Origin of the sequence: Arthrobacter sp. ZBG10 (genome assembly GCF_001238605.1) — a bacterium.
In the GTDB taxonomy this organism is placed as follows: Bacteria; Actinomycetota; Actinomycetes; order Actinomycetales; family Micrococcaceae; genus Arthrobacter.
Map to the genome: position 1 here is coordinate 1 of NZ_LFQH01000034.1, position 83,997 is coordinate 83,997.

Here is an 83,997-nt window from a genome sequence, read left to right on the forward strand (position 1 = left end):
GCGCCGGACAGCCAGGGCCCGCCGTGGTTTTTCCCCGGACGGCAGCCCAGGTGCAGGACGTGGTGCGACTCGCCGTCGAACTGGGCCTGAGTGTTGTGCCGCGCGGAGCGGGGACCGGCCTGTCCGGCGGCGCCACCGCGACTGGGGAGCAGGTGGTGGTGTCCACCGAACGGATGGCGGCGATTGTGGAGATTTCGCCGCTGGATGAGGTGGCAGTGGTGGAGCCGGGGCTCATCAATGCCGACCTGAACGCCGCGCTGGCTCCATACGGGCTGTTCTACGCACCGGACCCCGCCAGCTACGACATCTCCTCGATCGGCGGCAACATCGCCACCAATGCCGGCGGGCTGCGCTGCGCCAAATACGGGGTGACCCGGGAATCCGTCCTGGCCCTCGACGTCGTCCTGGCTGACGGCAGCCTGGTCACGGTGGGGCACCGATCCATCAAAGGCGTCACGGGCCTGGATCTGACCTCCCTGTTTGTGGGCTCCGAGGGAATCCTGGGCATCGTGGTCCGGGCCACGGTCCGCCTGCGGCCCATCCCCGTGGCCCGCAACACCGTCACCGCGTTTTTCGACAGCACGGCCCTGGGCGCCGCAGCGCTCGGCGCCATCACGCTCTCCCCCGTCCGGCCCGCAGCCATCGAGTTCTTCGACACCCCCACCCTGGACTCCATCGACAGCCACTCCGGCTCGGACCTGCGGGCCCGCGGGGCAGCGCTGATCCTCATTGAAATCGATGGTTACGGCATCGCCGGGCAGGCGTCGGACCTGACCGACGCCCTGACCGCCAAGGGCGGCCGGGTCACCGTGGAGCCTGCTGCGGATGCCGTCCAACTCTGGGAGCTGCGCCGCAGCGGGCGCGGGCTGCCGGCCGGCCACTGGTACATCGGCGAGGACATCGCTGTGCCTAAATCCCGGCTGCCGGAGGTCTATGCGGCGTTTCCCGCGCTGGAGGCACGCTTCGGCGTGAAGATCTCCGCCGTGTCCCACGCCGGAGACGGGAACCTGCACCCGCTCATCACCCTGCCGATCGGCCCGGGTGAGGACCAGCCCCCGGCAGCCCTCCAGGATGCTGCCACGGAACTGGTCAGGGTGGCCCTCGCCCTGGGCGGCACCGTCACCGGCGAACACGGGATCGGCAGCCTCAAACAGGACTGGGCCGCGCTGGAACTCTCTGAACGCGTCCGGGAATCCCAGCACGCCATCAAGGCCGCCCTGGACCCCTTCCACCGGCTCAACCCCGGCAAAGCCATCTAGCCCACTTCACATCCCCACACTTTTCCAGGAGACCACCCCCATGCATGCAACAGAATTCAAACGCCGCGCGTTCCTTGCCGGCTTCAGCGCCATCAGCGCCACCGCCCTCCTCACCGCCTGCGGCGGTCCCGCGGCCACCGGCACCCCGGCCGACGGCGGCACTCCCGTGGACGGCGGAAACATCACCTTCCTGATCCAGGGCTATGACACCGGCTGGGTGTCCAGCAAAACCTCCATCTCCAGCTACGAGGGAAACCTCTGGGGCCAGCTCACGGACAAGCTGGTGTACGTTGACGCCAACGGTGCGCTCAGCCCCTGGGTTGCCGAAAGCTGGGAGGAGCTGAACGGGGCGAAGGACTTCGTCATCCACCTCAAAGACGGCGTCACCTTCTCCGACGGCACCCCGCTGGACGCTGCCGCCGTGGTGGCAAACCTCCAGGCCTGGGCCAAGGGGGACCCCGAACGGGGCATCAGCAAGGTGGGCCTTTTCCCTGCAAGCAACTACGTGGGCGCCGAAGCTGCGGACGCGAAGACCGTCAAAGTCTCCTTCTCCTCCCCCGCCCTGGGCTTCATCGCCACCCTGGCCTACCACGGCTGCATCCTGCTCAGCCCGGAAACCCTTGCCCTCCCGGCCGAGGCGCAGGCAGACCTCAGCCAGGAAATCGGCAGCGGCCCGTTTGTGCTGAAGTCCTGGAAGCAGGGCGACAGCTATGTGCTGGCGAAGCGGCCGGACTACAACTGGGGCCCGGCAGCGCTGGGCCACACCGGCCCGGCCCGGCTGGACACCATCACCTATAAAGTCATCAAGGACACCTCCGTGCGGACCTCCACGGTGGCCTCCGGCCAGGCGGATGTTGCCTTCAACGTGGAACCGCAGGAAATCGAGGCGCTCAAGGCCGCCGGTTTCACCGTGGGAACCCCCAAGTACCTGGGCTTTGTGGATGGGTTCCAGGTCAACACGCAGGCCTTCCCCACCAACGACGTCAGCGTCCGGCAGGCCATCCAGCACGGCATTGACCGCGAGGAAATCCGCAGCACCGTCTACACTCCCGACTGGGACGCGGCCACCACCTTCATCCAGGGCAACGTCCCGGAAGCAGGCGACTACAGCAGTTCCTTCGCCTTCGACCCGGACAAGGCCGGCAAGCTGCTGGACGACGCCGGCTGGAAAACCGGCTCCGACGGTTACCGCACCAAGGACGGTAAGACCCTCGAGTTCCCGCTGACGCCGAACCCCTACGTCCCGTCCACCAAGGCCGAGGACGAACTCATCGCCCAGCAGCTCAAGCGGATCGGCATCAAGGTCACCCTCAAGGTGGTGGACGTCGCCGGATACGCCGCGATCCAGGCCAGCCGTCCGCCGCTGTTCCAGACGTCCCGCAGCTTTGTGGACGTGGGTACCGTGGCAGGCGTCCTGACCAGCCAGAACAAAGGCGAGGACTGGTTCAACGTGGGCACCTCGGACACCCGGCTCAACGAGTTGTCCGCCGCCGTAGCCAGCGCGTCCGACAGGGCATCCCGTGAAAAGGTCACCGGCGAACTGCAGCAGTACGTCCTGGAACAGGGCTACTTCATCCCGTTGAACCAGCTGGTCCAGCGCCTGTACCTGATCTCCCCGAAGGTCCGGGACGTCCAGTACAACGGCCTGGCCTACGCAAACTTCTATACCGCCTGGATCGCCAAATGACCGGCCCGGCCACATCGTCCCGGCCCCCGGCAACAGTTGGGTGGTGGCGGAAATGACCAACACCTATGGCCGCTTTGCCCTGGTCCGGACCGGCCAGGCCGTGGTGGTGGTCCTGCTGGCGTACATCCTCACGTTCCTGGTGATCAGCGTCCTTCCGGGCGATGCCATCACCAACAGCCTCAGGGACCCGCAGCACGGGCTCAGCGAGGCAGACATCCAGCGGATCGTTGCCTACTACGGACTGGACCAGCCGGTCCTGGTGCAGCTGGTCCTGTCCCTGGGCCGGTTCCTCACCGGGCAGCTGGGTTTCTCGCTGCAGTCCAACCTGCCGGTGGCCCAGCTGGTTGGCGACGCGCTCCCCTCCACCCTGACCCTGGCGTTCACTGCCTTTGTCATCGCCCTGGTCTTCGCCGTGGCCATCGCCTACGGCGCCCACTACGCGCCCGGCCGGTGGGCAGGGGTGCTGCGCTCCATCCCGTCATTTTTCCTGTCCGTCCCCAACTTCGTGATCGGGCTGGTCCTGATTGAACTGTTCGCGTTCCGCCTGCATTCGTTCACCACCACCGATCCCAACAGTGCCGCGGCCACACTGTTCGCCGCCATCACCCTGGCGATTCCCGTCTCGGCGCCGCTGGCAGAGGTCCTGCTCGCCAGCCTGGACCACGAAAGCCGCCAGGACTACGCCCAGGTGGCGCGGTCCCGGGGACTTACCGAGGCCGCGCTGTTCGCCCGGCACCTGGTCAAACCTTCCGCACTGCCCTCGGTTGCCATGATCGCCCTGATCGTCGGCGAACTTCTGGGCGGCTCGGTCATCACCGAAACCATCTTCGGCCGCGACGGCATCGGCACCGTGGTGCAGAAAGCCGTCACCGGCGAGGACCAACCGGTCCTGCAGGCGGTAGTGGCCATTTCGGCAGTGGTGTTTGTGGCCGTCAACCTCGCCGCCGACCTCCTCACGCCGCTGCTGGATCCGCGGGTCAAGATCAACGAAACGGTGGACGCATGAGTGCCGACCTGACCTTCGCCCGGCTCCGCAGCGCCGGCGCCGCGTCCCTCCGCACCAGGACCATCCTGCCGCCCACGGTGGCGCTGTCCTTCCTGGTCCTCCTCATTGTGGTGCTCTGGTCCCTGGTCCCCGGGGTCTTCACCTCCTTCAGCCCGGTCACCGGCGAAACCGCAGCGAAGCTCGCTGCCCCCAGCGCCCAGCACTGGTTCGGCACGGACTACCTGGGCCGGGACCAATATGCCCGGGTGGTCCACGGGACCGCTTCCTCGGTGACCAGCGCCCTGGTGGCAGTGATCATCGGGCTGGTGGTGGGAAGCGCCATCGGACTTGCCAGCGGATTCCGCGGCGGCTGGGTGGACACCACCCTGGGCCGGTTCGTGGACGTGCTGCTGGCCATCCCCGGCTTCCTTCTGGCCGTGGTGATTGTCAGCTCGCTGGGCTTCCAGACCATCAACGCCGCCATCGCCACCGGCGTTTCGGCCGTGGCCGTGTTTGCCCGGTTGATGCGGGCGGAAGTGATCCGGGTCCGCCGGGCCGCTTTTGTGGAAGCGTCCTACCTGCAGGGCGGAAACCGGCTGCAGGCGCTGCTGGGCCATGTGCTGCCCAACGCCTACCGCCCGGTGCTGGTGCTGGCGGTGCTGCAGTTCGGCACGTCCATCCTGGTCATCGCGTCGCTGGCATTCCTGGGCTACGGCGATCCGCCCCCGGCGTCCGACTGGGGCCTGCTGGTGGCATCCGGAAAGACCTACCCCACGGCACAGTGGCTGGTCTACGCGCCCGCCCTGGTGATCGTGGCCACCGTCCTGGCCGTCAACAGGATCAGCCGCTGGATGCGGAGCACCCGGTGAACGCCGTCCGTCCCCTCGAAACCGTCCACCCCGCAGGAAAGGAAAATCCAATGCCGACACCCCGGAACGAAGCGTTGCTGACTGTGGCAGGGCTCAATGTCGCCTACGGGCGCAACAACGTGGTCCACAACGTGGGCTTCAGCCTGGACCGCGGTGGCAGCCTGGCCCTGATCGGCGAGTCCGGATCCGGAAAGTCCACCATCGCCAAAGCCATCCTCCGGCTGCTGCCTTCGGGGTCGTCCGCCGGCGGCAGTGTCCGGTTCGACGGCACGGAGGTCCTGGCCGTTCCGGAGCGGCAGTTCCGTCCCCTCCGCGGCCGGAAGCTGGGCTTCATCCCCCAGGACCCGGGCTCCGCCCTGAACCCGGTCCGGACCATCGGCGCCCAGGCCCAGGAAGCCGCGGCGCTGCTGGGACCGGCAGGCGCCGACGAACGCCGGGAGGCCGTCCTGCGCGTGTTCGGGCAGGTGGGGCTGCCGGACCCGCGGCGGGTTTATGACTCCTACCCGCACCAGCTCTCCGGCGGCATGCTGCAGCGTGTCCTGATCGCCCTCACCGTGCTGCCGCGGCCCGCCCTGGTTGTGGCGGATGAACCGACGTCGGCCCTGGATGTCACCGTCCAGAAACTCATCCTGGACATGCTGGCGGACCTTCGCCAGGAGCTGGACATCAGCCTCCTCCTGATCACCCATGACCTGGCCATCGCGGCGGAGCGCACGGACTCACTGGTGGTGCTCAAGGACGGCGCCGTGCAGGAATCGGGCTCCTCGCGGGAGGTGTTTGCCGCCCCGGCCACGGAGTATTCACGCAGCCTGCAGGCCGACGTCCCGGCCCTGAATCCGGACCGGTACCGCAGCCAGCGGACTGCCTCATCCGCCCTCACTGAGCCGGCGGCGCCCCAGATCGAGGTGGCCGGGGTGACCAAGCGGTTCCGGACCGGCAAAAAAGACTTCCTGGCCCTGGATAAGGTGTCGTTCACGGTGGAGCGCGGCCGGACGCACGCCCTGGTGGGCGAGTCCGGCTCCGGCAAGACCACGGCCGTCCGGCTCCTGCTGGGTCTCGACCAACCGGACGACGGCGGCATCCTGGTGGGCGGCCAACCCACCGCCGGGCTGTCCCGGGCTGCCCTGCGGGACGTCCGCCGCCACCTCCAGCTGGTCTACCAGAACCCGTTCACGTCCCTGGATCCCAGCTGGCGGGTGGGCAGGATCATCCGCGAACCGCTGGACCGGTTCCAGGTGGGCCACAAGGCCGGCCGGGCCGCGCTGGTGGTCGAGGCGCTGGAAGCCGTGGGCCTGCCCGCGGAGACCCTGCGCCGCCGGCCCGCGGAACTGTCCGGCGGCCAACGCCAGCGGGTGGCCATAGCCCGCGCGCTGGTGATGCGCCCCGATGTTGTGGTCCTGGACGAACCCACCTCCGCCCTGGACGTCAGCGTGCAGGCCGGAATCCTCGAACTGCTGGCCCGGCTGCAGCGGGGGCTCGGCCTGACGTACCTCTTCGTCTCGCACGACCTGGCACTGGTGCGCCAGGTGGCGGACACCGTGTCCGTCCTGCGCCGGGGACAGGTGGTGGAGCAAGGCACCGTCGATCAGGTCTTCTCCCGGCCGGAACATCCCTATACCCAGGCGCTCCTGGCGGCCATTCCCGGCGCCGGCCCCGTCCAACAACCCGTAAAGGCTGCATCATGACTTCCACCCCGACCCGGCCCGCACCGGCGCGCAAAACAGCACTGATCGCAGGGTTCACCGCCCCGAAAGGCTTCGGCGACGCCACCCTCCGTGACCGGCGGGAGGATGCCATCGAACTGCTCGGTGGTATCCCGGACCCCGGAGTCCTCCCTGCCGCGGAGCTGGCTGCGGCCACCACCCGGGTCCTGTCCCGCCCGGGGCTGCCGTCACTCCAGTACTCCCGCACCGAAGGCATTTCGCCGCTCCGGGACTGGATTGCCGCCAGGGAAGGCGTCCCAGTGGAGCGGATCATTATCACCAACGGCGGTTTCCACGGCCTGTCGCTGGGCATCCAGGCGGTGGTGGAACGCGGCGACACGGTGGCCGTGGACAACCCCATCTTCCCGCTCTTCCTCCGCGGCCTCCAGCTCTCCGGTGCAAACACCCTGCCCATCCGGGTGGGCGCGCACGGACTGGACGTGGACGAACTCGCGGACCGGCTCCGCGCGGGTGCCCGCCCGTCAGCGCTGTACACGGTCCCCGACTTCCATAACCCCTCGCAGGGCACACTTCCGGCCGGGGCCCGGACCGAGCTGGTCCGGCTGGCGGAGCATTACGGCTTTGTGGTCCTGGCCGACAACCCGTACCGGGAACTCTGGTACAGCGGCGGACCGGAAAGCGTTGACGCCTTCAACACCTCCGACCACGTCATCCACATCAACACCTTCACCAAGACGCTGGGCCCCGGGCTGCGCTTGGGCTGGCTGGTGGCACCCGAACACCTCGCCGCGGACCTCGTGGCACTGCGCAGCCGGCAGGATTCGCACAGCTCCACGCTGGTCCAGGCCATTGTGGGCGAACTTTTGACGTCCCAGCCGGACCTGTTTGACGCCACCCTGGCGCGGGCCCGGGAGCTGTACCTGACCAGGGCAAGGACGCTGGTGGCCGCCTTGGAACGCGAAGCCCCCGGAGCGTTCCAGACCACCCTTCCCGGCGGCGGCCTTTTCCTGTGGCCCCGCCTTCAGGACGCCGGAATCGACGCGGACGCACTGGCGGCAGCCGCCAGCGCCGAAGGCGTGGAGTACCAGCGGGGTTCCTTCTTCGCCTCCGGGCCCGGCACGGACGCTGACCGGCACATCCGGCTGGCCTTCGGGGACGTCCCCGCACAGCGGCTGGAAGAAGCAGCAGTGCGCCTGGGCCGTGCCGTGCGGCAGCAGTAACCGGCTGCGGGTGGCCACCAGGAAAATCGCCTGACGGCGGGCGCCGCGGCGTCAGGAGCAGTAGATTCAGGAGAGGCGGACCACCCGCCGCGGAGTTGTTAACGGAGGATCACATGGCTGAAAAAACCACAGGGCTGTCCAAGGACGAGCGGGATGCTGTCAAACAGCGCGCCGCGGAACTCCGGGCCGAGGAAAAAGCCGGTAAAACCCGGGCCGCAGGGGAACAGGCAGTCCGCGACGCGATCGCGGCAATGCCTGACGACGACCGTGTCCTCGCGGAGGGGATCGACCGGATTGTCACCGAGGTTGCCCCGCAGCTGGTGCCCAAGACCTGGTACGGCTTTCCGGCGTACACGGACGCGGACGGCAAGGTGGTGGTGTTTTTCAAGGCAGCGGCCAAGTTCACCTCCCGCTACGCCACAGTCGGGTTCGAGGAGTCAGCGAACCTTGACGACGGCGACCTCTGGGTCACGTCCTTCGCGCTGCTCGCCCTCACCCCGGAGACGGAGAAGCGGATCGCTGACCACATCAGGAAAGCTGCCGGCTGACCTGCCTCGAACCTTCAGGCGCGCTGGTCCAGGGCTGCCAGGAGCCGCTGGACCGAGCCGCCCAAATTCCATTCGGTGGCCAGGCGCTCCAGTTCCTTCCGCGGACCGCCGGTCACCGGACGAAGGTGCGCGCCTGCCTCCTCGAGGGTAGGCAGGTCCAGGTCCCGCACCAGGTTGACGACGGCGGGGGCTGCTTCAAGGTAGTCCCCGGCCGCCGCCAGTTTGGACCGCACGGCCGGGGAGATCTTGCTGGCGGGGTTGGCGGCTGCTTCGAGGAGTCCTGCCAGGGTCCCGTAGTCGAGGAGCAGCGTAGCTGCGGTCTTTTCGCCGATCCCCGCAACACCGGGGAGACCGTCCGAGGCGTCGCCGCGGAGGGTGGCGTAGTCGGCGTACTGCTGCGGGAGCACCCGGTATTTGGCCACCACGGTTTCCTCGGTCATCACGTCCAGGTTCTTCATGCCCCGGGCGGTGTAGATCACCCGGACCTGGCGGCGGTCATCGCAGACCTGGAACAGGTCCCGGTCGCCGGTGACAACATCCACGGGGAAGGCCGCATGGCTGGCGTAGGTGCCGATAACGTCGTCGGCTTCATGGTTGGCGGCGCCCACCACGGCGATGCCGGCAAGATCCAGCACCTCGCGGATCATGGGCAGTTGCGCCTCCAGCGCGTCCGGGACCACCTCGACGTCGGTGGCGTCAGGAAACGCCTGGGCCACCCGGTGGGCTTTGTAGGTGGGAATCAGGTCCACCCGCCACTGCGGCCGCCAGTCGTTGTCCCAGCACGCCACAAGGTGCGTGGCGCGGTAGTCGGTGGTGAGCCGGGAGATCATGTCCAGCAGCCCGCGGACCGCGTTCACGGGGGTCCCGTCCGCCCGCCGGATGGAATCCGGCAACCCGTAGAAGGCACGGAAGTACAGCGACGCGGTGTCCAGCAACATCAGGCGGTGGGGCATACCTGATCCTTCCACGGCGCCTGCCGATCCGGCTACCGCCGGACGCCGGTACCGGCCCGCTGGCCAGCCACGATACCGGCGGCCGGGTGATACTGAAGGGAAGACAGCCCGAACCCTCGCAGTGATTGGAGTACTCCGTGCGCCACCTCGTCTACTTCGTCGCCACCTCGATCGACGGCTTCATCGCCGATCCGGCAGGCGATTTCTCCCGCTTCCCCGTGCAGCCTGAAACCCTGGCCAGCCTGTTCGCCCGGTACCCGGAGACATGCCCGGCGCACTTGCGTGCAGCGCTGGGAGTCACCGGTGCGCCCCGCCGCTTCGACACCGTCCTGCTGGGCCGGCGCACGCACGAGCCGGCGGTCGCGGCGGGCCTGTCAGACGGCGCCTATCCACACCTGCGGCAGATCGTTGCCACCCATCAGCTGCTGCCGGCGTCGCCCCACGTGGAGATCATGGCAGGCGACATCGCCGCGCGGGTTGCGAAGCTCAAGGACGGGCCCGGCCGGGACATCTGGCTGTGCGGGGGCGGGCAGCTCGCCGGCCAGCTGGTGGACCTCATCGACGAGATCCAGTTGAAGATCAATCCCATCCTCCTGGGCAGCGGAATCCCGCTCTTCAGCAACGGAACGGAACCCCGTGACCTGCAGGCCATTGCGGCGGAACCGCTGCCGGGTGGGATCACGCTGGCGACGTACCGGACCGGAAACGGCCAGCGGCACTGACCAGCAGGTCGCGGCCGGCCCGCTCCAGGATGGGGTCGAGGCTCAAGGTGGGGTGGTTGACCAGGACGCCGATGTCGCGCTGGATCCGCTGCAGGGGATGTGCCAGCCGGTGCACGCCGGCTCCGGAACCGGCCATAACCAGGCGCACCGCGTCCTGGGCGGCATCGGCGCTGAGGCCCAGCAGCAGCCGGACCTCGGCTCGCCCGGCTTCGGTGGGGTCCGGGCCCTTCCCGGGTCCCGCCGTCGTGATGGCGCCAAGGGCGTCCGTCCACAGCAGGCGGGCCGAGGCGAGCTGTCCGAAGGCCCGGGCAAAGCGTGCCTGCGCCAGCGGCGAGTCTGCCTGCCGGCCCACGGGGTTTTTGCCGCCGCCGGCCTGCAGCCGGTCCCGGAACAGGTCCACGGCGCTTTCTGCAGCGCCGAGGGCCACCGAGGGCGCCACCAGGTTCAGCAGCGTCCCTATGGGTGCCTGGATCAGGGGTTCCGGGTGGATCCTGCTGCCTGGGTTGTCCGGCGCCGCCAACTTCTCCCACGCCAGGGTGCGGTAGCCCGGAACGAACAGGTCCGTGGCCAGCAGGTCATTGCTGCCTGTTCCGCGCAGGCCGTCGGTGTGCCAGGCATCCTGCAGTTCCAGCTCCGGCACCGGGACCAGGCACTGCAGGCGAACGCCGTCGAGGTCCACGGCCAGCAGGGCCCACTCCGAGTGCAGGATGCCGGAGGCAAAGCGCCAGTGCCCGGTGATGGCCAGCCCGCCGGGCACGGTGCGGGCCGTTCCCGCCGGTGCGCTGGTCGCAGCGGCCAGGGGCATGGTTCCGTGGCTGAAGACCTCGTCCTGGACCTGGCGCGGCCAGCGCGCCAGCATCCAGGCGTGTTCCATCAGGTGCCCTGCCGTCCAGGCCGTCGAGGCGCAGCCCCTGGCCAGCAGCCGGATGACCTCTGCATAGGTGTCCGCGCCCATGCCGAAGCCGCCCAGGGCCTTCGGGACCAGGACCCGGAAGACTCCGGCACCATGCAGGTCTGCCACGGTGTCCGCCGGCAGGCGCCGCTGCGCCTCGGTGTCGGCAGCGCGGGCCTGCAGGGCCGGGACCAGGGCCTCCACCCGGGCCAGGAGGTCTGCGGGATCGGGGATGCCGGCAGGCGCCGGCACAGCGGAAGCATTTCCTGCAGAACGCTCGACGGCGGAGGGCTCGACGGCGGCCGGCAGGACCAGCGTATGGGCGGTCCGGTCGCGCTTGGCGGCGAGGTACCGGCCGTTGGCCGCCGAAAGGTGCACGCCCGTGGCGACGGACTCGGTGATGCCGATGCCGAACCCCGCCAGCTGGGCGGCCTTGTCCGGGTTGTTGCTCAGCAGCCGCACGGAGGTGGCGCCCAGGGCGTGCAGCATCTGGGCCGCGGCAGTGTAGTCCCGTTCGTCAGCCGCGTGGCCCAGCGCCAGGTTGGCATCGTAAGTGTCCAGCCCCGTGTCCTGCAGGGCGTAGGCGTCCAGCTTTGAATACAGTCCGATGCCCCGCCCTTCCTGCCGCAGGTACAGCAGGAAGCCGCCCGTGCCGGCAATCTGCTCCACGGCTTCGCGGAGCTGGGGTCCGCAGTCGCAGCGCTCGCTGCCGAAGACGTCCCCTGTCATGCACTCGCTGTGCATCCGGACCAGCGGGGCCGCTCCGGCCGGGGATCCGGTCGCGGGGTCGGCACCGAGGAGGGCCTGCTCCCACGGTCCGAGGGCCAGCAGCAGGTGTTCCTTGCCGTCGGCCAGGCCGTGGAAGGTCAGGACGTCAGCGGTGGTGCTGTATCCGTCGGGGAAACGCAGGGGAACGGTGACCTGGGTGCGCACGGTGGCCGCGGGCGGGACCGGGACGTGGCGGGAGGTGTGGGCAACAGCGGTCATGGCGGTCCTCTGCGGTCGAGTTACTTGAAGCTTAAAGTTTATCTTAGATATGTTTACTCAAAGCTTCAAGTGTTTCGCCGTGTGACCTGCCGCCCGCGCCTCCCGGTTAGAGCGCCGTCGGCGCGTCCCCGAAGTCGGGGATGGGCAGCCGTGCGCCGTTCTGGAGGGCGGATTCGTGCGCAATGATGCCGGGAAGCGTAAAGCGAGCGGCGGTCCAGGCGTTGACCGGGGGCAGCGTTCCGGAGTTGACCGCCGTCACAAAGTCGTCCACCAGGAAATGGTGGCTGCCCTCATGGCCATTGGGCGCGCCCTGGAATTCGGCGGGCAGCCGGGAACTGTCGTGGACAGGGGCCAGCCCGGACACAAAGGCGTCACGGAGTTCCGGCGCCACGTTCTCCAGCGACGGATCGTCCAGGGACATGCTGGCCTGCGTCGCCATGAGGTGCGAGATGTCCTCCACGGCCGCCTTGTTCTGCCACACCGTCACGTTGGCCAGCTGCTCGAAGCTGGCCTCCGTGCCGAAGAACCGGAACCGCGATTCACGGATGTGGGAGGGGTAGCCCACCCGGCGCATCTCATTGGTACGCATGGCCCCGCCGTCGCTCATTTCAAACAGGGCGGTGGCGTTGGAGAAATCGTTGCCGAACATGCTGATCTCACGGTCGAAGACGCCATCGCCGCGGTCATCCCTGACCCCGACGCAGCTGACGCTGACGGCATGGGAGGCCATGGCGCCCAGCACGCCGCCGATGGCGTGGGTGGGGTAGAGCATGGGCGGGTAGCTTGCCGTTTCCTTCCACTGCTCGCCGCCACTGTAGGCGTAGGCATCGTAGAAGCCCAGGTCCATGTCGTGGACGTAGTCGCCTTCGGTGTAGAACAGCCGGCCGAAGTCGCCCGCGGCCTGCCGGTTCCGGGCATAGACGGTGGCGGGGTTGTAATAGCTGGTCTCCCCCATCATGTACACCTTCCCGGTCTCCCGTACCGCCTCGATGATCCGCGCGATCTCGGCTTCGGTGATGGCCATGGGCACCGCCGAGTAGACATGCTTGCCGGCCCGTAGCGCACGCTCCACCAACGGCCCGTGGGTCCAGCGCTGGGTGAAGATGGCCACAGCGTCCACGTCGGAGGCAAGCAGGTCATCGAAGGACGCCATGGTGCCGGTCAGGTGGTGTTGCCGGACAGCCTCTTTGGCACGCTCCGGGCGCTCGTCCACGGCGTAGACGGCACTGACGCCGGGGTGCAGCATAAACAGGTGGGCAAACTGGCCGCCGAACTGGCCGGCGCCGACCACGCCGAGAGAAAACGTCATTGTTATGGGTCCTTTTGTTGAGTACGGATGCGGTCCCACTATTCTTGGGCGCATTTCTACTCGAGTCAACTGTTTTCCACATTGCCTTCTTTAACCTTTACAGCACTTACTCCTGATGGGGCTTCGACATTTCTACTCGTGTAGATAAAAGATTCGTGCTAAACGGGCAACCCGGCCTGACCGGCCCGGTGGCGGCCACCGCGCCGCCGGTGTGCAATTCTGGGGGAATGGACCTGGAGGTGCTACCCACGCTTGTTATCCCGGCGGCCGAGCTGGGCTGGCGGTTTTCGCGCGCCTCAGGTCCCGGCGGGCAGCACGTCAACACCACCGACAGCCGGGCGGAGCTGTCCTGGAATCCAGGCGCTTCTGCTGTCCTTTCGGAAGGCCAGCGCGGAATGCTGCTGGCCCGGCTGGGCCCCCGGCTCGTTGCCGGCGTGATCACCGTGACGGCGTCCGAGCAGCGCTCTCAGCTGCGGAACCGCGAACTGGCGCTGGCGAAACTGGCGGCGCTGGTTGCTGATGCCTTGGCGCCGGGTCCGGCCGTTCGCCGGGCCACCAAGCCCACCCGCGGGTCGCACCGCCGCCGCCTCGCCGCCAAGGTGCAGCGGTCCGCCACCAAGCAGCAACGACGGCGGCCACCGGCGGAGTAGCGGCTTTTAGGGGCGCGTTCATGCGCCGCTGTTCAGGCCCGGTTGTTCAGGCGCGGTTGTTCAGGGCCAGCCGGGCGAAGAAATCCTCAACCACCAGCCGGGAATCCAGCTGCTTATAGAGCCGGCGGGACGGCGCGGTGCCGGTTGTTTCATAGCTGCTGGTGACATCGTCGAGGCCGGTGACCAGCAGCGGCGCGCTGTCCCCCAGGCACCAGGTGGGGCCGAACTTTACGACGTCCGGAACCTGCAGGGTGTCAAAGCGCTCCCAAAGCCACGCGCCGGCGTCGCCCGCTTGTTTCAGGCGGTGCTCAAGCTCCGCCAGGGAAACCACCAACTGACGGTAGGTCTCGAGCGGAAACTGCCACACCGCCAGGTCCGGGTTGCCGAGGACGAAGCCGGCTGCTTCGGGGTCGGTGAAGTAGTTGTATTCATCGGCGTCCGCCGCCGCGCCGCCTACCCAGGCCAGGGTGAGCCGGCCGGCGATGCCGGGATCCGCCAGCAGGGCGTCCGCTACGTTGGTCAGCGGCCCTGCGCAGACCAGGACCGCGGGAAGGTCGCCGTCGGCGTTGGCCGCCGCCACGATGGCGCGGGCAGCGGCGGAATCCCGCGGCCTTCCCGTGAAAGGACTGTCCGGACCGGCGTGGACCGGGGCCGGGACAGCCAGGACCTGCAGGAGTTCCGCCGCAAGGGCTGACCCCGCCAGGGCCTGGCCGGCCGGCGGGCCGAACATGGGATTGGTCAGCGACCCCGTCACGGCGATGATCCGGTTGGCCGGAGACAACGCATGGTGGGCCAGTGCGATCAGTCCATCCGGATCGCCCGCCCAGTCGTTGTCGATAATGACGCGGCATCGTGGTTCAACCCGGAGCATGCTGTCCCCTTCCACCGCCGGGCGCTTGCCGCGGTGACGTGCGGCCCCTTGGTCCTGCCGGGATGGCATCCGGTAACCTTCAGCCAACCATGAACCGGCAGGGCCTGCCGGTGCCAGTGGATTTCATTCAATGGAAGGGTCTCACTCCTGCGTAGGGGCAGGCGCGGTGGTGAGCAGGGCCCGGAGTGCCTGGCCCAGCGGTTCCGTGAAGTCGCCGGAGGTGGCAGAGGTGACCGGCTGGACACCGGTGGAGGTCCGCAGCATCACCAGGCCCAGCATGGTGGCGATCGCTATCTGCGCCCGCAGGAGGAGCGGCTCCGTGGTGGGGTCCTCCGCACGCCAGCCGGCAACCCCGGCAAGCCGTTCCGTGAAGGACTCCAGCGTCCTGCGGCGGATGGCATCCGCCCGCTCATCGCCGGAGGACCGGAGCAGAAGCAGCAACTGGAGCGGATCATCCGGGTTGGGCAGTTCGATGATGTGCCCGATCAGCCTGTCCACCAGTTCGTCCACCGTGCCGGGGCGGGTAATCCGCCGCGGATCCAGTTCGTCAACGGTCCGGCTCATGCAGGCTTCAAACAGGCCCTCCTTCGACCCGAAGTAGCGGCTGATCAGGGCTACATTGACGCCCACGTCCGCGGCGATATGCCGGACCGTGGTAGCCCGGAAGCCTTCGGTGGCAAACCTGCGGCGGGCAGCCTGGACCAGGCGGCGGCGCGTGCCAGCTGCGTCCCTGCCCGTCGTCGTCTGTTGGTTGTCCATGTTCTGCCTTTCCTTCCCCAACCCTATCCGGAATACCGGCATGTAAACGCATGTTGACTTAAGTTGTTCCGTGATCAATTATGAGTCATCAACTGTTTACATCTTGGAGGAGCATCATGTCCGTCACTACGCAGCAACCGGCCGGGAGTCCCGCGCCCGGAGCGGACGTCCAGCGGCCACGGGGCACCGCAATCATCATGTACCTGGCCTTGGCCGGGCTGTCCTTTGCCGTCCTGCAGTCACTCGTGGCTCCCGCGCTGGGCACCATCGGCAAGGACCTGGGCGTCGCCACCAGCGATGCAAGCTGGGTCCTCACCGCCTACCTGCTGGCCGCCGCCGTCCTGACGCCCGTGCTGGGCCGCCTGGGAGACATGGTGGGCAAGCGCAAAGTCCTCATTGTGGTGCTCGCGCTGCTCCTGGCCGGTACCGTCCTGGCTGCCCTGGCCACCAACCTCACCGTGCTGATCATTGCCCGGGTACTCCAGGGCGCGGCCGGTGCCGTGATGCCGCTGTCCATCGGCATTGTCCGCGATGAGCTGCCCAAGGAGCGCGTCAGCGTCACCATCGGCCTTCTGTCCGCGATTTTCGGAATCGGCGCCGGCATTGGCATCGTAGCTGCCGGGCCCATCGTTGAGGCCCTGTCCTGGCACTGGCTGTTCTGGCTGCCCGCCGCGCTGGTGCTCATCGCCCTCCTGGGTGCCATCTTCGGGATGCCCGAGTCCCCCGTCCGCAAACCCGGCCGCCTGGACATGCTGGGAACCGGCGTCCTCACCGTGGCCCTGGTGGCCATCCTGCTGGCCGTCACGGAAGGACAGGCCTGGGGCTGGGGCGATGCCAAAACTGTTGGCCTCCTGATCGGCGGCGCCGCCGCACTGGCAGCCTTTGTCATCATTGAACTGCGCGTTGCCGAGCCCCTGGTGGATGTCCGGCTGTTCAAAAACCGTGGCGTGTGGACCGCCCACATCGTTGCCCTGGCCTTCGGGTTCGCCATGTTCGGCACGTTCATCCTGATCCCCACGCTGCTGCAGTTGCCGTCCGTGCTGGGCTACGGCTTCGGCAAGTCCGTCAGCGAGGCGGGCCTGTACCTGCTGCCCACCATCGTGGCCATGGTCATCTCCGGTGTGGTGGCCGGTGCCCTCATCCGCCGGATCGGACCAAAGGTTCCCATGATTGTGGGTGCCGTGTCGGTCATCGCCGCATTTATCCTGCCCGCCCTGGGCCATGCGGAGGCGTGGCAGATCCTGGTCTCCGGCGTCCTCACCGGCATTGGCATCGGTATGGCACTGGCTGCCACGTCCAATGCCATTGTCGAAAGCGTTCCCGCCACCCAGACCGGCGAAGCCATCAGCGCCAACACCGTGCTGCGGACCATTGGCAGCAGCGTGGGCACGGCAGTCATCGCGGCGCTCATCTCTTCCAACGTCACCCCGCAGGGGGCGCCGTCCGACGACGCCTTCACCCTGGGCTTCTGGGCCTCGGCTGCCGTGGGCGTGCTCGCCCTCCTGGCTGCACTCCTGGCCCCGTCGCACCGGCAGCGGAAGCAGGACGCGGCAGCCGCCGGAATCGACGACTTTCCTGAAGCAGGCAGCTAGGTCCGGACCGCGGGGCAACGCCGGCGCCGGCCTCAGCGGAGCCTGCGGTCCAGCCGCTGCTCCATGCGGTCCAGTGCCTGGGCAGCGGCGGCGGCTTCACGCAGGCTGCCGAATTCCCCTGCCAGCAGTGGGCCGGCGGCGTCCGCCTCGCAGGTGTCGCCGATGGCTTTGGCCGCGGCTATCCGGACCCGTTCCGTTCCGTCGGCCATCAGTTTGACCAGTTCGTCCGCGGCCTCCGGCAGGTCCCGGAGGCGGCAGACTTTTGCGCACATCTCCCGCACCCGCCAGTGGTCATCGGAAAGTCCGGCCACCACGGCCGGCGCGGCCGTGGTGTCCCAGACGTAAAGCAAGGCCCGGGCGCCCCAGACCCGGAACCAGTACGCGTGCCAGCCAGGGGAGCCGCCCAGCAGTCGGATATCCCTCACCCCGTTCTTGCCGGCCCCGTCCAGACCAGCGTCGTCCGGACCAGCGTCGTCCGGGTCGGCGCCGGCCAGCAGGCCCGCCGCCCAGTCCACCACCTCATCCGCGCCGTAGCGCCGGACTGCCGATTCGATCAGGGCCTGCGGACGTTCCCTCATGCCCCGATCCTAGGGACCGGGGCCGGGAACGCAACTACTTTCCGTGCGGAACGATCACGGCCCGGGCGCTCAACTGCCCGTCCGCCAGCCTGCGGTAGGCGGCCAGCCCGTCCTCGAGGCTGAACGTCTCGATGTCCGGCACAATCTGGCCTGCCCGGTACATGTCCACCACCTCGTGAAGTTCCTCGATGGTGCCCCAGTAGGTGTTGGTGATGGTGGACTCGTACGGCGTGTTGAAGAAGGTCCACTCGTGGACTCCCCCGGCAATGCCCACCACGGTCAAGCGGCCGCCCTGCGCCATGGATCCGGTGGCAGTGGCGATGGTGGGCGTAACGCCAACAAAGTCGAAGGCCGCGTCAACGCCGCGCCCTCCGGTAATGGCGCGGATCCGCTCCACCTGTCCGGGACCGCCCGGGACGGTGATGGCGCCGGCAGCTTCCGCCTTGGCCATGGCCTCGGGTTTCATGTCCGTGGCGATCACCGTGGCGCCGGTCAGTGCCTTGAGGATCTGGACGGCGATCTGGCCCAGGCCGCCAAGTCCGACGACGAGCGCGAACCGGCCGCCACCCGCCAGGTTGGGCATGGCCTGCTTGATGGCGTGGTAGGGCGTCAGTGCGGCATCGGACAACGGGGCTGCAGCCACGGGATCCGCGTCGCCCAACGGAATCAGGTTCCGGACCGGCACGGTGACGTACTCCGCCATGCCGCCGTCGCGGCCCAGTCCGATGGCAAGGTAGGGGTTGGTGGCGGCGTTGGCACAATAGGTGTCCTGCCCCCGGGAGCAGGCCTTGCAGTGGCCGCAGCCAACGGGCCCGTACACCAGGTATGCGTCGCCGATCCCGATGCCGGAGACGCCGGGACCCACTTCCTCGACCCAGCCGGAGCTTTCGTGGCCCAGGACAAAGCCCTTTTTGATGTTGCCGGGGACCTCTGCGGTGAAGTCCTGGAAAATGCTGACGTCCGAGTGGCAGGCACCGGCGCCGGCCACCTTCAGCAGGACCTCACCCGGGCCGGGCGTTGGCTTGGCCACGTCCGCCAGCACGGGAAACTGCTGCCATTCCTCAAAAACGATTGCGCGCATGTCGATGGTCTTTCTGTGTGGTTCAGGTCAGGGGGCGGTGCGGACTGCCCGGCTGCCGGAGCGTGCCGGGCAATCCGCAGGGGCTTTGGCGATCAGCGGGCGGTATAGCCGCCGTCGACCACAAGTTCGGAGCCGGTCATAAACGCAGCGTCGTCGCTGGCGGCGAACAGGATGACCGCTGCGACATCCTCGGGCCGGCCCAGCCGCGCCATCGGGGTGGTTTCCGTGAGCAACTGGCGGTCGGTGTCCCCCAGGATGGGCGTGTCAATGAATCCGGGGTGCACCGAGTTCACGCGGACGCCTTCCGTGGCCCAGCCGAGCGCCGTGTTTTTGGTCATGGTGCGCACGGCGCCCTTGGCTGCGGCGTAGGCCGGGGACGTTCCGAAGCCGCCCACAATCCCGAACATGGAGGAGACGTTCACCACCGCGCCGTTGCCGGACTCCTTCAGGGCGGCCGATGCGGCCTTGACGCCGAGGAACACGCTGGTCTGGGTCACGGCAACCACTTTGTTGTAGGTTTCCAGGCTGGTGACTTCAATGGCCTGGTTGTCGCCGATGCCGGCGTTATTAACCAGGACGTCCAGCCGGCCGAATTCCCGCAGGGTGAAGGCCACGGCGTCGGCCCAGCCGGCCTCGCTGGTGACGTCCAGGTGGATGGCCCGGGCATTGCCGCCGGCGGCCTCGATCCCGGCGACAACCTGCGCTGCGGGACCGTCCTGGACATCGGCGATGACCACCGAGCCACCTTCCGCCGCGAAACGTACCGCGGAAGCCCGGCCAATGCCGCTGGCCCCTCCGGTGATGATGCCGACGCGACCGTCAAAACGGGCCATGGTGCTTCCTTCCAGCCGATGGGCCGGACAACCGCCGGCCTCAGATATCTATCCAACACTTGTTGGATACTTGACACGCTACGCTCGGACTGGCGGTAAATCCACCGCTGGAGTCCGACATCACCCGGGAGTGTGACCTGCATGACATCGCCGCAGAAGGAGGGCGCCGCCTTGGCACCCGCGCTGGACCCCCGGGCTCAGCGCAGCAGGGAGCGCCTCGCCGCGGCCATCCTGGACCTTGCGGCGGACCACGACGCCGGATCGCTCACCGCTTCCCAGGTGGCCGCTGCTGCCGGGGTGAACAGGTCAACGTTCTACCAGCACGCCGCCTCACCGGTGGCGCTCCTCCATCAGGTGCTCTCGACGGAGCTGGACGCCCTGCGCTCCGGGAACCTTACAGCGACGGATAACGAACTGGGCGATGCGATCCGCGCAGTCACCGCAGGAGTGGTCCAGCACGTGGACCAGCACCGCAGGATCTACCGGCGCGGCCTGAACACCGACGCCGGTCCTGCCGGGCTGCACGCCATGCTGGGCGGGCACTTCGAGGCATCCGTGCGGCTGGTCCTCGAAAGCAGGGGCATCACCGTCAGCGCCCGGGACGGCCGCCGGGTTCCGGCGGCGATGGTGGCCCGCTTCATCGCTTACGGCGTGGTGGGTGCGTTCGAGTCGCGGTTGCTGGAGGATACGCCCCGGGCCGCCGGGGATTTCCTGGCGGACCTCAGCGAACTGCTGCCCGCGTGGTGGCCGATCGGCTGACAGGCCGGTGCCACCGCAGGCAGGGCGCTAAGCCAGCCGGGCCGCCAGGTAGGGTGCGGTCCGGGATGCTGCCGAACGGGCCACGTGGGCGGGGGTTCCGGCCGCAACAACCTGGCCGCCCGCGTCACCGCCGGCAGGTCCCATGTCGATCACCCAGTCGGCGGCGGCCGCCACGTCCATGTCGTGTTCCACCACAACAACGGTGTTCCCGGCATCCACCAGCTTGTGCAGCTGGGCCATCAGCAGCTGCACGTCAGCCGGGTGCAGCCCGGTGGTGGGCTCATCCAGGAGGTACAGGGTATTGCCCCGCTGGGCCCGCTGCAGTTCGGTGGCCAGCTTGATGCGCTGCGCCTCGCCGCCGGACAGCTCCGTGGCGGGCTGGCCCAGGCGAAGGTAGCCCAGCCCCACATCGCGCAGTGCCTGCAGGCTCCGCGCCGCAGCAGGGATGTCGGTGAGGAAACCGGCAGCGGCGTCCACCGTCATGCCCAGGACACCGGCCACCGTCTCGCCGCGGTACGTCACCTCAAGCGTCCCGGGGTTGAACCGCGTGCCGTGGCATTCCGGGCAAGGCCCATAGCTGCCGGGCAGGAACAAAAGCTCGACGGCCACAAAACCCTCACCCTCGCAGGTTTCGCACCGGCCACCGGCCACGTTGAAGGAAAACCGGCCGGCACCGTAACCGCGGGCACGGGCATCCTCCGTGGCGGCGAATTCACGGCGGACCGCGTCAAAGAGCCCCGTGTACGTGGCCAGGTTGGAGCGCGGGGTCCGCCCGATGGGCTTCTGGTCCACCGACACCAGACGGTCAATGCGGTCCAGTCCCGCCGCTGACAGCAGACCCTCGGCGGGCCCGTCATCAGCGTGCAGCCGGTGGCCCACAACGTCGGCCAGGACCTGGCTGACCAGCGTGGACTTGCCGGAGCCGGACAGGCCGGTGACGGCGGTCAGCACACCCAGCGGCACCTCGACGTCCAGCCCGCGGAGGTTGTTGCGGGTGACGCCGCGCAACTCAAGCCATTCCGAGGCATCCCGGCCGGCACCCGCGGCGCGCTGCTCCGCGGCGGTACCCGTTCCGGCGTCGGCCGTTGCTCCTGCTTCCGCCGGAAACAGGAAAGGCCGCGTCACGGATGACGCTACGCCGGCCAGGCCGGCCACCGGCCCACTGTACAGCACCTCGCCGCCGCCTTCCCCGGCCCGGGGTCCCACGTCCACCAGCCAGTCGGCCCTGCGGACCACATCCATGTTGTGCTCCACCACAAACACGGAATTGCCGGCCGCCTTGAGCTGCTCCAGGACCGCCTGAAGCGCTTCGGCGTCCGCCGGGTGCAGCCCTGCCGACGGTTCGTCCAGCACGTAGATCACGCCGAACAGGCCGGACCGGAGCTGGGTGGCGATCCGCAGCCGCTGCACCTCCCCCGGCGACAACGTGGGGGTTGCCCGGCCCAGGCCCAGGTAGCCGAGGCCCAGGTCCAGCAGGACCGTGACCCGCTGGAGCAGGTCACGGGTGATGGTCACCGCCACCTCGTTGGTTTCGCCGGTGCCCTGCCGGCGCGAGGCGGTCCCGGCGTCGTTCACGCGTGTGGTGGGGCGGATGATGTCCGCCAGTTCGGTCAGCGGCGCCGCGTTCAGTTCGGCGATGGTCCGGCCGGCGAAGGTGACGGCCATGGCTTCCGGGGTGAGGCCGCTGGCGCCGCAGACAGCGCACGGACCGGTCTGCATAAACCGCAGCGCCCGCTCACGCATGGTGTTGCTCTTTGAATCCGCCAGTGTATGCAGGACGTAGCTTTTGGCGCTCCAGAACCGGCCCTTGTACGGCTTGGCCACCCGGTCCCGCTGCGGCGTGATCTCCACAACGGGCTGCTCGGCGGTGAAGAGAATCCAGTCCCGGTCTTTTTTGGCCAGCTGCCGCCACGGGGTATCCACGTCGTAGCCCAAATGGATCAGGATGTCGCGGAGGTTTTTGCCCTGCCAGGCACCAGGCCAGGCAGCGATGGCGCCGTCGCGGATGCTCAGGGACCGGTCCGGGACCAGCGAGTCCTCGGTGACCGTGTGTGTGGTGCCCAGGCCATGGCATTCGGGGCACGCCCCGGCCGCGGTATTCGGGGAGAAGGCGTCCGAATCCAGCGGACGGGCGCCGGCGGGGTACGTGCCTGCGCGGGAAAAAAGCATGCGCAGCGAGTTGGACAACGTGGTGACGGTACCCACCGTGGACCGGGCCGTGGCCGTCCCGCGGCGCTGCTGGAGCGCGACGGCGGGCGGCAGGCCCGTGATCATTTCCACCTTGGGATTGTGGCCCTGCTGGATCAGGCGCCGCGCGTAGGGCGCAACAGATTCAAAGTAGCGGCGCTGCGCCTCGGCGTAGATGGTACCGAAAGCCAACGAGGACTTGCCGGAACCCGAAACACCTGTGAAGGCAACAATCGCGTCCCGCGGAACGGCGACATCCACGTTGCGGAGGTTGTTTTCCCGGGCTCCCCGGACAGTGACGAAGCCGGCAGTGGCCTGGTTGTCAGCCGGCAACTGACCGGCGTCGCGGGAAAGGTCAGCTGCTTGAACGGTCTGCATCTATGCGGGTTCCTCCGGCATCCGCCGGCGGTGCGGCGGATGCTGTTGATTGGTCCTGGCTGTCCACTGTATCGCCGGTCAGGAGCCCCCAGCGACGCAAGTCCCCCTGACGGCCCGCCCCAATGGCATGCCGGCTGTCCAACCACGTGAGGGATGCCTTGCCGGTACACGTTCCAGCAGGGCCTCCCACACATTCCCGGAGGGGTGTTGACTGGGGAGCAGGCTAGCCGGCCTGCAACGTTCGACGAAGGAGAGACGATGCACACAAGGACACTGGGCCAGGGCCTTGAGGTTTCTGCACTGGGGCTGGGCTGCATGGGCATGTCGCAAAGCTACGGCCCCAACCCCGGGGACCGCGCCGGGATGATCGCAGTACTGCGCGGCGCCGTGGACCTTGGGGTCACTTTTTTCGACACCGCCGAGGTCTACGGGCCTTTTGTCAACGAGGAACTGGTGGGTGAGGCGCTGGAACCGGTCCGGGACCAGGTTGTCATTGCCACAAAGTTCGGCTGGCGGATCGAAGCCGGCAGATCCGTGGGGCTGGACAGCACGCCTGGGCGAATCAGGCAGGTGGCGGAGGAGTCCCTGCGCCGGCTGAGGGTGGACTGCCTCGATCTGTTCTACCAGCACCGGGTGGACCCCGATGTACCCATCGAGGACGTTGCCGGTACCGTGGCCGAACTCGTCCAGGCGGGCAAAGTCCGTCATTTTGGCCTTTCCGAAGCCTCGGCTGCCACCATCCGCGCCGCCCACGCAGTCTTCCCCGTCACCGCAGTGCAAAGCGAGTATTCGCTGTGGACCCGCGACCCGGAGCCGGAAGTCCTGCCCACGCTGGCGGAACTGGGCATCGGGTTTGTTCCCTTCAGCCCCCTGGGCAAGGGATTCCTCACGGGTACCGTTGACGCCGCCACCGAGTTTTCCACCGATGACGTCCGGAACACCATCCCACGGTTCACCAGCGGCAACCGGACCGCCAACCACACACTGGTGGACCACGTAACTGCGCTCGCCGCCGTCAGGGGCGCCACCCCCGGGCAGGTTGCGTTGGCCTGGCTGCTGGCGCAGCAGCCGTGGATCGTGCCCATCCCGGGAACCCGCCGTCGTGGGCGCCTGGTGGAAAATGCTGCCGCCACCGCCCTGGCGCTGTCCGCTGATGAGGTGGCAGACCTTAACGGCGTGGCCCGCCGGATCGGGGTGCAGGGCAACCGGTACAACGACACCCACCTGGGCCTGGTGGGCCGCTAGCCACTCCCCGGACCTGCCTCAAGCCGCTGAGCAGGGGCGATCTTGATCAAAGACTTGGTAAAACGCTGGCTGATTCCTGATGGTTGTGCGGCACCATCGAGGCAACGAGACCGCCAGGAGGGCTGCCATGCCAAGCGACCAGCACCCGCCGGGAGCCGGCCACACCGGCGACCGGAATCCTGCAACACCGCTGCCCGGCACCCTGGTGATCAGCACGTGGCAGGAGCCGCAGGGATTCCGCGCACGGCTGACCTTCAGCACGGATCCCGGCGGGGAAACCAAAACCCTCTACAGCGCCGACGCCGCTGAGGTGCTGCGTACGGTGGGACAGTGGCTTGCGGGCCAGGCCACGGCCCGCGGGGATACCTGAGCTGCACGGCCGGCAGGCAGCTTATGAGATGTCGGCAATAAGGCGCCCCAGGGCAGCCGATGGCGCCAGGCCCAGATCGGCCTTTAACTTTGCCCGGTACACCCTGAATGCCTGCAGGGCGGCGGCGTTGTTGCCCTGCAGCTTCTCCGCGCGGATGAGCAAACCCACGGCGCTCTCGTACAGGGGTTCCAGTTCGAGGGCGGCCTCGGAGGCTTCCAGCGCCGACTCGAAATCCCCGTGGGCCAGCGTCTCGCGGGCGATGATCTGGAAGGCGTGCAGCCGGTCGTGCCGCAGCCTGCTTTGTTCAAAAAGCACCCAGTCGTCGTACCAGCCGGGGAGCAGGTCCGCCCCGCGCAGCTGGTGCAGACTGGCGGCTGCGTTGCCGTTGACTCCCGAACGGCCCAGCTCCAGAATCTGCGCACGCACCCGGTGCAGGTCGACGTCGACCCCTTTGCTCAGCGACAGCACCCGGCCGCCGTTGACCAGCAGGCCTGGCGCCTGCCGCGAAACCAGGTGCACACTCACCCGGAGGCTCTCCAGGGCCCGCGACTCGCGGCATTCCGGCCAGAGCAGGCCCACCAGATACGGGCGGGGACGCGGCCCGCAGATGGCCAGGGCGGTAACGAGCCGCTGCTGGCGGACTGCGAGGTGCACCTCCGTGGTGTCGCAGCGCAGCTGCCAGGCCTGCAGGAGGTCCAGACAATAGCCAGGGATGTCGTCGCCGTTGCCCATGGGTACCCCCAAACAATCCGGCGTGGTTGGAAGGGCCGGATCCGTTGTAGCAACGACTTTTCTCCGCCGGGGGGCGCCCTGTCAATGGTCTCTATTAACTCTCCGCGTGTCGCGGTAAGGCCCGCCCTTGGCTACCAATACATTAAGGCCGTGGTGCCGCTGCCGCCGGACCAGTAAAGGCGGACCCGCACCACATATTTCCGGTTCTGGAACAGCTTGACTGACACCTGGGCATTGCGTTCTTCGCCGCTGTCGTCGTCTCCGGCCAAGAAACGGAGTTGCCCATCCACCTCCTCAAAAAGAACCAGTACGGCATCGGCGTTGCCGAAAGTGCCGATTGTGTACGTCCTGGACTCGGACGGCTCGATGCGGAAATTTGCCTGGTCGCCCGGGCCAAGCGTCAGCGGGACGGACGCGAATGGTTCGAGGCGGGCGAAGCCGTTCTCAATGGTGGGATAGAACTTCAGGATCCACTCCTTGTCCGCCGGGGACAGCCCGCCCGGCGGCCGCAGCCCCTCGTGGTACTTCGCCGGCTGGACAATCAGGCCGGCCGGAAACCAGTATTCCATGACGGAGTCAGGGTCCCAGTTGGAGCCTTCAACCTCTGCGGCGTCGATTTTCCGCAGCACGTTGTTGAAGGTCTGGTCCCTGGACCAGAAGTTGGGGCTGCCGCCGAAGTACTGGTAAACCTTCGGTTCGTCCCAAACGATGCCGGTGAAGGGGTTCTGGTGCTCGTGGGGCATGCCCAGGGTGTGGCCGATCTCGTGCAACGCCGTGGTGCGGCCATAGTCGGTGGTCAAATCCCAGCCGAAGTTCATGGTGGCCTGTGCCATCCCGATCGACAGGACGTCGGTACCCACGTAGGACCACGACCCGTCGTTTTGGGCGAACCCGATCCTGACCTCCGACTCGCTCCGGTCCTGCACCTCCCGGAACTCGAGGCCGATCCCGAGGTTCTTCCACTCGGTGAACGCCTTGCGGACTGCCTCCTGCTGCGCTTCGGGTCCGCCCTGGAAGCAGTAGTGCAGGATGGTCCCGTTGACCCATTTGGTGGCGAATGTCCGGATGAGCTCCATCCGGTCCCCGGGCAAGCCGGGCGGCATCGGCCGGGGAATCCGTGCTTTGACGCTGCAAACCGGGGGCACATCCTGTTTAGCCATGGTCTTCTCCTTGAATCCTGGGTGGCGCGGGACCCCGCCACCCGCTTCCGAGCGGGCTCAGCAGCAGCTGCTGAAGATCGGGCGGTGGACCGGCAACCCCGCGGCCGCCGGTCCACCGCCCGTTACGGAACAGGCCATCAGCGCCGGAGCCGGCCGCTCATCACGTGACGTAAACCCACGGCACGCCCAGGTAGTTGGCGTTCCCGTCGCTGAAGTTCAGCTGGGCGTGGGAGCCGCCGCCGCGTGCATAAACGTACAGGGACGCGCTGGCACGCAGGTAGGCCTGGTCCGCGCCGAGCAGGTCCGAGTAGTACATGGTCCGCCAGCCGTCGAACCGGTCGTTGACGTTGATGTTGTCATCGGAGATATCCAGCACGTTGGTGGAGCCGGTAGCCTTGTAGTTGTATTGGTAGCCGACGGCGGACAGGTCGATCCTGACTTTTGCCTCCTTGGAGTCCCAGAAGCCGTCGTCAGAGCGGACAATGTGGAAGCCGTTGAACGGGATGTAGATGGTGTGGGCGTAGTTGCGGTTTTCCGGTGCACGGAACGTGAACCACCAGTCAATGTAGACAGTGAACGATCCCGCCCCCGTTCCAAACAGGCCGGAACCGGACCCACTGGCCGACAGCCAGGTGTCGAGCTGCCCCGGGTTGTAGCCCTGCCAGTACACGGTTCCGTCTGATCCGTGGAGGGTGGCGTAGTACGGCGTCAGCCATCCCACGGCCGCAGCCCCTGCACCCAGGCTCCCCTGCCCGGCGCCCGGATGCAGTCCCGTGCCGGTGGCCAGCGGTTCGGCCTCCGCCATCTCCCGGCGCATGTCGCCGGCCAGCTTTTCCGTCTGGGCCGTTTGGTCCTCGTTGTAAGTGTCCTGGTTCTGCAGGACGGCCGCGATGTCCTTGGGCAGGCTTTCGCGCAGATCCGACAGCCGCTGCTGCCCGGTCCGCTCAATCTGCTGCAGCCGGTCGGCCTGGGTCTTCTGCAGGCCCACAACCTCCTCGCGCCGCGCAGCGACAAGCTGCTCCAGGACCCTGTCGGTCTCGGTTGTTATCTTTTCCATGGTGCATCCTTCGTTGATTGCCATGGGGAGCAGTCCGCAAGCAGCGCCCCCCGGACCAGAGACCGGTGCCGCCACCATATGAAGGCGGGTGTTACTGCGCCGTTATCAGGGATCGCGCCGGCGGCGGCCTGAAACCCGGTAACGCTGCGATAACGCCGCCCCACTACCGTGCGAAGTGCATCGTGCAGCGGCTGCGGCGGAAAGCCTGCAGTTTGGCGCACGGCGCGATGCTCAACCGCGCTGGGACGGTCAGGGTAAACCGGGTCGAATGATCCGGCCGTCCATAGCGGAGTTGTTGAGAGAGGTTTGGACATGCCAAGTCCATTTGTGGGTGAAGTCTTCACTTTCGGGAATCCTGATGGCTCGGAAGTGACCCTGCGGGGGTGGGGAAACCAGTTTGAAGCCGTCTTCGAGACACTCGACGGCTACACCGTGGTCCAGGCCGCTGACGGCTACTTTGAATATGCAACACCGGAAGGTGGCGGCGAATCCCTGGTTGCCGGTGGCAGCCGGGTGGGAACCGTGGATCCGGAAACCCTCGCCATCCCCAAACACCTGCGGGTCACCCGCGTGGCAAGCCGCATCCGGGCCGGCCAGGCCCGCAGCGCCATGGGGCCCGTCCCCCGGTGGATGCAGCGGCGGCAGGAAGAACAGGCGCGCCGCAACGCGCAGCAGCCGCCGGGACTGCAGCAGGAAGCCGGGCCGGACGGGCCTGGTGCTGCGCCGCCGTCGGGCAGCACCACAGGCGACTACCTGGGCCTGGTCCTGCTCATTGATTTCTCCGACTTCCCCCAGTCCATCAGCCGGCAGGAAGTGGATGACTTCTGCAACAAGGCCGGCTACTCCGGCTTCGGGAACAACGGGTCGGCCTTTGACTACTTCCGGGACGTATCTGATGGAAAGCTCCGGTACCGGAACCACGTGGCCGCCTACTACCGGGCAGCCCACGCACGCACCTACTACACGGATCCTGCCGTCGCCTATGGCACCCGCGCGCAGGAACTGATCCGGGAAGCCCTGGACAGCCTGGTGGCCAGCGGTTTCGACTTCTCGCACCTCACCGTTGACTCCGGAAACTTCATCCAGGCGCTGAGCGTCTTCTACGCCGGGAGCAGGTCCAACGCCTGGTCGCAGGGCCTGTGGCCCCACTCATGGGCGCTCGCCAGCACGTACTCCGTGGGCGGCGGCCGCCGGTTCTCCGACTACCAGATCACCGATCTCGGCAGCCAGCTGACCCTGCGGACCTTCTGCCACGAGAACGGGCACATGGTGTGCGATTTCCCGGATCTCTACGATTACGACGCCGTTAATGTGGGAAACGGCATCGGGCACTACTCGCTCATGTGCTTCGGTGGCCAGGACAAAAACCCCACCCAGGTGGAGGCCTACCTCAAGCACGCCGCCGGATGGTCCTCCAACGTCACCACCCTTGCCGCCGGTACCACTACCACCGTCGAGGCCGGCAGGAACGACTTCCTGATCCACGCCAGGAACGCCGCCGAGTACTTCATTATCGAAAACCGGCAGCAGTCCGGCCGGGACGCGGCGCTTCCCGACGCCGGCCTGGCCATCTGGCATGTCGACGTGAACGGCAACAACAGCAACGAACAAATGACGGCGGCCAAGCACTACGAGTGTTCGCTGGAACAGGCCGACAACCGGTTCGACCTTGAGCGCAGGGTCAACGGCGGCGACGTTGAGGACCTGTACGGCGGGGCGGCGGCCACGTTCGGCCCTGCAACAACCCCGGCCAGCAACTGGTGGGACGGCACCGCCTCCGGCCTGGACATTGAGCAGGTCTCCGCCGTGGGCGCCGCCATGACCGTCAAAACCAGGGCTACGGGGGCGCAGTGGTACTCCGCCCTGGCGGTTGACAGCGTGTTCACCACCCACCATGGCCAGAACGGCTGGGCAAGCCTCTCCGGCCTCGGCTGGCGCAAGATCCAGACCGGAGCCCCGGACGGCGTCACCAACATGCTGGCCGTCTTCACCGTGGCACGCAGCAAAAACCTGAGAGTCACTGTCAACGCCGACACCACCACCGTCTTCCAGACCTATCTCTGACCCGCCCACCTACGCAGAGGAACCAACCGACCATGTGGACCCTGATCAACCAGATTTTCACCACCCACCATGCCCAGAACGCCTGGGCCCTTCTCGCCGTGGACGGCGCCTGGCACAAGATCCTGCCCAACGCCGCCGACGGCGTGACCAACGTGCATCTGCTGCTCACCACTGCGAGGGCAAACGGCAAGCAGGCCTACGTTGTGCTGGACGCAGCCAAAAACATCACCCAGGTTTACTTGTAGCCGGCGGGGGAACTCCGATGCCCAACGACATCACGATCAATATCTCCCTGGACCCGGCGGCCAGCGTCAAGGGCGCCGGCGACGCCGGGGCCGCACCGGCACCCGCCTCGATCGGGGGCCCAGGCACCTCCGGCGCGGCGGCGGCCGACGCGCAGGATCCGGGCGGGGCACCCGCTCCGCTCCCCCTGGACCAGCTGCCTGCCGGCTCGTCCGGCTCGTCCGGCTCGTCCGGCGACGCTGAGGCGCCCGCGCCGGCACCGCCAGGGTCCTTCGGACCGGCAGCCGACGAAGCGCCGGGGCCGTCGCCGCTTGCGGACCTGCCACCGGAAAGCGGCAGCCGCAGCCGGGCAAAGGCCAAGTAGCTCACGCCTGTCATTGCGAGGAGGGAACGTCCGTGCCCCTGCCACCCCGGCCTGGCCTGGTTTCGGTTTCAGGCCACACATTCCTTACCGATGTGGTGCCTGATGTCTTCGATCAGCGCGACCTCGAGTACCGTCCGCGACTGCAACCGCTGCCCCATGCAATGGACGCCCGGCCCGGGCAGCACTTTGTCCTGACCCAAGTGGGAAGCTCCTGCACGGGACACGCGGTTGCTGCCATGATCAACACGGTCCTCGCCGCAGGACCGGACCCCATCCGGGTCAGCCCCTACATGATCTACAGCCTGGCACGCCGCTACGACGAGTTTGCCGGCGACGGCGACGAGGGCTCCTCCCTGCGCGGCGCGCTCAAAGGCTGGTTCTACCACGGGGTGCTCCCGGAACAGGACTGGCCGTCCCTGGCCGCGGATCCACAGATCGACCTGCACCCGGACCTGGCCGCAAAGGCCCTGCAACATCCGCTGGGTGCGTTTTACCGGGTCAACGCCTTCCGGCTGGACGACATGCAGTCGGCCATCACGGAGCTCAACGCGGTGGCGGCGTCCGCCAGGGTCCACTCCGGCTGGCTTAACCCAACGCTGGAACACCGCGACGACGGAACCAGCTATTACCGCATCAGCCGGCCCGACAAACTGGACCAGCTGGGCGGCCACGCCTTCTCGATCGTCGGATACAACGACGTTGGCTTCCTGGTGCAGAACAGCTGGGGAAAGAACTGGGGCGGCCACGGCTTTGCCACCCTGCCCTATGAGGACTGGCTCACCTCCGCCTACGACGCCTGGGTTGCCCGGCCGGGCGTTCCGTCGGTGCTCAACCTGCATGGCGTAACCAAGGTGGTCACAGCGACCACAGGCGGCCTCGCGCAGGGGCCCGGACCTGACCTGGAACGGCTCAAGGACCATGTGGTTAACCTGGGCAACGAAGGGCGGCTCTCCACCAGCGGGCGTTTCATCAGCACCGGCGGGCAGATTGACCGGATCTTCCAGGCAATGGCCGCCAGCCATTCAGCCTGGCAGCAGGCCGCTGCCGGCGGCGCCGACGCGGTGCCACGGCGGATCGTTTTCTACGCGCACGGCGGACTCGTGGACGAGGAAGGCGGACTGCGGGTGGCGCAGGCCCAGCTCAACTGGTGGCTGAACAACAGGGTCTACCCAGTGAGCTTCGCCTGGCAAAGCGGCCCGATCGAAACCCTCACTAACCACCTCCGGGACGTCACCGGCGGCCTGATTCCCTTCGGCGGGCTTGGCTTCGACCTGGTGGAACAGGTGGACCGGCTGGTCGAAAAAATCGCGCACTCCCGGCTCGCCTGGATGTGGGCCGAAATGAAGGAAAACGCCACCAGGTCATCCGGGAACCTGCCTGGTCCCGTCTCCTGGAATCCGGTGGACAGTGCCACCATGGAGAACCTGCCGGGGGCTTCGCTGGTGGTCAGCAGGCTCCGGGCCTACCTTGACGAAGTGGCCCCGGTGCCCGTGGAGGTGCATCTGGTGGCCCACAGTGCCGGCGCCATCTTCACGGCCCATATGCTGGCCCGGCTCCAGGCGGAGCAGATACCGGTGGCATCCCTGTGCTGGCTGGGACCTGCCATCCGGATCGATGACTTCGAAAGGCTGGTGATGCCGGCGCTGCAGACCCATCAGGTGGAAAGGTTCACCTCTTTTGGGCTGAGCGAGGCTTCCGAACTGGACGATGTGGTGGGCGCCGGTCCCCTGAACATCTACCAGAAGTCCCTGCTTTACCTGGTTTCCCGGGGACTGGAAAGCGGCGGGGAAACGCCGTTGGTGGGGCTGCAGCGCCACGTCAGCGAATCGGCATCCCTCACCGCACTGGCCAGGGACCGCCTCGCGAAGTTCTTCTGGTCACCCAGCCAGAACCCGGTGAGCGGACGGACCAGCGCCACCACCCACGGCGGACTGGACGAGGACATGTTCACCATGACCTCGGTGCTGCTGCAGATCCTGGGAACATCTGCCGTCACCACCAGGACAACGTTCCGGCCCTTTACAGCACTCGACAGTCCCGGCGCTTCGGGAGCAGCCGCCTCCGACGTCCAAACCGTTAATGTCCAGCAGGCGGGTGCGGTCCCCGTAACCCGAACGGGCCACCAGCAAACTGCGGATGACCCGCCCGAATAAACGGCGAGGTTCTCTCCGCCTAAGGGAAAGCATTCAGGAAAGCGAGTAGCGCACCCGACAATTGCCGCCAATTCGAACAAAGCGCCCACAATGCGCTATTCAACAGCCGGGCGTTGCGATTCACCATGCGGTTTTCCACTGACGTTATTCAGGACGCTGTGCGCCTGCCGGTCAACAATTCCTGTGACCAACTGCTGGCCGGCACCAAAAATCACAGCCCACGCAAGGATCTGCGGTGAATTGTCCAGGGCCGTCAGGCCGGGAACAAAACCACCCCGCATCAGCATCAGTCCCAGGACAGCGGTCAAGGCACCCGTGGGCAGTTTGATCAGCGCCAGCCACAGCGGCAGGTGGTAGGGGGTCGAGGTGCCGGAAACCTTCCGCAGCGAGGCTGAGCCCGAGACGGCAGCGGCCAGGAGGCCCACAAACTCCACCAGGAAGATATCGCCTGCACCGGCCTGGGCACTGACCACCTCGTCCACGTCCGTGCCCGGCGGGACCGGATTGGCCGCTTCGAACCGGGTTTCGTTGGTGGGGCAGACGATTTTCTGGTCCGGGTTGAAACACAGCGCAAGGTCCGTGGGAGACCTGACGCCCCAGAGCCCCAGCAGCAGCGCCAACAGTGTCAAAGCTGCAGCAGAGGCCAGGATCAGGGACTGGAAGCTCCTGGCCTGGGCGTAGACCTGCCGTGAGTGGGAATGGGCGGCAGCCACGGCCACGATCACCAGTTCACGGTGCTCTTCCGTCAGGGGCGGATCCCCGGACGCCCGGAACCGGACCAGGGTTTCCACCCGGATCCGGCGCGGATCGTGCTCGTCAAGGTACTTGCATACGTCCGAGTGGATGTCCGGCAGGCGGCCTTTGACGTAGTCGATCGGGGCCCTCCGGAGGAGCAGTTCATCGGCAGCCTGCAGGTTTGCCAGCGCGGACTCCACCTGCGCTGCCCGCCGCGCACCACCTCGCCGGCCGGCCTGGGCAATGCGCCTGGCTGCGTTCAGGTGCCGGCTGATGCCTTCGTCCAGGGCAGCTGCGCCGGGTGGCGCCGGTGCCTCCTGCCCGGCACCACCGCCGGCGGACTTCACCCATTCCGCCAGGGCGGCCATGGACGTGATCCTGGTGAGAATCTGGCTTTGCCAGCCATTGGCAACACGGATTTGCTTTTCCTGGGCTTCAGACATTCCAGCCGCCCTTCCGGGGCATTTGGCCGAATTTTATCCAGCCAGCGTTACTGGGCCGTTACTGGAACGCCGAAACCAGAATCAATGAAACTGCCGCAATAGCGCCGCGCACGCGAGGGCTGCAAATTCATTGACAGCAAAGTGGCCCCCGGATAATATTTATTGCATTTACATTGATATACCTGCGCAGCCCCATGTCCGGGAATTATCCCGCTCCTTGCTCCGGCCATTATCGCCGGCCCCTGCATTTACGGCCCCACTCAACGGGCGCCATTTGGCCGCTGCCGGAAGCCGCGGCAAAAGGAGATTACGATGCCAGAATCACTGTCCCGGAAAATCATTATCCTGCGGGCGCCCGCCCTGCGTGCCACCCGCGACCCTTTCGACGGACCAGGGGCGCGGGGGCTGGAATCCGCGGCCCAGAACGTGGCCGAACGGGCCGCCGGCATGAGCGTGGAAACGGCCGGGTATCCTTCCGGCGCCACCATCAGTGCGCTGCAAAAGGACCCTACCGTCCTGGGGTTTGCTCCGGCGATGCCCATGAAGCTCATCGAACCTCTCGCCGCCGATGCTGCAACGGCCGCCGCCGCGACGTGGGGCGTCAAGGCCGTCGGCGCAGACACCTCGCCCTTCACCGGAGCCGGCGTGGTGGTCTCCGTCATTGATACAGGCATCGATGCCGACCATCCCGCGTTTACGGGAGTGGACCTGGTCACCAAGGACTTCACCGGCGCCGGCAGCGCGGAAGACGACAACGGCCACGGCACGCACTGCGCCGGAACCATCTTCGGCCGTGACCTCGGCGGCCAGCGGATCGGAGTGGCCCCTGGCGTCCAGAAGGCATTGATCGGCAAGGTCCTGGGCGGCCCCAACGGTGGCACCAGCGACATCCTGGCCTCAGCCATGCTGTGGGCTGCGGACAACGGCGCCAATGTGATCTCCATGTCGCTGGGCATGGACTTCCCCGGATGGGTGGACGAACTCGTCAACAACAACGGCCTCTCAATCCCGGCAGCCACCTCGATCGCCCTCGAAGGCTACCGCGCCAACGTGCGGCTCTTTGAACAGATCGCCAACCTCCTCAACGCCCGCGCGTCGGTGGCACAAACCACCATCGTGGTGGCAGCGGCCGGCAACGAAAGTGAACGGCTGGGCCAGCCGGCTTATGAAATCAACGTTGCCCCGCCCGCAGCGGCCTACGGGATCACGTCCGTGGCAGCCCTGGCGGACGGCGCCGGCGGGCTCACCGTCGCACCGTTCTCCAACACCATGGCAACGGTTGCCGGCCCCGGCGTGGGGGTCTTCAGTTCCTGGCTGAACGGGGGAACCAACACCATCAGCGGCACCAGCATGGCCACCCCGCATGTGGCCGGCGTGGCGGCGCTTTGGGCCGAACGGCTCCTCGCCCAGGGACCGCTGAGCCCGGTCCTGCTGCAGGCCAAACTCATTGCCTCGGGAACGTTCAAGCCACTCAAGGCCGGCACGGATCCGGTGGACGTGGGCTCGGGCCTGGTGCAGGCCCCCACGGCCGCCAGCTAGCAGTACCGGGCTAGCCCCGGCCCGCCAACTCCTGCCGGGCCGGCCGAAGGGGCGCAAAGAAGGCGGCAAGCCGGGCCGTCGCCTCGAGTGGCAGGACATCCGCCACGTACTGGTCGGGCCGGACCACCACCACGGCGCCACTGCGGCTGATGCCGCGCAGGTCGAAAATATCAGCCTGGGGGTCCACAGCGAAGACCTTCTCCAGGTAGGTCAGCCGGAATGGCCCCACCGTGGGTTTGAACACGGCGGGGACCGCGGAGATGTTGATGTCAGGGTGCGCCAGTTGGTAGATCACCTTCACGTCGAACCAGGCGTCGGCGTCAGCGCCCGACGGCGTCGCGGCCAGCGGCGAGTCGGTTGCGGATTCCAGCCACGCGGCAAAGTCCGCCAACGGTGAGTCGGCACCCGGCGTCGCGGCATCCGCGAAGACATAGATCCGCCAGCGGCCGTCCGCCCTGGCGTGATGCCCGAGGTGCAGGGGGTTGGTGTCGCAGACGCGGACCACGGGCGCGGACTTGAAGCGCTTGCCGATGGGGAAACCGGTGGCGAGGTCCTGGTGTTCCGGCGCGGCCACCAGCATGGACGGTGCGTACTGGGTCATGAATCCTGCCGGAAACTCTGCGGTGCTGACGTAGAAATCTTCCAGCTCCGTCGGGTCCTCGAAGTCTTCGGGCTTTTTGGCCATCAGGGTGGACCATTTCCTGTCGAAGTCGATGAGGTCCCTGGCCACCACCTGGCGTTCGGCCGAATAGGTGGACAGGAGGCTCTCCGGGCTGCGACCCTCCAGGACGTGGCCCAGTTTCCAGGCGATGTTAAAACCGTCCTGCATGGACACGTTCATGCCCTGGCCGGCCTTGGCACTGTGGGTATGGCACGCGTCCCCGGTGATAAAAACGCGGGGGGTGCGGCTGCCGAGGTCTTCCGGCCGGACGTCGTCGAACCTGTCCGTGAGCCGGTGCCCCACCTCGTAGACGCTGTGCCACGCAACGTTGCGGACGTCGAGCGTATACGGGTGGAGGATCCCGTTGGCCTTGGCAATGATCTGCTCAATGGTGGTGCTCCGGACGCTGCCGTGCGTGGCCGGGTCCACCTCGCCCAGGTCAACGTACATCCGGAACAGGTGGCCACCCTCCCGTGGAATCAACAGGATGCTGCCGCCTGAGCCGGACTGGATGGCGCACTTGGTGCGGATATCGGGGAAATCTGTGACGGCCAGGACGTCCATCACGCCCCAGGCATGGTTCGCCTGGTCGCCGGCCAGGCTGCAGCCGATCGCTTCACGGACCTTGCTCCTCGCACCGTCCGCGCCCACCACGTATTTGGCGTGGACCGTGCGCTCCTTCCCCTCCTCCGGGCCGGCCGTACAGAGCAGGGTCACGCTCACTGGGTACTCGCCGTCGTCCGCCACGTCCAGCGAACGGAATTCGTAGCCGTAGTCGGGGCTCATCCGGGCCGGCGAAAAGGCCATGACCTCGGCGAAGTAGTCCAGCACCCTGGCCTGGTTGACGATCAGGTGCGGGAATTCGCTGATGCCCATCCCGTCGTCCACCGCCCTGGCGGCGCGGACAATCCGGGAGTGGTCCGCAGGGTCCGGCTTCCAGAACGCCATCTCCGTGATCCGGTAGGCCTCGGCGATGATGCGCTCCGCGAAGCCGAACGCCTGGAAGGTTTCCACGCTCCGCGCCTGGATGCCGTCCGCCTGGCCGATTGCCAGCCGGCCGGCCCTGCGCTCAACGATGCGGGTGGTGATGCCCGGGAACTGCGAAAGTTGTGCGGCGGCGAGCATTCCCGCCGGGCCGGTGCCGACAATCAGGACATCCACGTGCTCAGGAAGCCCCGCAGGCCGGTCGAGGCCCACGCCCGCCGCTGGTTGGATCCGCGGGTCACCGGAAACGTAGCCGTGGTGGTGGAACTGCATGTACTTTCCTCACTCCGTTGTGTGGCCGGCGGTCAACCGGGGCTGTTCGATAATCGAACAAGAAATTCCATAATCGAAAATCTTATGTTGCTCCAGAACTGTACGCCACGCGCCGAGGCCGTTTCAAGCACTGCAAAATAGGCCTTGACGGCGACCCCTCCCGGCGCAATACTCTTTCGTATACGATTTCGTACTCGATGAGGAGCAGCTTTTGGAACAGGTCACGGACCACACGCTGGCCGGCGCCCGCAAGGTCATCGCGGTGCACATCAACTACCCCAGCCGCGCGGCCCAGCGGGGCCGGACCCCCGCCCAGCCCTCATATTTCCTCAAACCAGCCAGCTCGCTGGCGCTGTCCGGCAGCAGCGTGGAACGACCCGCCGGCTGCGAACTCCTCGGCTTCGAAGGCGAAATCGCGCTTATCATCGGCACGCCCGCACGCCGCGTCGGCCTCGAGGACGCCTGGAGCCACGTCAAATGGGTCACAGCCGGTAACGACCTAGGTGTCTACGACCTCCGGTACGCCGACAAAGGCTCGAACCTCCGTTCCAAAGGCGGGGACGGCTTCACCCCCGTGGGCCCGGCACTGCTCCCGGCGGCCGCCGTCGACCCTGCCGGACTCCGCGTCCGCACCTGGCATAACGGCAACCCCGTCCAGGACGACACCACGGAGGATCTGCTCTTCCCTTTCGCCCGGCTGGTGGCGGACCTGTCACAGCTGCTGACCCTTGAGGCGGGCGACATCATCCTCACCGGCACGCCCGCGGGCGCATCCGTCGCCGTACCGGGGGACGTCCTCGAAGTTGAGGTCAGTACGACGGCGGCGGGTGCTGCCGGCGTCGCACTCACCACTGGCCGGCTGGCCACCCGCGTTGTGGAAGGCACTGAGCCGTTCGCCGGCTTTGGTGCGGGGCCGAAAACCGACGACCGGCAGCGCGAGGAAGCGTATGGTTCCCGCGAAGCGGCCGGAATCCCGGCTCCGGCCACCGTACTGACCCCGGCATTGAAGGCGAAGCTGGAACAGGTGGCCACCGCCACCCTGTCCTCGCAGCTGCGCAAACGCGGGCTCAATAACGTGAGCATTGACGGGCTCCAGGCCACCCGCCCGGACCGCAAGGTGGTGGGCCTGGCCCGGACCCTCCGTTTTGTGCCCAACCGCGAGGACCTCTTCAAGGCCCACGGCGGCGGGTTCAACGCCCAGAAGCAGGCCATCGACTCCGTGAACGAAGGCGAGATCCTCGTGATGGAAGCCCGCGGCGAAAAGGGCACCGGCACCGTCGGCGATATCCTGGCCCTCCGCGCCCAGGTGCGGGGCGCGGCCGCGATCATTACCGACGGCGGCGTCCGCGACTTTACAGCCGTGGCCGGCCTGGAGATGCCCACCTACTTCGCCAACCCGCACCCGGCAGTCCTGGGCAGGCGGCACGTCCCCTGGGATACGGACATCACCATCGCCTGCGGCGGCGCCACCGTCCAGCCCGGCGACATCATTGTGGCGGACGCGGACGGCATCCTGGTGATCCCGCCTGCCATCGCCGCGGAGCTCGCGGACGACTGCATCCGGCAGGAACGGGAGGAAGCCTTTATTTTCGAGATGGTGGGGCAGGGACACAGCGTTGACGGGCTCTACCCGATGAACGCCGCCTGGCAGTCCCGCTTCGAGGAAAGGGAAGCGGGCGCGCCCCATGCCTGACGGCGTGGCCACGGCCAGCAAATCCGAACAGGCCTACCAGGCCGTCAAAGCCCGGATCGTGGACGGCACCTATTCCCCCGGCTACCGCCTGGTGCTGGCCAAGATCGCCGAAGACCTGGGCGTCAGTGTGGTTCCTGTCCGCGAGGCCATCCGCAGGCTTGAAGCAGAGGGCCTGGTGACATTTGTTCGGAACGTCGGGGCAACGGTTGCCGGCATCGACCCCACCGAATACCTCTACACCATGCAGACGCTGAGCATCGTTGAAGGCGCGGCCACGGCGCTGTCAGCCCCGCTGATCGGACCGGCCGCCATTGACCGGGCCCGGGCCGTCAACGCGGAGATGCGCGACTGCCTGGACCATTTTGATCCCCTACGGTTCACCGCCCTCAACCAGACGTTCCACAGCATCCTGTTCGAATCCTGCCCCAACCCGCACCTGTTGGACCTGGTGCACCGCGGCTGGAACCGGCTGGCCTCCCTCCGGTCCTCCACGTTCCGCTTCGTCCCCGGCCGCGCCCACGACTCCGTGGCTGAACACGAGGCCCTCCTGCAGCTGATTGCATCCGGCGCCGGTGCTGACACCATCGAGAGGGCCGCGCGCCTGCACCGCTCCACCACCCTTGATGCCTACCTGGCCCAAACAAACCACTGACCAACGGACAAGGACCTCAACGATGACGACTCCTGCACAAACCACAGCCACGCATTACGTCCCCCAGGACCTGCCCGGCCACATCCAGCACTACATCAATGGCCGGTTTGTTGATTCCGTAGGTGGGGCAACCTTCGATGTCCTGGACCCGGTGTCCAACACCAACTACGCCACCGCAGCGGCCGGGCAGAAGGAGGACATCGACCTGGCCGTGGCCGCCGCCCGTGACGCCTTTGTGAACGGCCCGTGGCCCAGGATGAAGCCACGCGAACGCGCCCGCATCCTCAACAGGATCGCCGACGCCGTGGAGGCCCAGGAGTCCCGCCTGGCGGAACTTGAGACGTTTGATACCGGCCTGCCCATCACCCAGGCAAAAGGCCAGGCCCTGCGCGCGGCGGAGAACTTCCGGTTCTTCGCGGACCTGATTGTGGCCCAGTTCGATGACGCCATGAAGGTCCCGGGTGCCCAGATCAACTATGTGAACCGCAAGCCCATTGGTGTGGCCGGCCTGATCACGCCGTGGAACACCCCTTTTATGCTGGAGTCCTGGAAGCTCGCCCCGGCGCTGGCCACCGGCAACACCGTGGTGCTCAAGCCGGCGGAATTCACCCCTCTCTCGGCGTCGCTGTGGGCGCAGATCTTCAAGGACGCCGGGCTTCCGGACGGCGTGTTCAACCTGGTCAACGGTCTGGGTGAGGAGGCCGGCGACGCGCTCGTGAAGCACCCGGACGTGCCGCTGATCTCCTTCACCGGCGAGACGACCACGGGCCAGACGATCTTCCGCAACGCCGCGGCCAACCTCAAGGGCCTGTCCATGGAGCTCGGCGGCAAGTCACCGTGTGTCGTGTTCGCCGACGCCGACCTGGACGCCGCGATCGACTCCGCCCTGTTCGGCGTCTTCTCGCTCAACGGCGAACGCTGCACCGCCGGCTCCCGCATCCTGGTGGAACGCGCCGTGTACGAGGAGTTCTGCGAGAAGTACGCCGCCCGGGCCAGGAACATCGTGGTGGGCGATCCCCACGATCCCCGGACCCAGGTGGGCGCACTGGTCCACCCGGAGCATTACGCAAAAGTGGCTTCCTACGTGGAGATCGGCAAATCCGAGGGCCGGCTCCTGGCCGGCGGCGGCCGCCCCGACCACCTCCCCGAAGGCAATTACATCGCACCCACGGTGTTTGCCGACGTCGGGCCCGGCGCCCGGATCTTCCAGGAGGAGATCTTCGGCCCCGTTGTTGCCATCACGCCGTTTGAGGACGACGACGAAGCACTCGCCCTGGCCAACAACACCAAGTACGGGTTGGCCGCGTACATCTGGACCCAGAACCTGACCCGGGCGCACACGTTCTCCCAGAACGTCGAAGCCGGCATGGTGTGGCTCAACAGCCACAACGTCCGGGACCTCCGCACCCCGTTCGGTGGCGTCAAGTCCTCCGGGCTGGGCCATGAAGGCGGCTACCGCTCCATCGACTTCTACACCGACCAGCAGGCGGTCCACATCAGCCTCGGCGCGGTACACACCCCCAAGTTCGGCGCCTAAGCACCACCCCGCCCAACTGACTCGCAGTTGTTGTCGTTATGGGCCCCCAAAACGACAACAACTGCGACCTAGTTGGGCCTCGAGACCCTTTCAACGAAGAGAGCGCACCATGACGAATTTTGTTCCCACCCCCACCGCCCCGGCTCCGGACATTGTCCGCTGCGCCTACATGGAAATTGTGGTCACCGACCTCGCCAAGTCCCGCGAGTTCTATGTGGATGTCCTGGGCCTGCACGTCACCGAGGAAGACGGCAGCACCATCTATCTGCGGTCCCTGGAGGAGTTCATCCACCACAATCTGGTGCTCCGCCAGGGCCCCGTCGCCGCGGTGGCCGCCTTCGCCTACCGGGTCAAGTCCGCCGCCGAAGTGGACGCCGCCGAAGCCTACTACCGCGAACTGGGCTGCCGGGTTGAGCGCCGCAAGGAAGGCTTCACCAGAGGCGTTGGGGACTCCGTCCGGGTGGAGGACCCCCTGGGCTTCCCGTACGAGTTCTTCTACGATGTGGAACACGTCGAACGCCTCACCCAGCGCTATGACCTCTACTCCGCCGGAGAACTGGTCCGCCTGGACCACTTCAACCAGGTCACCCCGGACGTTCCCCGCGGCCGCGCCTACCTCGAAGACCTCGGCTTCCGCGTCTCCGAAGACATCAAGGATGCCGACGGCGTCACGTACGCCGCGTGGATGCACCGCAAGCAAACCGTGCACGACACCGCCCTGACCGGCGGCAACGGGCCCCGGATGCACCACGTCGCGTTCGCCACCCACGAAAAGCACAACATCATCCAGATCTGCGACAAGATGGGCGCCCTGCGCATCAGCGACAGGATCGAACGCGGCCCCGGCCGGCACGGCGTCTCCAACGCCTTCTACCTCTACATCCTGGACCCGGACAACCACCGGATCGAGATCTACACCCAGGATTACTACACCGGCGACCCCGACAACCCCACCATCACCTGGGACGTGCACGACAACCAGCGCCGCGACTGGTGGGGCAACCCGGTGGTCCCCTCCTGGTACACGGAAGCTTCCCTGGTCCTGGACCTGGACGGGAACCCGCAACCGGTGATCGTCCGGGAGGAAAAAAGCGAAATGGCCGTCACCGTCGGGGCTGACGGCTTCTCCTACACCCGGCCCACCGGCGACGGCGCCGCCGAAGGGTTCAAGCTCGGGGCCCAGCTGTGACCCTGGACCAATCCACAATTGAGGCCATCGCGGATGAGTTGGTGGCGGCCGGCCGCTCCCGGACGCCGGTCCCCCGGCTCACTGCCCGCTACCCGGGCATGACGGTGGCCGATTCCTACGCCGTGCAGCAGCTCTGGCGACGGCGGAACGAGGAAGCCGGCCGCACCTTGGTGGGCCGGAAGATCGGCCTCACGTCCAGGGCCATGCAGGCCGCCACGGGCATCACCGAGCCGGATTACGGCGCCATCTTCGATGACATGGTCCTCGACACCGGCTGCTCCGTGGCCTGGGACAAGTACACGCACCCGCGGGTGGAGGTGGAGCTCGCGTTTGTGTTGAAGTCAGCGCTCAAGGGCCCGGGCTGCACCATTTTCGATGTCCTGAACGCTACCGACTACGTGGTTCCGGCCCTGGAGATCCTGGACTCCCGGATCGAAATGGAGGGCCGGACCATCGTGGACACCATCGCGGACAACGCCGCGATGGGAGCCATGGTGGTGGGCGGGCGCCCGGTGAAACCGGACGCCGTGGACCTCCGCTGGGTCTCCGCCATCCTCTACAAAAACCAGACCGTCGAAGAAACGGGAGTCGCGGCAGGAGTCCTGGACCACCCGGCCAACGGAGTGCACTGGCTCGCCAACAAAATCGCCGCCCACGGGGACACGCTCAAAGCCGGCGACATCATCCTGGCAGGCTCCTTCACCCGTCCCCTCTGGGTAGCCAAAGGCGATACGGTGCACGCAGACTACGGACCCCTCGGGAGTGTCACATGCCGCTTCGACTAGACAACACCTTCCGGGACACCCTGCGCCATCAAAAAGAAAACGCCGGCAGGCCATTGGCCGGGATGTGGGTGTGCTCCGGCAGCCCGCTCATCGCGGAGCTCTGCGCCGGCTCCGGCCTGGACTGGCTGCTGGTGGACGCCGAGCACAGCCCCAACGGACTCGAATCCATCCTCGCCCAGCTCCAGGCCATCCACGGCTACCCCGTCCACACGCTGGTCCGGCCGCCGGTCAACGACACCGTACTCATCAAGCAGTACCTCGACCTCGGCGTGCAGAACCTGCTGATCCCCATGGTCCACTCGGTCCAGGACGCCGAAGCGGCGGTCGCGGCCACCCGCTACCCGCCCCACGGCGTCCGGGGCGTCGGATCCGCCCTGGCCCGGGCCGCCCGCTGGAACCGCGTCCCGGACTACCTGGCCCGGGCCAACGACACCATCAGCCTCACCGTGCAGATCGAATCAGCCGCCGCAGTCGACGCCGTCGCGGAAATCCTCGCGGTGGACGGCGTGGACGCCATCTTCCTTGGCCCCTCCGACCTCGCCGCGTCCATGGGACTTCTCGGACAGCAGGAACACCCCACGGTGATGGCCGCCGTCGAACACTGCCTCGCCGCCGCGAAGGCTGCCGGCAAACCCGCCGGCGTCAACGCCTTCAACCCCGCCACCGCCCGGCACTACCTCGACGTTGGGGCCGCCTTCATCCTGGTGGGCGCCGACGTCGCCCTCCTGGCCCGGGGCAGCGAGGCGCTGGCGGCGGAATTTGCCCGGACTGACGACGGCGGGACCCCCGGCAGCTACTGACCCCTGGTCCGGGAGGCTTCGGCATCGTCGCCGAACGACGCCTGCAGGGTCCGCTTCAGGATTTTCCCGCTGGGGCCCAGGGGCAGCTCGGTCCGCAGCTCGATGAGGCGGGGGTACTTGTGGGCCGCTAGCCGGGCCTGCGCAAATTCCGCCAGTTCCCCGGTCGTCACGGTGCTGCCGGGCACGGCGATCACAGCCGCGGCGATCTCCTGGCCATGGACCTCATGCGGTACCCCGAAAACCGCCACCGTGGCCACGTCCGGATGCTGGCTGAGGACTTCCTCGACCTCCCGCGGGTAGACGTTGTAGCCGTTCCGGATGATCATGTCGCCCTTGCGGTCCATGATGCGCAGGTAGCCGTCCCCGTCCTTGGTACCGAGGTCCCCCGTCCGGAACCAGCCGTCCACCAGGGCTTCGGCGGTGGCATCGGGCCGGTTCAGGTACCCCTTGAACAGGTTGTGGCCCCGGACCACCAGTTCGCCCAGCTCACCTGCCGGAAGCAGTTCGATGGCATCGGCCACCTCCGGCCGGGCAATGGCCACCTCCACTCCCCAGATCGCAGTACCGATGGTTCCGGGACGCGGTGTGGTGCCCACATGGTTGAAACTCGCCACCGGGGACGTCTCCGTCAGCCCGTAGCCCTCGTAGATCTCCACGCCGAAAAGTTCGCGGAAGCGATCGATCACGGCCACGGGAAGGGAGGAGCCACCCGAGATGCCATACCTCAGTCCCTCGGGGCGGCCCGGACTGGCCCTGATCGCTTCCAGGAGGGCCATGTACATCGTGGGGACGCCGAAGAAGATGTCAATGTTGTGGCGGCGCACCAGGTCCAATGCTGCCGCGCCGGTGAACCTCGGCAGCATCACCACGGTGGCCCCGGCGCGCAGGCCGGCGTTGAGCACACACGTCTGGCCGAACGTGTGGAACAGCGGAAGCCCGCCGAATATTTTGTCTCCAGCGCGGAGGTCGAATGTACTGGTGAGCAGCACGTTCACCTGCTCCACAAGCGCAAAATGCGTTCCCAGCGCCCCCTTTGGCTTCCCGGTGGTGCCCGAGGTGTACAGGATGGTTGCCGTGTCCTCCGGCCGGCGCGGCACGTACGTCCGGATAGGTTCGGCATCCGCCGCCGCGTCTTCGAGGCGTGGCAGTCCGTCCGTTGCCTCGGCCGCCAGGACGGTCAGGACCGGGGTTCCCGCGGCCCGGGCGCCCGGTTCGCCTTCCGGCAGCAGCGGCGCCGCGCAGACCAGCAGCTCCGCGCCGCTGTCGCGGATCACGTACTCGATTTCCCGTGCCTTCAGCAGCGCATGGACAGGCACCACGATGCCGCCCAGGGCCAGGACCGCGAAGTAAACGCGGGCAAAGTCGGCCACGTTGGGGACCAGGATGGCCACGGGCACGCCCGGGCCCACGCCGCGGTCCCGCAGTGCCCCGGCGTAGGCCTTGGCCTGGTCCCAGAGAGCGGCATAGGTAACACTTTCGTCACCCACGATCAATGCGACTGCGTCGGCCCTGCGGGCAGCTGACTCGGCAAGGATGGCGGCGACGGAGATGGTACCGAAGCCGTCGTTGGCTTGTTCTGTTCCCATGGCAACTTCCTTCGTGCAGCTGGTGCTGGAATTCGGGTGTCCGTGCAGGCCGGACCCGGGGAGCCGGTCAGGACGCTGTTGTGCACAGCATAGTGCCCGCGCCAGCCCTGGGCACGGCATCCCCCACCGCGGCCGCCGGATGGGAGAGAATCGGACGGGCGCCCCACAAAGCGCCCACCGCCGGCGCCAGGTCCCACCAAAGACTGGACCGGCGCAACCCAACGACAGTCAGGAACCCCAATGACTACTCCGGACACCCGCCCAACGGACACGCCCACCCGGACAGCACTGGTGGTGGGGGCCAGCGGAATCGCCGGCTCGGCCATCATTGAGCAGTTGGAGCGGGAGGGCGGCTGGACGGTCCTGGCACTCTCACGGACCCCGGTCGCCGGCTCAACCGCGAGGCACATCGCCGCGGACCTGATGTCACCGGCCAGCCTTGCCGGGGCACTGGCCGGGGCCGAACCCACGCACGTCTTCTTTACGGCATGGGCCAGGCAGGATTCGGAAGAGGAAAACATCCGCGTCAACGCCGCGATGCTCCGCAACCTGCTCCGGGCCCTGGCCCATGCCCCGGTGGAGCACGTAGCCCTGATGACCGGGCTGAAGCACTACCTTGGGCCTTTCGAGTCCTACGGTGCGGGACCGGTTCCGGATACACCGTTCCGCGAGGAGGAACCCCGGCTGCCGGTTCCGAATTTCTACTACGCCCAGGAAGATGAGTTGTGGGCGGCAGCAGCGCGGCAGGGGTTCCGCTGGTCCGTGCACCGTTCGCACACGGTGATCGGCCACGCGGTGGGTAACGCGATGAACATGGGCCTCACGTTGGCGGCGCAGGCAACCCTGTGCAAGGAACTGGGCAAACCGTTCATCTTCCCCGGCTCGGAAACCCAGTGGAACAGCCTCACCGACATGACCGACGGGGACCTGCTGGCGGAACATATGGTCTGGGCAGCCACGACGGAGCAGGCGGGCAACGAAGCTTACAACGTGGTGAACGGGGACGTGTTCCGGTGGCGCTGGATGTGGCCAAAGCTGGCGGCCTGCTTCGGCGTCACAGCCGAAGGCTTCAAGGACGCGCCACGGCCCCTCGAAGAGCAGATGCGGGGCATGGAAAAAGAGTGGTCGAGGATCGCAGCCGGCCACGGACTGGTCGAATCCGACCTGGGCAGGGTAGCTTCGTGGTGGCATACGGACGCTGACCTGGGACGCACCATGGAAGTCCTCGCGGACATGGGCAAGAGCCGGCAGGCAGGCTTCAAGGGCTACCGCCGGACTGATGATTCCTTCCGGAGGCTGTTTGACCGATACCGCGGCGACGGCATCATTCCCTGATCCGGCGTCCACACCAGTAGCGCCGCCGGACCAGGCGGCGGTAGCTTTGGACTACTTTCTTCCGCTGGGCAGCCAAGGTGCCGGAGGTGCCGCTGATGCAGGGCCTTTCCACGTCATTGGTGCTGATTGCCTTGCTGGCCATCCTGGCACCCCTGGCCGCCCGGTTCCTTGAGCGGGTAGTCAAGGTGCCCATTGTGGTCTTCGAAATTGTCCTCGGCATCCTGCTGGGTCCCAGCCTGCTGGGGTGGATCCAATCCACGGCGTTCACCGACACGCTGGCGGACTTCGGGTTGGCCATGCTCTTCTTTGTTGCGGGCAACGAGATCGATTTCGCGCTGATCCGCGGCAGGCCGGCCAACCGCGCGGCCACCGGGTGGATCATCTCGCTGGCCCTTGGAATCGCCGCCGGTTTCATCCTTGTCCCGGCAGCGGGCGCGGCAGTGATCATCGGCGTGGCGTTGTCCTCCACGGCCCTGGGCGCCCTGCTGCCCATCCTCCGCGACGAGGGCCGGTCCCGGTCGCCACTCGGCGTAGCAGTGACCGCACTCGGCGCGGCGGGTGAGTTCGGCCCGCTGATCGCCATCTCCGTGTTCTTCAGCGGCCGGCAGCTGGGCCCGGCAACCGCCGTGCTGCTGGGCTTTGTCCTCCTGACGGGCCTGGCCATTGTCCTGGCGTCCCGGTCCAGGCACACGCTGCTCCATTCCCAGGTCACCAGGACCCTTCACACCAGCGGCCAGTTCGCCGTCCGCGCCATCATGTTCATCCTCACCGTCCTGGTGGTGCTGAGCATGGTGCTGGGCCTGGACATGCTGCTGGGAGCCTTCGCGGCCGGTGTCCTGTGGAAGGTTGCCATGGCGCGGGCGCCGGAAAAGGACAGGACAGTCATCGAGGCCAAAACCGACGCGATTGCGTTCGGCTTCCTGGTGCCGGTATTTTTCATCGATACGGGCATCGATTTTGACCTGGGTGCACTCACCGGGAGCCCCGCTGCCCTGGCCCTGGTCCCCCTGTTTCTGCTCCTGCTGCTGGTGATCCGCGGGTTTCCGGCGCTGCTGGCCGCTCCGGCCCATTCCACTTTCGCGGACAAGCGGGCCATCATGCTGTTCTGCGCAACGGGACTGCCGATCATTGTCGCCGTCACCGCGATCGGGAAAGACCAGGGCCTGATAACCAGTGGAATGGCTTCGGCGCTGGTTGGTGCCGGCATGCTCTCGATCCTTGCATTCCCGCTGCTGGCCCTCCGCCAGCAGCAACGGGCGACCCCGGAACGCCGGTCCCGCAAAAGTAATTAGGGGGCTGAGCATTGACACGCCGCGCTGTCAGCACGTTAGAGTCATCCACCAAGGGGGACTCCGCGACGCCGCAAGACGAAGGGCCAGGTCCGCTGGACAATGAGCACCGAAGCGCAGGAACCCTTACATCACCGGCATCTTGGCGAGCGGCACCGGGCCGGTGCGCACATCAGGCGGATCACGCCCCGCACGTGGCTCATCCTCGCAGCGGCCGCGTTGCTCATCCTGGTCCTGGCCGCCTGGATCCGGGTGGCAGACCTGGCGTCGTCCATCGAAACCGATCTGAAGGCCGTCGCGCGGCTGATGCCTGAAATGCGGCAACAGGTGGCCGGAACGGACATTGCGGGCGCCCGGGGAACGGCGGAAAGCATCCGGCTGCATACCGCAGCGGCCAGCAGGGCCGCCCATGACCCGCTCTGGGAGGCCGCGTCCGGCCTCCCCTGGGCTGGACCGAACTTCAGCACCGTCACGGAAGTGGCGCGGTCCGCCGACGAAATCACCAGGCTGGGGCTCCTGCCCCTGATTAACGTCCTGGCGTCCCTGGATTGGGACACCCTGGTCCCGCGTGAATCCGGCACCGACCTGGAACCCATGAAAGCCGCTGCACCCAGTGTGGCTGCAGCCGCCGACGCCGTGCGGGCTTCCTCGGACCGGCTCGCAGCCATTGATGACCGAAGGGTATGGCCGCAGGTGGCCGATCAGCTGAACCTGGCGCGCGGGCAACTCCGGGAGGTCACCGGAGCCCTCAGTGCAGCCGCCGACGCAGCCAGGGTGGCCCCGGCGATGCTGGGCGCGGACGCACCGCGCAACTATCTCCTGATGATCCAAAACAACGCTGAATCCCGCGCATCAGGCGGAATCCCCGGCGCTTTGGCCGTCATTACCCTGGACCGGGGAAAACTGACCCTGTCCGCCCAACGGAGCGCCGCGGACCTCGGCACCATGACCCCGGCCCTCGGGAGCGACCCGGAGCAGCTGGCCCTGTACACGGCCCGGCTGGGCACCGCCATGCAGGATGTAAACCTGACGCCTGATTTCCCCTCCGCCGCCGCAACGGCCAGGGCCATGTGGGAACGGAAAACCGGGCAGGGGGTGGACGGTGTCATCTCCATCGATCCCGTGGCCCTGAGCTACATCCTCGCAGCGACCGGCCCGGTCAAATTCACGGGCCTGGAACTGGTGGCGGCGGCCGCCGTTGGCCTGCCAACCGAGCTGACCGAACAAAACGTGGTCCCCACCCTGCTCTCGGACGTTTACGCCAAAATAGCGCAGCCCAAAAGCCAGGACGAGTACTTCGCGGGAGCCGCCCGGCAGATCTTCGGCGCTCTGTCCAGCGGCAAGCCGGAAGCCGCCGGGCTCATGACCGCGCTGACCCAGGGTACAGCCGAAGGCCGGGTCCGGGTGTGGTCCGTGGCAACGGGCGAACAGGATGTCCTGGGCAGGTACGACCTCGGCGGATCGATCTCCGGCCCCAGCCTTGCGCCCGCGCAGTTCGGCATCTACCTCAACGATGACACCGGCGCCAAAATGGACTACTACGTGCGGCGCACCGTCCAGCTGGTCAAAGCCTGTCCCAGGGGGGGCTTCGAACAAACCACCGTGCGGGTCAAAAGCACCAACACCGCTCCCGTGGACGCAGCAACCTCACTGCCTGCCTACGTCACCGGAGACGGGCGCACTGTGGAACCGGGTTCAGTCCGGACGAATGTTGTGGCCTACGGTCCGCTGCAGGCGAACGTGGAGGCGGTCACCGAGGACGGCCGGGCGGTGGACCTGTCGCCACACCTGCACCAGGGCCGTCCCGTGGCGGTCCATACGATCGTCCTCAAGCCAGGGGAAAGCAAAACCATCGATTTCAGCTTCGGAAAAATTCTTCAGGACACCGAACCCGAACTCGCTGTTACCCCCACCATCCAGCGCGCCGATGACGTGCTGCTCCCCCCGCTCGATTCGCCGTGCGGCTGAGCTGACGCAGCCGGCGCGGCCTTGGGTGTCGCCCGGGAACCCTCAGCGGCCGGCCGGCCCGTAGTGCGCGGCCAGTTTCGCCAATCCGTCGTCCAGCGACACAGCGGGCGTCCAGTCGAGGAGTTCGCGGGTGCGCCGCTGGTCGAACCAGTGGGCGGTGGACAGCTGCTCGGCCAGGAACCGGGTCATGGGCGGCTCCTCGTTCCGGCCGGCCCAGGTCCAGAGCCGCTCCACCACTGCTCCGCCGGCCCGTGCCAGCACACCCGGCACCGCCCAGGAGGGCGCCTTGACGCCGCCGGCGGCGCAGATGCCCGCGAGCAGCTCGCCCACTGGCCTGGGCTCACCGTTGCTGACCACCAAAGCCTGGCCGCTGACGTGGTCCATGCGGTGCAGTGCTGCCACGATGGCCGCGGCGGCGTTGTCCACGTACGTGGTGTCGATCAAGGCGGCGCCGGCGTCGAGCAGGGGCAGCCGACCGTGCCTGGCGCGGGCCAGGACCCGTTCCACCAGCTGGGTGTCGCCGGGGCCCCAGACGATGTGGGGGCGCACCGCCGCCACCCGCAGCTCCGGGCTGTTCGCCGCCAGCGCCAGCAGTTCTGCTTCCGCCTTGGTGCGGGAGTAATCGCCGTGAGCCCGCACGGGATCGGCAGGCTCCGCGGCCAGGCCGGTGATGGCGGCGCCGGAATTGGCCACCGACGGTGAGGAAACAAACACCACGTCCCGTACGCCGGCCCCGCGGGCTGCGTCCAATACCCGGCGGGTGCCCGCAACGTTCACCTCGTCAAATTCCGCGGCACGGCCGGTGAAGGAAACCTTCGCCGCGAGGTGGATGATCCCTTCCGCGCCGCGGACCGCTGCGTCAAGTTCGCCCGCGTTGGTGACGGAACCGCGGAAGTCCGTGGCGCCGTCGACTCCTGAGGGGCGGCGCTGGAAGGTGGCGACCGTGTGGCCCTGGTGGACCAAAAGGCGCGCCACCGCTCCGCCGAGCAGTCCGCTGGCACCCGTTACCAGGACCCTCACGGCTTCCCCGGCCGGCCGCCGGCCAGCACGCGTTCTGCCCACCGCGCCAGCCTGGTCCTGTCGATCTTGGCGTTGTGCCTGATGTCGGTGGGCTGCGCAGGCACCGCGAGCACCGCCGCGACGTCAACCCCCGCATCCCGTGCAGCGCCGCGGACGCGGCCGGCCAGTTCAGGCGTGGCTGGACCCGCTTTGCGGACCGGTGGGAGGGTCTCGACGACGGCCACCACGGCCTGGGTGCCGGCCGGGCCGACGCCGGTGATGGCAGCCAACCTGATGCCGGGGAGCCGTTCGATGGCCTGTTCGGCGCCCACCGGCGTCACGGTGGCGTCGGGGGCCGTGACGATGTGGGCGAGGCGGCCTTCCACCCAGAGCCGGCCTGCGGCGTCGAAATGGCCCACGTCACCGGTGCGGTGCCAGCCCGGGACGGAGACGCTTCCGCGCTGGACCAACCACAGCCTGTCGTACGCCTCTTTGACGTGTGGAGCACTGACCAGGATTTCCCCGGTCACGCCAGGCGCGGTGCTGGGTCCGGAGCCGGGCGCGGAACCATCCGCGGCAAGCGGGATGACGGCTACGCGGGCGCCTTGGACGGGCCAGCCCACGCAGACGCCGTTGCCTGCTCCTGCCACGGTGCCGGCGGCTGCGTCAGCGGCGGCCTGCCGGATCTGCCCGAGGCTGATGTCCGTGACGGGCAACGCTTCGGTCATGCCGTAGGGCGTGTGCAGGGAAGCGAGGGGCAGCAGGCGCTGCACCTGTGCCAGCAACGGTTCGGGGACCGGTGCGCCGGCGGAGAGCAGCAAGCCGATCCGTGCCAGGGCCTCCCGGCTGGAGCCGCCCATGCCGGTCTCGGTGTCGATAACGTTCCGCAGGGCCGCCGGCGAGGCGAAGACCACCGTGGCGCCGATGGCCGCGGCGGCGTCCCCCAACGCGCGTGCTGTCAGGGTCCGGGGCGCAGTGACGTCCATGTCCGGGGTGACGGACACCGCACCGAGGGCTGGTCCCAGCAAGGCGAAGGGGGCGAATCCCGCCACCAGCCGTGCGCCGGGTCGGATCCCGAACGTGCCGGCCACAGTGTCGCGCATCGCTGCCAGCTGCCGGTGTGTGTAGAGGACGCCCTTCGCGGGCCCGGTTGACCCTGAAGTGAACAGCACCGCTGCGGGGGCATCCGGATCTGCTGCTCCGATCACGTGGGTCGCGCTGGCGGGGGCACCTGCCCGCGCCAGCGCCTGCAGCGACGTTTCCACCCCGAGGAGCCGCCGGCGTGCGGCCGGAAGGTCCTGGACGCTGATCCGCCGGCCAGGCCAGCCAAGGACCGAGGCGGCGGCCAGCGCCTTGTCGATGCCGATGAGGAAATCGGCGGTGGCTCCCTTGACGGCGCGGCTCATGCCCTTGGTTCCCAGTCCTGCGTCTGCCACTACCACCACGGCTCCCAGCCGGAGGCAGGCATACAGCGTGACGGTCAGGTCCACACCGGGCGGAACCATCAGGCTGACCCGGCTGCCGCGTTCCACGCCGGCGTCGTGCAGTCCCGCAGCGAGGTCCAGGATGTTGCGTTCCAGGTCCTGCCAGCTGAGCGAGCGGTCCACTGTGCCATCCGCGGCCATTTCGGCGACGGCGGTCCCCGTTGCGGCGGGCCCTGCGGCCAGTTTCCCGAGTTGGTCCCACAGCGGCGTGAAAGCTACCGGTTCCGGCGCGGCAGGTTCCGGCAGCGCCGGAGTCCCCTGGTCGGCGAGCCATTGGAACACCGGCGTGGCAATGTCGCGGTCTTCGGCCACCAGGTGGCCGGCGCCTTCGAAGCGGTGGATAGTGGCGTTCGGCAGCCGGCCGGCGAGGTCCTTGAGGTATTTGTCGGAGAAGATCGGATCCCGGGGGCCCCACAGCATCAGGGCCGGTACTTCCAACCCGCGCAGGCGTTCCGCGACGCCGGACAGCGCAGCAAAGCTGGGATGCCCGGCGTCCACGGGGATGTCCGCCACAAAATTTCCGACGCCGGCCCGCCGGTCCGCGCCGCGGTACGGGGCCATGTAGGCGTCCCGGATATCCGGGGAGAGCGGCGGGTGGGCCAGCGCATGGGTCACCCGCAGGAACGCGTCAGAGGTTGTGGTGCCCCAGCCATGCACGGCCGGGTGGAGGGCAAGCCGCAGCGCCGCCGGGATGTCCGATTCCGGCGGCTGATGCACGGCCGTGTTGGTGAGCACCACCCCGGCAAGATCGTCCGGATGCGCCAGGGCCCAGCCCAGGCTGATCACACCGCCCCAGTCGTGGCCCACGGTGACCACAGGGCCGGACAGGCCCAGGGCATCAGTCAGGTCGCCCAGATCGTTGATCCGGTCGGCCAGCCGGCGGAACGTTCCCGTCCGTTCCGAGAAGCCCATGTCCAGCTGGTCCACGGCCACCACGCGCCAGGGATGGGCGGGATTGGACCCTGCTGCCAGCAGGGTCCGCCACAGGTAGGACCAAGTGGGGTTGCCGTGGACGCAGAGTAGGGTGCCGGCAGGTTCCAGGCCCAGGCGTTGCAGCTGGGCGCTGTTGTCCAGCAGGTGCCAGCGGCGGACCGTTCCCGGCCCATCGGCTGCGGAGGTGGATGGCACATCAACTTCCCGCGGCCACTCCGGGTGGACCCCGGGCCAGCCGGCGGCTACCAAACGAGTTCCAGCATTGCGGTGTTCAGGCCGGAGCCCACACCCATGCACAGCACCCGGTCCCCGGCTTCCAGGGACTGCGCTTCGGCGGCCAGGGTCATGGGCAGGGACGCCGGACCCACATTGCCCCAGTGCGGGAAGGTGATGGGCACCTTGTCAGGATCCAGGTCGATGGCGTCGATGATGGCCTGCGTATAGGCGTTGCTCACCTGGTGGGTGACGTACCTGTCCATGGAGCCCCAGTCCCACTCGGGGTGCGCCTCGTGCCAGGCGTCCACCACAAGCTGCAGGCCGCCGTCGAGCAGGCCTTTGGTGTCAGTGGACATGCCGTCAATGCCGCCCACACACAATTCGTGATGTTCGGTGCCGGCACGCATCACGCCGCCCACAATCCGATGGGCACCGGGGTGCCGGTCCGCGGGGCCAAGCACTGCTGCCGCTGCACCGGAGCCCAGCGTCAGGGTGGCGAACTCCCGGTTGAAGTCCTCCCGGGTGGTTTCCGGCCGTTGCAGCCGGGCCAGTGTGGCCTCCTGCGTACCCTGGGCATCCTCGGCGTTGACGATCATTGCGTAGTCGATCTGGCCCGAGTCGATCATGTTGGCCGCCAGGGTCATGCCGTTGACGAATCCCAGGCAGGCGTTGGCCAGGTCAAAGTTCATGGCCGACGACGGCAGGCCCAGGCCGTGATGGATCTTCACCGCAACGGATGGCTCAAGGTTGCGCCGGGTCACCGACGTGTTGATCAACAGCCCCACCTGCGAGGCATTGATGCCGGCCTCAGCCAGGGCCTTGGCGCCGGCCTCAATGGCTGCATCATCGAAGGAGGTCCCGGCCGCCCACCAGCGCCGGTGCGTGATGCCTGCCACGCGTTCCAGCAGCCGCGGCGGGAACTTCAGCCGCTGCAGCGTGGACGCCAGCCTGCGGTCGAACTCCGTGGAGCTGACGATCATGGGAGCCTCGACACTGCTTACCGAAAGCAGCGCCGAGTTGTGATGCCGGAAGGTTGCGTTACCTGCCAATTCAAGCCTCTGTTCGTTTCCGTCCTGCGTTCCTGCGGGGACTTTACCCAAAAAGCGCAAGTCCAGAAGCTTAACTATGCTGGTGCGCGCCCGAATCTGCACATTAACCACGCTGTTGGGCCGCCAAGATGGAGCAAGATCACTAAGTTTGCTTCGCACCAGGGCAGCTGGGGCGACGGGGCGGATCGGCTGCCCGACGGCGGCCGCCAAGTGCCGCCGTCGGCCGTCTGTTGGTGCTGCAGGCAAATACCGGTCCGGCTCTGGACTCTCCGGCAAGGCGCACCCACACTGGCTGCATGGGGTGGAATTTTTACCGAGGTGCCTGTTCCATACCCTTTGAAAGGACCTGGTCATGCCGGACCTGTCAGCATTCTTTCCCCTGATCGCCATCATTCTTGGAGTACTTGTTGCGGTCGGATTCATCTGGGGGGCCACCCGGCTGATGTGGAAGGTGGCCGAACCCAACGAGGCCCTCATCATTTCCGGGCTGACCCGGGGAACGCCGGAAACCCGGGCCGGGATGGACTTCAAAATTGTCACCGGTAAGGGTGCGCTGGTGCTTCCGGGGCTTCAGACAGTGCGGGCCTTATCGCTGACGTTGAACGAGACCGAACTGAAAGTCTCCTGCGTCACCTCCCAGGGCATCCAGGTCATCGTGGAGGGCGTGGTCATTTACAAGATCGGGGATGCGCCGCCCTTCATCGCCAACGCGGCCCGGCGGTTCCTGGGCCAACAGCCCAAAATGCAGAGCCAGGTCTACAACGTTTTCGAGGGCCACCTGCGCTCCATCATCGGCAGCATGACGGTGGAGGAGATCATCCGCGAACGGGACAAACTCGGCTCGCAGGTCCGCAGCGCCAGCGGCGTGGAAATGGAAAAGCTGGGTCTTGTGGTTGATTCCCTGCAGATCAAGGACCTGCAGGACCCCACGGGCTACATCCAGAACATCGCCAAGCCACACATCGCGCAGGTGAAAATGGAAGCCCGCATCGCGGAGGCCACCCGGAACCGTGAAGCAGCCGAAAAGGAAGCGGAGGCCGCCGCGCTGATCGCGGATGCGCAGAGCATCTCAGCCATCAGGCAGTCTGTGGCGCAGGCCAACGCCGAGCGGGCCAGGGCCAACGCCGCCCAGGCCGGACCCTTGGCCGACGCCACGGCGCGGCAGCAGGTGGTGGTCCAGGAAACCGAGGTGGCCAAACTGGAGGCGGACCGGGAGGAACAGAAGCTCCAAACCACAGTCCGGAAACCCGCCGATGCCAAGGCCTACGCCAAACGCACCGACGCCGAAGGCCAAAAGGCCGCGGACATCAGCGCGGCCGAGGCCCTGGCGCGGCGCACCGAACTCGAAGCCCAGGCCAATGCCCGCCGAACGGAACTGCAGGCGCAGGCAAATGCCACCGCCGCAGCTGCCGCTGCAGGCGCCACCAAGGTCACCGGCGAGGCAGAAGCCGCAGCCACGCGGGCCAGGGGTGATGCCGCGGCCTCGGCGATCAAGGCCAAGGCACTGGCTGAAGCGGATGGCATCAAAGCGCGGGCCGAAGCGTTGGGAACCAACCAGGACGCGGTGATCTCCCAGCAGCTCGCGGAGAACATGCCCGCCATCATCGCGGCAGCGGCCGAGCCGTTTTCGCACGTGGGCCATATGACGGTCCTGAACGGCGGCGAAGGTGTGAACAAGATGCTGGGCGGCATTCTCGCGCAGGCCGGCGACTACCTGCCGGTCCTTGCGTCGGCGCTGAAAAAGGGCCAGGCGGGCCAGCAGCCGCCGGCAGCTCCCGGCGCCTGAGGAACAGCTGATGCACAGGGAAGCCGACCGGAGCCTGACCGGCCGGATCGGAAGGGTTTCCGGGCGGATCGGGCCGGGCACCATCGGCGAGGTGATGCTTTCCTACCGGGGTGGCACTGCTGCCTTCCACGCCCACCCGTTCGACGGGGTGAGCGGCTTTGCCGTGGGTGATGAGGTGCTGGTGATCTACTTCGACCCGCCGCAAACGGTGTACGTGGATGAACTCCCTGACGTGTTGCGGCATACCGGTTGAGGCCGGCGCTTCACCAGCCGCCGCGCGTTGGTGTGTGTCCGGTCCGCGCGTCGTCCGGCATGGCCATTTCGGCGCGCAGGCCCAGCAGGCGGATGGGTTGCCCCTCCTCGATCGCGGCTGACAGCTCCACCGCCCTGGCAAGGATTTCGTCCCGGTCGAAGGTTTCCGGGATCTTCTTCGCGTGTGTGGTGGTGCGGAACGGGGCGTAACGGACCTTCAGTGTCAGCCCCACCACGGGCCTGCCTTCGGCCGCCACATCCGTCAGGACCCGTGCCACCAGCTCCCTGACGGCGTCCGCCACCTGGGCAGGTCCGGTGAGGTCCTGCTGGAAGGTGGTTTCGCGGCTGTGCCCGCGGGCCACCCAGGGGGTGTCGTCCACCTCGCTGGCACCGTCCCCGCGTCCCAGGCTGGCATACCAGGGACCCATCTTCGGGCCGAATTCCAGCACCAGGGCTGCAGGATCACAGGCGGCGAGCCCGGCCACGGTGCGGACGCCAAGTTTCGCCAGCCGGGCCGATACCTTGGACCCCACCCCCCACAGGTCCTTGGTGGGCCGGTCCCCCATCACGTCCAGCCAGTTCGAGGCCGTGAGCCGGAAGACGCCGGCCGGTTTGCCGAACCCGGTGGCCACCTTGGCCCGGACCAGCGTGTCTCCGATGCCTACGCTGCACTGCAGCTCCGTCCGGGCCAGCACAGCCGCCTGCAACTGCCGGGCGTACGCTTCCGGGTCCGCCGTGGTGATGCCGACGAAGGCCTCGTCCCAGCCCAGGACCTGGACGACGGCGGCCGGCTGCGCCCGCAGCGTGGCCATAACCGCCTCGGACGCCTCAAGGTACGCCTCCTGGTCAACAGGCAGGATCACGGCGTCGGGGACTTTCCGGGCCGCGATCCGAAGTGGCATCCCGGATCCCACTCCGAAGGCCCTGGCCTCGTAGGAAGCCGTGGACACCACGGCCCGCTCCGTAGGGTCGCCCCGGCCGCCGACAATGACCGGCCGGCCCGCAAGCTCCGGCCGCCGCAGGACTTCGACGGCAGCTATGAACTGGTCCAGATCGACGTGCAGCACCCACGGAATTCCGCTCACGCCATCAGTGTGCACCATTTCACCGAAGCGCGCGTTCCCGGCTGCTGCCTGCCCAGTCTTGAACAAGCCTGCTGCACGTCAGTCGAGCTTGACGCCCCGGAGCAGCACCAGCGTTCCGCCCACCACAACAGCGGAGACGAGGAACACCCCCGCGGCGCCAAGCCCTGCAGCGACGGTGCCGATCGCGGCGGGCAGCACCACCTGTCCCACCCGGTTGCCGGCAAGCCGCAAGGCCAGCGCCCGGCCCCGCTGTCCCGCCGGGGCACGGGATGACAGCCAGGACATGGTGAGCGGCTGGCCGATCCCCAGCCCCAGTCCCAGCACCCCCATCACAACAAACAGCAGCCAGGCAGGCATGGGGATCGCCGCAACAGCCAGCGCCACCGTGGACAGGACAAGGCTGACAACCAGCAGCGGCATGCGCCCCATGGCCCTGGCAGCCCGGCCCAACAGGATGCGGGAAAGCATTGAGAAAACGGCCCGGACGGTCAGCATGGCACCCACGGTGGCCGCCGTCAGCCCCCGTTCGGTTCCCAGTGCGGGAAGGTAGACCATCGTCAGGTCCACCACAGCCAGGACGGTGGCACTGGTGGCCAGGGCCCGGGCAACGCCAGGGGTCTTGAGCAATGCCAGGGAACCACCGCCTCTCCCCGGCGCGGCGGTTCCCCTTATGCCGCTGCTGACGCTTCCTGACACCGCAAACGTTGTCAGGAAGAGGACCAGGGCCATGCACACGGCCAGCAGGAAAATGGCCTGCGTGTCCGGGCGGATAACGGCCCCGCCCACCAGTGCAATCGCAAGCGGCCCCAGGGCCTGGCCCAGCGATGCGGCGAAGGTCAGGTATCCGAACGCCGAGTCCAGCCTGGCTGCGACGGCGTTGTTGGCCACCACAGCCTGCTGTCCCACCACACACGCCAGTTGGCCCGCGCCCAACACGGCAGTGCCGATCACCAGGGTGGCAATGGACGAGCCAGCCACCAGAAGGAAGGCGGAACTGGCCAGCACAACGGCGGATCCGATGGCCATCAGCCGGCGCTCGCCCAGGCGGTCCACCAGTGCGCCCGTTGGCACGGCAAGCAGGAGCGGGAAGACGGCGTAGCTGGCGGCCAGGAGTCCGAGGGCGTAGCCGGGCACGTCCAGTTCGAGGGCACGGTAGGTCGCGGCCGGCCGGACCAGGAAGGTGACGGCCTGGATCAGCGCGGAGTGCACCAGCAGGGCCGTGGCCGAGCGGCGGCCGAGTTCACCGATCACGGGGTGACCGGGCCGTTGCGCGTGATGGCCCGCAGGGACGCGTCCCGGGCGGCGATCACATGCTCGAACGCGATGGCAGCGGCCTCGTCCGGATTCCCGGCCGCCACGGCCGCCACCAGGATCCGATGCTGGGCCAGGGCAGCATCGCGCCGGTCCTGGGTGCTGTTGGTGAAGTGCCGGTACCGCTCCATCTGGCTGGAAACCTGGCTATGGACGCGATGGGCCCACGAGTTTCCGGCAATGCCGGCGATTTGGGCGTGCAGGGCCATCCCCTGCTGCATTGCGTCATCGGCAAACTCCACCAGGGCGGCGTTACGCGCCAGGATCCGCTCCAGCGCTTCGATGTCGGCAGCCGTCGCTTTGAGGCAGGCGTTGCGCGCCATCAGGGATTCCAGGGCCGCGCGCACCTCGTACAGCTCCGAAATCACCACTTCGTCCAGGTCCGGCACCAGCACGCCACCCGTTGGTTGCTGCTCCAGGAGGCTTTCGGAAATGAGCCGCCGGATCGCCTCCCGCAGGGGCGTCCGGCTGATCTGGAGTTCGGCGGCCATCGCCGGTTCGTAGATCCGCTCCCCCGGCTTCAGCTCGAGCGTCAGGATCCGGCGCTTCAGCTCTGCGTAGACGACGTGGGCACCGGTGTTCCGGGCAGTTTGTTCTGGCATTGCGCCACCTCCGCATACAAGTCTACTTGTATACAAGACCGTGCAGGCAGACCCGGCGCTGGGCTCGGGTGATGGAAGTCGAGCACAGCTTCGCCGGCGGAAACGCCAGCGGCGCCGTGGTGCGCGTGGGAGTATCCGTCCTCACACGCCGCCGGCCGCAGCTGCCAGCGTCGCATCGATGACTGCCGGCGACAAAACATGCTGGGCCACCATCTGGCTGGCGCCCAGGATGGCGGCACTCGCGCCGGCCAGGGCCACACCGATGTGCAGCCGTGACGTGGCAAGGGGCAGCGACCGCTGGTAGACGACCTCCCGGATGCCCGCCACCAGGTGGTCGCCGGCTTCGCCCAGGCTGCCGCCGATCACAATGACGGACGGATTGAGCAGGTTCACAACCGTGGCCAGCACGTCACCCACGTCCCGTCCGGCCTGGCGGAGAGCCTGGACTGCACGGACCTCCCCCTCAGCGGCGAGCCGGAGCACATCCGCCCCCGTTGCAACGTCCAGTCCCTGACCGCGCAATTCCGCGGCCAGCGCGGGGCCCGAAGCGAGCGCTTCGAGGCAGCCATGGTTGCCGCAACGGCACAGCACCCCGCTTCCCCGCGGCACCCGGACATGGCCAAGGTCTCCGGCGGTGCCATCCGCCCCGCGCTGGAGCGCACCGCTGCTGATGATGCCCGCGCCAATCCCGGTAGCCACCTTCACAAAAAAGAAGTTGTTGTGCCCGGCCCAGTGGGCCGCACGTTCCCCCAGCGCCATGATGTTGACGTCGTTATCCACCAGGACCGGGACGGCCAGTGACTTCCGGATGTACTGGACCACGTCAAAACCGTCCCATCCGGGCATGATGGGCGGCTTAACGGGAGTACCGGTGCTGTGCTCCACGGGTCCCGGCAGGCCCATGCCGACTCCGGCCAGTTCCTGCAGGCTGCGGCCGGCACCTGCCAGCACCTCCCTGCCCAACGTGACAACGCGGTCCAGCACCACTTTGGGGCCGTCGGCAATATCCAGGACGGCGCGGCGCTGGCCCAGGACCTTTCCGCCCAGGTCGGTCACGGCAACGATCACGTGCGTCGCGCCGACGTCGACCGCCAGCACCACCCGCGCGGCCGGGTTGAAGGCAAAGCGCGACGGCGGCCTGCCGCCGCTGGAGACCGCCTCCCCGGCCGGTCCCACCAGTCCGGACAGCATGAGCGCATCAACCCGTGCAGCGACCGTGGACCGGGCAAGTCCTGTGCTGAGGGCAAGTTCGGCCCGGGTCCTGGCCTTCCCGTCGCGCAGCAGCTGGAACAGGCCCCCCGCACGGCTGTGGCTGCCCGCGGCTTCAGCGGGCGGGGGCAGCAGGTCTCCGGATGTGGGCATACGACATGGATAGCACGCCCACTTATATATGTCACGCCAGCAACTTTTGCTTGACCTTCGACAGAAGTGGCCTTAGGTTTGCAGGAGACCCGAAATGTACTGCACAACACATCCCCCATGCCAAGGAAGCCAGGAAAACATGCCGTATTCAATCCAGCTCTACACCCTGCGTGATGCCATGTCCGCGGACCTGCCCGGAACCATCCGCAAGGTAGCGGAAATCGGCTTTACCCAGGTGGAGCCGTACAACTTTGTGGCCACAGCCCAGGAGCTCGGTACGGCGTTGAAGGAAAACGGCCTGACGGCCCCGTCCGGCCACGCTCCGCTGCTCAGCCAGGACCAGGACCAGATTTTCGCGGCGGCCAGGGAACTTGGCATCACCACGGTGATTGATCCGTTCATCGGCGCAGAGCACTGGCAGGAAGCCGCAGACATCGAGGCGACGGCAGCGAAGTTGAACGACGCCGCCAAAAAGGGTGCGGACTACGGCATTCGGGTGGGCTACCACAACCACCAGTGGGAGCTGGAGTCCACCATCGGGGACCAGACGGCGCTGGAATACTTTGCCGGCCTGCTGGATCCGGAGGTTGTCCTGGAAGTGGACACGTACTGGGTTGGGGTGGGCGGCCAGGATCCGGTGCAGGTGCTTGAAAGGCTTGGCGACCGGGTGAAGCTGATCCACATCAAGGACGGTCCGCTCACCACCGACACCAAAGCCCAGCAGCCGGCCGGCCAGGGCCTGGTCCCGGTCCTTGACGTCATTGCCGCCGTGAAGTCCCTGGAGGTAGGCGTGGTGGAATTCGACGACTATGACGGCGACATTTTTGCGGGCATCGCCGCTTCCCTGGCCTTCCTCACCGCCAACACCCCCGCAGGAGCCAGCGCATGAGCACCCCTTCAGCAACAACCCGCCGCGGACCCGTGGGCGTCGCCGTCATCGGCGCCGGCAACATCTCCAAGGCCTACCTGGACAACCTCACTACCTTCCCCGACCTGAAAGTCCTGGTCATCGCAGACCTCTTCGTTGAGGCAGCCGAGGCCCGCGCCAAGGAATACGGCGTCCCCGAATGGGGCGGCCCGGACGCCGCCCTGAACCATCCCGACGTCGAAATCATCGTTAACCTGACCATCCCCGCCGCCCACGTGGAGGTTGCCACCGCGGCGGTCAAAGCCGGAAAACATGTCTGGACCGAAAAGCCGTTCAGCCTGGATCGGGAATCGGGCCTGGGTCTGCTGAAGGTTGCGGACGCCGCCGGCATCCGGCTCGGTTGTGCTCCGGACACGTTCCTGGGCGCAGGCCTGCAGACCGCCCTGCGGCTGATCCAGCGCGGGGATATCGGCACGCCGCTGACCGCAATGACCACGTTCCAGACTCCTGGCCCGGAATCGTGGCACCCCAACCCGGCCTTCCTTTTCCAGTACGGCGCCGGTCCCCTGTTCGACATGGGGCCGTACTACCTCACCACACTGGTCCAGGCCTTCGGGTCCATCAACAAGGTGGCCGCCGTCGGCTCGAAGGCCAAGGAGGTGCGCGTGATCGGTTCCGGTCCCAAGGCAGGCGAGGAATTCACCGTCGAGGTCCCCACCCACGTCTCCGCGATGGCGCTCTTCGACTCCGGCGCATCCTCGCACAGCGTCTTCTCCTTCGAATCCCCCCGCGTCCGGATGGGCTTTGTGGAAATCACCGGCACCGAAGCAACCATTTCCCTCCCGGACCCCAATAATTTCGACGGCGACATCCGGCTCTGGCGTGCGGGAGACGACGAGTGGACCGTTATCCCCGCGACCGGTCCGGCCAACGGCCGCGGCATGGGGGTCCTGGACATGGCCAGGTCCCTCCGCGCCGGGGTCCAGCACCGCGCCACCGGCGAACTGGCCTACCACGTGCTGGACAGCATGGTCTCCATCGCGGAATCCGTGGAAACCGGCACGTTCGTGGACGTAGCCAGCACGGCCGGCACCGCACCCGCCCTCCCCGAGGACTGGGCGCCGGAAACCGCAACCCTCTAACCGAAGCGAAGCAGGCACACCTTTATGCGCACTCCCGAAACCCCTACCGCACAGCCACCCGCAGCAGCGGACCGGCCATTGGGCGTGGCCATGATCGGCTACGCCTTTATGGGCAAGGCCCATTCGAACGCGTGGCGGAATGTGGCCAGCTTCTTCGACGTACCCGCCATCGAGCAGAAGGTGCTGGTGGGCCGGGACGCTGGTGCGGTGGCCGAGGCCGCAGCCCGGTACGGGTGGGCGGAGTCAGCCACCGACTGGCGTGAGGTCATCGCGCGGGACGATATCGACATCGTGGACATCTGCGCGCCCGGGTGGATGCATGCCGAAATCGCCATCGCGGCGCTCGCAGCCAACAAGCATGTCCTGCTGGAGAAGCCCCTGGCCAACACCCTCGCCGAGGCGGAAACCATGACCACCGCCGCGGCGGCCGCCCGGGCACGGAACGTGCAGTCGATGGTGGGGTTCAACTACCGCCGGGTGCCTGCCCTGGCACTGGCCCGGGAGCTCATTGCGGAAGGAAGGGTAGGGAGCGTGCGGCAGGTCCGGGCAGCCTACCTGCAGGACTGGCTGGCTGATGTCCAGGCGCCCATGACCTGGCGGCTGCGCAAGGAAACCGCCGGATCAGGGGCACTGGGGGACATCGCCTCGCACGCCATCGACCAGGTGCTGTTCCTGCTGGGCGATTCGGTCACCGGGGTTTCGGGCCGCCTCCACACGTTCGTGGACCAGAGGCCCGGCCCGGACGGACTGGAACCCGTCACTGTCGACGACGCCGCGTGGGCCACCCTCACCCTCGCCTCCGGCGCCATCGCGTCGGTGGAGGTCTCCCGGGTTGCCACCGGAAGGAAGAACGCCCTGACGGTGGAAATCTATGGAGACAAGGGCGCGCTCCGCTTTGACCTTGAGAACCTGAACGAACTCGAATTCCTCGATGCCACAGCCCCTGCCCGGGAGCAGGGTTTCCGCCGGATCCTGGTCAACGAACCGGAACACCCCTACCTGGCCGCGTGGTGGCCGCAGGGCCACATCATCGGCTGGGAGCACACCTTCACCCACCAGATCCGCGATTTCCTCCTGGCGGTCCAGGGCGGGCACGCACCGTCCCCGTCGTTCCAGGACGGGCTCAACGTCCAGTACATCCTTGACGCAGTGGCGGAATCCGCCGCGGCAAACAGCACCAGCATCCACATCGACGGCCGCAGCACCAGCGTCGCCGATACCGTCCCCGAAGGAGCCTGACCATGCCCCGCCCCTATACCCTGTTCACCGGCCAGTGGGCCGACCTGCCCTTCGAGGAAGTGGCCCGCCTGGCATCAGGCTGGGGCTACGACGGCCTGGAAATCGCCGTCTCCGGAGACCACCTGGACGCCTGGCGCTGGGACGAACCGGGCTACGTCGAGTCAAAACTTGCCATCCTGGCGAAGTACAACCTGAAGGTCTGGGCCATCTCCAACCACCTCAAGGGCCAGGCCGTGTGTGATGACCCCATCGACTTCCGCCACGAGGCGATCGTTGGGTCAAAGGTCTGGGGCGACGGCGACCCCGAAGGCGTCCGCCAGCGCGCCGCCGAGGAAATGAAGCACACCGCCCGGCTCGCCAAGGCACTGGGCGTGGACACCGTCGTCGGCTTCACCGGATCCTCCATCTGGCAGTACGTCGCGATGTTCCCGCCCGTCCCGGAAAAGGTGATCGACGCCGGCTACCAGGACTTCGCCGACCGGTGGAACCCCATCCTGGACGTCTTCGACGAGTGCGGTGTCCGCTTCGCCCACGAAGTCCACCCCTCCGAGATCGCCTATGACTACTGGACCACCGTGCGCACCCTCGAGGCGATCGGACACCGTGAAGCCTTCGGCCTGAACTGGGACCCGTCCCACTTCATGTGGCAGGGCATCGACCCCGTCTCCTTCATCTGGGACTTCAAGGACCGGATCTACCACGTGGACTGCAAGGACACCAAGCTCCGCCCCACCGGCCGGAACACCGTCATGGGCTCCCACCTCCCCTGGGGCGACCCCCGCCGAGGCTGGGACTTCGTCTCCGCCGGACGCGGCGACGTGCCCTGGGAATCCTCCTTCCGCGCCCTCACCGCCATCGGCTACAACGGGCCCATCAGCGTGGAATGGGAAGACGCCGGTATGGACCGCCTCCACGGCGCCCCCGAAGCCCTCGCCGCGCTGAAGAAGTTCGACTTCCCCGCCTCACAGACCTCCTTCGACGCCGCGTTCAGCAGCGGCGACTAGAACGGACTAGCCCGGAACTGAATAGACATACGGAAAGCCCACGCTCAGCGAGAGTGGGCTTTCCGTATGTCCCACCAGCGATGCTCTGCTGGTCCTGCCCCTGTTGCTCGTCGCCAGTGTTGAGGCGCCCGCCCGGATCCCGGAGCAGTCCGAAGGATCGTCCCCGTCGCCCGGGCTGTTTCTGCCACCGGCGGCGTCAGTCCTGGGGGAATGGGGGTGGCCCAAGAATTTCGATGCCGCCGTTCAGGCGCCCGGATTCGCGGATGCGGTCAAAGTCAACCACGCCAGACCCGCTCGCGGAGTCGAGAGGTTCGCTGGCACCGTCGTAGAACGCCTGGGCGCTGCCGGGGGTGTGGAGACACAAAACACGGGTCCCGTCCTGGAGGACTTTGAAGGCATGCGGGACGCCGCGGGGCGCGATTGTCACCCCACCGGCGGCAACCCGGTGTTCTGCCCCGTCCACGTTCATCAGAATCTCGCCGGCCAGGATGTACATGGTCTCGTCTGACTCCGGGTGCGTGTGCAGGGGCGTGGCCTTGCCTGCCGTCATTTCGTCTTCAAACAGGAGGAACGCTCCCGCTGTTTCTTCCGCCGTCGCCTTCCATGTGTGCACCCCGCCACCGAAGAACCATCGCCGGGGCCCTTCTCCCGGCTGCCGGATGATCGCTGGTGCAGCTTTTGTCGTCTCCATGGTGGTCGCCTCGATACGTGGTTGGAAGACTTATGGGACTGCTATCCCATAACAAGACTCGTGTACCATAAAGGCTATGTCAAGACCTTATGCCGAGGCCGGCAGGACGGGCCAGAAGCGCCGTACCAGGGAAGCCCTGGTCGCTGCCGCACGCGAACTGGTTGCGGCCGGCACATCGCCGACCGTCGACGATGCCGCGTCCGCTGCCGGGATCTCAAGGAGCACTGCCTATCGGTATTTCACCGGCCAGCGGGAGTTGCTTGCGGCAGCTCATCCGGAAACCGGACGGACAACGCTGTTGCCTGCGTCTCCACCCGAGTCCGTCGCAGAACGGCTGGACGCGGTGATAGCTGAGTTCACCAGGCTGATTGTTGAAACTGAATCCCAGCAACGCACCATGCTTCGGCTTTCGCTTGAGCCGGCGGATGCTGCACCACGTGACCTGCCGCTGAGGAAGGGCCGGGCGATTGCCTGGATCACCGAGGCGCTTGCACCGCTCCAAGGGACAATGCCGGACCAGGACATCCATCGACTGGTCATGGCAATTCGAAGCGCCACCGGCATCGAGTCACTGGTCTGGCTTACTGACGTCGCGGGTTTGAGCCGGGAACAGGCCATCGCCTCGATGCGGTGGACCGCCGCGGCGCTGTTGTCCCAGGCCGTGGCACACGGGCTTCCATCACCGGCCTGAACCGGCACTGCCGCCTCCGTTGCATCCGTACCGACGGAAATTTATCCCGTGACGGTTGGCCACACCAAACGTGCGGAGACTGACCATCCCTACTGCAACTGCCCCACCCAGGCCGTGGCGATGGCGGTGAACGCTGGAAGCGCAGCCAGGAGCGCCGGCTCATCGGAAAAAGTTACAACAAACCGGTTCCGGTCCGCGCGCCGGAGCAATCCTGATGGATCTTCGATCATGATCTCCGGATGCCCCGGTTTGGGCTTCGCGCCGGTATGGAAAATGACCTGGACAACGGCGGCCCGGCGGAGGTTCATCGTCGCAAAATCATCCTTGAGGGCGAAGTTCGGGGCCTTCCACTTCACGGATTCCTGAACTTCCGGCGACAGCGAGGCGAGGACCCGCCGCAGCTGCTGAGCCCCGGCCTTCATCGGATGGTCCAAGGCCTCGAACCACGCATCCACATCGGTTAAGGTCATGCTTTATCATCCCCCGAATCAAGCAGCCGCAGCCGGCGACACCTGCAGGTTTGTTCACCACATGGTCCTCCCTGCCGGCGGGAAAGGCCTTGCCGTAAGGTGGCGGACAACCCACTGCACAGCGGCACGGACCGCCGCGTACCCACCCAGCATCAGCCGTTAGGGAATCTTCTTATGCAACGCATCACTTGGGGCATTATTGGCCCGGGAAACATTGCAGCGCGGTTCGCGGACCAACTGGCAGCCAGCGCCACGGGGACCCTGTCCGCCGTCGCAAGCCGTAGCCTTGAGCGCGCCCGGTCGTTTGCCGACCGGTTCAGCACCGGCCAGGCGCCGGTTCGGGCGTTCGGCTCCTACACCGAACTTTTCGCGGACCCGGGCATTGACGCTGTCTACATCGCAGTCCCCCACACCGAGCACGTAAGGCTCGTTGTCGAGGCCGCTGAGGCGGGCAAGCACATCGTCTGCGAGAAGCCCCTGTCCGTCGACAAAGCCGGAGCCCTCACTGCCATCGACGCCGCAAAACGCGGCGGCGTTTACCTGGCGGAGGCGTACATGTACCGGTTCCACCCGCAGACCGAGCGGCTGGTCGATCTTGTCCGCACTGGCGCAATCGGCCAGGTCCAGCACATCGAGGCTTCCTTCGCCTTTGCCGCCGACGCCCCGCCCGAACACCGGCTCATGAACCCCGATCTCGCCGGCGGCGGCATTCTGGACGTTGGCGGCTACACCGTCTCCATGGCCCGGCTCATCGCCGGCGCCGCCAACGGCGAGCCCTTCGCCGAGCCCACCCACATCACGGCAGCGGGAACCATCGGGCCCACCGGCGTCGACGAATGGGCCACCGCGTCGCTCACCTTCGCCTCCGGCATCACCGCTCACCTGACCGCCGGCATCCGAGTCCAGGACGACAACCGCGTGGTGGTCTCTGGTTCAGCCGGCCGGATCGTCCTGGCCCAGCCGTGGCTCCCCAATCCGGACGCCGACACCATCATCGAGGTGCACCGGACAGACTCCGCAACAAATCACATCGCCATTCCCGCTGCCAAGCAGTACGCTCTGCAGGCCGACGCCGTCGCCGCCTTCCACGGCACCGGCCAGGCACCCCAGATGAACTGGGCGGACTCCCTCGGAACAGTCGAGGCCATGGACCGCTGGCGCGCTGCGATTGGTCTCCGCTACCCTTTCGAGCCAGCAACGACGGCGGCCGCAGCAAACCAGGCCTGACAGGCCGTGCGGGCTCCGCCTGCTTTTCCACTTAGGCGATGCAGGCCTGCGTGGATTCTGCCGCCGCACGGTGATTTACTTCGACAATGGCTGAGATGGTGGAACAGCACCCCAACGAACCGCACGAGCAGACCTTTGCCGCCCGGCTGAACTGGCTCAGGGCAGGCGTCCTGGGCGCCAATGACGGCATCGTGTCCGTTGCGGCAACGGTGGTGGGCGTGGCCGGGGTGACCAACGAGGCAACCCCCATCCTTGTGGCCGGCGCGGCTGCCGTGGTGGGCGGCGCCGTTTCCATGGCACTCGGAGAGTACGTCTCCGTCAGCAGCCAGAGCGACAGCCAACGCTCACTTATTGAAAAAGAACGCAAGGAACTCCGCGACGACCCGCAAGGGGAACTGGCTGAGCTCGCCGCGATGTACAGGGCCAAAGGCCTGTCCGATGCCACCGCGCAGACCGTGGCGCGGGAACTGACCGACCATGACGCTTTGCGTGCCCACCTGGAGGTGGAGCTTCGGATTGAGGAAGGTGAGGTTGCCAGTGCCTGGAACGCGGCCCTCGCATCTGCAGTCGCCTTTACGGCCGGGGCCATTCTTCCATTGTTGGCGATCCTCCTTACCCCGGCAGGGGTGCGCGTACCCCTGACGTTCTTCGCCGTCGTTGTCGCCCTGGCGATCACCGGATCCGTCAGCGCCCGGATCGGTGGCAGCTCAAAACGCCGCGCAACCCTGCGGCTTGTGGTGGGAGGCGCCGTCGCCATGGCCTTCACGTACTGCGTCGGGCTGTTGCTGGGCACCACCGGAATCGCCTGACTGATCCCGCGCACCATGCCGGGACCGCAGAGTGGACTACGCGCGGGCCACTCCTGACCGGCACCCATCTCCTGCATTCGTGCCCGCAGGCGCCGCCGTTGGTACACCAACCAAACCGTAGTGACGATGGGCAAAACCGGAACCACCGGCCTGCCCATCAACACCAGGACGACGAAACCTGCCCAAAGAACAGCGGTGACGACGGCGGCCGAGATCAGTGATTTGGGTAGTTGGCAGCGTCCAAAGCGATTCCCAGCAGCGCGGACCTCCTGTCCCCGCAATCAGGGAACCCGGAGACGCGCCTTCAGGCTTTCTGAAAATTCCGCAACTCCGGCCACAATGTCGACTGTCCCGTTGGACAGCACCCACTGGATCTGCAGGCCGTCGCTGACAGCTATGCATTCGCGGGCAACGAGCTCCAAGTCCACATCAGGCCGGATTTCCCCGTTGGCCACGGACGTCCGCCAGCGGGCAACCAGCGACTCCACCACACCGTTGTATTGCCCGGCAAGGCGCGCGTGCGCGGGGCTGCTCGCGTCCGCGGCCTCCGAAATGGACAGCACAAAGAGCCCGATCAGGCCCGGCTGGTCGGTGAAACGCCGCGTTGCCTCCACCATCTGGTCCAGCACCGCCAGTCCTGATTCCGAGCCTGGTTGCGCCTCCCACCAGGACGCCGTTTCGATGAGGCGCCGCTCAGCGACTGCCTGAAGCAGCACATTCTTACTGGGAAAGTGGTGCGCAAGGCCGCTCTCACTGATGCCCACGGCCTCGGCAACCGCTGACATCGGCGTGGCGTGGTAGCCGCCCGAACCGAACAGCCGCGTAGCGGCGTCGATGATCTTCTCGCGGCGCCGGAGTCCCGTTGGATAGCTGCCGCCGCTGGCCTTCAGTCCCATGTTGTTTACGTTAACCCACCGGCCAAACAGAAAAAACCGTGATTCCACTGTTTTTATGCCATACTGTCGATAAGCCTCCCGCTGATCGGCCGCGCAGGCCTTTCGTACGAAACATCCGGGCGGGCAGCACACAGACAAAGGAGTTCCTGTGACGAACCTGATTGGGACGGAAGCGTCGTTCACTGCGGTGCTGGAAGGTGCGCGGTGGATCCGCCCCAATGAACCCGCCGACCCCGGCCCGGGCGCCCGCCCCGCCTATGTCCTCCGGCTCGATGTTGAGCTGCCCGACGACGTGGACACGGCAACCCTGGCCGCCACGGCCCATGGCATCATCGAAGTATTCCTCAATGGCCGGAGAATTGGGGACGAAGAGCTGGTCCCTGGCTTCACGGCCTACCGCAAGCGGCTGCAGGTATTCGAATGGGACGTTGCCGGATACCTTCACGGAGGCTCCAACAGCATCGAGGTGCTGCTGAGCGACGGCTGGTTCCGTGGCCGGCACGGCTTTGAGCGCCGGGCCAACGGATTTGGCGCCGAAACGGCCCTCCTGCTCGGACTGCAAGGAATGTCCCGGACAGGAACGCCGATCCGAGTCGTCTCAGACGCCGCTTGGCGTTCGGCCCCGAGCCACATTGTTCGTGCCGACCTCATGGACGGCCAAAGCGTTGACTTCCGCCGGCTCGACGACGGGGGCTGCTTCGCCGGACCCTGGTCACCGGCGCTTCCGGCAACCGGCGGCCTCTACGACGACCGGTCGCGGTTAATTCCGGCGGCTGCGCAACCGGTACGCCGGATCGAGACGCTTGCCGCTGTGGCGGTTACCTCGCCGAAGCCGGGTACCGCCGTCGTCGACTTCGGCCAGAACCTCAACGGCTGGGTGCGGCTGTCCGCCCTTGGCCCCAAGGACACCCGCCTGGTTCTGACGCATGGGGAAACCCTCGACGGCGAGGGCATGGTCAGCACCGAAAACCTCCGGGCCTTCAATTTCGCCACCGGCGACCTCCTGCCGGCAGGCCAGGTTGACGAGGTCATTTCCGCCGGCCGGCCCGGTGACGTCTTCGAGCCGCGGCACACCACCCACGGATTCCGCTACGTCCAGGTCGAAGGCCTGCCGGGCCTCCTCTCCCCCGGTGACATCTGCGCCGTTGTTGTCCATTCCGATCTGGCTCCCGCTGGCTCCTTCTCCTGCAGCGACAGGTCCCTTAACGCACTGCACACGGCCGGGGTGTGGAGCTTCAGGGGAAACGCCTGCGAAATACCCACTGACTGCCCACAACGGGAACGCTCCGGTTTCACCGGCGACTGGCAGGTATTCGTCAGCACTGCAGCCCTCCTCTACGACGTCCGGGCCTTCTCGGACAAATGGCTCGCAGACCTCGCCGCCGATCAGTGGGCGGACGGACGGGTTCCCACCATCACACCCAACCCGGCCGGCGACCAGCCTTCCGGCGTGGTCTTTGAGGATCTGTCAGCCGGGTCAGCCGGCTGGGGTGACGCCGCAGTCCTGGTCCCTTGGGAACTCTGGCGGGCCTACGGCGACAAGGGCATCCTGCGCCGCCAATTGCCATCGATGCAGGCCTGGGTGGACTACGCGTCCCGCGCCGCAGCGGCCTCCCGGCATCCCGCCCGGGCTGAGCTCCGGCCTACCCCTGAGTCCTGGGAGGCCTTCCTCTGGGACACCGGATTCCACTTTGGCGAATGGTTGGAACCTGGCGTCCGCCCCGCGCCGGACCCCAGCGCGGACCACAGCATCGTCGCCACGGCCTTTCTGCACCGCTCTGCCTTCCTCCTTGCCGCCTCGGCAAAAGTACTGGGCGAACCGGAGATCGAAGCCAAATACGCGGCCATTGCAGCAGGGGCCCTGACGGCCTGGCGGCGCGAGTTCCTCACGGACATCGGCCTGCTCTCGCTGGAATCACAGGCAAACTATGCCCGGGGCCTGGCATTCGGGCTTTTTCCCGTTCCTCTCCGTGACAACGCTGCGGCGCGCCTCGGTGAGCTGGTCTCGCAGAACAACGGCCGCTTGGGCACCGGGTTCCTCAGCACCGGGCAACTGCTGCCCGCCCTTGCCGACCATGGCAGGGCGGAGCAGGCATACTCCCTCCTGCAGTCCACGGGATTCCCCTCCTGGCTGGGCATGCTGGAAAATGGCGCAACCACTGTGTGGGAGTGGTGGAACGGCGTCAGCGACGGCGACGTCCGTGGCTCCCTCAACCACTACAGCAAGGCCGCCGTCCTGTCCTTCCTCTACACCCATGTGGCCGGAATCCGGCTTGGGGAGCAGCCCACCGAGGCCGAGGCAGCGTACCGCCACGTCACCATCGCGCCGGTACCAGGCGGCGGGCTCGGCTGGGCCCGGGCCTCCCTGGCCACAACGCGTGGCCCGTTGTCATCTGCCTGGCGCATCGTTGACAGCACCTTCATCCTCGACATCGAGGTACCTCCCGGCACCCGTGCGCGCATTGAACTGCCGGACGGCGCCGTCCTGGACATCGGAGCCGGCCAGCGCACCTTCAGCGTTCCGCTGCACCAGTCCGTCCCGGCGTAGGCGCGCGCAGGAACGGGTGTACCGGCCGGCACTGCACCGAGGCCGCGTATCCAGGCGCCGGCGGAGTAGTCACAATTGAATATGCGTCCCGCTGCGTTGCTTTGATCCGCAGATGAGGTACTACTGTGGCCTTGTGACCAGAATACGCATCGCTGAAGCAGCACGGTTCCTGGGTGTCAGCGACGACACCGTGCGGCGTTGGACGGACAACGGAACCCTTTCGCCCCATAAGGACGATTCCGGCCGCCTGGCCGTGGACGGACTCGAACTCGCCCAGCTGGCCCGGGAGCAGGCCCAGCTTCCGGATGACCCCACCAACATCGGCCGTTCCGCCCGCAACCGGTTCGTTGGGTTGGTCACCGGAATCACGGCCGACAAGGTCATGGCGCAGGTGGAACTGCAGTGCGGGCCCTTCCGGGTTGTATCCCTGATGAGCAGCGAAGCCGTCCGTGAACTCGGACTGGAACTTGGTTCAGTGGCAACGGCCGTGGTCAAGGCCACCACAGTCATCGTCGAAACACCCCAAGGAAAGAGCATCATATGAGGATCACCCGCAGGACCATCACGGCCCTCCTGGCTGCCGGGACCCTCACCGCCGGCCTGGCGGCCTGCGGTGGCGGCAACGCCCCACCGTCAACCACCAGCACTCCCGGCACCACCGAAACGGCCAAGCTTTCGGGCACTGTCACCGTGTTCGCAGCAGCGTCTCTGAAGGCAACCTTCACCAAAATCGCCGCCGGATTCGAGGCAGCGAACCCCGGCACCAAAGTCACCCTGAACTTCGCGGGCTCCTCGGACCTGGTCACCCAGATCACCCAGGGCGCACCGGCTGACGTCTTCGCTTCGGCGGACACCAAAAACATGACCAAGTTGTCCGACGCGAAGCTCATCGACGGCGCAGCGGCCAACTTCGCCACCAACGTCCTCGAAATTGCCGTCCCACCATCAAACCCCGCCAACATCACCTCCTTCGCAGACCTGGCCAAGCCAGACATCAAGGTTGTTGTCTGCGCCCCGCAGGTACCCTGTGGCTCCGCCACCGAAACCATCGAAAAGGCGACCGGCACCAGCCTGGCCCCGGTCAGCGAGGAATCCTCCGTCACCGATGTCCTCGGGAAGGTCACTTCCCAGGAAGCCGACGCCGGACTGGTCTACGTCACGGACGTCAAAACCGCGGGCGACAAGGTCAAGGGCATCCCGTTCACAGAATCGGACAAGGCCGTCAACACCTACCCGATCGCCACCGTCGGGGAGAGCAAAAACAAGCAACTGGCCCAGGCGTTCATCGACGCAGTGATCGGCGCTGAAGGCAAAAAGGTCCTCACCGACGCCGGTTTCGGAACGCCGTAACCCAGCGGATGCCATCACGCAGCCGGAACGGCTACACAGGGGTCCCGCCGTGGATTTACGCCATCGCGGCAGCAGGGGCGCTCTTTGTCCTGCTGCCTCTGGCAGCCATGGTGGCAAAGGTCAACTGGAACCAGTTCATCCCACTCATTACGTCCGAGTCCTCGCTCACGGCCTTGGGCCTGAGCCTGCGCACCTCGGCAACCAGCACCGCGCTGTGCGTTGTCCTCGGCGTTCCACTCGCGCTTGTGCTGGCCCGCGGAAGCTTCCCCGGGCAACGCCTGCTGCGCGCTTTTGTGCTGCTGCCGCTGGTGCTGCCACCTGTGGTGGGCGGCATCGCCCTGCTCTACACCTTCGGCCGCCAAGGGCTCCTGGGGAAATCCCTCGAAGTGGCCGGCATCCAGATTGCCTTCTCCACCACGGCCGTTGTCCTGGCCCAGACCTTTGTGGCCCTCCCCTTCCTGGTGGTCAGCCTCGAAGGAGCCCTTCGTACTGCCGGGACCAAATACGAAGCGGTCGCCGCCACCCTCGGCGCCCGGCCCACCACGGTCCTGCGCCGGGTCAGCATCCCCCTCGTTCTGCCAGGACTCGCGTCAGGTGCCGTACTGTCCTTCGCCCGCTGCCTCGGCGAATTCGGCGCCACCCTGACCTTCGCGGGAAGCCTGCAGGGGGTCACCAGGACCCTCCCGCTCGAAATTTACCTGCAACGCGAAACCGACGCCGACGCCGCCGTTGCGCTCTCCCTTGTCCTGGTCGCCGTGGCGGTGGCCGTCGTCGGGCTTTCCTATCGGCGTTCCCGTCCGCTACCGGCCAAGGACGCAACCAGCCCATGACCTTCGAGCTGAACGCGACGCTGCCTGCCCGCAATTTCGATGTCTCCCTCGCCCTTGGAGCGACTGAGACCGTCGCGATCCTTGGGCCCAACGGCGCCGGGAAGTCAACGCTCCTGGGGATCATCGCCGGGCTGCTCCGCCCCGACACGGGCAGATCCGCACTCGGCGACACAATACTGTTCGACACCGATGCCGGCGTGTTCACCCCTCCGCACCAGCGCGGCACCGCCCTCCTGGCCCAGGAGCCGCTGCTCTTCCCGCATCTGAGCGTCCTGGAGAATGTGGCCTTTGGCCCGCGGGCAACAGGCGCGTCCCGCAGGGAAGCCCACCACACCGCAGACCACTGGCTGGCCGAAGTCGACGCCACGGAGTTCGGTCAGCGGCGACCCGGGCAACTCTCCGGCGGCCAGGCACAGCGGATCGCCGTGGCCCGCGCCCTGGCCACCAACCCGGACCTGCTGCTCCTCGACGAGCCCATGTCCGCACTCGACATCCACGCCGCCCCCCTGCTGCGCCGACTCCTTAAACGCGTACTTGCCCGCCGGAAAGCCATCATCATCACCCACGATGTACTGGACGCCCTGATGCTCGCCGACCGGGTCATTGTCATCGAAAACGGCCACATCACCGAACAGGGGCCCACCCGGGACGTCCTGGCAAAACCCCGCAGCCGGTTCGCCGCGGGCCTGGCCGGCCTGAACCTCCTGACGGGGACCATCACCGATGACGGCCTCGCCAGCGACGACGGCCGCCACATCGCCGGGCACCTGGACGGCAACAGCACCCCCGGCAGCCCGGGGGCAGCGGCTTTCCCGCCCGCTGCGGTCTCCATCTATCCGACGGCGGAACACGGCAGCCCCCGGAACGCCTTCCAAGTGACCATTACGGACATGGAACCCCACGGCGACCTGATCCGGGCCCGGGCCGGGAACCTCTCCGCCGACGTCACCCCCGCCGCTTCGGCCGACCTTGGCCTCACGCCGGGAAGCACCGTCTACTTCGTCATCAAAGCCGCCGCCGTGACCGTCTATCCTGCCTGAGACAGCACGGCGCCAAAAATAGCGGTCTCCCGGAATGCCCTGCTGTGGTCCAATAGGAAGGTTAGACCGGCTGCCCGAGTCCGACCTTGGCCTCGGCCATATGGAAGGAAGCACATGACGGATCATCAGGACCTGCCCCAGGCACCCACCCCGGAAAGCGCCCCGGGCATGGACCCCAATGCCGAGGGTGGGTGCCCCGTTATCCATGGCAACGCAACGTCGTCCGGCAGCGAGAGCGAGAACCCTGCGATCGATGCGCCGCAGCCCAAAGCGCACCGGCCGCGGACGGTTGCAGACTGGTGGCCCAACCAGCTGGACCTCACAGTGCTCCACGCCCACTCCCCTGTCAGCAACCCGCTCGGCCCGTCTTTCAGCTACCGGGAGGAGTTCCAAAAACTCGACGTCGAAGCCCTCAAAACAGACATCATCCAGGTTCTGACCACTTCCCAGGAGTGGTGGCCTGCCGACTTCGGCCACTACGGTGGCCTGATGATCCGGCTGAGCTGGCACGCCGCGGGCACATACCGCGTCCAGGACGGCCGCGGCGGCGCAGGCGATGGCAGTCAACGGTTCGCGCCCCTCAACAGCTGGCCTGACAACGCGAATCTCGACAAAGCCCGGCGGCTTCTGTGGCCGGTGAAGCAGAAGTACGGCCAAAAGATCTCGTGGGCCGACCTGCTGGTCCTGGCAGGCAACGTTGCCCTTGAGTCGATGGGCTTCAAGACGTTCGGTTTCGCGTTCGGACGGCAGGACGTCTGGGAACCGGAGGAGATTTTCTGGGGACCGGAAGACGCCTGGCTGGGCGACGAACGCTACATCGACGAAAGCCGGATGGCCGACGATGTGGGAGCCACGGAAATGGGCCTGATCTACGTCAACCCTGAAGGGCCCAAGGGTAACCCGGACCCGGCTGCGGCCGCGGCGTTTATCCGCGAGACATTCAAGCGGATGGCGATGAACGACGAGGAGACTGTCGCCTTGATCGCTGGCGGCCACACGTTCGGAAAGACCCATGGGGCCGGGGACGCGGACGCCAACGTTGGCGCCGAGCCCGAGGCTGCCAACCTCGAAGCCCAGGGCCTGGGCTGGCTCAGCACCTACGGGTCAGGCAAGGGCTCCGACACGATCACCTCAGGCCTGGAAGTTACCTGGACGGACAAACCCACCCAGTGGAGCAACCGGTTTTTCGAGATCCTGTTCGGCCACGAGTGGGAACTCGTCAAGAGTCCCGCCGGAGCCAAACAGTGGGTGGCCAAAGACGCGGAACAAATCATCCCGGACGCCCACGACCCGCAGAAGAAGCACCGGCCAACAATGCTCACCACCGACCTGTCCCTGCGCGTCGACCCGACCTACGAGAAGATCTCCCGCCGGTTCCTGGCGAACCCTGACGAGTTCGCCCTCGCATTCGCCAAGGCTTGGTACAAGCTGCTGCACCGTGACATGGGGCCCGTCAGCCCGAAGCTGCTCGGGCCCTGGGTTCCGGAAGCGCAGCTCTGGCAGGACCCGGTGCCGGCGGTTGACCATGAGCTGATCGGCGAACCGGAGATCGGCGCCCTTAAGGCCCAGCTTCTGGACGCCGGGCTGTCCGTTGCGCAGCTCGCCGGCACGGCCTGGTCAGCGGCTGCCACCTTCCGCAAAACCGACAAACGCGGCGGCGCCAACGGCGCACGGATCCGGCTGGAACCCCAGCGCGGCTGGGAGGCCAACGAACCCGGCGAGCTGGCAGCGGCACTGCAGGCCCTCGAAGCTGTAAAAGAAAAGTTCGACTCGGGGCAGACCGGGGGCAGGAAGGTCTCCCTCGCAGACCTGATCGTCCTTGGCGGCTGTGCGGCCGTGGAGAAAGCTGCCCAGGATGCCGGCTTCCCTGTCACCGTGCCGTTCCGGCCGGGGCGCACCGACGCAGCCCAGGACCAGACCGACGTCGAGTCATTCCAGTACCTGCAGCCGCGGGCGGACGGGTTCCGCAACTATGTACGCCCCGGAGTGAAGCTCCAGCCAGAGACTCTCCTGCTGGACAAAGCGTACCTGCTGGGCCTCTCCGCACCGGAGATGACCGCACTGCTCGGAGGCATGCGTGCTTTAGGCACAAACGTGGGCGGTACGCCCCACGGCGTCCTCACTGACAGGCCGCAGGTGCTGACCAACGACTTCTTCGTTAACCTGCTCGCAGCGGGGACACGGTGGAAGCCTTCCGAGGCCGGGGAGAACATTTACGAGATCAGCGACGTCGCCACCGGCGAGGTGAAATGGACTGCCACGCCGGTGGATCTGGTCTTCGGCTCGAATTCACAGCTTCGGGCGCTGGCCGAGGTCTACGCGAGCGACGATGCCAAGGAGAAGTTCGTTCACGACTTCGTGGCAGCGTGGGTAAAGGTTATGGAGCTGGACCGGTTCGACCTGGACTGACCCGGCCCGGGACTCAGAAAACCGGGTACCGGCCCCCGTTTGGGGGCCAGTACCCGGATGTCCCTGCCTCCCCTAGCCGATTGGCGTGGGCGGCTCCGCGCCCTGGAGCACGGCGAGTGCGTTATTGGCGGCGAGTACGGCCATTGCGGTCCGTGTCTCAACAGTGGCGGAGCCGAGGTGCGGCACGAGTGCCACGTTTTCGAGCCCAAGCAACTCGGGATGGACCTTGGGCTCCTCTTCGAAGACGTCCAGGCCGGCACCGGCGATCTGCCCCTCGCGAAGCGCAAGTGCAAGTGCTGCCTCGTCGACGATCAGTCCGCGGGCGGTGTTGATCAGGAACGCGGAGCTCTTCATCGTGGCGAGTTGCCGGGGACCGATCAGATGATGCGTTGCAGGCCCATAGGGGCAGTGCACGGAAACGATATCTGAAACGGCCAGCAACTCCTCAAGGTCCATGCGGCGGGCGCCCAACTCGGCGGCGATCGTGGGATCGATTTCGCTGCGCGACTGGTAAACGATCTCCATGCCGAAGGCCTTGGCCCGGCGGGCTGTAGCTTGGCCGATGCCGCCCATACCAACAATGCCGAGGGTCTTGCCCTGCAGGCTGCTGCCGAGGAGGAAGAACATTCCCCATTTCCAGGGCTGGCCGGAACGGATGAGCCGTTCCCCTTCGCCGAGCCGGCGGGTCGCCATGAGGATCAGTCCAAACGCGATGTCGGCAGTGGCGTCAGTGAGCACGCCGGGGGTATTGGTGGCGACGATACCGCGCGCCGCGCAGGCCGGGACATCGATGTTGTCATAGCCAACGGCAACGTTGGCGACCACCTTGAGCTGCGGTCCGGCGGCGTCGAGCAGTTCGCCGTCGATGCGCTCGGTGAGCAGGCTGATGATGGCTTCGGCCCCTGCGACACGGCGGAGGAGCTCCTCGCGACCGATCGATTCCGGACCCGCCCAGGCGTCGACGTCGTGTTCGGCGCGCAGTTTCTCAAGCGCAGGTTCGGGGATACGCCCCGTGACGACGACCCGGCTCATGCTGTCTCGATCCACTGGTGCAGGCGGCCAAGGCCATCTCGAATGTCTGCGACGTCAATGCCCGAGTAGGCAAGCCGGATGTACTGGCGCTCCTCGCCGGGCAGGCGCCGGCCAAAGTGTTCACGTGTACAGAAGGACACGCCGGTCTTGTACAGGGCGTCGGCGGCGAAGTCGCCCACAGCCGTGTACCCCATGCGCTGCATGGCCTCGGTGACGTCGGGGAACAGGTAGAACGTCGACTGCGGCACGGCAACGTGCATGCCGGGGATGGCGTTGACGATCCCGCACGCGGCGTCCCGCCGGTCCCGCAGGATGTCCAGCATTTCCTGGACCGAGTCCTGGGGGCCACGAAGGGCTTCGATGCCGGCCCACTGCACGTAATGCGTGGTGCACGATTCGTCGTTGGTGTTCAGGGTGCTCAATACCTTGGCGATCTCGAGCGGGGCGACGGCGCAACCCAGGCGTGAGCCGGTCATCGCGAACTTCTTGCTGAACGTGTAGAGGATGACCGTACGCTCCGCCATGCCGGGCAGCGATGCGATGGAGCCGGAGACGCCCTCGTAGCGCGTCTCGAAGTAGGCTTCATCGGAGAGGACCCACAGATCGTGCTCCTGGGCGATCTGCGCAATGGCCTCGCGTTCGGCTACGGTCGACTCGGCTGAGATCGGGTTCTGAAGGTCGTTGTAGATGATCGCGGCAGTGTTGGGCGTGATCGAAGCGCGGACCTGGTCGAGGTCAATCGCAAACCCGTCGCTGGTGGGCACATAGCGGTAGGGCACGGCCGTGCCACCGAGGTATTCGATCTGCGATTCGTAGATCGGGAAACCGGGGTTCGGGTACAGCACTTCCTGGCCGGGGTTCATGACCGCCTGCAGGAACTTGGTGATGACAGGCTTGCCGCCGGTCATCACCACCACATTTTCGGGGGAGAACTCCATCCCGCGCCGCGCTCCCAGGTCCTCGGCGAGGGCCTGGCGGAGCTGCGGGATGCCCGGACCGGGGCAGTATCCCGTGTACCCGTCGGCGATCGCCCGGTTCATGGCTTCGACAATGTTCGGGGCGGTCGGGATGTTGATGTCGCCGAGGTGGAAGGGGTACACCAGGTTTCCCTTCGCCTTCCAGGCGGCGGCCGCCTGCGCGACGCTGAAGGCGGTTTCGGTGCCAAGGCGTTCAAGCCGTTGGGCGAGTTTCTGCATGTGCTGTTTCACTCCTCGTCGAGCTGGACACGGGTCCACGTAAGATCCCGGCCTAGTATATTACTGATGTATCAGTCTGTCGATAGAGAGTGTTGCAGCTATTGTCGCTGCCGCCACCAACACCATCCCCCGGATCCCGGCTGCGTCCAAAGACATCAACCCCGGCATCCGCCAGTTGCACAGTTCGCAGTACCACCGCCCAACCCATCTGTCGGAAGGCGACGGCCTGGTCGTGGGTACCGGAACTTCGGGAGCTGAAATTGCCTTGGAGTTGGCGGCCACCCGCCGGACTTTCCTCGCCGGCCGGCCCACCCCGCATATGCCTGACCCCGTGTTGCGATACGCCGGAGACGCATACTGGCGGTTCATCCATTCGGCACTCACCACCGGGTCTCCCGCCGCCCGCAGGGTGGCCGCCAACTTCCACAAGCGCGGGGCACCCCTCATCCGGATTTCCGTTAAGGACCAGGACCAGGCTGGCGTAGTGCGGCTGCCGCGCCTCTCGGGCACCATGGACGGGCAGCCCACGTTCGCCTCGGGACTCATCGGCGGACTTAATCGCGATGCTGCCTTTGTCGTGGGGCACCTTGCCCGCGCGGCCGGGCTCGCGGCACAGAAGCTTCCGGTCGGAAAGGAATAGGAAGTTCCCTTGCAAACTGTTGCGCCGGGCCGGTTATGTGCGCCTGTCCTGATGCTCAAACGTGTGTTCGCCATGGTTGGCGGAAGGAGAGTCGGCCAGCCGGCGGGTCCAGACGCGACGTGCTGCCCGAAATGTCAGCCGGATATCCAGTTCAACCTCAGACCAACCAGCGCCACCAGCGCGACTGCTCCGGTTCCGGCGGCGTTTCCGGCTCCGGCACTTCGCCCAACGCCACCGCGGCGCCCACGATGTCGTCCGCGGTCAGCGTCACGACGGCCTCACGATCGAGCGCGTCGAGACTTCGTTCCTCGTCGAGCGAGAGCCGGAGCGCCTGGCGGTTAAGCGCCTGCTCGAACAGCGTGCGGGCAAACCGTGCGTTACCGGAGTCTTCGCCCGCGTGAAGCCCGGTGAGGATGCGGCGCAGCATCTGCTCGGCACCGGGCTCCAGCATGTACTCGTGCTGGGCCAGCATCTGGTGGAAGATCGTCTGGAGTGCTTCCACCGAGTAGTCGGGGAATGTGATCTCGCGGGCGAACCGGGAGCGTAGTCCGGGGTTCGAGAGCAGGAAAGACTCCATGAGCCGCGGGTACCCGGCCACGATGACCACCAGTCGGTGCCGGTGGTCCTCCATCCGCTTGAGCAGGACCTCGATCGCTTCGGGGCCGAAGTCCATCCTGCCGTCCTCCGGGGCCAGCGCATAGGCCTCGTCAATGAACAGCACCCCATCTAACGCACGCCGGATCACCCGATCGGTCTTCACAGCGGTTTCGCCAACGTATTGCCCCACCAGGCCCGAACGGTCGACTTCGACCAGGTGGCCTTTCTGCAGCAGACCGACCGCGCGGTACATCTCGGCAAGGAGCCGCGCCACGGTGGTTTTGCCCGTGCCCGGATTTCCCAGGAAAACCAGATGCTGTGATGTTGCCACCTCCGGGAGGCCATGTGCTTTGCGGCGGGCCTGGACCCGGAGCAGCGCGACGAGGGCGCGAACTTGTTCCTTGACGGTCTCCAGGCCCACGAGTAAATCGAGCTCGGCCTGCACCTCGGCCAGTGGCCGGGCCGGGCCAGGCCTCGAACCCATTAAGTCGCCGACCAAGTCGTCGACGCGCTCTGAACCGGACAGCCTGAGCTGATCGGCCAGGTGGCCGATGGTCCCACGCAGGTCTTCAAGCGGATTGCGGCTGGTAGCCATGCACTAACTGTAGTACTCCGACACCTCTGGGTAAGCGTGGCAATTGAAGGGGCCAAAAGAGCTACTTCACCCGGTCAGTCGCGGCGGTACCCGGCGGACCGTGCGGCGGCCAACTTATGCTCCAGATGCCTGTTCATGGCCTCGAGTTCAAGGACCAGCCGGATGCCGGCCAGGTTGAGCCCCTCTTCGAGTAGTACGCCGATCCGGCGCAGGGTCTCAAGGTCATTCTCGCTGTAACGGCGCGTACCACCGCCCGTGCGGCCCGGCTCCAGCAGGCCCTTGCGCTCATACAACCGAAGGTTCTGCTGCCCCGTTCCCACCAACTCAGCCGCAACTGAGATCGCATAGACCGGGGCGCTTTTCGCTGGACCCACTGCCACCAAAAACCTCCAAAAAATCCCGAAATGACCTTGATCCAGTTTCTCACCCAGTGGTATAAAAAATCTATACCGGCCACGACAGATAGTTGGACTGGTAGCTGAGATCAAAAAACGATTGCAAGGAGTGAGAAAACAATGCTGATGCGTACCGACCCGTTCCGCGAGCTCGACCGGCTTGCCCAGCAGGTTCTAGGTACCACTGCCCGGCCCACACCGATGCCGATGGACGCCTGGCAGGACGGGGAAGAATTCGTCGTCGCCTTCGACCTTCCTGGAGTAGCCGTCGATTCGGTGGACATCGACATCGAACGCAACGTCCTGACAGTCCGGGCGGAGCGGACAGACCCTGCCGATGCGAAAACCGAGCTGATAGCGGCCGAACGTCCCCGCGGCGTGTTCAGCCGCCAACTGATTCTCGGTGAGGCGCTGGACACCGATGCCGTAAAAGCAGCCTATGACGCCGGGGTACTTACGTTGCGGATCCCCGTGGCCGAGAAAGCCAAGCCCCGCCGCATCGAAATCGCCTCCGAGTCCAATCAGCGCCAGGAAATCAGCGCTTAACCCCACCGTGAGGGGACCGCGGAATGCGCTGCACGCGCGGTCCCGAGGCCAACTCCCCGTGATGATCCCCGGCGCCAAACGCCGGGGATCATCACTCCTCTTACTGAACCGGGTGGCGCGATGCTGGATCAATGCCGGCCTGGTCTGCAACAAGGCGAAAGGGCACCAATGAGCGCCTGGCATCCCTATAACGAGAACCTGCTCCCAGCCTTCTACGAACGCTTTGAACAACGCTGGGGTAAGGGAACAGCCCCGTTCCTGGACCCGGAAGTCCACGAAGAACCGCTCCCCCGCGCCCAGTGGATTAACCCCGACACCGGCGCGGCAGTCGCGGTCGTCCCTGTCTGGACCGAGAACCCCCAGCACCGATCCTTCGGCGTCTTCTACCTGCCTCCCACCGGCGACATATGGGTCTTGCGCCCCGGACACACCGCCTACACCGAGGCCGGCGCAACAAACTCCGAAGAACAGATCACTCTCCGCAACGACGCATTCCGCAAAGCAGTCGACCACGCAAAGAGATTCATCTACGGCACCCAAACGTGAATCTCCACAACTGATCCACAACCTCGCAGGACGTGCCGCCCCGCCGTGGAGACGGGATACCCGCAGTCCTGATACGAGCGTCCCCCTGCTTTAGGGAATCAGGTTCGGAAATACATCGGACGCAGGACGGCATGGGTGAGGGCCTACAGCGCGGCCACCCGCCCAGGAGATCAGCGAACGCGGATCAGGGCGGCCGGGTAGGTGCGGCAGGCAGCACATTCTGCGCTTCCGGCGCCGCCGCTCCGAACCCCTCCACCCCACGACGTCCCTAAAGAAAAGTCTTGCAGACTTGATAGCAAGTGTGCTTAGTATCTAATTAGTAATCATGCTTACTAAACGCGGTGGGCAGTGCGTTCTGCACCTGCTGCAACTTCCGAAAGAGAGCGATCATGACTGAGAACCAGTGGACCGATGTTTCGGCTCCCGCACCCATTGACCCGTCCGGCAGCCCAACACCCAACGAACGGGCAGGTGCTGCTTTCGCTGGCAGAAAGGATGCCGCGAAGGACGAGGCAAC

The 83,997-nt window shown here is 66.9% G+C and carries 74 protein-coding genes; 45 read left to right on the plus strand and 29 right to left on the minus strand.

Annotated features, from left to right (window positions below; all coding sequences use genetic code 11):
* The 7 genes from ACU18_RS08715 to ACU18_RS08745 all read left to right on the plus strand — a co-directional run.
* On the plus strand, positions 1-1,259 hold a 1,259-nt coding region (locus tag ACU18_RS08715; protein WP_050685158.1), incomplete at its 5' end, for an FAD-binding oxidoreductase.
* Between the two features lie 40 nt (positions 1,260-1,299).
* Entirely contained in the window at positions 1,300-2,946 is a 1,647-nt protein-coding gene (locus tag ACU18_RS08720) for an ABC transporter substrate-binding protein (protein WP_050685159.1), read from the plus strand.
* Positions 2,947-2,998: 52 nt separating this feature from the next.
* Positions 2,999-3,952 (plus strand): ABC transporter permease, encoded by a 954-nt coding sequence (locus tag ACU18_RS08725; RefSeq protein WP_050685160.1) that lies wholly within the window; start codon positions 2,999-3,001, stop codon positions 3,950-3,952.
* Positions 3,949-4,800: an ABC transporter permease gene (locus ACU18_RS08730; RefSeq protein WP_157407647.1), complete on the plus strand. Its 852-nt coding sequence runs from the start codon at positions 3,949-3,951 to the stop codon at positions 4,798-4,800. The genes ACU18_RS08725 and ACU18_RS08730 overlap by 4 nt, the downstream gene beginning before the upstream one ends.
* A 50-nt stretch (positions 4,801-4,850) precedes the next feature.
* Entirely contained in the window at positions 4,851-6,485 is a 1,635-nt protein-coding gene (locus ACU18_RS08735) for a dipeptide ABC transporter ATP-binding protein (RefSeq protein WP_050685220.1), read from the plus strand.
* Complete coding sequence (locus tag ACU18_RS08740; RefSeq protein WP_050685161.1) at positions 6,482-7,684, plus strand: aminotransferase-like domain-containing protein; 1,203 nt, start codon at positions 6,482-6,484, stop codon at positions 7,682-7,684. The genes ACU18_RS08735 and ACU18_RS08740 overlap by 4 nt, the downstream gene beginning before the upstream one ends.
* Positions 7,685-7,797: 113 nt before the next feature.
* Positions 7,798-8,232 (plus strand): iron chaperone, encoded by a 435-nt coding sequence (locus tag ACU18_RS08745; protein ID WP_050685162.1) that lies wholly within the window; start codon positions 7,798-7,800, stop codon positions 8,230-8,232.
* Between the two features lie 14 nt (positions 8,233-8,246).
* Here ACU18_RS08745 and ACU18_RS08750 read toward each other — a convergent pair whose 3' ends face one another.
* On the minus strand, positions 8,247-9,185 hold the full coding sequence (locus ACU18_RS08750; RefSeq protein WP_197273546.1) for a 5'-3' exonuclease: 939 nt from the start codon (positions 9,183-9,185) through the stop codon (positions 8,247-8,249).
* A 137-nt stretch (positions 9,186-9,322) separates the two neighbouring features.
* Between ACU18_RS08750 and ACU18_RS08755 the strand changes: the two genes are divergently transcribed.
* Positions 9,323-9,907, plus strand: a complete 585-nt coding sequence (locus tag ACU18_RS08755; RefSeq protein WP_050685164.1) for a dihydrofolate reductase family protein — start codon at positions 9,323-9,325, stop codon at positions 9,905-9,907.
* Here ACU18_RS08755 and ribA read toward each other — a convergent pair.
* Positions 9,864-11,786: a GTP cyclohydrolase II RibA gene (gene ribA / locus ACU18_RS08760; protein ID WP_050685165.1), complete on the minus strand. Its 1,923-nt coding sequence runs from the start codon at positions 11,784-11,786 to the stop codon at positions 9,864-9,866. The genes ACU18_RS08755 and ribA overlap by 44 nt on opposite strands.
* A 106-nt stretch (positions 11,787-11,892) precedes the next feature.
* Positions 11,893-13,095: a Gfo/Idh/MocA family protein gene (locus tag ACU18_RS08765; protein WP_050685166.1), complete on the minus strand. Its 1,203-nt coding sequence runs from the start codon at positions 13,093-13,095 to the stop codon at positions 11,893-11,895.
* Positions 13,096-13,322: 227 nt separating this feature from the next.
* Between ACU18_RS08765 and arfB the strand changes: the two genes are divergently transcribed.
* On the plus strand, positions 13,323-13,745 hold the full coding sequence (gene arfB / locus ACU18_RS08770) for an alternative ribosome rescue aminoacyl-tRNA hydrolase ArfB (RefSeq protein WP_050685167.1): 423 nt from the start codon (positions 13,323-13,325) through the stop codon (positions 13,743-13,745).
* Positions 13,746-13,791: 46 nt separating this feature from the next.
* Here the strand turns inward: arfB and ACU18_RS08775 are convergent, their stop codons facing one another.
* Positions 13,792-14,616, minus strand: coding sequence for a nucleoside hydrolase (locus ACU18_RS08775; RefSeq protein ID WP_050685168.1), 825 nt, complete (start codon positions 14,614-14,616; stop codon positions 13,792-13,794).
* Positions 14,617-14,757: 141 nt separating this feature from the next.
* Positions 14,758-15,375 (minus strand): TetR/AcrR family transcriptional regulator, encoded by a 618-nt coding sequence (locus tag ACU18_RS08780; RefSeq protein WP_082178256.1) that lies wholly within the window; start codon positions 15,373-15,375, stop codon positions 14,758-14,760.
* A gap of 116 nt (positions 15,376-15,491) precedes the next feature.
* Between ACU18_RS08780 and ACU18_RS08785 the strand changes: the two genes are divergently transcribed.
* Positions 15,492-16,967 carry an MFS transporter gene (locus ACU18_RS08785; protein ID WP_050685169.1) on the plus strand — a complete coding sequence of 492 codons (1,476 nt, stop codon included), beginning with the start codon at positions 15,492-15,494 and terminating at the stop codon, positions 16,965-16,967.
* Positions 16,968-16,999: 32 nt separating this feature from the next.
* Here ACU18_RS08785 and ACU18_RS08790 read toward each other — a convergent pair whose 3' ends face one another.
* From ACU18_RS08790 to ACU18_RS08800, 3 genes are all read right to left on the minus strand, one after another.
* Positions 17,000-17,545, minus strand: a complete 546-nt coding sequence (locus ACU18_RS08790; RefSeq protein WP_050685170.1) for a HEAT repeat domain-containing protein — start codon at positions 17,543-17,545, stop codon at positions 17,000-17,002.
* A 34-nt stretch (positions 17,546-17,579) separates the two neighbouring features.
* Complete coding sequence (locus ACU18_RS08795) at positions 17,580-18,626, minus strand: NAD(P)-dependent alcohol dehydrogenase (RefSeq protein WP_050685171.1); 1,047 nt, start codon at positions 18,624-18,626, stop codon at positions 17,580-17,582.
* A gap of 92 nt (positions 18,627-18,718) precedes the next feature.
* Positions 18,719-19,459 carry an SDR family NAD(P)-dependent oxidoreductase gene (locus tag ACU18_RS08800; protein ID WP_050685172.1) on the minus strand — a complete coding sequence of 247 codons (741 nt, stop codon included), beginning with the start codon at positions 19,457-19,459 and terminating at the stop codon, positions 18,719-18,721.
* Between the two features lie 141 nt (positions 19,460-19,600).
* Between ACU18_RS08800 and ACU18_RS08805 the strand changes: the two genes are divergently transcribed.
* Entirely contained in the window at positions 19,601-20,218 is a 618-nt protein-coding gene (locus ACU18_RS08805) for a TetR/AcrR family transcriptional regulator (RefSeq protein WP_050685173.1), read from the plus strand.
* A 27-nt stretch (positions 20,219-20,245) separates the two neighbouring features.
* On the opposite strand, the gene ACU18_RS08810 is transcribed toward ACU18_RS08805, so the two are convergent.
* Positions 20,246-22,783: an excinuclease ABC subunit UvrA gene (locus tag ACU18_RS08810; RefSeq protein WP_050685174.1), complete on the minus strand. Its 2,538-nt coding sequence runs from the start codon at positions 22,781-22,783 to the stop codon at positions 20,246-20,248.
* A 258-nt stretch (positions 22,784-23,041) separates the two neighbouring features.
* Here ACU18_RS08810 and ACU18_RS08815 point away from each other — a divergent pair, with 258 nt between their 5' ends.
* The gene (locus tag ACU18_RS08815) at positions 23,042-24,028 is read left to right on the plus strand and encodes an aldo/keto reductase (RefSeq protein ID WP_050685175.1); all 987 of its coding nucleotides are present in this window, start codon (positions 23,042-23,044) and stop codon (positions 24,026-24,028) included.
* 127 nt (positions 24,029-24,155) lie between these two features.
* Positions 24,156-24,398: a hypothetical protein gene (locus tag ACU18_RS08820; RefSeq protein WP_050685176.1), complete on the plus strand. Its 243-nt coding sequence runs from the start codon at positions 24,156-24,158 to the stop codon at positions 24,396-24,398.
* 21 nt (positions 24,399-24,419) lie between these two features.
* Here the strand turns inward: ACU18_RS08820 and ACU18_RS08825 are convergent, their stop codons facing one another.
* The 3 genes from ACU18_RS08825 to ACU18_RS08835 all read right to left on the minus strand — a co-directional run bounded on the left by ACU18_RS08825 (position 24,420) and on the right by ACU18_RS08835 (position 27,347).
* Positions 24,420-25,130 (minus strand): AfsR/SARP family transcriptional regulator, encoded by a 711-nt coding sequence (locus ACU18_RS08825; RefSeq protein WP_050685177.1) that lies wholly within the window; start codon positions 25,128-25,130, stop codon positions 24,420-24,422.
* 131 nt (positions 25,131-25,261) lie between these two features.
* Positions 25,262-26,290 carry a M12 family metallopeptidase gene (locus ACU18_RS08830; protein ID WP_050685178.1) on the minus strand — a complete coding sequence of 343 codons (1,029 nt, stop codon included), beginning with the start codon at positions 26,288-26,290 and terminating at the stop codon, positions 25,262-25,264.
* 160 nt (positions 26,291-26,450) lie between these two features.
* Positions 26,451-27,347, minus strand: coding sequence for a hypothetical protein (locus ACU18_RS08835; protein ID WP_050685179.1), 897 nt, complete (start codon positions 27,345-27,347; stop codon positions 26,451-26,453).
* 312 nt (positions 27,348-27,659) lie between these two features.
* Between ACU18_RS08835 and ACU18_RS08840 the strand changes: the two genes are divergently transcribed.
* Genes ACU18_RS08840 through ACU18_RS08855 form a run of 4 tightly spaced genes read left to right on the plus strand, consistent with a single transcriptional unit; the run spans position 27,660 to position 32,171 of the window.
* Positions 27,660-29,411: a M6 family metalloprotease domain-containing protein gene (locus ACU18_RS08840; RefSeq protein WP_050685180.1), complete on the plus strand. Its 1,752-nt coding sequence runs from the start codon at positions 27,660-27,662 to the stop codon at positions 29,409-29,411.
* Positions 29,412-29,443: 32 nt separating this feature from the next.
* Positions 29,444-29,656: a hypothetical protein gene (locus tag ACU18_RS08845; RefSeq protein WP_050685181.1), complete on the plus strand. Its 213-nt coding sequence runs from the start codon at positions 29,444-29,446 to the stop codon at positions 29,654-29,656.
* A gap of 17 nt (positions 29,657-29,673) precedes the next feature.
* Entirely contained in the window at positions 29,674-30,018 is a 345-nt protein-coding gene (locus ACU18_RS08850; RefSeq protein WP_050685182.1) for a hypothetical protein, read from the plus strand.
* A gap of 32 nt (positions 30,019-30,050) precedes the next feature.
* Positions 30,051-32,171, plus strand: a complete 2,121-nt coding sequence (locus tag ACU18_RS08855) for a C1 family peptidase (protein WP_157407649.1) — start codon at positions 30,051-30,053, stop codon at positions 32,169-32,171.
* Between the two features lie 95 nt (positions 32,172-32,266).
* Here the strand turns inward: ACU18_RS08855 and ACU18_RS08860 are convergent, their stop codons facing one another.
* Positions 32,267-33,349: a hypothetical protein gene (locus ACU18_RS08860; protein WP_050685184.1), complete on the minus strand. Its 1,083-nt coding sequence runs from the start codon at positions 33,347-33,349 to the stop codon at positions 32,267-32,269.
* 312 nt (positions 33,350-33,661) lie between these two features.
* Between ACU18_RS08860 and ACU18_RS08865 the strand changes: the two genes are divergently transcribed.
* Positions 33,662-34,888 carry a S8 family peptidase gene (locus tag ACU18_RS08865; protein WP_050685185.1) on the plus strand — a complete coding sequence of 409 codons (1,227 nt, stop codon included), beginning with the start codon at positions 33,662-33,664 and terminating at the stop codon, positions 34,886-34,888.
* Between the two features lie 10 nt (positions 34,889-34,898).
* Here ACU18_RS08865 and ACU18_RS08870 read toward each other — a convergent pair whose 3' ends face one another.
* Positions 34,899-36,806 (minus strand): FAD-binding monooxygenase, encoded by a 1,908-nt coding sequence (locus ACU18_RS08870; protein ID WP_050685186.1) that lies wholly within the window; start codon positions 36,804-36,806, stop codon positions 34,899-34,901.
* A gap of 211 nt (positions 36,807-37,017) precedes the next feature.
* On the opposite strand from ACU18_RS08870, the gene ACU18_RS08875 reads away from it, so the two are divergent.
* The 6 genes from ACU18_RS08875 to ACU18_RS08900 all read left to right on the plus strand — a co-directional run bounded on the left by ACU18_RS08875 (position 37,018) and on the right by ACU18_RS08900 (position 43,462).
* Complete coding sequence (locus ACU18_RS08875) at positions 37,018-38,499, plus strand: fumarylacetoacetate hydrolase family protein (protein WP_050685187.1); 1,482 nt, start codon at positions 37,018-37,020, stop codon at positions 38,497-38,499.
* Positions 38,492-39,151, plus strand: a complete 660-nt coding sequence (locus tag ACU18_RS08880) for a GntR family transcriptional regulator (protein ID WP_050685188.1) — start codon at positions 38,492-38,494, stop codon at positions 39,149-39,151. Before ACU18_RS08875 ends, ACU18_RS08880 begins: the two co-directional genes overlap by 8 nt.
* Positions 39,152-39,173: 22 nt before the next feature.
* A complete protein-coding gene (gene hpaE, locus ACU18_RS08885) occupies positions 39,174-40,688 on the plus strand; it encodes a 5-carboxymethyl-2-hydroxymuconate semialdehyde dehydrogenase (protein WP_050685189.1) in 1,515 nt (504 codons plus the stop codon).
* 109 nt (positions 40,689-40,797) lie between these two features.
* The gene (gene hpaD / locus ACU18_RS08890) at positions 40,798-41,877 is read left to right on the plus strand and encodes a 3,4-dihydroxyphenylacetate 2,3-dioxygenase (RefSeq protein WP_050685190.1); all 1,080 of its coding nucleotides are present in this window, start codon (positions 40,798-40,800) and stop codon (positions 41,875-41,877) included.
* Positions 41,874-42,662, plus strand: a complete 789-nt coding sequence (gene hpaH, locus ACU18_RS08895; protein ID WP_442853705.1) for a 2-oxo-hept-4-ene-1,7-dioate hydratase — start codon at positions 41,874-41,876, stop codon at positions 42,660-42,662. Before hpaD ends, hpaH begins: the two co-directional genes overlap by 4 nt.
* Positions 42,647-43,462 (plus strand): HpcH/HpaI aldolase family protein, encoded by an 816-nt coding sequence (locus tag ACU18_RS08900; protein ID WP_197273547.1) that lies wholly within the window; start codon positions 42,647-42,649, stop codon positions 43,460-43,462. Before hpaH ends, ACU18_RS08900 begins: the two co-directional genes overlap by 16 nt.
* Here ACU18_RS08900 and ACU18_RS08905 read toward each other — a convergent pair.
* Positions 43,456-45,048: a long-chain-fatty-acid--CoA ligase gene (locus tag ACU18_RS08905; protein ID WP_050685192.1), complete on the minus strand. Its 1,593-nt coding sequence runs from the start codon at positions 45,046-45,048 to the stop codon at positions 43,456-43,458. The two genes, ACU18_RS08900 and ACU18_RS08905, sit on opposite strands and share 7 nt — an antisense overlap.
* A gap of 240 nt (positions 45,049-45,288) precedes the next feature.
* On the opposite strand from ACU18_RS08905, the gene ACU18_RS08910 reads away from it, so the two are divergent.
* The 3 genes from ACU18_RS08910 to ACU18_RS19620 all read left to right on the plus strand — a co-directional run bounded on the left by ACU18_RS08910 (position 45,289) and on the right by ACU18_RS19620 (position 49,640).
* On the plus strand, positions 45,289-46,383 hold the full coding sequence (locus tag ACU18_RS08910; protein WP_050685193.1) for an SDR family oxidoreductase: 1,095 nt from the start codon (positions 45,289-45,291) through the stop codon (positions 46,381-46,383).
* A 95-nt stretch (positions 46,384-46,478) separates the two neighbouring features.
* Positions 46,479-47,675, plus strand: coding sequence for a cation:proton antiporter (locus ACU18_RS08915; protein ID WP_050685194.1), 1,197 nt, complete (start codon positions 46,479-46,481; stop codon positions 47,673-47,675).
* 99 nt (positions 47,676-47,774) lie between these two features.
* Complete coding sequence (locus ACU18_RS19620; RefSeq protein ID WP_157407651.1) at positions 47,775-49,640, plus strand: DUF4012 domain-containing protein; 1,866 nt, start codon at positions 47,775-47,777, stop codon at positions 49,638-49,640.
* Positions 49,641-49,682: 42 nt separating this feature from the next.
* Here ACU18_RS19620 and ACU18_RS08925 read toward each other — a convergent pair whose 3' ends face one another.
* Genes ACU18_RS08925 through ACU18_RS08935 form a run of 3 tightly spaced genes read right to left on the minus strand, consistent with a single transcriptional unit; the run spans position 49,683 to position 54,321 of the window.
* Positions 49,683-50,660: an NAD-dependent epimerase/dehydratase family protein gene (locus ACU18_RS08925; RefSeq protein WP_050685224.1), complete on the minus strand. Its 978-nt coding sequence runs from the start codon at positions 50,658-50,660 to the stop codon at positions 49,683-49,685.
* On the minus strand, positions 50,657-53,305 hold the full coding sequence (locus ACU18_RS08930) for an alpha/beta fold hydrolase (protein ID WP_050685195.1): 2,649 nt from the start codon (positions 53,303-53,305) through the stop codon (positions 50,657-50,659). Before ACU18_RS08930 ends, ACU18_RS08925 begins: the two co-directional genes overlap by 4 nt.
* Positions 53,299-54,321: a 3-oxoacyl-ACP synthase III gene (locus ACU18_RS08935; RefSeq protein WP_050685225.1), complete on the minus strand. Its 1,023-nt coding sequence runs from the start codon at positions 54,319-54,321 to the stop codon at positions 53,299-53,301. The genes ACU18_RS08930 and ACU18_RS08935 overlap by 7 nt, the downstream gene beginning before the upstream one ends.
* A 352-nt stretch (positions 54,322-54,673) precedes the next feature.
* Here ACU18_RS08935 and ACU18_RS08940 point away from each other — a divergent pair, with 352 nt between their 5' ends.
* Positions 54,674-56,107 (plus strand): SPFH domain-containing protein, encoded by a 1,434-nt coding sequence (locus tag ACU18_RS08940; protein WP_050685196.1) that lies wholly within the window; start codon positions 54,674-54,676, stop codon positions 56,105-56,107.
* A gap of 10 nt (positions 56,108-56,117) precedes the next feature.
* Positions 56,118-56,360, plus strand: coding sequence for a hypothetical protein (locus ACU18_RS08945; protein ID WP_157370990.1), 243 nt, complete (start codon positions 56,118-56,120; stop codon positions 56,358-56,360).
* A gap of 10 nt (positions 56,361-56,370) precedes the next feature.
* Here the strand turns inward: ACU18_RS08945 and ACU18_RS08950 are convergent, their stop codons facing one another.
* From ACU18_RS08950 to ACU18_RS08965, 4 genes are all read right to left on the minus strand, one after another.
* Positions 56,371-57,462, minus strand: coding sequence for a DNA polymerase IV (locus tag ACU18_RS08950; RefSeq protein ID WP_197273548.1), 1,092 nt, complete (start codon positions 57,460-57,462; stop codon positions 56,371-56,373).
* 60 nt (positions 57,463-57,522) lie between these two features.
* Entirely contained in the window at positions 57,523-58,695 is a 1,173-nt protein-coding gene (locus ACU18_RS08955; protein ID WP_050685197.1) for an MFS transporter, read from the minus strand.
* Positions 58,692-59,357, minus strand: coding sequence for a GntR family transcriptional regulator (locus tag ACU18_RS08960; protein WP_050685198.1), 666 nt, complete (start codon positions 59,355-59,357; stop codon positions 58,692-58,694). The genes ACU18_RS08955 and ACU18_RS08960 overlap by 4 nt, the downstream gene beginning before the upstream one ends.
* Before the next feature lie 141 nt (positions 59,358-59,498).
* Positions 59,499-60,719, minus strand: coding sequence for an ROK family transcriptional regulator (locus ACU18_RS08965; RefSeq protein ID WP_050685199.1), 1,221 nt, complete (start codon positions 60,717-60,719; stop codon positions 59,499-59,501).
* 139 nt (positions 60,720-60,858) lie between these two features.
* On the opposite strand from ACU18_RS08965, the gene ACU18_RS08970 reads away from it, so the two are divergent.
* Genes ACU18_RS08970 through ACU18_RS08985 form a run of 4 tightly spaced genes read left to right on the plus strand, consistent with a single transcriptional unit; the run spans position 60,859 to position 64,972 of the window.
* On the plus strand, positions 60,859-61,608 hold the full coding sequence (locus ACU18_RS08970; RefSeq protein WP_050685200.1) for a sugar phosphate isomerase/epimerase family protein: 750 nt from the start codon (positions 60,859-60,861) through the stop codon (positions 61,606-61,608).
* Complete coding sequence (locus ACU18_RS08975; RefSeq protein WP_050685201.1) at positions 61,605-62,729, plus strand: Gfo/Idh/MocA family protein; 1,125 nt, start codon at positions 61,605-61,607, stop codon at positions 62,727-62,729. The genes ACU18_RS08970 and ACU18_RS08975 overlap by 4 nt, the downstream gene beginning before the upstream one ends.
* Positions 62,730-62,753: 24 nt before the next feature.
* On the plus strand, positions 62,754-63,968 hold the full coding sequence (locus ACU18_RS08980; RefSeq protein ID WP_050685202.1) for a Gfo/Idh/MocA family protein: 1,215 nt from the start codon (positions 62,754-62,756) through the stop codon (positions 63,966-63,968).
* Positions 63,969-63,970: 2 nt separating this feature from the next.
* Positions 63,971-64,972, plus strand: coding sequence for a sugar phosphate isomerase/epimerase family protein (locus ACU18_RS08985; protein WP_050685203.1), 1,002 nt, complete (start codon positions 63,971-63,973; stop codon positions 64,970-64,972).
* Positions 64,973-65,168: 196 nt separating this feature from the next.
* Here the strand turns inward: ACU18_RS08985 and ACU18_RS08990 are convergent, their stop codons facing one another.
* Positions 65,169-65,663 (minus strand): cupin domain-containing protein, encoded by a 495-nt coding sequence (locus tag ACU18_RS08990; RefSeq protein ID WP_050685204.1) that lies wholly within the window; start codon positions 65,661-65,663, stop codon positions 65,169-65,171.
* Positions 65,664-65,739: 76 nt separating this feature from the next.
* On the opposite strand from ACU18_RS08990, the gene ACU18_RS08995 reads away from it, so the two are divergent.
* A complete protein-coding gene (locus tag ACU18_RS08995; RefSeq protein ID WP_050685205.1) occupies positions 65,740-66,354 on the plus strand; it encodes a TetR/AcrR family transcriptional regulator in 615 nt (204 codons plus the stop codon).
* 89 nt (positions 66,355-66,443) lie between these two features.
* Here ACU18_RS08995 and ACU18_RS09000 read toward each other — a convergent pair whose 3' ends face one another.
* Positions 66,444-66,824 (minus strand): DUF1801 domain-containing protein, encoded by a 381-nt coding sequence (locus ACU18_RS09000; RefSeq protein ID WP_050685206.1) that lies wholly within the window; start codon positions 66,822-66,824, stop codon positions 66,444-66,446.
* A gap of 174 nt (positions 66,825-66,998) precedes the next feature.
* Here ACU18_RS09000 and ACU18_RS09005 point away from each other — a divergent pair, with 174 nt between their 5' ends.
* Both ACU18_RS09005 and ACU18_RS09010 read left to right on the plus strand, forming a co-directional pair.
* Positions 66,999-68,051, plus strand: a complete 1,053-nt coding sequence (locus ACU18_RS09005) for a Gfo/Idh/MocA family protein (RefSeq protein WP_050685207.1) — start codon at positions 66,999-67,001, stop codon at positions 68,049-68,051.
* Positions 68,052-68,137: 86 nt separating this feature from the next.
* Entirely contained in the window at positions 68,138-68,860 is a 723-nt protein-coding gene (locus ACU18_RS09010; RefSeq protein WP_050685208.1) for a VIT1/CCC1 transporter family protein, read from the plus strand.
* A gap of 281 nt (positions 68,861-69,141) precedes the next feature.
* Here the strand turns inward: ACU18_RS09010 and ACU18_RS09015 are convergent, their stop codons facing one another.
* Positions 69,142-69,756 carry a TetR/AcrR family transcriptional regulator gene (locus ACU18_RS09015; RefSeq protein ID WP_050685228.1) on the minus strand — a complete coding sequence of 205 codons (615 nt, stop codon included), beginning with the start codon at positions 69,754-69,756 and terminating at the stop codon, positions 69,142-69,144.
* A gap of 148 nt (positions 69,757-69,904) precedes the next feature.
* On the opposite strand from ACU18_RS09015, the gene ACU18_RS09020 reads away from it, so the two are divergent.
* The 6 genes from ACU18_RS09020 to katG all read left to right on the plus strand — a co-directional run bounded on the left by ACU18_RS09020 (position 69,905) and on the right by katG (position 77,933).
* A complete protein-coding gene (locus ACU18_RS09020) occupies positions 69,905-72,304 on the plus strand; it encodes an alpha-L-rhamnosidase (RefSeq protein WP_082178257.1) in 2,400 nt (799 codons plus the stop codon).
* A 133-nt stretch (positions 72,305-72,437) separates the two neighbouring features.
* On the plus strand, positions 72,438-72,848 hold the full coding sequence (locus ACU18_RS09025) for a TOBE domain-containing protein (protein ID WP_050685229.1): 411 nt from the start codon (positions 72,438-72,440) through the stop codon (positions 72,846-72,848).
* Positions 72,845-73,654 carry a molybdate ABC transporter substrate-binding protein gene (gene modA, locus ACU18_RS09030; RefSeq protein ID WP_050685209.1) on the plus strand — a complete coding sequence of 270 codons (810 nt, stop codon included), beginning with the start codon at positions 72,845-72,847 and terminating at the stop codon, positions 73,652-73,654. Before ACU18_RS09025 ends, modA begins: the two co-directional genes overlap by 4 nt.
* An 8-nt stretch (positions 73,655-73,662) precedes the next feature.
* Positions 73,663-74,484 (plus strand): ABC transporter permease, encoded by an 822-nt coding sequence (locus ACU18_RS09035; RefSeq protein WP_050685210.1) that lies wholly within the window; start codon positions 73,663-73,665, stop codon positions 74,482-74,484.
* Entirely contained in the window at positions 74,481-75,524 is a 1,044-nt protein-coding gene (locus ACU18_RS09040; RefSeq protein ID WP_050685211.1) for a sulfate/molybdate ABC transporter ATP-binding protein, read from the plus strand. Before ACU18_RS09035 ends, ACU18_RS09040 begins: the two co-directional genes overlap by 4 nt.
* 114 nt (positions 75,525-75,638) lie before the next feature.
* A complete protein-coding gene (gene katG, locus ACU18_RS09045; RefSeq protein ID WP_050685212.1) occupies positions 75,639-77,933 on the plus strand; it encodes a catalase/peroxidase HPI in 2,295 nt (764 codons plus the stop codon).
* A 72-nt stretch (positions 77,934-78,005) separates the two neighbouring features.
* On the opposite strand, the gene ACU18_RS09050 is transcribed toward katG, so the two are convergent.
* Positions 78,006-78,965 carry a 2-hydroxyacid dehydrogenase gene (locus ACU18_RS09050; RefSeq protein ID WP_050685213.1) on the minus strand — a complete coding sequence of 320 codons (960 nt, stop codon included), beginning with the start codon at positions 78,963-78,965 and terminating at the stop codon, positions 78,006-78,008.
* Positions 78,962-80,161, minus strand: a complete 1,200-nt coding sequence (locus ACU18_RS09055) for a pyridoxal phosphate-dependent aminotransferase (protein ID WP_050685214.1) — start codon at positions 80,159-80,161, stop codon at positions 78,962-78,964. Before ACU18_RS09055 ends, ACU18_RS09050 begins: the two co-directional genes overlap by 4 nt.
* A gap of 100 nt (positions 80,162-80,261) precedes the next feature.
* Here ACU18_RS09055 and ACU18_RS09060 point away from each other — a divergent pair, with 100 nt between their 5' ends.
* A complete protein-coding gene (locus tag ACU18_RS09060) occupies positions 80,262-80,801 on the plus strand; it encodes a SidA/IucD/PvdA family monooxygenase (RefSeq protein ID WP_269430531.1) in 540 nt (179 codons plus the stop codon).
* Between the two features lie 157 nt (positions 80,802-80,958).
* Here the strand turns inward: ACU18_RS09060 and ACU18_RS09065 are convergent, their stop codons facing one another.
* Both ACU18_RS09065 and ACU18_RS09070 read right to left on the minus strand, forming a co-directional pair.
* The gene (locus ACU18_RS09065) at positions 80,959-81,993 is read right to left on the minus strand and encodes an AAA family ATPase (protein WP_050685216.1); all 1,035 of its coding nucleotides are present in this window, start codon (positions 81,991-81,993) and stop codon (positions 80,959-80,961) included.
* A gap of 74 nt (positions 81,994-82,067) precedes the next feature.
* On the minus strand, positions 82,068-82,373 hold the full coding sequence (locus ACU18_RS09070; protein WP_082178258.1) for a MerR family transcriptional regulator: 306 nt from the start codon (positions 82,371-82,373) through the stop codon (positions 82,068-82,070).
* A gap of 135 nt (positions 82,374-82,508) precedes the next feature.
* Between ACU18_RS09070 and ACU18_RS09075 the strand changes: the two genes are divergently transcribed.
* Positions 82,509-82,934 (plus strand): Hsp20/alpha crystallin family protein, encoded by a 426-nt coding sequence (locus tag ACU18_RS09075; RefSeq protein ID WP_050685217.1) that lies wholly within the window; start codon positions 82,509-82,511, stop codon positions 82,932-82,934.
* A 168-nt stretch (positions 82,935-83,102) separates the two neighbouring features.
* Complete coding sequence (locus ACU18_RS09080; RefSeq protein WP_050685218.1) at positions 83,103-83,480, plus strand: hypothetical protein; 378 nt, start codon at positions 83,103-83,105, stop codon at positions 83,478-83,480.
* Positions 83,481-83,997 lie beyond the last annotated feature (517 nt).

Bases quoted from the DNA above. Each gene is read 5' to 3' on its own strand.
- ACU18_RS08830 (WP_050685178.1), bottom strand. From the start codon at position 26,290: ATGGCTAAACAGGATGTGCCCCCGGTTTGCAGCGTCAAAGCACGGATT.
- arfB (WP_050685167.1), top strand. From the start codon at position 13,323: ATGGACCTGGAGGTGCTACCCACGCTTGTTATCCCGGCGGCCGAGCTG.
- ACU18_RS08995 (WP_050685205.1), top strand. From the start codon at position 65,740: ATGTCAAGACCTTATGCCGAGGCCGGCAGGACGGGCCAGAAGCGCCGT.
- ACU18_RS08800 (WP_050685172.1), bottom strand. From the start codon at position 19,459: ATGGCCCGTTTTGACGGTCGCGTCGGCATCATCACCGGAGGGGCCAGC.
- ACU18_RS09055 (WP_050685214.1), bottom strand. From the start codon at position 80,161: ATGCAGAAACTCGCCCAACGGCTTGAACGCCTTGGCACCGAAACCGCC.
- ACU18_RS19620 (WP_157407651.1), top strand. From the start codon at position 47,775: ATGAGCACCGAAGCGCAGGAACCCTTACATCACCGGCATCTTGGCGAG.
- ACU18_RS09075 (WP_050685217.1), top strand. From the start codon at position 82,509: ATGCTGATGCGTACCGACCCGTTCCGCGAGCTCGACCGGCTTGCCCAG.
- ACU18_RS08940 (WP_050685196.1), top strand. From the start codon at position 54,674: ATGCCGGACCTGTCAGCATTCTTTCCCCTGATCGCCATCATTCTTGGA.
- ACU18_RS08750 (WP_197273546.1), bottom strand. From the start codon at position 9,185: ATGCCCCACCGCCTGATGTTGCTGGACACCGCGTCGCTGTACTTCCGT.
- ACU18_RS08870 (WP_050685186.1), bottom strand. From the start codon at position 36,806: ATGCAGTTCCACCACCACGGCTACGTTTCCGGTGACCCGCGGATCCAA.
- ACU18_RS09050 (WP_050685213.1), bottom strand. From the start codon at position 78,965: ATGAGCCGGGTCGTCGTCACGGGGCGTATCCCCGAACCTGCGCTTGAG.
- ACU18_RS08780 (WP_082178256.1), bottom strand. From the start codon at position 15,375: ATGGACAACCAACAGACGACGACGGGCAGGGACGCAGCTGGCACGCGC.
- ACU18_RS08860 (WP_050685184.1), bottom strand. From the start codon at position 33,349: ATGTCTGAAGCCCAGGAAAAGCAAATCCGTGTTGCCAATGGCTGGCAA.
- ACU18_RS08785 (WP_050685169.1), top strand. From the start codon at position 15,492: ATGTCCGTCACTACGCAGCAACCGGCCGGGAGTCCCGCGCCCGGAGCG.
- ACU18_RS08810 (WP_050685174.1), bottom strand. From the start codon at position 22,783: ATGCAGACCGTTCAAGCAGCTGACCTTTCCCGCGACGCCGGTCAGTTG.
- ACU18_RS09015 (WP_050685228.1), bottom strand. From the start codon at position 69,756: ATGGGACTGAAGGCCAGCGGCGGCAGCTATCCAACGGGACTCCGGCGC.
- ACU18_RS08820 (WP_050685176.1), top strand. From the start codon at position 24,156: ATGCCAAGCGACCAGCACCCGCCGGGAGCCGGCCACACCGGCGACCGG.
- ACU18_RS09035 (WP_050685210.1), top strand. From the start codon at position 73,663: ATGCCATCACGCAGCCGGAACGGCTACACAGGGGTCCCGCCGTGGATT.
- ACU18_RS08905 (WP_050685192.1), bottom strand. From the start codon at position 45,048: ATGGGAACAGAACAAGCCAACGACGGCTTCGGTACCATCTCCGTCGCC.
- ACU18_RS08815 (WP_050685175.1), top strand. From the start codon at position 23,042: ATGCACACAAGGACACTGGGCCAGGGCCTTGAGGTTTCTGCACTGGGG.
- ACU18_RS08950 (WP_197273548.1), bottom strand. From the start codon at position 57,462: ATGGTGCACACTGATGGCGTGAGCGGAATTCCGTGGGTGCTGCACGTC.
- ACU18_RS08850 (WP_050685182.1), top strand. From the start codon at position 29,674: ATGCCCAACGACATCACGATCAATATCTCCCTGGACCCGGCGGCCAGC.
- ACU18_RS08970 (WP_050685200.1), top strand. From the start codon at position 60,859: ATGCCGTATTCAATCCAGCTCTACACCCTGCGTGATGCCATGTCCGCG.
- ACU18_RS08775 (WP_050685168.1), bottom strand. From the start codon at position 14,616: ATGCTCCGGGTTGAACCACGATGCCGCGTCATTATCGACAACGACTGG.
- ACU18_RS08910 (WP_050685193.1), top strand. From the start codon at position 45,289: ATGACTACTCCGGACACCCGCCCAACGGACACGCCCACCCGGACAGCA.
- ACU18_RS09010 (WP_050685208.1), top strand. From the start codon at position 68,138: ATGGCTGAGATGGTGGAACAGCACCCCAACGAACCGCACGAGCAGACC.
- ribA (WP_050685165.1), bottom strand. From the start codon at position 11,786: ATGACCGCTGTTGCCCACACCTCCCGCCACGTCCCGGTCCCGCCCGCG.
- ACU18_RS08745 (WP_050685162.1), top strand. From the start codon at position 7,798: ATGGCTGAAAAAACCACAGGGCTGTCCAAGGACGAGCGGGATGCTGTC.
- katG (WP_050685212.1), top strand. From the start codon at position 75,639: ATGACGGATCATCAGGACCTGCCCCAGGCACCCACCCCGGAAAGCGCC.
- ACU18_RS08900 (WP_197273547.1), top strand. From the start codon at position 42,647: ATGCCGCTTCGACTAGACAACACCTTCCGGGACACCCTGCGCCATCAA.
- ACU18_RS08880 (WP_050685188.1), top strand. From the start codon at position 38,492: ATGCCTGACGGCGTGGCCACGGCCAGCAAATCCGAACAGGCCTACCAG.
- ACU18_RS09005 (WP_050685207.1), top strand. From the start codon at position 66,999: ATGCAACGCATCACTTGGGGCATTATTGGCCCGGGAAACATTGCAGCG.
- ACU18_RS09065 (WP_050685216.1), bottom strand. From the start codon at position 81,993: ATGGCTACCAGCCGCAATCCGCTTGAAGACCTGCGTGGGACCATCGGC.
- ACU18_RS08960 (WP_050685198.1), bottom strand. From the start codon at position 59,357: ATGCCAGAACAAACTGCCCGGAACACCGGTGCCCACGTCGTCTACGCA.
- ACU18_RS08865 (WP_050685185.1), top strand. From the start codon at position 33,662: ATGCCAGAATCACTGTCCCGGAAAATCATTATCCTGCGGGCGCCCGCC.
- ACU18_RS08980 (WP_050685202.1), top strand. From the start codon at position 62,754: ATGCGCACTCCCGAAACCCCTACCGCACAGCCACCCGCAGCAGCGGAC.
- ACU18_RS08845 (WP_050685181.1), top strand. From the start codon at position 29,444: ATGTGGACCCTGATCAACCAGATTTTCACCACCCACCATGCCCAGAAC.
- ACU18_RS08825 (WP_050685177.1), bottom strand. From the start codon at position 25,130: ATGGGCAACGGCGACGACATCCCTGGCTATTGTCTGGACCTCCTGCAG.
- ACU18_RS08985 (WP_050685203.1), top strand. From the start codon at position 63,971: ATGCCCCGCCCCTATACCCTGTTCACCGGCCAGTGGGCCGACCTGCCC.
- ACU18_RS09080 (WP_050685218.1), top strand. From the start codon at position 83,103: ATGAGCGCCTGGCATCCCTATAACGAGAACCTGCTCCCAGCCTTCTAC.
- ACU18_RS08965 (WP_050685199.1), bottom strand. From the start codon at position 60,719: ATGCCCACATCCGGAGACCTGCTGCCCCCGCCCGCTGAAGCCGCGGGC.
- ACU18_RS09040 (WP_050685211.1), top strand. From the start codon at position 74,481: ATGACCTTCGAGCTGAACGCGACGCTGCCTGCCCGCAATTTCGATGTC.
- ACU18_RS08725 (WP_050685160.1), top strand. From the start codon at position 2,999: ATGACCAACACCTATGGCCGCTTTGCCCTGGTCCGGACCGGCCAGGCC.
- ACU18_RS08795 (WP_050685171.1), bottom strand. From the start codon at position 18,626: ATGCGCGCAATCGTTTTTGAGGAATGGCAGCAGTTTCCCGTGCTGGCG.
- ACU18_RS08730 (WP_157407647.1), top strand. From the start codon at position 3,949: ATGAGTGCCGACCTGACCTTCGCCCGGCTCCGCAGCGCCGGCGCCGCG.
- ACU18_RS08990 (WP_050685204.1), bottom strand. From the start codon at position 65,663: ATGGAGACGACAAAAGCTGCACCAGCGATCATCCGGCAGCCGGGAGAA.
- ACU18_RS08945 (WP_157370990.1), top strand. From the start codon at position 56,118: ATGCACAGGGAAGCCGACCGGAGCCTGACCGGCCGGATCGGAAGGGTT.
- hpaD (WP_050685190.1), top strand. From the start codon at position 40,798: ATGACGAATTTTGTTCCCACCCCCACCGCCCCGGCTCCGGACATTGTC.
- ACU18_RS08720 (WP_050685159.1), top strand. From the start codon at position 1,300: ATGCATGCAACAGAATTCAAACGCCGCGCGTTCCTTGCCGGCTTCAGC.
- ACU18_RS08975 (WP_050685201.1), top strand. From the start codon at position 61,605: ATGAGCACCCCTTCAGCAACAACCCGCCGCGGACCCGTGGGCGTCGCC.
- ACU18_RS08835 (WP_050685179.1), bottom strand. From the start codon at position 27,347: ATGGAAAAGATAACAACCGAGACCGACAGGGTCCTGGAGCAGCTTGTC.
- ACU18_RS08740 (WP_050685161.1), top strand. From the start codon at position 6,482: ATGACTTCCACCCCGACCCGGCCCGCACCGGCGCGCAAAACAGCACTG.
- ACU18_RS09000 (WP_050685206.1), bottom strand. From the start codon at position 66,824: ATGACCTTAACCGATGTGGATGCGTGGTTCGAGGCCTTGGACCATCCG.
- modA (WP_050685209.1), top strand. From the start codon at position 72,845: ATGAGGATCACCCGCAGGACCATCACGGCCCTCCTGGCTGCCGGGACC.
- ACU18_RS08805 (WP_050685173.1), top strand. From the start codon at position 19,601: ATGACATCGCCGCAGAAGGAGGGCGCCGCCTTGGCACCCGCGCTGGAC.
- ACU18_RS08735 (WP_050685220.1), top strand. From the start codon at position 4,851: ATGCCGACACCCCGGAACGAAGCGTTGCTGACTGTGGCAGGGCTCAAT.
- hpaE (WP_050685189.1), top strand. From the start codon at position 39,174: ATGACGACTCCTGCACAAACCACAGCCACGCATTACGTCCCCCAGGAC.
- ACU18_RS08840 (WP_050685180.1), top strand. From the start codon at position 27,660: ATGCCAAGTCCATTTGTGGGTGAAGTCTTCACTTTCGGGAATCCTGAT.
- ACU18_RS08915 (WP_050685194.1), top strand. From the start codon at position 46,479: ATGCAGGGCCTTTCCACGTCATTGGTGCTGATTGCCTTGCTGGCCATC.
- ACU18_RS08790 (WP_050685170.1), bottom strand. From the start codon at position 17,545: ATGAGGGAACGTCCGCAGGCCCTGATCGAATCGGCAGTCCGGCGCTAC.
- ACU18_RS08765 (WP_050685166.1), bottom strand. From the start codon at position 13,095: ATGACGTTTTCTCTCGGCGTGGTCGGCGCCGGCCAGTTCGGCGGCCAG.